The sequence below is a fragment of the Stenotrophomonas maltophilia group sp. SKK55 genome (genome assembly GCF_057179845.1).
In genome coordinates, this window is the sequence record NZ_JBXUHP010000004.1 from 114548 (window position 1) to 206258 (window position 91711).

Genomic DNA, 91711 nt, shown 5'->3' on the forward strand with positions numbered 1-91711 from the left:
AGCCCGTGGTTGAAACGGGACCGTTGGAGAATCGAGGGTGCAGGCCACCGACATTATCGGCGAGCGATAATGTTTGAGTGCGATGCAGATAATGTCCAGGCGTTGCCATGCACGCGGAGAAAATCCTCCGGCGCAGCAGAAAAACCTGGGTCAGTGAGCGGCGGGTCGCCGCGCGGGGTGCAGTTCTGGCATCGCGGGTCCTTGTGCCGACGCAAACGAAAACGCCCCCGGGACTTGCGTTCCGAGGGCGTCGTCAGGCCTCGGAGATCGGGGTGGCCGATCTCCGCAGGGCGGGTATCAGGCCGTTGTCAGCTGGTCTTCCTTGCCGAACGCGCGCGCCGGCCGGTCCATGCGCAGGCATGGCAGCAGTTTGGCGATGGCGAAGGAATGCGCGTTCAAGGGAAGTTTCCAGTGGGTGTTGAAACGAGGTGCGCACGATAAACCACGATTTAGTCGCGCGCAACCATTTTGTTGAATTATTTTCTTCGATGTACGTGTCATGCCGGCCAGCGGCCGGCACTACCGGGTCTCATGATTCGGCGCTGGCGGCATCCAGCTGCGCGACATCCTGCACGCTCAGCGATACGTTGGCTGCGGCCAGCAGGTCGTGCAGCTGTTCGACGCTGGTGGCGCTGACGATCGGCGCGGTGATCGACGGCCGCGCGATCTGCCAGGCCAGTGCGATCTGCGCAGCGCTGGCGCTGTGCTTGCTGGCTACGTCATCCAGCGCCTGCAGGATGCGCAGGCCGCGCGGGTTCAGATAGCGCTTCACCACCGTCTCGCCACGCGCCGGGCTCTTGGCTGCATCGGCCGGCGTGCGGTACTTGCCGCTGAGGAAGCCACTGGCCAGCGCGTAGTAGCCGATCACACCGATCTGCTCGCGCTGCACCAGCGGTTCCAGTTCCCTTTCGTAGCCGGCGCGGTCGTACAGGTTGTACTCCGGCTGCAGGGTTTCGTAACGCGGCAACTTGTAGTCGGTGGACACCTTCAGCGCATCGGCCAGGCGCGTGGCGCTGTAGTTGGAAGCACCGATCGCACGCACCTTGCCGGCCTCGATCAGGCGGCCGAACGCAGCCAGTGTGGCTTCCAGCGGCGTCGACTCGTCATCCTCGTGGGCCTGGTACAGATCGATCACGTCGGTCTGCAGCCGGCGCAGCGAATCCTCGACCGCCGCATTGATGTTGTCCGGGGTCAGGCCGGGGCGTTCGGCCCACTTGGCCACCTTGGTTGCCAGCACCACCTTGTCGCGCTTGCCGCTGCGGGCAAGCCACTTGCCGATCAGCGTCTCCGATTCGCCGCCGACATTGCCCGGCACCCAGGCCGAGTACACATCGGCGGTGTCGACCAGGTTGAAGCCGGCATCGACGAAGGCATCGAGCAGGGCGAAGCTGGCCTTCTCATCGGCGCTCCAGCCGAACACGTTGCCACCGAAGGCGAGCGGACGTACATGAAGGCCGGAACGGCCCAGTTCGCGGGTTGCCGTCATGGGCACGGACTCCTTGGGGGAAGTGTTCCAGAATAGAACGCGATGTGTGACCGTGCTGCGGCGACGACCACAAAACAGTGTTCCGCGACGCGCACGCCGCTAACGTTTTGTGAACACCTGGGACGCTGCGACTGCTAGTCTCGCCGCATCTTCCGCTGGAGTCGTCCCGATGATGCCTGCTTCGTCCCTGCGTGGTTGCCGACTGCTGCTTGCTTCGGCCCTGCTTGCTGCTGTTCCCGCGTTCGCCGCACCGGCCACGGTGGCACCGGCGAAGATCGAGGTCTTGCCGGCCATCGACGCGGCGGTAAAGGCGCCCACCCGCGATGCCAACAACGTCAAGCGCGATGGCTTCCGCCATCCGGCGCAGACGCTGTCGTTCTTCAAGGTGGCACCGGAAAAGACCGTCATCGAGATCACCCCCGGCAACGGCTGGTATTCGGAAATCCTGGCGCCGCTGCTGCATGACAAGGGCCATTACGTCGCTGCGGTGGTCGATCCGATGGCGGTGCCCGAAGGCCGTGGCCGTGACTACCAGCAGCGCAGCCGCGACAGCCTGGAAAAGAAGTACGCCGGCGCGCCGGCACAGTTCGGCAAGACCGCCGTGGTGGCCTACGATCCGGCCAAGCCGGTGTTCGGCCCGGCCAATTCAGCCGACGTGGTGCTGACCTTCCGCAACGTGCACAACTGGCGCAAGGCCGGCCAGGCGCAGGGCATGTTCCAGGGCTTCTTCAACGTGCTCAAGCCGGGTGGCGTGCTGGGCGTGGTCGAGCATCGCGCCAAGACCGACGTGGCCGACGACGATGACACCGGCTATGTCGGCCAGCAGCAGGTGATCGCGATGGCCGAGGCCGCCGGTTTCAAGCTGGACGCGCGCAGCGAGGTCAACGCCAACCCGCGCGACACCAAGGACCACCCCAATGGCGTGTGGACGCTGCCTCCGACCAACCAGCACGACAAGGCCGATGATGCGAAGTACCAGGCGATCGGCGAAAGCGACCGCATGACCCTGCGTTTCATCAAGCCGTAAGCCGGCACGCCGTAGCGCCAGCGCGGAGTGCCCCGTAGAGCCGAGCCGATGCTCGGCTCATTGCGCGCAGCGCGACGGAGCACAACAGCAGCCGAGCGTGGGCAATGCCGGCCGTCCTGACCGGCACCCTTCGGACCGTCGCACGCGACGTTGGCAGCGGCTCCTGCCGCTGCCTCCGGTTCTACAGTTGCCTGGGCGCGATGCGTGGGACAATGCCCCATCCGCCGCCCGCCGTGCCTGCAATGCTGATCGCCTTCAACAAGCCCTTCAACGTGCTCTGCCAGTTCACCGACCGCAGCGTGCCGCCGCGGCCGACCCTGGCCGGATTCGGCCTGCCGCCGCGCGTGTATGCCGCCGGCCGCCTGGACCATGACAGCGAGGGCCTGCTGCTGCTGACCGACAACGGCACGCTGGCGCACAAGCTCACCGACCCCAGGCACAAGGCCGACAAGACCTACTGGGTGCAGGTGGAAGGCACGCCCAGTGACGAGCAGCTGCAACAGCTGCGCGATGGCGTTGTGCTCAACGATGGGCCGACCCTGCCGGCGAAGATCGAGCGCCTCGACCCGGCGCCGACGCTGTGGACGCGCGATCCGCCGGTACGCTTCCGCAAGACCGTGCCGGACAGCTGGTTGGCGATCACGATCCGCGAAGGCCGCAACCGCCAGGTGCGGCGGATGACAGCGGCAGTGAACCTGCCGACGTTGCGGCTGGTGCGGGTGTCGATGGGACCGTACCGGCTGGAGGACCTGCAGCCCGGACAGTGGCGGCAGATCGGTTGAAACAGAAAGGGCCGGAGGCCTCGCGGCATCCGGCCCTCATGGAGCGCCTTGGGGTCAGAGCCCTTCCTGTGGAAGGGATCCGACCCCGGCAGGCTCAGGCGTCGCTGCCGATATCGCTGTGCTCGTCCACGACGGTGTCGTTGCGGCGGTCACGCGCGCTGATGCGCTGCGCCTGCCCATTCACCACGTGGCCATTGGCAGCCTTCTTCTTCTGCTGCTTGCGGTACAGCGCATAGCCGAGCAGGCCGACACCCACCGCAGCAGCGGCCACGGCCACTGCGGGATTGCGGCGCACGAACTTGGTGGCGACCTTGCCGCCGGTCTTCACTGCGCCGAGGGCGGCGCCGGTCTTGATCCAATCCGCGTTGCGCAGGCTGCCACCGGCGCTCTTCAGGCCATCGCCGGCGGTGTGGGCCAGCTCCAGGGCGCGCTCCAGAGCGCGGTCGGTGATTACGGTCAGCTTGCTCATGCGGGGGTCCTTTGCCTCGGGTCGAAGTCCAGTGTCGCGCGTTGCCCGTAAACGGTATGTCAGTCGGGGACGCACGTGGTGTGACTCTACCGCAGCCATTCAGGATCAGGCAGGGTCCCAAACCGGTAGCCGGCCGCTGGCCGGCAGTCCCGGAGCACCTTGTGGAATGCATTGCCGGCCAGCGGCCGGCACTACCCGTCAGGTTCCACGCGGCTTGGCGCGGTGCGTGGCTGTCGCGGTCCACGGATCGTCCGGCCACGGATGGCGCGGGTAGCGCCCCTTCATTTCCTTTTTCACTTCGGCGTAGGTGCTTTCCCAGAAGTTGCGCAGGTCCTGGGTGACCTGCAGCGGGCGGCCGCCGGGGGAGAGCAGGTGCAGGGTCAGCGGCACGCGGCCATCGGCGATGCGCGGCGTGTCGGCCAGGCCGAACAGTTCCTGCAGCTTCACCGCCAGTACTGGCGGCAGCGGGTCACCACTCTCGCTGTCCAGCGCATAGGTGATCGGCCGCTCCAGTCCGGACGGCACCGTGATGCGGGTCGGCGCATGACGCTCGACCAGCTGCCGCTGCGACCACTCCAGCGGCGACTTCAGTGCCTCACCGAAGCTGGATTCGTCCAGCGCATCCAGACGGCTCTTGCCGGCAAACGCGGGTTGCAGCCACTGCGCACGGTTGGCCAGCAGCGCCGCGTCGCTGCAGTCGGGCAGGTCCAGCTCCGGCATCCAGCGCCGTAGTGACTCGACGCGCGCCTGCCACTGGCGCAGGCCCTCGGTCCACGGCAGCGCCTGCAGACCGAGTTCAGCCACCGCGTCGGTCAGTGCCTGCGCGGCGTGCTGCGGATCGACCCGGCCGGCCGAGCGGCTGTCCAGCACGATGCGGTCGAAACGGGTCTCGCGCAGCGCCACCAGGGCGCGTCGTTCGCTGTCCCAGCGCACCACGTCTTCAGTGACGAAGCGCTCCGGCCACGCCTTGCGCAGCCGATCCTCGTCCACCGGCGCGGCGCGCAGCAGCAGTGCATCGCGCGCCTCGAAGCGCAGTTCGCTGGCCACCAGCCACGGCTCACCGCGCAGGTCGCTCAGCTCGTGCAGGCGCGCGCTGCGGCCATTGGCCAGCAGGTAGCGCAGAGGATCGCTGGGATGCTGGAAGCCAATCCGGTCAGGGAAGGCGTGCGCGAGCAGGTCGCCCAGCTCATGGGCCTCGATGCTGGCCGGCGGCGTGGCTTCGCAGCGCAGGCGGCGACGCCACTGCTTGGCGGCGGCATCGATCGCGGCCAGCCCGCTGCGGTTGGCATCGCCCGGTGTGCGGCCATTGCGGAACGCGGCCAGTGCGCGCCAGCGGGCCGCCAGCGCGTCGCCGCCCTGGCGCAACGGGTCGCGCGCCTCCAGCAGTGCGGCCAGGTCGGCAGCCAGCGCCTGGGCGCGGGCATCGGGCGCTGCCAGCAGCATCGCCGCCATCCGTGGATGCGTGCCCAGCGCCAGCACACGCCGGCCCAGTTCGGTGATCGCGCCACTGCTGGACAGGGCGCCGAGCCGTTGCAGCAGTTCGCGCGCCGCGCCCATCGGACCCGCCGGGGGCGGATCGAGGAAGCGCAGATCGCTGCTGCCCCAGGCCGCCAGTTCCAGTGCCAGTCCGGCCAGTTCCACCTGGTCGATCTCGGCGCGGCGCTGCGGTTCCAGCCGCTGCGACTGGGGCCACAGCCGCCAGGCCACGCCCTCGGCGACGCGGCCGGCGCGGCCCGCGCGCTGGTCGGCCGATGCCTGCGCGATGGCCACCACATCCAGCCGGGTGAAACCACTGTTGGGGTCGTAGCGCGGTTCGCGTGCCTGGCCGCTGTCGATCACCACGCGCACGCCGGGCAACGTCACCGACGACTCGGCGACGTTGGTGGCCAGCACCACGCGGCGGCGCCCATCGCTGGCCGCCTGCAGTACGCGCGCCTGTTGTTCCACCGGCAGTTCACCGTGCAGCGCCAGGACCTCGACATCGCCATTGAGCGATTCCTGCAGGCCCGCCTGCACCCGTGCGATCTCGCGCTGGCCGGGCAGGAACACCAGCAGGTCACCGGGGTGCTCGACCAGGGCTTGCTGCACAGCGCGCCGCACCTGCAGCTCGAGTGCTTCATCGCGGCGCGCCGGGAAGTGGCTGATCGCCACCGGGTAACTGCGGCCCTCGCTGCTCAGGCGCGGTGCATCGAGGAAGCGTGCCAGCCGCTCGCCGTCCAGCGTGGCCGACATCACCACCAGGCGCAGGTCGTCACGCAGCTGCGCCTGCACGTCCAGCGCCAGCGCCAGCCCGAGGTCGCCACTGAGGTGGCGCTCGTGGAATTCGTCGAACAGGATTGCCCCGACCTCTTCCAGCATCGGGTCGTCCTGCAGCATGCGGGTCAGGATGCCTTCGGTGACGACTTCGATGCGCGTGCGTGACGAGATCCTGTTCTCGAAGCGGATGCGGTAGCCGACCGTGCCGCCGACGTCCTCGCCGAGTTGTCGCGCCATGAACAGCGCCGCGCTGCGTGCGGCCACCCGGCGCGGTTCCAGCAGGATGATCTTGCGGCCCTGCAGCCACGGTGCGTCGAGCAGGGCCAGTGGCACCTGGGTGGTCTTGCCGGCACCGGGCGGGGCCTCCAGCACCAGTCGCGACTGTGCGGCCAGGTGCTGCTGGATCTGCGGCAGCAGCGGGGAAATCGGGAAGAGCGGGGCGGTCATGTGCAAAGGATAAGGGGCCACGGCGGGCGCAGGTACAATGCGCGGGCACTTTTCCCCCACGATGACCATGCACCTGATCGATATCGGCGCCAACCTGACCCACGACTCCTTCGACCGCGACCGCGATGCCGTGCTGGACCGCGCGCGCCAGGCCGGCGTGGTGCAGATGGTCATCACCGGCGCCAGCCGCGAGCACTCGCCGTTGGCGGTGCAGCTGGCCCAGCAGCATCCGGGCTTCCTGTACGCCACCGCCGGCGTGCACCCGCATCACGCGGTGGAGTACACCGAGGAATGCGATGCCGAGATGCGCGCGCTGCACGCCCACCCGGAAGTGGTGGCGGTGGGTGAGTGCGGGTTGGACTACTTCCGTGATTTCTCGCCGCGCCCGGCCCAGCACCGAACGTTCGAGCGCCAGCTGCAGCTGGCGGCAGACAACGGCAAGCCACTGTTCCTGCACCAGCGCGACGCGCACGCCGATTTCATGGCGCAGATGAAGAATTTCGAAGGTCGCATCGGCCCGGCGGTGGTGCATTGCTTCACCGGCGAACGCGATGAGCTGTTCGATTATCTGGACCAGGATTGGTACATCGGCATCACCGGCTGGCTGTGCGACGAGCGCCGTGGCGCGCACCTGCGCGAACTGGTGAAGAACATCCCGGCCAACCGCCTGATGATCGAGACCGACGCGCCGTACCTGCTGCCGCGCACGCTGAAGCCGATGCCGAAGGACCGGCGCAACGAGCCGATGTTCCTGTCGCACATCGTGGAAGAGCTGGCACGTGACCGTGGCGAGGACGTTGCGGTGACCGCGGCCAATGCCACGGCGGCCGCCCGCGCGTTCTTCCGCCTGCCCGACGCGGGTTGATCCGTAGAGCCGAGCCCATGCTCGGCTCGTCGCGCGCAGCGCGACGGACACGGAGAGCAGCCGAGCATGGGCTCGGCTTCTACAAAGCGCTGTCCGGTAGCGCCGGGCCATGCGCGGCGAGCGAAGCGGCAAGGTCCGTCAGGCCTTCACGGTAACTCGGGAAGCGCGGCTGCCACCCCAGCGCTTCACGCGTGCCACGGCTGTCGATGCGCTTGTTGCTCTCGTAGAAGCGCCGCAGCGTCGGGCTCAGTGCCGGGTCATCCCAGGCCACGGCGGGCGGCAGCGCAAACCCACCCAGCTGCGCAGCGAAGGCCAGCACATCCTGTGGCGGTGCCGGTTCGTCGTCGCTGGGCAGGTACAGGCCCTTGTGCGTCGGTCGCTGCATTGCGGCGATGACGACGGTTGCCAGGTCATCCACGTGCAGTCGGTTGAACACCTGGCCCGGGCGAACCACGTGGCGTGCACGGCCCTGCGCCAACTGCACCAGCGCATTGCGACCCGGCCCGTACAGGCCGGGCAGGCGGAACACCGCCGAGGCGATGCCGCGTTGTCCGGCCAGTGCACGCCACTGGGCTTCCGCGAGCAGGCGCTGCACGCCAGCCGCTTCAGTGGCGTCGGCCGCGCTGCGCTCGTCGATCCAACCGCCGGCGCGGTCGGCATACACCGAGGTCGACGACAGATAGCCGACCCAGCGCAATGCCGGGCTGGCCTGCAGCGCGGGCAGCAGCAGGCGCAGTGCCGGGTCCCCTTCAGCATCCGGTGGCACGCTGCACAGCACGGCATCGGCCTGTGCGATCTCATCGAGCAGGGCAGGCGACGGTGGCGTGTCGGCGTGCAGCTGATGCCGCGGCAGGCCATCGTCCGGCGCGAACGAGGGATCGCGCACCGTGCCGGCCACGCCTACGCCGTGCGCCTGCAGCTGCGCGGCCAGCACGCGTCCGCTCCAGCCCAGCCCGAGAATCAGTACCCGCGCGGGCAACGGGCTGGCCTGCAAGGCGGTACTCACGCGACCCGCAGTGCCTGGTAGGCCTGCAGGCTGCTGTAGGCAACCTGCAGCAGCAGGGCTTCCTGATCAGCCCTGCGCGCACGCACCAGCATGTCGCCAACAATCTGTTCGGCCTCCACCTGCTGGCCGGCCTCCAGATCGCGCAGCATCGAGGCCTTCAACGCCGAGCCGGCCTGGGTCAGCGTGCCGCGCGCAGTGTCCTGCGCTGCCTCCGGAACCGGTTCACCGGCGGCTTCGGCGACGGCCAGGCACTCGTCGTAAAGGCCACGTACGATCGCTTCGCCATCATCGGTGGCGACGATGGTGCCGATATCCGCGCGCAGCAGGCAGGTGGCCGCGGCCAGCGCGGTCAGGAATGTGTACTTGATCCACTGTTCCTGGCCGATACGTTCGCTGGCAAGGTGATCAAGGTTGGCCTTCGCGCAGACCGCAGCCAAGGCGCGCACGCGCGCGGAGATCGCGCCGCCGTCGCGCTCGCCGAAGGTGAGCTTGGCCGGCTTGCCCAGATGCAGCACCGCGCCATCGGGCGCCTTGGTGGCGCTGATGAAGCACAGGCCGCCGAGCACCGCGTCGCGGCCAAAGCGCATATCCAGTGCGTTGTAGTGGTGCAGGCCGTTGAGGATCGGCAGCACGGTGGTGTTCGCTCCGACTGCCGGGGCGATGGCATCGATCGAACTGTCCAGGTCGTAGGCCTTGCAGCTGAGGATGACCAGATCGAAGGGCTTCTGCGCGGCCAGTGCGGGCAGTGCATCAGCCGTGACGTGCTGAACCGGGAAACGCGCATCACCCAGTGGGCTGCGGATGACCAGGCCATCATGGTCCAGCTGCGCGGCGCGCGCGGGGCGCACGAGGAAGGTCACGTCCACGCCGGCCTGGGCCAGGCGGCCACCGAAGTAACCGCCGGTGCCGCCGGCGCCGAGGATCAGGATGCGCATTGCACGTTCACCGTTTTCTGGGGGGAATCAGAACTGCGATTGTGCCGGAGATTGCTGGCGAAAAAGAGCCGAGCGTAGGCTCGGCTCTACAGGCTGCTGCATCCACGCATGGCGTGGATCTGGTGTTGCCGGCCAGCGGCCGGCACTACCACGCAGGTCTCAGCTGCGCATGCCCACGCCACGGCGCAGCAGCCACAGGGCCAGCGCCGTCAGCACCACCACGAAACCGATCATCAGGCCGTAGGCCACCGGCAGCGGCACATCGCTGCTGCCCAGCAGGCCATAGCGGAACGCATTGACCATGTAGAAGATCGGGTTCGCGTGCGTGGCCGCTTCGGCCCAGCCTGGCAGCAGCTTCACCGAATAGAACACGCCACCCAGGTAGGTCAGCGGGGTCAGGATGAAGGTCGGCACGATCGCCACGTCGTCGAATTTCTTCGCGTACACCGCATTGATGAAGCCGGCCAGCGAGAAGATCGTTGCGCCCAGCAGCACCGTGGTCAGCGTCACCAGCGGGTGCGGGATGCGCACCGGGGTGAAGAACATGGCGATGATCAGCACGATCACGCCCACCATCAGGCCGCGCAGCACGGCGCCGGCCACGTAGCCCCACAGGATCACCCAGTTCGGCATCGGGCTGACCAGCAGCTCTTCGACGTGGCGGCCGAATTTGGCGCCGAAGAACGAGGAGCTGATGTTGCCGTAGCTGTTCTGGATCACGCTCATCATCACCAGGCCCGGCACGATGAACTGCATGTAGGTGTAGCCGCCCATGTCACCCACGCGCGACCCGATGAGGTTGCCGAAGATCAGGAAGTACAGGGTCATGGTGATCGCCGGCGGCACCAGGGTCTGGCCCCAGATGCGCATGATGCGGGCGACTTCGCGGCGCACGATGGTCATCAGCGCGATGCGGTTGCGCTGGCCGTCGGTCAGCTCGGTGGTGCTCATGCAGGCTTCTCCATGTTGCCGGTGAGGCGCACGAACAGCTCCTCCAGGCGGTTGCTCTTGGTACGCATCGAACGCACGCGGATACCCGCCTCGTTCAGCGTGGCGAACACGCGGTTGAGGTCCATCGCGCGTGGCATGTCGATGTCCAGCGTGTGCGGATCCGGCGCGGTCAGCGTCGCGCCCTCGATCACCGGCAGCTGTGCCGGCAGGTCACCGTCGATGTCCAGCAGGAAGCCTTCCACGTCCAGCTTGGCCAGCAGGGTGCGCATCGGCCCCTGCTCGACGATCTGGCCATGGTTGATGATCGCCAGGTGGCGGCACAGGTACTCGGCCTCTTCCAGGTAGTGGGTGGTGAGGATGATCGTGGTGCCGGCACCGTTGATCTCCTTCAGCACGCGCCACATGTCGCGGCGGATCTCGATGTCCACGCCGGCGGTGGGTTCGTCCAGGATCAGCAGCCGCGGGCGGGTCATCATCGCGCGGGCGATCATCAGCCGGCGCTTCATGCCGCCGGACAGCGTGCGGCTCATCACCTGCGCCTTTTCCCACAGGTGTGCGCGCTTCAGCTCTTCCTCGGCGCGCTTTTCGGCTTCCTCGCGCGGCACGCCGTAGAAACCGGCGTAGTTCACCAGGATGTCGAAGGGCTTCTCGAACAGGTTGAAGTTGATTTCCTGCGGCACCAGGCCGATCAGGCGCATGGTGGCGCTGCGGTTGCGCACCAGGTCGCTGCCGAACACTTCCACCTGGCCCTCGCTGAGGTTGACCAGGGAGCTGATGATGCCGATCAGGGTCGACTTGCCGGCCCCGTTGGGGCCGAGCAGGGCGAAGAAGTCGCCCGGGGCCACTTCCAGGGAAACGCCCTTCAGGGCCTGGGTGCCGTTGTCATAGGTCTTGCGCAGGTCGCGCACGCGCAGGGCGGGCGCCGTATCGTTCTGGGATGCCAAGCTCGAAGCCTTCGCGCCCATGGGCTGGCGCTGGAGAGGGGCGGGGAGGGGCTATTATAGAAGACCCCGAGGGCTTGCCCCGGCTACACACTGTCCCGAAAAGTCGTGCCTGTTCAATTCCCCCTCAAGCTGGTCGGCTGCCGCATGCTGGCCCCGACCGTCGGCCATTACCAGTTCGTGCGTGACGATGGGCAGCCGCTGGATTTCCAGCCCGGCCAGTTCATCCAGGTCCATTTCAGCTACGCCGACGGCACCGAAACCAAGCGCAGCTACTCGCTGGCGACCATCCACGACCATGCGCTGGGCCCGGGCGAGGCGGTGGACATCGCGGTCAGTTTCGTGCCCGGTGGCGCCGCCACGGCCCTGTTCGAGGCACTGGAGCAGGGCAGCCAGATCAGTGCGTCCGGCCCCTATGGCCGGTTCTGCCTGAATCCCGGTGACCACAACGCCCGTTACCTGCTGATCGCCACCGGTACCGGCGTTACCCCGTACCGCTCGATGCTGCCGCTGCTGGAGAAGGCCATGGCCGAACGCGGCGTGCAGATCGTGCTGCTGCAGGGCGCGCGCAGCCCGGGCGAGCTGCTGTACAGCGAAGATTTCTACAGCTTCGCCGAAAAACACGCGAACTTCCGCTATGTTCCGTGCCTGTCGCGTGAACTCCCGGCTGATCCGCACCCGGACGTACAGCACGGCTACGTGCAGCAGGCGCTGGCCGGCTTCACGCCGGACCCGGCCACCGACATCGCCTACCTGTGCGGCAACCCGGACATGGTCGATGCCTGCGCCGAGCTGCTGAAGGCCGCCGGCCTGGGCAACCCGCAGATCCGCCGCGAGAAGTACGTCAGCAGCAAGTAAGTCAGGGTAGTGCCGGCCGCTGGCCGGCAGCCCCACGAACCCTGGTAGTGCCGGCCGCTGGCCGGCAACTCCAAGAACCGGAGGCGGTGCCACACCGCCGCCGGTCGCCTGCCTCAGTACGCGACCCAGGCATCGCGCCAGGCGAAACCGGTGCCCGGGCGATAGGCATCGGCGTTGATGTTGCACCACGCGCCTTCCGGGAACGGGCGGCAGGCATACAGCTTGCCGTCGGTGCCCTTGACCACGGTTTCGCCCGGCGTGTAGCTGCCGATACCGGCCGGATACACGAAGTCGTAGTCGTCACCCGGCGGCGGATCGACCGGATCGACCGGGCCCGGCAGGCGGGTATCGATCTGGAACAGGTTGCCCGGCTTCAGGTAGACGCGGTTCTCGGTGGCCGAGGCGACCGGCGTGATCACGCCGTTCCTCATTACGCCCACACGCGCCTGCTGTGCACTGGCGTTGACCTTGCGGGCCAGCGCCAGCGGCCACTGGTTCGCAGCGGTCTGGCCTGCGGCCAGGGTGATCTCCGGACGCTCCAGATCATTGCCCTGGGCGTTGAACACGCGCAGCGTCAGGGTGGTGCCTTCTTCCAATGCACCGCGGGCGGTGACCGGGCCGGCGTCCTGCCACTGCGGCGGCGGTTCAACGCCACCACCGCCTTCGAAGCGCACATCCGCGCAGGTATAGAACGCTTCACCGGAATCCGAGCGCTGCCAGGTGTTGTAGATGATGTGCTGGCCGCTGCGCTTGGGCAGCGGGCAATCCAGCTTGTAGACGTCGCCGGAGACCGGCACGTTGCCCAGCGTGCAGAATTCCTGCAGGTCGGCCCAGCGCAGCGGGCTGCCCGGCTGCCAGCCGTCGCGGGTGACGTAGAACTTCCACTCGCGGGTAGCATGCGGGGCCGGTGCCTTGAACTCGAAGGTGTAGCGCCCGCGCGAATCGGCGCGGATCGGCGAGGTCGGCCAGTCACTGCGGTTCAGATCCAGGCCGCGGTACTTGCTGTTGCCGCCGCTGCACAACTCGCCATCGGGCACGACGGCCTGGTGGTTGCCATTGGCCTCGGCCTGGTTGATCCCGGCCCAGTCATAGAACGGTTGCGCACCACCGATGGCCTTGGCGGCAGCGCAGGCGGGGTTGGTCGGATTTTCGGGATTGCCCTGGTAACAGGCATAGACACGGCTGGCGGGTTTGGACAGGGTGCCGTGGGCGAACGCGCTGCCAGAGGTGGCAATGCCTGCGATCACAGACAGCGCGAAGACAGTCCGGTGTGACAGATGCATGGAGATCTCCTGTGGGTGGTGAAACCCCGCGAAGTCTCGGCATCCCGCCCGCCCGCATCCATCGGATTACGTTGAAAAAAGCATCGCGTGGTTGCATATGGGAACGGCTTCACACTCACGCGCTGTCGCGTCTCACGCTATGCAGGGAACGGCGCTCTGCCACCGTTCCCTGTACCCGGTCTCAGTATGCAATCCAAGCATCGCGCCATGCACTGCCCACACCGGGGCGATATGCCTCGGCATTGACGTTGCACCACGCACCTTCCGGGAACGGGCGGCAGGCGTACAGCTTGCCGTCGGCACCCTTCACCACGGTCTGGCCGGGGATGTAGCTGCCGATGCCCGCAGGGTACACGTGGTCGAAATCACTGCCCGGTGACGGCGTGCCCGCGTCCGGCACCTGGGTGTCGAGCTGGAAGCGGTTGCCGTCCTTCAGGTACACCCGGTTGTCGGTGGCCGAGGCGGCCGGCGTGATCACGCCGTTGCTGAGCACGCCCACGCGTGCGTGCTGCGCACTGGCGTTGACCTTGCGTGCCAGCACCAGCGGCCACTGTGCGGCGGCAGTCTGGCCGCTGGTCAGCGTGGCTTCCACGCGTTCGACATCATTGCCGTTGGCATTGAACACGCGCAGCGCCAACGTGGTGCCGACCGGCAGCTCGCCGCGCGCGGTGACCGGGCCGGCATCCTGCCACTGCGTTGCCGGTGCCGTTCCGCCGCCGCCCTGGAAGCGCACATCCATGCAGGTATAGAACGCCTCGGTCGAATCCGAGCGCTGCCAGGTGTTGTAGATCACATGCTGGCCGGTGCGCTGCGGCAACGTGCATTGCAGCTTGTAGGTGCCATCGGCCGACAGCGGTGTATTGCCCAGCGTGCAGAACTCCTGCAGGTCGGCCCAGCGCAGCGGGCTGCCCGGCTGCCAGCCTTCGCGGGTGACGAAGAAGCGCCAGTCACGGGTGGCGTGCGGTGCGGTCGCCTTGAACACGAAGGTGAACCTGCCATTGGCATCGGGCTGGATCGGCGTGGTCTGCCAGTCACTGCGGTTCACGTCCAGGCCGCGGAAGGTCGGGTTGTTGCCGCTGCACAGCTTGCCGTCGGGTACCACGGCCTGGTGGTTGCCATTGGCATTGGCCTGGTTGATGCCGTTCCAGTCGTAGAACGCCTGCGAACCGCCGATGGCCTTGGCGGCGGCACAGGCCGGGTTGGTCGGGTTCTCGGGGTTGCCTTGGAAACAGGCGTAGACGCGGCTGACAGGCGTGGTCATGGTGCCGTGGGCGAACGCGTTGCCGGCCAGGCACAGGCCCGCAGCCACGAACGAGGTGGCCAGCAACAGTGGTGTGGATCGGAATGACATGGCGCATCCTTGTGGTCGTCGAAAGGGAACGGTGACCGCAGGCGCTGCGCTGCGCGGCGGACTTCCGGCGGCACCACGGCGAGTATCGAGTCGCGATGCAGGCGACGGAACCATCGAAGTGCCGATCCGTGACTGCGCATGTGAAGCCCTTCCCGCAGGCTTCACGCAGGGCTGAACAGATGCGCTGTATGTCACGTGATCGGCGTGGCATCGATCACGTCATGGAGATCACGCTACGCGGTCCCGGTACCCACCCGATCTGCCTGGCACGAGAAACAGCCATGCGCCGCGTTGTGCAGCTGGACGAACGCCACCGACGGGTCGGCAAACAGTGCATCCAGATGGTCGGCCACCTCGGTGCCCGCACAGACCTGGGCACCGCACATCAGCGCGGCGTGGTCATAGGCACGCATCGAAATCATCCGGCGCTGCACATACGGGGGCACCTCGCCCGGCGTCAGGACGCAACGGGTCACGCCGCGCTGCACGAAGATCGGGCCGGCGGCGCGGTACGGCGAATGCAGCGGCAGGTGGACGTGGGACAGCAGGAGCAGCTCGCTGCCAGGCGCGGGATCGCTCAGGCTGATCCGGCAGGGATGTCCGCCGTTGGCGCCGGCCCAGCGACGCTGGATGCCGAGCGCGGCGAGCGCGCTGTCGCTCATCTCGAACAGGTGCAGGAAGGGGCGATGGTCGATGCCACCGAGGTACCACGTGTGCATGGGCGTCTCCTGGGTCTGCGGCGGATTCTGCGCGTGCGCCGGCGGCCGTGCCCGCCGTTTTCAGACCCCGCATCGCCGTCGGGCCGGGGCACTGGCCCATGGGGCGCTGCGGTCCGCCGCCGATGCCGCCCTGTGCCGGCCGAGGCCGAGGGGCGGGACTGCCTGGTCTGCGCGCCGTTGGCGGCGGATTCGTCATTGCCCATCGCCGTCGGCGCGCTGCCCGTGTAAGTTGGGTCACATCTTCCGCGGCAGCCCGTCGTGGTCGACAGGAACGTCCTCCAGGGGAAACGAGCACGATGCAAAGACACCACCTCGCGCTGGCCGGGATGCTGGCCAGCCTGATGCTTGCCGGGTGCAGCCAGCCGCCGCCGGCCGACGCCGGAAGCGCCAGCGATGCACCCAGCCGCCGCTTCGGCACGATCGACTTCCAGCCCTGCACGCTGTCTACCGAAGGCGCCAGCGCCAACGTGGAGGCGCAGTGCGCCACCCTGCAGGTGCCGGAGGACCGGGCCCAGCCCGGCGGTCGCCGGATCGGCCTGCGTATCGCCTGGCTGGAATCGGGCAGCAGCGGCGCCAGCCAGCCGGACCCGGTGTTCTTCCTGGCCGGCGGCCCCGGCCAGGCGGCCAGCGAGGTGGCGGTCATCGTCGACACTGCACTGCGCCAGGTGCGCAAACAGCGCGACGTGTTCCTGATCGACCAGCGCGGCACCGGCGGCTCCAACCCGCTCAGCTGCCTGGGCGCGGACGGCAAGCCGCTGCAGGTGGAAGAGGATGCCGCGCCTTCCGAGGCAGCGTTGCGCGACTACGCCCAGCGCTGTGCCGCATCGCTGCAGGGGCGTGCCGATGCGCGCTTCTACACCACCACCGAGGCGATCGCCGATCTGGATGCGGTGCGTGCGGCGCTCGGTGTGGACCAGCTCAACCTGGTTGGCGGCTCCTACGGTACCCGCGTGGCCCAGCGCTATGCCGGGGCCTACCCGCAGCACACCCGCAGCATCGTCATCGATGGCGTGGTACCGAACGAGCTGGTGATCGGTGGCGACTTCGCAACCACCTTCGAGGATGCGATCGCCCTGCAGTCGGCGCAGTGCCGCAAGGATGCCGCGTGCAGCAAGCGTTTCCCGACCGATACCCGCGCGCAGCTGCGCAGCGTGGTCGACACCCTGCGCCGTGCACCGGTCTCGGTCGAGTATCGCGACCCGGGTACCAACGCACCCCGGCAGGATGTCCTGACGCCGGACAGCGTGGTCGGCCTTGCCTTCGCCTTCTCCTACGTGCCGCAGTATTCCTCGCTGCTGCCACTGGTGCTGGATGAAGCCGCACAGGGGCGCTATGCCCCGTTGGCATCGCTGGCGCGCGGCGCGAACCGCAGCATGGATTTCCAGATCAACCGCGGCATGCAATGGTCGGTGATCTGCAGCGAGGATGCACCGCGCTACCACGCGCCGGCCGAAGATCCCGAACGCCTGTTCGGCAACGAGGTCGCCAGCGCGTTCTTCGCGGCCTGCCCGGTGTGGCCGCACCGTCCGGCGCCGGCAACCGATGCCGTGCCGCTGCGCAGCGACGTGCCGGCACTGCTGCTGTCCGGTGAGCTGGACCCGGTGACGCCGCCGCGCTACGCCGCACAGGTGCTCAAGGGCCTGCCCAACGGCCGTGCGCTGGTCGCCCGTGGCCAGGGCCACGGCACGTTGACCGCCGGCTGCATGCCGCGGCTGCTCGGACAGTTCATCGACAAGACCGATGCCAAGGCGCTGGATGCCGGCTGCCTGGACACGCTGAGCTACGTGCCGGCGTTCACCTCGTTCAACGGATGGGAACCATGATCGTCGCCGACAACCTGCACAAGGCCTTCGATACCCGCACGGGCCGCATCCAGGCGGTCGCCAACGTCGGCTTCCGCGCCGGGGATGGGCAGATCACCGGCCTGCTCGGCCCCAATGGTGCCGGCAAGACCACCACCATGCGCATGCTGTACACACTGATGACGCCCGACCAGGGCAGCATCACTGTCGATGGCATCGATGCCGCCCTCAATCCGGTGGAGGTGCGCCGCCACCTCGGCGTGCTGCCCGATGCGCGTGGCGTCTACAAGCGCCTGACCGCGCGCGAGAACATCGCCTACTTCGGCGAACTGCATGGCCTGTCTGCCGAGCGCATCCGCGAACGCATCGAGGTGCTGTCGCACGCGCTGGACATGGGTGACATCCTCGACCGGCAGACCGATGGCTTCTCGCAGGGCCAGCGCACCAAGACCGCGATTGCCCGCGCGCTGGTGCACGACCCCCGCAACGTCATCCTCGATGAACCGACCAATGGCCTGGACGTGATGACCACGCGCGCGCTGCGCCGCTTCCTGCTGGGCCTGCGCGATGAGGGGCGCTGCGTGATCCTGTCCAGCCACATCATGCAGGAGGTGGGGGCGTTGTGTGACCACATCGTGATCATCGCCAAGGGCACGGTGATGGCTGCCGGCAGCGCCGACGAGCTGCGTGCGCAGGCCGGCGAAGCCAACCTGGAAGATGCGTTCGTGAAACTGATCGGCAGCGAAGAGGGCCTGCACGCATGAGCATGATGTCGACCCTGATGACGGTGATGCGCAAGGAACTGCGCGACCTGTCGCGTGACCGCCGCACGCTGCTGCTGACCCTGCTGTTCGGGCCGCTGTTGTACCCGGTGCTGCTGCTGGGCATGGGCAAGCTGGCCGAGAGCCGGGTGCGCACCCAGATCGAAGAGCCGTTGCAGATCCCGACCATCGGCGCCGAGAACGCGCCGAACCTGGTGCGCTTCCTCGCCGCACAGGGCCTCAATGCCGCACCGGCACCGAAGGACCTGGCCGAGGCCATCCGCACCCAGGACATCGATGTGGCGCTGCGCATCAGCGATGATTTCGGCAAGGACTGGGCCGAGGGCAAGCCGGCGCTGGTGGAGGTGATCAAGGACAGCACGCGTCGCGCGGCCGAAGTACCCAGTGCACGCCTGGAGGCGGCGCTGGCCACTTACAACGGCCAGGTCGGTGCCTTGCGCCTGATGGCACGCGGCATCGACGCGCAAGTGGCACGCCCGCTGGACGTGGCGCGCCAGGACCTGGCCAGTGCCGAGGCCAAGCGCGGCATGATCCTGTCGATGCTGCTGCCGGTATTGCTGACGCTGACCTCGTTCATCGGTGGCGCCTACCTGGTGATGGACGCCACCGCCGGCGAGCGCGAGCGGCAGTCGCTGGAGCCACTGCTGGCCACGCCGGGTTCGCGCAGCGCGATCGTCAGCGGCAAGATCGCCGCCGCCTGCGTAGTCGGTTTCGTGTCGCTGCTGCTGACCCTGGTCGCGTTCAAGGTGAGCGCGCAGATCGCGCCCGGCAACATCGGCCGCCAGTTCAACATGAACGTCGGCTCGATGCTGCAGATGCTGCTGGTGATGTTGCCGATGCTGCTGATCGGCACCTCGCTGCTGACCTTCCTGTCGGCCGCGGCCAAGAGCATGAAGGAAGCGCAGAGCCACATGACCTGGCTGATGCTGCTGCCGATGCTGCCCGGCTACGCACTGGTGGCCTATCCGCTGAAGAGCGAGCTGTGGCAGTACGCCGTGCCGTTCCTGTCGCAGAACCAGATGCTGCTGAAAGTGATCCGCCACGAGATCATCACCCCGGCGGTCTGGGCGATCTACCTCGGCGCCAGCCTCGGCCTGGCCGCCGTGCTGTGGTTCGCGGCGGTGCGCCGCTATCACAACGAACGCCTGGCCATCTCTGGCTGACTGCAACCGGTAGCGCCAGGCCATGCCTGGCGGATGGGGAACGAGGCCCGGTCATTCCGGGCCTCGTTGTTCTCAGGTTCGCGTCGCCTGCCAAGCGGCGAAGCGCTGGGCGATCACCGGTGCCAGTCGGTCAAAGTTTTCCCAGGTATCGGCGACGTGGTACAGCGAAGGAAGATCGTCTGCCAGCAATTCGATGTAGTCATCGGGATACAGGCAGTCATCCGCTTGGTAGTACTCCAGCGTGAATGCGTTCGCCTCATCGTTGATCATTTCGTCAAGGAACTTGCCATCACACACCAGCAGGAACTGACCGGGTGTCATAGCACGCCGGGTCAAGGATTCCAGCTCCTCCTGCATGTCGTCGGCCAGTTCTTCGCCTGCCATACCCCGCAGTAGGAGCCATGCCACGTACATGCCGATATGCGTTGCACCGGCCTCGGGCGGAAGCTCGGCAGGAAAATCACCGTCGGAATGCCAGCTGGCGTCGTCGTACTTCATCTGTTCCCCTCCCGAAATCAGCAAGCAGCTTAGGTCGCAAGAAAGGATAGAGGGAGTGCTGGATACGTCAGCCCACCCTGTACCGCGCAGGCGTCACCCCCATCTCGCGCTTGAACACGGTGATGAACGCGCTCGGGGTGTCGTAGCCCATCGACAGCGCAACGCTGATCACCGGCTCGCCGGCCAGCAGGCGTGGCAGCGACAGCAGCACGCGCAGGCGCTGCCGCCAATGGCCCAGGGTCATGCCTGTTTCGGCCTGCCACCGGCGGGCGAGGCTGCGGCCGGACAGTCCGGTGGCGGCTGCCCACGCTTCGACGCTGCGCAGGTCGTCCGGCGACCGTGCCAGCGCCGCCGCGATCCGCCGCAACCGTCGATCCTGCGGTTGTGGCAAGGCAAGCGGCAAAGGCGTGCTGGCGGCGATCTCATCGGTGATCACGCCGGCCAGGCGTGCCTGCGCGGCGTCCAGCGCCTGATGTGGCCAACTCAGTGCGCGCATCATCGCCGCCTGCAACAGCACGTTCGGCTGGAAGATGCGCGGAACGGCGGGCAGCTCCAGACAGGCTTCGGCGTTGAAGTACAGGCTCCAGCCATCGAATGCCTCTGCCCCTACCAGGGCGTGAGGCAGCAAGGGCGGTATCCAGGCAACGTGCCCCGCCGGCAGCAACCAGTGCAGATCGCCGGCCTCGATCCGCAGCAGGCCGTGGTGGGCACCCAGCACTTGGCCGCGCACGTGCTGGTGGCGTGCGGTGCGGCGCCGTCCCGGCACCCGCAGCTGTGAGGCCAGGACGAGGGGACCGCCTTCGGCGTTCGCCAAAGCGGGGTCAATCAACGCGGGTGATGTCTGATCTGCCATATCCAATGGCAGTTATACGGCAGAAGTGCCGCTGGCTGGGCGGCACACTGGGCTCCCGATCCCACCGGAGCATCACCCATGCAGCCACACGACATCCTTCCCGACCATCAGAACGAGGTGCAGGTGAACGGCCTCACCGTGCGCAAGGGCAGCGTCGGCGCCTTCCTCGCCAGCGTCCGTGACTGGCAGGACCCCGCCAGCGATGACGCCACCCGCGCCACCGCCGAAGCCGACCTGCGTGCGCTACTGCCGGGCCTGCATGCGCTGGGCCTGTTCCAGGTGCTGGCCGCGCGTGATCCGGCACTGCAACGCCTGATCGACAGCCTCTCCTGAAACGAACACGGCCCGGACATGCCGGGCCGTGTGGTCATTGCGGGGCGGAAACGACTTAATCCCCTCCGTCCCCTTTTCGTGGTCAGCTGCCGCCCGGGGCGAACACCAGGGTGCGGCGGGTGGTGACCGGTGCGCTGACCGGCTCGAAGCGCCAGCGCTTGACCGCGTTCATGGCCTCGCGATCGAAGACGCGCGACGGCGTTGCGCGCAGCACACGGGCGTTGGTCACCGAACCGTCGGTGCCGACGGTGATCTCCACCAGCACCTCGCCGGAGGTGCCTGCACGCAGCGCCTCGGACGGATAGCGCGGCGCCGGGGTGCTGACCGGGCGCAGGTTCGGCGCCGCAGCGGCCGCCGGTGCTGCGGCCTGGCGTGCGGCGCTGGCCTGCTGGGCGGCAGCCTGCTGCTGCTTCTGCTCGGCTTCGCGGCGGGCCGCAGCCTGGCGCTCGGCTTCCTGGCGCTCATTGTCGCGGCGGGCGGCGTCCTGCTGGGCAGCGATCTGCTTGGCCGCGTCGGCTTCCTTGGCACGCTGCTCGGCCAGGCGCTGCTGTTCGGTCTGCTGCTTGCTGCGGTCCTCGGCGTCCTTCTTCGCCTTCTCGGCTTCGGCCTCGGTGCGCTTGGCCGCGTTCTGCACGCCCTTGGCCAGGCCGTCCTTCAGGCGTGGCAGGGCCGGCGCGGACGCATCTACCTTCTCGATCAGTGCCACCAGGCGCTGCGCTTCGGTGTAGTCCTCGCGGCCCAGGTGCTGCTCGGCGGCGATCAGGGTGTACGGCAGCAGATCGGTCAGTGCGCTCTTCACCGAGGCGTCGTCCGGCGTCTTGTCGCGCAGGGCAAGGTAGTACTCGATGGCGTTGTCGCCGGCCGGCGCGTACATGCGGTTCTCGCGCAGGGCCTGGCTGGCCGACTCACGCAGCTGCTCGGTGCCCATCGACTGCACCTTGGCGGCAACCACCGGTGCGGCCGGTGCAGCGGCGGTGGGTGCGGCGGCCGGGGCCGGTGCGGCGGTTTCCTCCTTGCCCGAGCAGGCAGCCAGTGCCAGTGCCAGGGCAACCGGCAGCCACCGGCGCGCGGCGGTGATCGTTGAGACGTGCGACATCCTGCTCCCCTCTAGAAGACGACGTGACGTAAATCATTGATATGCATGGCCGGGACCTGCGGTCCGGGCGCGGCAGGGTGACGTTTCCCGACGCCACCGCCGGCAACGGCGAGGGTGCAATCTAGCATCCCGGCCGCCGCCGCGTACAAGAGCAGTGGCCGGGATGGGCAACGGCGGTCGTGCCGTTGCCGGCGCCGACCTCAGTGGTCGTGCGCCTTGTCGTGCGACTTGCTGTGGCCGTTGGACATCAGCTTGTCGGTCCAGGCGATGCCGATCGCCGACAGGATGAACACGCAGTGGATGATGGTCTGCCACAGCACGCCGTCCTGGGTCAGCATCGAGCAGCGGGCGACCCCGATGTTGGCCGCGGCCACGCTCATCTGCTCCGGCGTGCACAGCGGAATACCGCCCAGCGCACCGCTGGCGATGAAGGTCTTCAGCAGGTGGATCGAGGAGATGCCGATGATCGCCATCGCCAGCTTCACCTTCAGCACGCTGGCATTGACGTGGCTCAGCCATTCCGGCTGGTCCGGGTGGCCTTCCAGGCGCAGGCGCGAGACGAAGGTCTCGTAGCCGCCGACGATCACCATCACCAGCAGGTTGGAGATCATCACCACGTCGATCAGGCCCAGCACGATCAGCATGATCTGCTGCTCCCCCATCGACACCGAATGCGAGATCAGGTGCCACAGTTCCTTGCCGAACAGGAACACGTAGACGCACTGCGCCACGATCAGGCCCAGGTACAGCGGCAGCTGCAGCCAGCGCGAGGCGAAGATCAGCGTGGACAACGGGGAGAGCGGCGGGCGGTTTGCACTCATGCGGGGGATGCTGCGTTGCGGGGGAGAGGCGAGGTTACCGGCCCGCCATGACGGTGCCAACCCAACTCACGCACTAGACTTCAGGTTCCTTTCCGCACCCCGAGCCGACGCCATGATCGACCTGTATTACTGGCCCACCCCGAACGGCCATAAAGTGACCCTGCTGTTGGAGGAAACCGGCCTGGAGTACCGCATCCACCCGGTCAACATCGGCTCGGGCGACCAGTTCAAGCCGGAATTCCTCGCCATCTCGCCCAACAACAAGATGCCGGCCATCGTCGACCACGCCCCGGCGGACGGCGGCGCCCCGCAGAGCGTGTTCGAGTCCGGTGCGATCCTGCTGTACCTGGCCGAGAAGACCGGCCGCTTCCTGCCCAGCGATCCGCGCGGCCGCGTCACCACCCTGGAATGGCTGTTCTGGCAGATGGCGGGCCTGGGCCCGATGAGCGGCCAGATGGGGCATTTCAATGTGTATGCTCCGGAAAAGATCCCGTATGCGATCGAGCGCTATGACAACGAAGTGCGCCGCCTGCATGGGGTGATGGACAAGCGCCTGGCCCAGCACGCCTTCCTGGCCGGCGACGCGTACACCATCGCCGACATGGCCAGCTACCCGTGGGTCGGCGCCTACGACACGCTGCCGGTGGACTTCGCCGCGTTCCCGAACCTCAAGCGCTGGCACGAGGCCATCGCCGCGCGCCCGGCCACCCAGCGCGCCTATGCGCTGCGCCAGCAGGTGAACCCGAACGCCGGCAAGCCGCTCAGCGACGAAGAACGCAAGCACCTGTTCGGCCAGCGCTGACCCCGGCATCTGAAGGTGGGTGCCGACCGTTGGTCGGCACTCGTCCGCACTGCTTATGGGCAGAAGGTCATGCTGCCTTCCCGCACGGGCTTGGTTAGGATGAGGGACGACCGTCCCGCGCCCCGGGTGGAGGCGGACCTGCCGTTTGCCGGGATCCTCCATGCGCCATCTGTTCGCTTCGCTCGCCCTCATGCTCGCCACCAGTACCGCCGCCCACGCCGAAAAGCTGACCCTGGAAGCCATCACCGGCCCGCTGCCGCTGTCCGGCCCGACCCTGATGAAGCCCAAGGTGGCGCCGGACGGTTCGCAGGTCAGCTTCCTGCGCGGCAAGGACAGCGACCGCAACCAGCTGGACCTGTGGACCTACGACATCGGCAGCGGCCAGACCCGCCTGCTGGTTGATTCCAAGGTGGTGCTGCCCGGCGCCGAGACCCTCAGCGATGAGGAAAAGGCCCGACGCGAGCGCCAGCGCATCGCTGCGATGACCGGCATCGTCGATTACCAGTGGTCGCCGGACGCGCAGCGCCTGCTGTTCCCGTTGGGCGGCGAACTCTACCTGTACGACCTCAAGCAGCAGGGCCAGGCGGCCGTGCGCCAGCTGACTCACGGTGAAGGCTTCGCCACCGACGCCAAGCTGTCGCCCAAGGGCGGTTTCGTCAGCTTCATCCGCGGCCGCAACCTGTGGGTGATCGATCTGGCCAGTGGCAAGCAGCTGCAGCTGACCCGCGACGGCAGCACCACCATCGGCAACGGCGTGGCCGAGTTCGTCGCCGACGAGGAAATGGATCGCCATACCGGTTACTGGTGGGCGCCGGATGACTCGGCCATTGCCTTTGCCCGCATCGACGAGGCGCCGGTGCCGGTGCAGAAGCGCTACGAGGTCTACGCCGACCGCACCGATGTGATCGAACAGCGTTACCCGGCCGCCGGCGACGCCAACGTGCGCGTGCAGCTGGGCGTGATCGCACCGGCCGCCGATGCGCAGCCGCGCTGGATCGACCTGGGCAAGGAACAGGACATCTACCTGGCCCGTGTCGATTGGCGCGATGCGCAGCACCTGAGTTTCCAGCGCCAGTCGCGTGACCAGAAGCAGCTGGACCTGGTCGAAGTGGTGCTCGACTCCAACCGCCAGCGCGTGCTCGCCCACGAGACCAGCCCGACCTGGGTGCCGCTGCACAACAGCCTGCGCTTCCTTGAAGATGGCAGCGTGCTGTGGTCGTCCGAGCGCACCGGCTTCCAGCACCTGTACCGCATCGACAGCAAGGGCAAGGCCACTGCGCTGACCCATGGCAACTGGCCGGTGGACGAACTGCTGGCGGTCGATGAGAAGGCCGGCAAGGCCTACTTCCGTGCTGGCATCGAGACCTCGCGCGAAAGCCAGATCTACGCGGTGTCGCTGCAGGGCGGTGAGCCGCAGCGCCTGTCGAAGGCGCCGGGCATGCACAGCGCCAGCTTCGCCCGCAATGCCAGCGTCTACGTGGACAGCTGGTCCAACAGCACCACGCCGCCGCAGATCGAACTGTTCCGCGCCAACGGCGAGAAGATCGCCACGCTGGTCGAGAACGACCTGGCCGATCCCAGGCACCCGTATGCGCGCTACCGCGATGCGCAGCGCCCGGTCGAGTTCGGCACGTTGATGGCTGCCGACGGCAAGACCCCGTTGAACTACAGCCTGATCAAGCCGGCCGGCTTCGATCCGTCCAAGCGCTACCCGGTGGCGGTGTACGTCTACGGCGGCCCGGCCAGCCAGACCGTCACTGACAGTTGGCCCGGCCGTGGCGACCATCTGTTCAACCAGTACCTGGCCCAGCAGGGCTACGTCGTGTTCTCGCTGGACAACCGCGGCACCCCGCGCCGCGGCCGCGACTTCGGTGGTGCGCTGTACGGGAAGCAGGGCACGGTGGAAGTGACCGACCAGCTGCGCGGCGTGGCCTGGCTGAAGCAGCAGCCGTGGGTGGACCCGGCGCGCATCGGCGTGCAGGGCTGGTCCAACGGCGGTTACATGACCCTGATGCTGCTGGCCAAGGCATCGAACCAGTACGCCTGTGGCGTGGCCGGCGCACCGGTCACCGACTGGGGCCTGTATGACAGCCACTACACCGAACGCTACATGGACCTGCCGGCGCGCAACGAAGCGGGGTACCGCGAAGCGCGCGTGCTGACCCATATCGACGGCCTGCGTTCGCCGTTGCTGCTGATCCACGGCATGGCCGATGACAACGTGCTGTTCACCAACTCGACCAGCCTGATGAGCGCGCTGCAGAAGCGCGGGCAGCCGTTCGAGCTGATGACCTATCCGGGTGCCAAGCATGGCCTGTCCGGCGCCGATGCCCTGCATCGCTACCGTGTGGCCGAAGCCTTCCTGGGACGCTGCCTGAAGCCCTGATGCACAAACGGGAAGGAGCCCGCCGATGACACTGCCGCCGCCGATTCCCACCCATGGCCCGAAGCCTGCCGGCTGGTGGTCCCGTCACTGGCGCTGGGCGATGCCGCTGGCCGTGCTGCTGGTGTTGGCCGGTGCCGGTGGCGTGGTGGCCTGGAGCGTGCTGCGCTGGAGTGAGGCGGCACGCGAGAGCCCGCCGATGCGCGAGGCGATGCGCCGCGCCGGATGCAGCATCGAACTGGTGGAAGCCTTCGGCGAGCCGCTGCGTGCCGAATCGATGCCGCTGGGCAGCATGCAGACCGCGATCAATGGCCAGCGCGACGTCGGCCTGACCGTGGCCCTGGAAGGCCCGCGCGCGCACGGCCGGCTGTTCGTGAAGGGCACCCGCAGCGACGACGTCTGGGACTATCCGGTGATGTATGTGCTGGGCGAGAACAAGCAGACCTTCGACCTGACCGCGCTGGATGATGACGAAGCCGCGCAGGAATGCGAGCTGCAGGCCTGCCGCGAACGCGGCGAATGCCCGCTGGCCGCGGCGTTGTGACCTCCGGCCGATTGTCGCTACCGCGCTGAGCGCGTAGGGTGCGGGCAACCCTGTCCTGGAGTGCACCATGAAGCCGATCGCGTTGGCCGTTGCCCTGGCCCTGACTGCCGCCCCGCTGATGTCCGCACCGCCGGCGCTGGCGGCACCCGCCACCAAGGCCGCTACTCCGGCCAGCCCGGCCTGGGTGGCCCGCAGCAACGCATTGGCGCAGATCCTGCTCGATGCGCAGGGCCCGTTCCAGCCGGAAGAAACCGGCTTCTTCGGCGTGCCCGGCTATGACGACAAGGTGGCCGACCTCGGTGCGGACAACGGCAAGCGCTACCGCGCGGCGATGGCCAAGGCGCGCGACGAACTGAAGGCGAAGCTGGCCACCGAGCAGGATCCCAACGTCCGCCAGGACCTGGAGATCATGATCCACGCCGCCAACCAGAACATCGAGGGCAGCGAGCTCAACGAGAAGTACCTGCTGCCGTGGACCGATGCACCGCAGACCGTGTTCAGCGGCCTCAACCTGCTGCTGTCCGACCAGGTGCCGGCCGAGCGCCGGGCCAAGGCGATCGACCGCCTCAAGGCCTACGCCGGGCTGCAGCCGGGTGGCACCGCGTTCACCACGCTGGCCCGCCAGCGTTACGAAGAGCGCTTGAAGGACGGCAGCCTGCTGCAGCCGACGAAGATCGAAGTGCAGCAATCGCTGGACAACGTCGAGACGTACATCACCGGCATCGAGTCGCTGCTGAAGAAGTACCAGATCGCCGGCGCCGATGAGGCAATGAAGGCCCTGGCCGGTCAGATGAAGGACTACGCCGCCTGGACCCGCAAGGACGTGCTGCCGAAGGCACGCACCGATGCGCGCCTGCCGGCGCCGCTGTACGCCTACCAGCTCAAGCAGGTCGGCATCGATATCGACCCGAAGCTGCTGATGCAGCGCGCGCAGCTGGAGTTCATGGAAACCCGCTCGGCGATGCAGCAGCTGGCGCCGCTGGTGGTGAAGGACAAGGGCCTGAAGGTGGCCGATCCGAGCGACCCGGTGGCGGTGATCCGCGCGCTGAAGGCCGACAAGATCGCCGACGACCAGCTGGAAGGCCACTACCGCAAGGTGATCGATGCGATCGATCCGCTGATCCGCGAGCATGCCATCGTCGATGTACCCAAGCGCGCCATGCAGATGCGCCTGGGTTCGGCCGCCGAGAGCGCGGCCAGCCCGGCCCCGCATTTCCTGCCGGCGCCGCTGGTCAACAACACCGGGCAGCAGGGCACCTTCGTGCTGCCGCTGGGCAACCCGGCGGCGGGCCCGGGCGCACAATACGACGATTTCAACTTCGGTGCGGCGGCATGGACGCTGAGCGCGCATGAAGGCCGCCCCGGCCACGAGCTGCAGTTCACCGCCATGGTCGAGCGTGGTGTCTCGCTGGCACGCACCATGTTCGCGTTCAATTCGGTGAACGTTGAAGGCTGGGCGCTGTATGCCGAGGCCGAGATGGTGCCGTACGAGCCGCTGGACGGGCAGATGATCGCCCTGCAGTTCCGCCTGCTGCGGGCCGCACGCGCAATGCTTGACCCGATGCTCAACCTCGGCCTGACCGACCGCGCCAACGGCGAACGCGTGCTGATGGAGCAGGTCGGCCTGTCCAAGGCGATGGCCACCCAGGAACTGGACCGCTACATGGTGCGCATGCCGGGCCAGGCGGGCAGCTACTTCTACGGTTACACCCGCATCCTGGAACTGCGCATGCAGACCGAGCTGGCACTGGGTGCGAAGTTCGACCGCCTGGCGTTCAACAACTTCCTGCTCGACCAGGGCCTGCTGCCGCCGGACCAGCTGGCTGATGCGGTAAACAAGGTGTTCGTGCCGAAGTACCGGCAGAAATAATCGGTAGCGCCGGGCCATGCCCGGCGAGCGCAGCGGGAGAGACGCCGGGCATGGCCCGGCGCTACCCGCGGTGACGCTGCCGCGTCACCGCTGCGGCGTGATCACCTGGGTCGGCAGCCGTGCCGGCGGTTCCGGATTGGGTACCCAGATCGCCACGCCGGCGGCGCGCTTCTGCGTGGTCGGAATACCGATGCCGACGCCACCCCCCACATGCGAGCCAAAGGTGCCGGCACCCACCGACATGCCGACCGGCGAGCCGCTGCTGCCCACGCCCATCAGCACCACGCCATTGGCGCCCAGTGCCGCCGCTTCACGCTTCAGGCGTGCCACCGCGGCATCGGTCTGGCCCTGCGTGCCGAAGCCCACGGCAGATGCCGATTCCAGCTGCGCGATTTCCTGCGAGCCGGCCGGTGGCGTGGAATAGATCTGCACCAGTGCCGGATCGATCGGCGCGCGGGCGCGCCCCAGCATGACCTTGGAGGTGCTGGCACAACCGGCGGCGACCAGCAGGATGGCCGCCAGCGCGGCCCAACGGATGTTCATGGCACGACCCCTGTAGGACTGGTTGCGATCATCGGCGGGCCACTCTGAATCGGCGCCAACACCCGGGCCAGGGCACCCACGGCAGCACGCTAGCACGCGTCGGGTGACAGCCCCGCCAACGGCAGTAGGCGGCGACTGCGGGAACGACTATGGTGGACACAGACAGAACCAACTGCGGGAGAGCGGAATGGGCGTGATCAGTCTGTTGTGGGGCGTACTGGCGCTGTTGTGGATGATCCTGGCGCTGATTCCGCTGCTTGGCTGGGGCAACTGGTTCCTGATCCCGTTCGCCGCCGTCGGCGCGGTGATCGCCGCGCTGGGCATCCTGTTTACCCACCCGACCAAGCGCGGTCGGGCCTGGGCCGGGCTGGTGCTGAACGGCATCGTGGTGGTGGTCGGCATCCTGCGCCTGGGCCTGGGCGGCGGCGTGATCTGAATCCCGGCGCCGGGTGCGACAGGGCGTCGCAGGCGCACGGCCGGTGGCCGGGCAGGGGCGTACAATGAGCGGCTGCGCGAGCCCCCCGCGTGCCTGTGATTCCGCGCCTGGCGCGGCTGCCCGATGATCATCCGACCCCGTCCCCACGGCTGGCAACTGCTGTACATCCTGCGCGGCTCGATCGTCAAAGCGATCGCGCCGAAGGTGCTGGCCATCCTGATCCTGTCCATTGCCGTGGCGGCCGTGGTGGAACTGGCCCCGCCGACCGGCATCGAACGCGTGTCGGTCACGCCGTTCACCCTGCTCGGCCTGGTCCTGTCGATCTTCCTCAGCTTCCGCAACAGCGCCTGCTATGACCGCTGGTGGGAAGGCCGCAAGCTGTGGGGCCAGCTGGTCTACGAATCGCGTTCGCTGGCGCGCCAGGTGCACCTGCTGCTGGCCGATGACGGCGGCCGCCGTCGCCGCATCGCGTACCTCACCACCGCGTTCGCCCATGCGCTGGCCGCGCGCCTGCGTGGGCGCGTCGTGGCCCTGGTCGCCTTGCCATGGCTGGACAAGCCGCAGCGCGAGCAGCTGGGCCAGCGCGAGAACGTGCCGGATGCATTGCTGTCGATGATCGCCGCCGAGCTGGCCCAGGCGCTGCGCGCCGGCGAGCTCGATCCGATCCTCTACGCACAGCTGGAGGAGCGCCTGCACGCGATGTCGTCGATCCAGGCCGGCTGCGAGCGCATCCTCACCACGCCGCTGCCGTTCGCCTACACCCTGCTGCTGCATCGCTGCGCGTGGATGTTCTGCGTGCTGCTGCCGTTCGGCCTGGCCAGTTCGCTGGGCTGGGGCACGCCGGTGCTGTCGGCGGTGCTGGCCTATGCCTTCTTCGGCCTGGACCAGCTGGGCGAAGAAATGGAAGACCCGTTCGGCCTGGAGCCGAACGACCTGCCGCTGGACGCGCTGGTGCGCACGATCGAGATCGACCAGCTCGACGCGCTCGGCGAACGCCCCTTGCCCGAACCCCTGCTGCCGCAGGGTTACCTGTTGCAATAGCCACTCCTCGGAGCCTGCCATGTCCCATCCGCTTTACCGCCCGCGCCGCATGCGCCACGACGAGTTCTCGCGCCGCCTGATGCGCGAGAACACGCTGACCACCGACGACCTGATCTACCCGGTGTTCGTGCACGAACTGGCGGGCCGCACCGCAGTGCCGTCGATGCCGGGCGTGGAGCGGCTGTCGATCGAAGAGCTGCTGAAGGTGGCCGAAGAGGCGCTGGAGCTGGGCATTCCGGTAATCGACCTGTTCCCGGTGATCGACCCGTCGCTGAAGTCGCTGGACGCGTCGGCGGCGTGGGCCGAGGACGGCCTGGCGCAGCGTGCGATCCGCGCATTGAAGTCGCGCTTCCCGGAACTGGGCGTGATGACCGACGTGGCGCTGGACCCGTACACCACCCACGGCCAGGACGGCATCATCGACGACAAGGGCTATGTGCTGAACGACATCACCGTGGAAGCACTGGTCAAGCAGTCGGTGTCGCACGCCGAGGCCGGTGTGGACATCGTCTCGCCGTCGGACATGATGGACGGCCGCATCGGCGCGATCCGCCGTGCGCTGGATGCCGACAACCACATCAACGTGCGCATCATGGCCTACTCGGCCAAGTACGCTTCGGCGTTCTACGGCCCGTTCCGTGATGCGGTGGGCAGCGCGGCCAGCCTCGGCAAGGCCGACAAGAAGACCTACCAGATGGACCCGGCCAACGGCGACGAGGCTCTGCGCGAGATCGCGCTGGACCTGGAAGAGGGCGCCGACATGGTGATGGTCAAGCCGGGCATGCCATACCTGGACCTGGTGCGCCGGGTGAAGGAGACATTCGGCGTGCCGACCTTTGCCTACCAGGTCAGTGGCGAGTACGCGATGATGAAGGCCGCCTTCGCCAACGGCTGGCTGGACGAGCGCGCCTGCGTGCTGGAGTCGCTGCTGGGCTTCAAGCGGGCCGGTGCCGACGGCGTGCTGACCTATTTCGCGCCGCAGGTGGCGCGATGGCTGCGCGAGCGCTGACAATAGCGCCACGATAGACGGAGGACTGCGCGATGGGACCCGAACTGGGATGGATGCAATGGCTGATCTGGGGCATCGGTACGCTGGTGTTCGGCGCCATCATCGTCGCTGTCTTCATCGCCGCATGGCGCGCGGGCAAGCGCCCACCGGAGCAGCTCTCCGCCGCCCGCCACGTGGCCCGTGAGCAGGCCCTGCCGGACAGCGTGCAGGCCGAGCTGGCCGCGTTGAACCAGCGCAAGGACAACGGCCAGCTGAGCGAGATGGAGTACGAGCAGTTGCGCGCCAAGGTGCTGTCGCGCTGACGGGCGATCCCCGGGGTCGGATCCCTTTCCGCAGGAAAGGGCTCTGACCCCTTCGCGGGCGCCATCCACGCATGGCGTGGATCTACCGCACGCACCCGGCCACCGCCGCCACCTTCGGCACCGCCAACCGGTACACGTCCACGCCACCGGCGCGCGGCGCCTTTGCCGCGCTGCTGGCCACCAGCATCTCCGCCGGCTTGGCGTTGTCGATCACCGGCGCGCCGGTCCAGCCGCCGGCCTGGTTGAACGACAGCCCCAGCGGCTGCAGCGCCACACCGCTCCACGCACAGCCGCTGCTCCAGACCTGCGCGGTACTGCCGTGGCTGCGGCTGAACACCACGGCGCCATCCTGGCCCAGCCAGTCGCCGTCGGTCTCGTCGTCGGCGCTGTTCAACGCGCTCAGTGCGGTGGCCGGGCCACGCAGGCCCTGCGCATCCAGCGTCGCTACGAACAGATCCCAGCCGGCGCCATGGCCCTGCTGGCGGGCAAACAACAGCTGCTTGCCATCCGCGCTCAGGGCCGGCCCGCGCTCTTCCTGGCGCCCGCCGTCACCGGCCAGCGGCTGCGCCGGGCCCAGCCGGCCATCGGTGGCCAGCGCAGCGCGGTACAGCGCCAGCGCGCCCTCGCGACCGGCCGCGAACAGCAGCCAGCGGCCGTCACGGCTGAAGTAGGGATCGCGGGCTTCACCGGCCACGCCGACCGGCAGTGCCTGTGCCTGCTGCCAACGACCGCCGACCACGCGTGCCTCCCACAGGCCCCAGCCGGCCTCGCCGCGGCGGGCGAAGACGATGCGCTGGCCATCGGCGCTGATCGTGGCGCGGCCTTCATCGGCGCGGATCGAGACCACGCCCATGCCTTCGATGCCGTACTCGTTCAACGCCATCGCCACGGGGGCAGAGAGTAGACTGGCGGCGAGCACCAGCAGGGGCGGGGTGATGCGCATCATCCGGTTCCGTGCACGAAAGAGCATCAGTCTAGCCAGCTTGAGGATTCCATGACCGACCGTTACGCCGTCTTCGGACACCCCGTTGCCCACTCGAAGTCGCCGCAGATCCACGCGACGTTCGGTCGCCAGGAAGGCATCGCCATCGACTATCGCGCGATCGACCTGGCCCCTGAGGCGTTCCTGGCCGGCCTGGAGGCCTTCGCTGCCGAGGGCGGCGTCGGTGCCAACGTCACCCTGCCGCACAAGGAAACCGCGTTCTCGGCATGCACCACGCTGACCGCACGGGCGCGCCGCGCCGGATCGGTCAACACGCTGCTGCGCAAGGGCGACCGCTGGCACGGCGACACCACCGATGGCATCGGCCTGGTGCGCGACCTGACCGACCGCCACGGCCTGGACCTGCGCGGCCGCCGCGTGCTGATGATCGGTGCCGGTGGCTCGGCGCGCAGCGTCGCACCGGCGCTGCTCGATGCCGGCATCACCGAACTGGTCGTGGTCAACCGCACGCCGGAGCGCGCCGACGAACTGATCGATGCCATGGGCGAACCGGGCCGCGCGATCAGCCGCTACTGGGAGGACCTGCGCGAGCTGGGCGACTTCGAACTGATCGTCAACGCCACCTCGGCGGGCCGCGACCGCGACGTCGAGTTCAAGCTGCCGCTGTCGCTGGTCAATTCGATGACCACCGCCGTCGACCTGAACTACGGCGAGGCGGCCATCGCCTTCCTGGCCTGGGCCCGTGCGGCGCAGTGCCGTAACACCGTCGATGGCCTGGGCATGCTGGTCGAGCAGGCTGCCGAGAGCTTCCTGCAGTGGCACGGCGTACGCCCGCAGACCGACGAGGTCTACCAGGCGCTGCGCCAGGGCCCGGCTGTGTTGGCCGGCGAGGACTGATCGATGGACGGCACGACCCTGATGGTGACCGTGCTGAGCATGGTCGGTGTGCGCCTGCCGGTGCTGATCGCGCTGTGCGTCGGCCTGGTCTGGGTGGTCGGTGCGCCGCGCGATGCGACCCGCACCGGTGCGCTGGTCGGCCTGCTGCTGTTGCTGTTGTCCAGCCTGGGCGGCCTGGCCGCGGGTGTCCTGCCGATGTGGCTGGTCAGCAGTGGCAACTTCAGCGCCATCTCGGGCATGAGCGCCATCTTCGGCGTGCTGCACTTCGCGCTGGCGATGGTCGAGGCCATCGGCGTGGTGCTGCTGGTGTGGGCGCTGGTGCGCGTGCTGCGGCTGCGCGGCAACGCGGTGCAGTGACACCCCGGTGACGGCCCAGGGCCGTCGCCAGCAGCGTACGGTGTGTTCATCCAGCCGCCGGGCGTCGCCGCTGCCCCGTTCAGGCAGCCAGCGGCGGCGGACATGGCCGGCCATGCGACAATGACCGGCCCGATCCAGCCACGGTAATTTCCGGCGTGACCGAAACCGTCGCCGCTCCGCGCACGCTCGATGACCCCTTGAAGGACGCGATCCGCAAGGCGTACACGACGCTGCAGGCCAATACTCCCGGCTTCTCCACCCGCCGTTCGCAGAGCCAGATGATCGGCGTGGTGTCGCGCGCGCTGTCGAAGAGCGGCGGCGTTGGCGTGGTCGAGGCGCCGACCGGCGTCGGCAAGAGCCTGGGTTACCTCACCGCAGGCGTGCCGATTGCGCTGGCCACCAGGAAGAAGCTGGTGATCAGCACCGGCACCGTGGCGCTGCAGTCGCAGCTGGTCGAGCGGGATATCCCGAATTTCCTCAAGGCCACCGGCCTGGAAGCAACCGTGGCGCTGGCCAAGGGCCGTACCCGCTACCTGTGCACGCGCAACGCCGCCGAAGCACAGGGCGAGGGCTCGCAGGGCGGCATGTTCGAGGAGGATGCACCACTGTTCGACCGGCCGCTGGCGCCGATCGAGATGGACATCGCCAAGCGCCTGACCGATGCCTTCACCGGCGGCAGCTGGGACGGCGATATCGACAATGCGCCGGAGACCATCAGCCCCGGCCTGCGCAGCCGCATCACCACGCCGGCTTCGGGCTGCGCCGGGCGCCGTTGTGCGTATTCGGCGCAGTGCGCGGTGCTGCGTTCACGCAACACCGTGCGCGATGCGCAGATCGTGGTCACCAACCACGCGCTGCTGCTGTCGGCGCTGTCGATCGGCGACAGCGACAACGGCCAGCCGTTGATCGCGCCGCCGTCGGACATGCTGCTGGTGCTGGACGAAGGCCATCACATCGGCAACGTGGCGATCGACCAGGGCGCGGCCAGCCTCGCGCTGGATGAAATGGCCAAGCGTACCGGCCGCCTGCAGATCCTGATTGCCGGTGCCTACCGCGCGGTCGACAAGGACCGCCTCGGCAACCTGCTGCCGAACGAAGCGATCGAGGTGGCCAGCAACGTCGCCAAGCAGTTGCGCGCGTTCCGCGATCACATCGAGCGGGTGTGGATGCCGGCGCCGGCGGACGAGGAGCCGATGTGGCGTGCGGCCAATGGACGCCTGCCCGAGGCCTGGCGCGAGCCGATCGAGGCACTGGCCGACGAGACCCGCAGCCTCTACAACTGGGCGCATGCCGCCACCGCGCAGGTGGCCAAGGGCAAGCCGGACGATGCCGCGCGCGAGCGCCTGCAGCGCAACCTGGGCATGGCGCTGGAAATGATCGAGCAACAGTACAACCTGTGGCAGGCGTGGCGCCGCGAGGACAAGGACGGCGCGCCGCCGATGGCGCGCTGGGTCACCGCCACCCGCGACGGCGACCTGGTGCTGCATGGCTCGCCGGTGTCGGCCGCGCACGTGCTGCGCAAGCTGCTGTGGGATGAAGTGGATTCGGTGGTGATGACCTCGGCGACGCTGACCGGCGGCGGCGATTTCCAGTCGCTGGCGATCGACAACGGCATCCCCGAAGAGGCCGAGATGGTCTCGCTGTCGTCGCCGTTCGACCTGCCCAACCAGGCCGAGCTGATCGTGCCCAGGTTCCCGGTCACCCCGGACGACCGCGAAGGCCATCCGCGTGAGGTGGCGCGCTACCTGGATACCGAGCTGGATTGGGCCAAGGGCTCGATGGTGCTGTTCACCTCGCGCTGGAAGATGGAAAAGGTGGCCGGGCTGATGTCGGCGGCGCGCCGCAAGCAGGTGCTGGTGCAGGGCGAGATGTCCAAGACCCGGCTGATCGAAGAGCACCTGCGCCGCGTCGAAGCGGGTGAGGGTTCGGTGCTGTTCGGCCTGAACTCGTTCGGCGAAGGCCTCGACCTGCCCGGCGAAGCCTGCACCACGGTGGTGATCACCCAGGTACCGTTCGCGGTGCCGACCGATCCGCAGACCGCCACGCTCAGCGAATGGTTCGAGGGCCGCGGGCTCAATGCGTTCAACCTGATCGCCATTCCGCACGCGCTGCGCACGTTGACCCAGTTCGCCGGCCGCCTGATCCGCACCTCCACCGACACCGGCCGCGTGATCATCCTCGATTCGCGGCTGCTGACCCGCCGCTACGGCAAGCGCATCATCGACGCGCTGCCGCCGTTCAAGCGCGTGATCGGCTGAAAAAAGGGGACGGAGGGGATTAAGTCGTTTGAGGCACAGACGACTTAATCCCCTCCGTCCCTTTTTTTAAGATGCCGGCCAGCGGCCGGCACTACCGGATCGGCATCAATCGCCGAGCAGGGCGGTGTTGCGTACGGCACCCTTGTCGGCGCTGGTGGCGAGCAGAGCGTAAGCCTTCAGGGCGCTGGTGACCTTGCGCGGGCGCGGTGCGCGTGGCTTCCAGCCGCGTGCATCGGCCTCGCTGCGGCGCTGGGCCAGCGTGGCCTCATCCAGCAGCAGGTCGATGCGGCGGGCCGGGATGTCGATGCGGATGCGGTCGCCATCTTCCACCAGGCCGATCGCGCCGCCACTGGCCGCTTCCGGCGAAACGTGGCCGATCGACAGCCCCGAGGTGCCACCGGAGAAGCGGCCATCGGTGAGCAGCGCGCACTGCTTGCCCAGTCCCTTCGACTTCAGGTAGCTGGTCGGGTACAGCATCTCCTGCATGCCCGGGCCGCCCTTCGGGCCCTCGTAACGGATCACCACGACGTCGCCCGGTTGTACCTCGTCGGCGAGGATGCCGGCGACGGCGGCGTCCTGGCTTTCATAGACGCGCGCGGGGCCTTCGAACACATGGATCGATTCGTCCACGCCGGCGGTTTTCACCACGCAGCCATCGACGGCCAGATTGCCGCGCAGTACAGCCAGGCCACCCTCCAGCGAATACGCATGTTGCAGCGAGCGGATGCAGCCCTCGGCGCGGTCCAGGTCCAGCGCGGGCCAGCGCGTGGCCTGGCTGAAGGCCTCCTGCGTGGGGATGCCGGCCGGACCGGCCTTGAAGAAGGTGTGCAGGGTGTCGTTGTCACTGCGCACCACGTCCCAGCGCTCCAGCGCCTCGGCCAGGCTGGCGCTGTGCACGGTCGGCACTGTGGTATCGAGCAGGCCGGCGCGATCCAGCTCCCCGAGGATGCCGAACACGCCGCCGGCGCGGTGCACGTCCTCGATGTGGTACTTCGGTGTGTTCGGCGCCACCTTGCACAGCTGCGGGACGCGTCGCGACAGCGCGTCGATGTGGGTCAGGTCGAAGTCGACCTCCGCTTCCTGCGCTGCGGCCAGCAGATGCAGGATGGTGTTGGTGGAGCCGCCCATGGCGATGTCCAGGGTCATCGCGTTGGCGAACGCGGCCTGGGTGGCGATCCCGCGCGGCAGCGCGCTCGGGTCTTCGCCGCCGTACCAGCGATGGCAGAGCTCGACGATCAGGCGGCCGGCGCGGCGGAACAGCGCCTCGCGGTCGGCATGGGTGGCCAGCGTAGTGCCGTTGCCGGGCAGCGACAGGCCCAGCGCTTCGGTCAGGCAGTTCATCGAGTTGGCGGTGAACATGCCCGAGCAGGAGCCGCAGGTGGGGCAGGCGCTGCGTTCAAAGGCTGCGACCTTCTCGTCGGAGGCGCTGTCATCGGCGGCCACCACCATCGCGTCGACCAGGTCCAGCTTGTGCTCGGACAGCTTGGTCTTGCCCGCTTCCATCGGCCCGCCGGAGACGAACACCACCGGGATGTCCAGGCGCAGCGCAGCCATCAGCATGCCGGGGGTGATCTTGTCGCAGTTGCTGATGCACACCAGCGCGTCGGCGCAGTGCGCGTTGACCATGTACTCCACGGCGTCGGCGATGATCTCGCGGCTGGGCAGCGAATACAGCATGCCGTCGTGGCCCATCGCGATGCCGTCGTCCACGGCGATGGTGTTGAATTCCTTGGCGACGCCACCGACCTGTTCGATTTCGCGCGCGACCAGCTGGCCGAGGTCCTTCAGGTGCACGTGGCCGGGCACGAACTGGGTGAAGGAGTTGGCGATGGCAATGATCGGCTTGTGGAAGTCGCCGTCCTTCATGCCGGTGGCACGCCACAGGGCGCGGGCGCCGGCCATGTTGCGGCCGGCGGTGGAGGTGCGGGAACGGTATTCGGGCATGGCGGGCGGAACGGGCGGGCCGTACGACGTGGGGGTCAGCCGATCATGGCCAATTTTTTCGGTTGCTGCTGCAACCACCGGGAAGGGAGTGGCAGGGCTGCGCCCTGCACCCGTGGTAGCGCCGGCCGCTGGCCGGCAACCTCAACAGCATCAGCTGGGCTATCCGCGGGACCCAGCCCGCCTTCGACAGTTTCCTGTGGCTGTTGGTAGGTGTCGACCTTGGTCGACACGATGGATCCACGTCATGCGTGGCTGATGGGGAACGACGAAAATGAAATTCCGTTCATCTTTCCCACTTTGCCGATTCCGGTTGTTGGTGAGGATTTGGCATCATTGGGGCATTGATCCGTCGACAGGGCATGAGGCCATGAAACGTTCCCGCACCACCGCGCTGCTGCTGATGAGCGCCGCGCCGCTGCTGTTCACCGCCTGCCAGAAGGAGCCGGAAGTGAAGGTGCAGGAAGGCCTGTACACCTCGGTCGAGGCCTGCACCGAGGCCACCGGCGACCCGTCGTCGTGCCGCAATGCCTTCGCCGAAGCGCAGAAGCAGGCCGCCGATGCGGCGCCGAAGTACGCCAGCAAGGAAGCCTGCGAGAAGGATTACAAGCCGGAGCAGTGCGTGCAGCAGCACACCTCGGCCGGCACCTCGTTCATCGGCCCGATGATGATGGGCTTCTTCATGTCGCAGATGCTGAGCAACCGCGGCGGCCTCGCCCCGCAGGCGCCGGCGTCGGCACCGGCTTACCAGGACAAGAACGCTGGCTGGGCGCGCCCGGCACCGGGCGGCACCGGTGGCCTGAACACCGCCAGCGGCATCGGTGCCGGCAAGGCCGGCCTGGCACCGGTCACCAGCGAACCGAACCGTGCGGTCACTGCCAGCCGTGGTGGCTTCGGCAACACCAGCGCACGCCGCAGCACCAGCGGCAGCTACGGCGGCTGATCGACCCATGCAGCGCATCCGGATTGCCGAGCGTGCCCAGTGGCGGGCACGCGCGGAGGAAGCGGGTTTCCGTTTCCATACCATCGATGGCCAGCCCTACTGGGATGAAAGCGCGTACTACGCCTTCACCCTGCGCCAGATCGAACAGGACATCGAAGACCCCAGTGCCGAGCTGCACCAGATGGCGCTGGATCTGGTCGGTGATGTCATCGGCAGCGAGCGGTTGATGGACCAGCTGGCGATTCCGTCGCATTACCGCGACTGGATCGCCGACAGCTGGCGCCAGCGCCAGCCGCACCTTTACGGCCGCCTGGACCTGGCCTACGACGGCACCGGTCCGGCCAAGCTGTACGAGCTGAACTACGACACGCCGACCTCGCTGTTCGAGGCCAGCTTCTTCCAGTGGCAGTGGCTGGAAGACCAGCGCAACGCCGGCCGCCTGCCGCAGCATGCCGACCAGTTCAATGCGATCCATGAGGCACTGGTCGAGCGCTTCGGCGAACTGGCCACGCAGCTGCCGCCGCCGCTGTACTTCAGCGCGGTGGGAAGCTCGGAAGAAGACCGTGGCACGGTCGAGTACCTGCGCGACTGCGCGTCGCAGGCCGGCATGCATGGCCAGGCCATCGCGATCGAGGACATCGGCCTGTCCGAGGACGGCCGCTTCACCGCGCTGGATGATTCGGTGATCGGCACGCTGTTCAAGCTGTACCCGCTGGAAGACCTGATGGCCGAAGAGTTCGGCCGCGCGCTGCCCGGTTCGGGCGTGCAGTTGCTGGAGCCGGCATGGAAGGCAGTGCTGAGCAACAAGGGCATCCTGCCGTTGCTGTGGCAGCGCAACGTAGGCCATCCGAACCTGCTGGAGGCGCACTTCGATGACGGCAGCGCGCTGGCGTCGGGCTGGGTGCGCAAGCCGCTGTTCTCGCGCGAAGGTGCCAACATCGAGATGCACCTGGCCGATGGCAGCACCCAGCGCAGCGACGGTCCCTATGACGGCCCGGCGATCATCCAGCGCGCCCATCCGCTGACCCGCTTCGAAGGCGGCTACCCGCTGATCGGCAGCTGGGTGGTGGGTGACCACGCCTGCGGCATCGGCATCCGCGAGGACGACAGCGCGATCACCCGCGACAGTGCGCGCTTCGTGCCGCACGCGATCGTCGACGAGGCGCCGACGCGGATCTACGTCTGATGACGGTGCGGCGTTGGCCTGGCCGGCATGGACGTGCCACGCCCGCGCCGGGCCGGCATTTCGATGACGGGCGCAGCCTGCAGGCCTTCGCGGACCGCGTCGCGGTGCGTTGCCACCGCTGCGATGCCCCCGGTTGGGTGATCGCCCGCTGGGAACCCTATCGATGGACCGCGCGTTTCCGCTGCACCGCTTGCAGCGCTGCATTGGACAGCGGCGACTGGGTGGGTGCAGTCCGCATTCTGGGCCGCCATCCCTGTGGATTCTGCGGGCATCAGTGGCTGCATGTGTGTCGGCCGATTCCCGCCGGCATCCCCGCGCCTGCCTCCTTCCCCGCCCGATGCGCACAGTGCGATCGCAGCACCGAGGTCACGGTGTTGACGCGTCCCCTGCGTGACGCCGAGCCTGCCGATCCGCATTTCGGTCTGCCGCTGCGCCTGGTCGAATCGACCCGCGCGGGCCTGCTGTGGGCCTACAACGCCGAACATCTGCAGGCACTGCACGAATACGCGGGCGCGACGCTGCGCGAAGGCCGCGGCCATCATCGATCCATGTTCTCGCGCCTGCCGCAGTGGATGAAGCTGGCCCGTAACCGGGTGCTGCTGCAGCGTGCGGTGGAGCGGTTGCAGCGGCGCTTGCTGCAGGGGTAGGTAGTGCCGGCCGCTGGCCGGCAGCCGAGCATGGGCTCGGCGCTACAGACAACCCGATCCGTGTAGAGCCGAGCCCGCGCTCGGCTCAGAGCAGCCCTTCGCGCTTCACCGCCAGGTAGCGCTCCACCAGCGCGCCGGGCAGGGCGTCGGCGGTGACGTCCAGCACCATCACCTTCTCGCTGCGCAGCGCTTCGTGCGCCTTCGCGCGCTGCTGCAGGTACAGCGCGGCGGCACCGGCCTGGGTGGCGTCTTCCAGTGTCTGCACTTCGCCCTCCAGCACGCCGTCCAGCTCGCGCTCGCGCAGGCTGGCCACGCACACCAGGTGGCGCCGCTGCAGCAGGCGCACCGCCGCCAGCAGGTCTTCGATGTCTTCATCGCGCACGTTGCTGACCAGCATCACCAGCGCACGTCGCCGCTGGCGCAGCGATACCTCGGTGGCGGCGGCCAGGTAGTCGGTGGCCACCGCGCGTGGCTGCAGATCGTAGCTGGCGCGCAGCAGGTGCTCGACCGTGCCCATGCCGCGCTGCGGCGCGACCCAGCGGCGTTCGCCACCGGCAGCGAACAGGCCGGCGGCATCGCCCTGGCGCAGCGCCAGGTAGGCCACCACCAGCGAGGCATTCAAGGCATGGTCGAAGTGCGAGAGCCCGCCTTCGCTGGCCAGCATGCGCCGGCCACTGTCGAGCATCAGCAGCAACTGCTGGTTCTTCTCGTCCTGGTACTCGCGCGAGATCAGCTTGCGCGCACGCGCGGTGGCCTTCCAGTCCAGCTGGCGCAGGCTGTCGCCGACGCGATACTCGCGCATCTGGTGGAAGTCGGTGCCTTCACCACGGCGGCGCTTCACGTGTGCACCGACCAGCCGCGAGGCCTGGTCAGCACTGAACAACGCAAAGCGCGTGAGCGGGACGAAGTTCGGATAGACCCGCACGTCCAGTACGGGCGGCAGCGTGCGTTGCTGCCACCACAGGCGCCACGGCGAGCGCATGCGCAGGTGCACGCCTTCGAAGCGGAAGTGCCCGCGCTGCAGCGGCTGCAGGTGATAGTGCAGCGTGGAGGCGCTACCGGCCCGCAGGCGCACGCGCTGTGGCAGCGATTCCAGCGGCCAGCCGCCGGGGACCAGGTCGAACACCTGCACCGTCATCGCTTGCTCGGCCTGCAGCCGCAGCGCCGCCTCGCGGCGCACGCCCAGCGCCAGCGCTTCGGGCAGTTCGCGCTGTACCTGCGGCGACGGACGCCGCGATTGCCGCCACAGGTCGAACAGCGCAGGCAACGCGATGGCCGCCGCGGCCAGCGCCCAGCTCCAGCGCGGCAGCAACCCGCCCAGCACCAGGCCGCCCAGGGCGGCCCAGGCCAGCAGCAGCGCCAGCAGCAGCGGGGCAGGCCTCATCGGCGCGGTGCTTCCACCTTGGCCAGCAGTGCGCCCAGCACGTCGTCGGCGTCCTGGCCTTCGATCTGCAGCTCCGGGGCCAGTGCAATGCGGTGGCGCAGTGCCGGGCGAGCAATGTCGCGCACGTCGTCGGGCGTGACGAAGTCACGGCCGGCCAGCACCGCCTGCGCGCGCGAGGCACGCACCAGCGCGATGCTGCCGCGCGGGCCAGCGCCGACCGCGATGCCTGGCCACTGCCTCGTGGCCGCCACAATCCGCACCGCGTAGTCGATCACTTCGTCATCGACGGTGATCGCCGCGGTCGCACGCTGCAGTTCCAGCAGTTCGCCGGCACCGAGCACGCGTGGCACCTGGCTCAGGTCGAAATCGCTGGCGGCACGGCCACTGGTGATCGCGGTCACCATGCGCTTCTCGTCCTCCAGTTGCGGGTAGTCGATCAGCACCTTCAGCAGGAAGCGGTCCAGCTGTGCCTCTGGCAGCGGGTAGGTGCCTTCCTGCTCCAGCGGGTTCTGCGTGGCCAGCGCCATGAACGGCGGCGCCAGGGTGAACGCCTTGCCTTCGATGGTCACCTGGCCTTCCTGCATCACTTCCAGCAGTGCCGACTGGGTCTTGGCCGGCGCACGGTTGATCTCGTCGGCCAACAGCAGATTGGTGAACACCGGGCCACGGCGGATCCTGAAGCTCTCGCTCTTCGGGTCGTACACCGCATGGCCACTGACGTCGCTGGGCATCAGGTCGGGGGTGAACTGCACGCGGCCATAATCCAGCTCCAGCGCCTGCGCGAGTGCCCGCACCAGCAGGGTCTTGCCCAGCCCGGGCACGCCCTCGATCAGCACATGGCCACCGGCCAGCAGGGCCACCAGGATCTGGTCCAGTACATCGGCCTGGCCAATGAAGGCGTGGCCGACGGCATCGCGGATGGCATCGACGCGTTCGATCAGGCGGGCGTTGGCGGCCGCCGGCAGCTCGGGGACTTCGGTCATAGCAGGGATCTCATCTGGAGCAGCAAGCGGATGCGCTCGCGCAGGGCGGAGGAATCGTGCGGCGGAGGCGGCGTGAGCGCGCTGGCAACGCGGCCTTGCGGCCACTTCAGCAGTTCGGCGATGGCCTGTTCGCGGGGGGCGCCCTCCAGTGCGGCAGCCACCGGTGCGCGCAGGCGCAGGCGATGCAGGAACAGGGCGAGCACGGCGTGGTACAGGCGCGCGCCGTGGCCGAAGCGCAGCAGCAGCTCGCCGCTGGCACGCACGTGTTCCAGCAGCGAGCGGCGTTCCAGCACCGGCGACGGCAGGCGGCTGCCGAAGCGTTGCGAACGGCCCCACAGCCAGCCCAGCAGGGCCAGCAGCAGCGGCGCCCACACCGGCCAGCCCTGGTAGAACAGGCGCGCCCACAGCGACGGCGGGCGGCTGGCGTAGACCAGCCAGAAAGTGCCCTTGCCGTAGTTCGGATCGAGCAGATAACGGGTCAGGTCGCGGTGCGAGAGATCGTGCAGGCCGTCGCTCGCCTTGCCCGCAGCCGACGCCAGGCGTGCTGCCGGCGAATCCACCTCGCCGCGCATGAACTCCATGTCGGCCAGCACGCTCACCTTGCCCTGCCCGTGGCGCAGTCGCGCGAACACCAGGTTGCGCTCGTTGCCCCAACGCCGTTCGGCTTGTGTACGGGCGGCAAAGCCCAGCGTGAAGCGGCGACCACCGCAGAACTCCACATGGCTGGGATCGTCGATGACGTGGAACGGCTGGCAGTCGCTCTGCTGGTACAGGCTGTCCACGCCGAGCTGGTCCAGCAGCGGTCCCTGCGTACTGCTGGCGTCGTCCTCTGCGGGTGGCGGCGTACGCACCAGCAGATGGCCACCACCATCGACCCAGGCCAGCAGGGCCCTGGCCGCCGGTGCCGGCAGTTCGCTGCTGTCCTGCAGCAGCACCACCGTATCGCGCGGACCCAGCGCCATCTGCTGCAGGTCCAGCCGCGGCCGCGAGTGCACGTCGATGCCATCGGCGCGCAGTGCCTGGCCAAGCACGTACAGCGGGTTGTAGCCAGCTTCGCCCTGCGGCGGCAGCTGCACGGTCTCGGTCACCCGCTCATGCGTGCGCAGAAAGAGGATCGTCAGCGGTACGCCGAGCAGCACCAGCCCGCCCAGCAACAGCGACCAGAACAGGCGCGGGCTCATGCCAGCCACCGGTATTGCTGGCGCAGCGTGTCGGCCAGTGCATCGAAATCGGCGCGGCTGGGCAGGCGGCCACCGTAGGCGGCGTACTGCCACATGCGCACGATGCGCGCGAACAGGTCACGGTCGGTGGCATCGGGCATGCGCCGCGAGGCGCGAAGGCATTGCGCTTCGGTGGCACCGGGCGGAAGCGCGATGCCGCTGCGCTCGCCCACGGTGCGTACGCTGGCGCGGTACAGCAGGGCCAGCGCCTGACGCGGCCGGCCCTGGTCCCACAGCAGGCCGGCCTGGGTGGCCACGTCCGGCGGCAGCACGACCGGCAGCTCCACCTGCTCCTCCACCACCTGTGGTGCAGCCTCGGCCTTGCGCCGGCCACTGCCGCGCAGCCACGGCAGCCACAGACGGGCGGTCAACAACAGCACCAGCAGCAGGACGCCCAGCAGGCCCCACAGACCCCACTCGGCCAGGCGCGCCAGCCAGGCAATGCTGGCCTTGCGGTTGCTGCGCTCGCCCTTGTCGCTGCCGTCGCTCTGCAGCGCCTTGTCTTCCTTCTTTTTTTCCTCGGCCTGTTCGATCGGCTTCCAGCGCGTGACCTGGCGGGTCGGGCGCTGCAGCGGATCCTCATAGGCGCGGTTCACCGCCTGGCGGAAACCGGCGGTGTCCACCGGCGCCGCACCGAAGATCATCGCCGGCGTATTGGCCGGATCGTTGGCCGCAGTGGCGGGTTCTTCCGCACGGCCCTCGTCCTCTTCGGCATCGCCGGCCTGCCCAGCGACTGTCTGCGCGTCCTGCGCATGCACTGGCGCGGAGGCCAGCGGCAGGGCAAGGCACAGCAGCAGCGCCAGCGTCGATGCTGCCGGCAGCAGCCGCTCGCGCAGGCGGCGCAGGGCGATCTCCACGTCCCACGCTTCCATCTGCGTACGCCGGTTCAAGTACAGGCCGAAGCCGGCGCCGACATAGAACGGTCCGATCAGCACCGATGCCAGCCAGCACGCCAAGTTGAAGCCCAGCTGCGCCCAGGCAGGCGTGTCCTGGCCGATCATGTCCCATGCGGCACGCCATGATTCGGACATCAGCTCCAGTGGCATGAACATGAACACCGCGCCGATCGCGCCGGACACCAGCACCCCTTCAAAGGCCATGCAGGCCACGGTCAGCACGACGGCGGCGCCCGCGGCACCGGCCGCCACGGCGCGGCGGCGTGCACCGCGCTGGGCCGGCGCGTTGCCTTCCAGCAGGTTCACCGGCAGGCACAGGCTGCGCAGTACGCTGAAGCGGCGCCAGCCCAGGTAGCCCCAGAAGCCTGCATTGCCCCAGCTGCGCTGCGCACGCAGCGCTGCCAGCGCGCCCACCGGCTCACCGAAGATGCCGCGCGACAGCACGTACAGCGGTGCGCGCTCGAACAGCGGCTTGCACCACCACATCGCCAGCCAGGCCCAGCCGAACGCATCCAGCCACCAGCCCAACGCGTTGAAGATCACGAACAGCGGCGCACTGGCCAGCAGCCAGCTGCCCCATACCGCACGTGCGTGGCGGCGCGACAGGGCGCTGCCCAGCTCCATTGCTTCCCAGCCACTGCGCGCGCGCAGCGCCACGTCCAGGCGGTCAATGCGCATTGCCGCCTCCGCGCCCGCCGCGCCACAGCCACAGCAGCACGCCGGCCCACAGCACGCCGGCCACGCTGAACTTGCCCCACGCCGGCACTTCGGCAATCGACGACCAGAACGCTTCGATGAACGCGGCCACCAGCAGCATGAACGCCACGCCCAGGCACAGCCGGGCCCCGATGCGGCCGCCTTCGACCAGGGCATCCAGGCGGCTGCGCCGGCCGGGGGCCAGCAGTTTCATGCCCAGCTGCAGGCCGGCACCGCCGGCGATCACGATCGCGGTCAGCTCGAACGCACCATGGCCTGCGACGAAGCGCCAGAACGGATCGCCATGGCCGATGTGCTGCAGGTGGCCGGCCACTGAACCGATGATCACGCCGTTGAACAGCAGCACCAGCAGCGTGCCCAGGCCGGCCAGCAGGCCACTGGCGAAGGTACGCAGGGCGATGCTGATGTTGTTCAGGATGTAGTGGCCGAACATCATCCAGTCCGTGCCGCTGTCACGCCCGAGGCGTTCGGCCGCTGGATCGTACATGCGCTCCATCTCGGCGATCTGGCGGTTGTCCATCACAATGTGGATCAGGTCCGGGTAGAGCTGCGCCAGCACGAAGCAGGCCACCGCCGGCAGCGCGAACATCGCCAGTGCCACCCACATGCTGCGCGCCTGGCTGCGCACCAGCAGCGGGAAGTCGGCCACCAGGAATTCCAGTGCACCGCGCCAGCGCGTCGGCGGCGTGCGGTACAGCACACTGTGGCCCTGCTGCATCAACTGCTGCAGGCGCTGCACCAGCTGCGGGCTGTAGCCGCGCTCGCGGGCCAGTGCCAGCTGCTGGCACAGGCGCCGGTAGCGCTGCGGGAAGGCGGCGTCGTCCACTGCCAGCGCGCTGGCTTTGCGCCGCGTGCGCCGCGCAGCACCAGCACGCAGCAGCAGCCAGTGTTCCAGGTCCTGCCATTCCTGCTGGTAGCGGGCGACGAACTGTTCCTGCTTCATCGCCGCCCCAACAGCCAGTTGGCCATGGCATACAGGCGCAGTACGCCGACCTGGCCGTGGGTGCCGGTCAGCGGTTCGGCGATGCCGGCCAGTTCCTGCTGGCGGGCCGCCGACAGCCGTGGCGCGCGCTCGGCGAAGGCCATCAGCGCGGCCTGCTCTTCCGGTCGCAGCGGCTGCGGCGGGGCCAGCACGCTGTCGATGGTGGGCGGAGGCGGCAGGTACAGCGCGGGCGCATGCACCACCACGGTGCCGGCCACCAGATCGCCCAGGCGACGGCCATGGGGATCGAACAGGCTGCTGATCAGGCCCAGTGCATAGCCGAACGGCAGCATGTCCACGGTGCGCAGCAGGTTGCGGGTGATGGCAGCCATCCAGCCTACCGGCGCGCCATCGCGCGCAAGCACGCGCAGGCCCAGCGCGCGCTTGCCGAGGGTACGGCCCCACAGCGCTTCGCAGACGATCGGGTAGGCCCAGTACACCAGGAACATCAGCACCAGGCCGAGCCCGGAGCCGAACGAATCCAGCAGTGCCAGTGGAATCGACATCACCACCAGTACCGCGATGCGCACACCCAGATCCACCAGCCACGCCATCGCCCGTGGCACCGGGCCGGCTGCCGGCAGCTGCAGCGGCACACCCTCCGGCGTCACCACCTCGCGGTAGGTATCGAGCATCGGTGCGGCCATCAGTGCGATGGCCTTCGTTGTGGGCGCCGGAGTCCTCTCCGGCAGGCAGCCACAGGCATGGGGGTCTCGACAGGTCCTGGTCGGGCCCAGACTTTAGCAGAGCCGCATGGCGGCGTTGGCTGCTCAGCCCAGGTATTCGTCCTTCAGCCGCACGTAGTGGTCGGCCGAGTAGTGCAGCGACTCGATCTCCTTGTCGCTCAGCGTGCGGGCCGGGCGGGCCGGATTGCCCACCCACAGCTCGCCTTCGCCGACCACCTTGCCCGGGCCGACCACCGCACCGGCGCCGACGAAGCCATGGCGCTCGACGCGCGCACCGTCGAGGATGCAGGCGCCCATGCCGATCAGGCTGTAGTCGCCGATCGTGCAGGCATGGATGATGCAGCCGTGGCCGACGGTCACGCCTTCGCCGATCAGGGTCGGGTAGCCGGCCTTGTTGTAGGGGCTGTGGTGGCTGACGTGGATGATGGTGCCGTCCTGCACGTTGGTGCGCGCGCCGATGCGCACGTGATTGACATCACCGCGGATGATCGTGCCCGGCCACACCGATACGTCCTCGGCCAGCTCCACGTCACCGATGACGGTGCAGGCCGGATCGATGTACACGCGCTCGCCGAGGACGGGCATCTTGTCGCGGAAGGGGCGCAGCGGGTTCATCGGTGTCTCCGGAAATCAGGGTGTTCGCGACGATGATACCCGTGTGGTAGTGCCGGCCGCTGGCTGGCAACGTCAATGGGCGTACCTGGAATTCTGGGGTTGCCGGCCAGCGGCCGGCACGACCGGAAGCAGCTGCGGCGCTTCATGCCGGCGCGTGCTTGGCCAGCACCTGCCGGAACAGCTCATCCAGCCACGCCGCATCACCGTGTCCTACGGGCAGCTGTGGCGCCTGCGCAGTCCGGGTGGCCAGCTCACGATCGATGAAATCGCTGATCGCCGCGATGCGGGGTCCGGCATTGACCTCGGCACTGGCGCGTTTCACTACCAGCAGGGCATCGATGGCTTCACGCACCGGGCCATGCGGCAGCAGTCGATCCAGCAGATCCTCGAAGGCCATCGGCGGAGGTGTCTGCTCGTGCTCGATCCACTGGCAGGCCAGCAGTGGGCGCAGCACGTACAGGTACTTCTTGGTGCGTACCATCTCGCCACGCAGGTACCCGCGATGGTTCGAGCGCGCCATGCTGAAGTAGTGCCACCACGTGCCCAGCGGCGAATAGAAGGACTTTGCGGCCTCCCACAGCTGCACCACGGCGGCGTCGTCCTGCCGGTACACGATCGGCGAACGCAGCCATTCGATCAGTGTCGGATTGGATTTTGAGACCAGCCGCAGTGCCTTGCGCAGGTCCCAGCCGCTGACGTCGAGCTCATCGTCGATCGGCAGTTCGATCACATCGCGCTGCGCTTCGCCGGGACCGGTGCTCTCGTTGACGCTGAGATACCACGGCTGGCGATGCACGTAGATGAAGCGTGCGTCGTAGTCGCTGTCCGGCGAAGAGAAGCCCCAGCCACGGCTGCCGGATTCGCAGGCCAGCAGCACGCGTACGTCGTAGCGCTGTTCGATGTCGGCCAGGGTGGAAAGGATGGCGGCGCGCTTGTCCGGCGCGATCGGGTGGATGTCGTCCATGCAGTTGTGTTCTTAATGTCGAGCGTTCTCGACTGTAGCGCAGGTCTGCATCGCTGCGCTCGCCGGGCATGGCCCGGCGCTACCAGAGGGTGACGTTCGTCGACGAGGCATGACGGGGTAGCGCCGGGCCAAGCCCGGCGAACGCGATCACGGTTCGTAGCTGTAGCCCATGCCATACACCGAACGGATCGGTTCGCCTTCCATGCCGGCGTCGGCCAGCTTGCGGCGCAGGTTGCGCACGTGGCTGTCGACGGTGCGGTCGACCACCACGCGATGGTCCAGATAGAGGCGGTCGAGCAGCTCGTCGCGCGCCCAGATCCGGCCCGGCGTGGCCAGCAGCGTGCGCAGCAGGCGGTATTCGACCGGGGTCAGGTCCAGGCCCTTGCCGTTCCAGGTGGCGCGGGCTGCCGGTTCGTCGATATGCAGCCCGCTGTTGGCCCGCGCAGCGGGGTCCGGGCGGTAGCGACGCAGCACCGCCATCACCCGTGCGACCACTTCGCGCGGACTGAACGGCTTGCAGATGTAGTCGTCGGCACCGATTTCCAGGCCCAGCAGGCGGTCGATCTCTTCCACCCGTGCGGTGACCATGATCACCGGCACATCGCTGCTGGCGCGCAGTTCGCGGCACAGGTCCACGCCATCGCGCTGCGGCAGCATCAGGTCCAGCAGCACCAGGTCGGGCTGGTAGCGCGCGAATGCGTCGATCACCTGGCCGCCATCGTCCACCCATTCGCTGGTCATCCCGGCGGCGGCCAGGTAGTCGCGCAGCACCGAGGCCAGGCGTGGCTCATCCTCGACGATCAGGATCTTCGCGGACGCGGCGGGGGACGGGCTCATGCAGGCTCCGGCAGGGTAATGACCACGCGCAGCCCGCCCAGCGGCGAGGGCTCGGCGTGGATGAGGCCGTGGTGGGCGAGGATGATGTTGTGGCTGATGGCCAGGCCCAGCCCGCTGCCGCCGCTGGCCCGGTTGCGCGAGCTCTCCACCCGGTAGAAGCGCTCGAACAGCAGCGCGCACTTGTCGGCCGGCACGCCTGGCGCGGTGTCTTCCACGATCAGCTGCACGCCGGCAGGCACGCGCGCTGCCTGCACGCGTACGCGGCCCCCGGCGTGGGTGTAGCGCAATGCGTTCTCCAGCAGGTTGGCCAGCACCTGCTGCAGGCGCCGTTCGTCACCGGATACCTGCAGCGGTGTGGCGGGCAGGTCCTCCTCCAGTGCCAGCCCCGCCGTTGAGAAGCGCACGCGCATGCCATTGAGCTCGCTGCGCAGCAGCGCCGCCAGGTCCAGCGGCGCGAAGCGGTAGGCCAGGCCGCCGGACTGGGTCATCGACAGGTCGTGCAGGTCGTCGATCAACTTGCCCAGTTGGCGGATCTCGCCCTGCAGGGCACCGAGGTTGGCGCGGTCCAACGGGCGGATGCCGTCCTCGATGGCTTCCAGTTCGGCACGAACCACCGCCAGCGGCGTGCGCAGTTCGTGCGAGATGTCGGCGATGAAGGCACGGCGGTTGCGCTCGGTGTCGTCCAGCGCCTGCGCCATCCGGTTGAAGTCGTTGACCAGTGCATCCAGCTCGTCATCGCTGGTGCGCTCGATGCGGGTGGCGTAGTCGCCAGCGGCGAGCCGGTGGGTGGCCGCCGCCAGTTTTGCAAGGCGCTGGCGCAGCGCGCGCGATACCAGCCAGGCCAGCAGTACCGTCACCAGCAGCAGCGCGATGCCGATCACCCACCACGCACGCATCTGGGTGTTGTAGAAGTTCAGGTCGTTGGTGGCGATGACGGTCTGGAACGGCACCATGCCCAGCCAGCCGACCGTGTGCCCGTCCACCTGCACGGCGTGCGGCTCGTCGTCGCTGGTGGCGTCCGGGTTGCCGGCTACGAACCGATGCTGTGCATCGAACAGGCCCAGGCGGGAGGGAACGCCGGTCTGGTCGGACAGCGGTGGCACGGGTCCCTCGTGCCCATGGGCCAGGTCCGGGCGCAGCAGCCGCGCCCAGCGGTCACTGTCGCCGCGCAGATGCTCCCAGCCGCCGTGCGCGCTGTACTCGCGCTGCAGGTGCGGCATCACCCGCTGCATGCGCAGATCGCCCTGGTCATTGAGGTAGTCCAGGAAGCCGGTCTGGAACGCCACGCGGCTGGCAATGCCGTTCACTGCCAGCACCAGCAGGCAGGCGGTGAAGATCGCGAGGAAGGTCTTCGCGGTCAGGCCGAATTTGAGTCGAATCTTCGCCATCGCCGGGCCATTAGCGGCGCATGCGGCGCCGAAAGCAAGCGCCCGCTGAGCCGGTCGCACAATCTCCATATTCTCTGCACAGTTCCACGGCAGCGTGCACGGGTCAACGCAAGGCCCCCACGCCCCCTCATGTCACTCCTGCGCCCGCTGTCCCGTTCTCCCCGTCCGCTGTTGCTGCCCCTGCTGCTGGCCCTTGCGGCCTGCTCGGCGGGCAGGTCCGAGGCCCCGGCCATCCCTGAAGTGGGCGTCATCACTGCCAGCGCACAGCCGCTGGCGCTGCAGCAGATCCTGCCCGGTCGCGCCGTACCGTTCGAGGTGTCCGAGGTGCGCCCGCAGATCGGCGGCCTGGTCCGCCAGCGGTTGTTCACCGAAGGCCAGCAGGTCAGCGCCGGCCAGGTGCTGTACCAGATCGACCCGGCGCCGTACCAGGCCGCCTTCGATACCGCGCGTGGCCAGCTGGCGCAGGCCGAGGCCACTGTGTTGTCGGCGCAGCCGAAGGCCGAGCGCACCCGCACGCTGCTGGGCATGGATGCAGCAAGCAAGCAGGACGCCGACGATGCCACCTCGGCGCTGAAGCAGGCACAGGCGAACGTGATCGCCGCGCGCGCCGCATTGCAGGCCGCGCGCATCAACCTTGACTACACCCGGGTGACTGCACCGATCGCGGGCCGCATCGGCACCTCCAGCGTTACCGCCGGCGCGCTGGTTACCGCCGGCCAGGACGCGGCGCTGGCGACCATCCAGCGGTTGGACCCGGTGTACCTGGATGTCACCCAGTCCAGCACGCAGATGCTGGCGCTGCGCAGGCAGCTCGATGCCGGCCTGGTGAAAGCCATCGACGGCAAGGCACAGGTGAAGGTGCTGCTGGAGGACGGCAGCACGTATGCGCATGAAGGCACCCTGGAGTTCGTCGGCAGCGCAGTCGACCCGGGCACCGGCAACGTGGTGCTGCGCGCGGTCATTCCGAACCCGGAGGGCCTGCTGCTGCCGGGCATGTACCTGAAGGCGGTGCTGCCGATGGCCACCGATGCGCGCGCCCTGCTGGTGCCGCAGAAGGCGGTGCTGCGCAATGAACGTGGCGAGCCGTTGCTGCGCCTGCTCGACGCCAAGGATCATGTGGTCGAGCGCCGGGTCAGCACCGGCCAGGTGGTCGGCAACCAGTGGCAGATCACCGATGGTCTCAAGACCGGCGAACGGGTGATCGTCAGCAACGGCAGCGCGGTAGCGCCTGGCCAGCAGGTGCAGGCGGTGGCGGCCACCACCGCGCAGCTGGCCGCAATGCCGGCGATCGACCCGAATGGCAACACCGACGAAACGTCGCACTGAGGCCTGCCACACATGGTTCGTTTCTTCATCGACCGGCCGATCTTCGCCTGGGTGATCGCCATCGCGGTCAGCCTGCTCGGCCTGCTCGCGATCCTGATCCTGCCGGTGGACCGCTATCCGCAGATCGCCCCACCCACCATCACCATCCGCGCCACCTACACCGGTGCCTCGTCGCAGACCGTGGAAAACGCGGTCACCCAGGTCATCGAGCAGTCCCAGCAGAGCCTGGACCACCTGATGTACATGACCTCCACCAGCGCCTCCGATGGCTCGGCGCAGGTCAACCTGGTGTTTGCCACCGGCACCAATCCGGACACCGCGCAGGTGCAGGTGCAGAACCAGCTGCAGGCGGCGATGGCGACGCTGCCGCAGGCGGTGCAGCAGAACGGCCTGACCATCACCAAGTCCAGTGGTTCGATCTTCGAGGTGCTGTCGTTCACCAGCGAAGACGGCAGCATGGACAACTTCGATGTCGCCAACTTCATGGAGGCGCGCATCGACGACCAGATCAGCCGCGTCAGTGGTGTCGGCAACATCCAGCCGATCGGCCAGGAATACGCCATGCGCATCTGGCTGGACCCGGAGAAGATGCGCCAGTACGCGCTGATGCCGTCGGACATCGAGACCGCACTGCAGGCGCAGAACACCGACGTCTCGGCCGGTGAGCTGGGTGGCCAGCCGGCACTGAAGGGCCAGCAGCTGGACGCCACGGTCACCGCACGCAGCCGCCTGCACACGCCCGAGCAGTTCGCGCAGGTGGTGCTCAAGGCCGATGCCAATGGCAGCGTGGTGCACCTGGGTGACGTGGCGAAGATCGGCCTGGGCCCGGAAAGCTACGACAGCATCAGCACCTTCAACGGCAAGCCGTCTGCATCGCTGGGTATCGAACTCAATGCCGGTGCTAACGCCATCGCCGTGTCCAAGGCCATCGAGACCCGCCTGCAGCAGTTGCAGAAGTACTGGCCGCACGGCTACAGCTACCACGTGGCGTTCACCACCACGCCATTTGTGACCATTTCGCTGAAGGAAGTGGTGATCACCCTGATCGAAGCCATCATCCTGGTGGTGCTGGTGATGTACCTGTTCCTGCAGAATTGGCGGGCCACGCTGATCCCGACCATCGCAGTGCCGGTAGTGCTGCTGGGCACCTTCGGCGTGTTGGCGGCATTTGGCTATTCGATCAACACGCTGACCATGTTCGCACTGGTGCTGGCCATCGGCCTGCTGGTGGACGATGCCATCGTGGTGGTGGAGAACGTGGAACGGGTGATGACCTTCGAAGGGCTGGCGCCGAAGCCGGCCACGCTGAAGGCGATGGGCCAGATCACCGGCGCGCTGGTGGGCATCGTGCTGGTGCTGACCGCGGTGTTCCTGCCGATGGCGTTCTTCAGCGGTGTCACCGGCGTGATCTATCGCCAGTTCTCGGTGACGATCGCCGCCGCGATGATCCTGTCGGTGCTGGTGGCGATGACCATCACCCCGGCGCTGTGCGGCAGCATCCTGCACCCGATTCCCAAGGGCGGCCATCCGCATGGCGACCACGGCGGCGAGCCGGGCCTGCTGGGCAAGTTCTTCATCTGGTTCAACCATCGCTTCGAGCGCACGTCCAACGGCCTGCGTCGCCGGGTGGATGGCTTCCTTGGCCGGCGCACGCTGGGCGTCCTGTTCTACCTGGTGCTGAGCGTGGCCACCGGCCTGCTGCTGTGGCACCTGCCGGGCGCGTTCCTGCCCGATGAAGACCAGGGCATGCTCAACGCGCTGGTGAAGCTGCCGGCCGGGTCCACCCTGGAGCAGACGCGTGCCGTGATGGACCGCCTCAGTGTGGCGGCGGTGAAGGACGACGGCGTGCTGTCGATCCAGGCCACCGCTGGTTTCAGTGTCACCGGCAGCGGCCAGAACGTCGGCCAGGCGTTCATCCGCCTGAAGGACTGGGATGACCGCAAGGATGACGCCGACACCATTGCCGCGCGGTTGACTGCGGCCATGGCCAGCGTGCCCGATGCGCAGGTGTTCATCACCTCGCCACCGGCCATCCTTGGCCTGGGCGATGCGGGCGGTTTCACCCTGGAACTGCAGGACGAAGGCGGCGCCGGCCATGCCGCCGCCGTGGCCGCGCGCAACACGCTGCTGAAGGAGGCCGCCAGGGATCCGAAGCTGGTCAACGTGCGCTACGCCAGCCTGGAAGACGCGCCGGTGTATGCAGTGAAGGTGGACGACGCCAAGGCGCAGGCGATGGGCGTGAATCCGCAGGACATCAATGACACCTTGAATGCGGCCTTGGGTGGCGACTTCGTCAACAACTTCATCTACAAGGGCCGCATCAAGAAGGTGTTCATCCAGGGCACGGCCGACGCGCGCATGCAGCCGCAGGACATCGAGCGCTGGAGCGTGCGCAACCAGGCTGGGCAGATGGTGCCGCTGTCGTCGCTGGTCAGCGCGCACTGGTCCAGCGCGCCGGCCGCGCTGCAACGCTACAACGGCATCTCGGCGATGGAGATCACCGGCCAGCCCGCGCCCGGCGTCAGTTCCGGCGAGGCGATGGCCGAGATCGCGCGCCTGGCCGACAAACTGCCGGAAGGCTTCAGCCATGCCTGGTCGGACATGGCCTACCAGGAACAGCTGTCGGGCAACCAGGCGCCAATGCTGTACGCCATCTCGCTGCTGTTCGTGTTCCTGTGCCTGGCCGCGCTGTATGAAAGCTGGGCGGTGCCGCTCGCGGTGATGCTGGCGGTGCCGGTGGGCGTGTTTGGTGCGGTGCTGATGATGAACCTGCGTGGCCTCAACAATGACGTGTACTTCCAGGTCGGCCTGCTGACCACGATTGGCCTGGCGGCCAAGAACGGCATCCTGATCGTCGAGTTCGCGCGCATCCTTGAACAGCAGGGCAGGAACACCCGCGAGGCGATCCTGCAGGCCGTCTATCTGCGCCTGCGGCCGATCGTGATGACCTCGCTGGCGTTCCTGATGGGCGTGCTGCCGCTGGTGTTCGCCACCGGCGCCGGCTCGGCCGCGCGCCGCTCGCTGGGTACCGGCGTGGCCGGCGGCACGGTCGCCTCGATGGTGCTGGGCATGTTCTTCGTGCCGTTGTTCTACCTGCTGGTGCGCCGCCTGTTCCCGGGCCGCGCGCCGGCCCACGCCGCGGCCCCGGAGGCAAGCCCATGAGGCCGATGCTGCTGCGCGCCCTGGCGGCCGCAATGATCACCACGGTGCTGGGTGGTTGCGTGAGCATGGCGCCGCATTACCAGCGGCCCGAGGCACCGGTGCCGGCACAATTCGGCAATGCCGCCACGGGCGAGGCCGAGCCAGCACTGGCGGCGCCAGCCTGGCGCGAAGTCTTCCTTGAGCCGCGCCTGCAGCAGGTGATCGCGCTGGCGCTGCAGAACAACCGCGACCTGCGCGTGGCCATGCTGCAGGTGGAGAAGGAGCGGGCGCAGTACCGCATCCAGCGCGCGGCGCTGCTGCCGTCGGTGGATGCCAGCGGCAGTGTCACCCGCTTGCGGGTGAGTGATGCCAACAGCGAGACCGGTGCCACCCAAGTGACTGAATCCGATGCCGTGCAGCTGGGTATCAGCAGTTGGGAACTGGATCTGTTCGGACGCATCCGCAGCCTGAAGAACGAGGCCCTGCAGAACTGGCTGGCCAGCGCCGAGAACCAGCGCGCCGCGCGCACCAGCCTGGTAGCCGAAGTGGCCACGGCGTGGCTGGCGCTGGCAGCGGACGAGCAGTCACTGGCGTTCACCCGGAAGACCCTGGACAGCCAGCAGCAGACCCTGCAGCGCACCGAGGCCCGCCACGCCCAGGGCCTGGCCTCGGGCCTGGACCTGTCGCAGGTACAGACCAGCGTCGAAGCCGCGCGCGGTGCGCTGGCCAAGCTGCAGACGCAGCAGGCGCAGGATCGGGATGCATTGCAGTTGCTGGTGGGGGCGCCGCTGGATGCGGCCCTGCTGCCAACTGCGCAGGCGCTGGATGGCAGCGTGACACTGGCGCCGCTGCCGGCCAACCTGCCGTCCAGCGTGCTGCTGCAGCGCCCGGACGTGTTGTCCGCCGAACACGCACTACAGGCGGCCAATGCCGATATCGGTGCCGCGCGCGCCGCATTCTTCCCGACGCTGACCTTGACCGCCAACTACGGCCACAGCTCCACCGCGTTGTCGACGCTGTTCTCGGCCGGCACCCGTGGCTGGTCGTTCGCGCCCAGCATCACCGCGCCGATCTTCCACGCCGGTGCGCTGAAGGCCTCGCTGGATGCCTCGAAGATCGGCAAGGACATCGGCATTGCGCAGTACGAGAAAGCGATCCAGCAGGCCTTCAGTGAAGTAGCCGATGCGCTGGCCACGCGCGATCACCTGACCGTGCAGATGGACGCACAGCGCGCGCTGGTGGCCGCCAGCCAGCGCAGCTACACGCTGGCCGATGCGCGTTACCGCACCGGGCTGGACGGTTATCTGCAGGCACTGGATGCGCAGCGCAGCCTGTTTGCCGCACAGCAGGACCTGATCGCGCTGCAGCAGCAGGAAGCGGGAAACCGGGTGACGTTGTTCAAGGTGCTGGGCGGCGGGGCCGACGCACGGTAGCGCGTTCGCCAAGGTGGGTGCGTGTTCCGCTCCGGTGGGTGCCGACCTTGGTCGGCACACATGCACGGAGCATCGCTATCGGATGATTCGTGCCGGCCAAGGTCGGCACCCACCAGCAGCGGAAGGTCCCGCGTTACGCCACGCGGCCGCGCCGCGCGCGCTCCAGGTGCACCAGCAGCAGTGAGATCGCTGCCGGGGTCATGCCCGGGATACGCTGCGCCTGGCCGATGGTCTGCGGGCGCACCCGCTCCAGTTTCTGCAGTGCTTCGGCCGACAGCCCGCGCACGGTCGCGTAGTCGAACGCCTCGGCGATCGGCGTGGCCTCATGCCGCTGCTGGCGCTCGATCTCCTCGCGCTGGCGGTCCAGGTAGCCGGCGTACTTCACGCCGATCTCCACCTGCTCGGCCACCTTGGCGTCGGCCACGGCCGGCCCCAGCGATGGCACCTGCATCAGCTGCGCGTAATCCAGCCCGGGGCGCTTGATCAGGTCCAGCACGTTGGTCTCGCGGCTGACCGCCACGCCCAGCGTGTCCTGTACTTCGCGGCCCAGCGCATTGGCCGGGGTTGCCCACAGCGCGCCCAGGCGTGCGCGCTCGGCAGCAACAGCGGCCTGCTTGGTCTCGAACGCACCCCAGCGACGATCATCCACCAGGCCCATCTCGCGGCCGGTCGGGGTCAGGCGCTGGTCAGCATTGTCCTCGCGCAGCTGCAGCCGGTACTCGGCGCGGCTGGTGAACATGCGGTACGGCTCGTTGGTGCCGTGGGTGATCAGGTCATCCACGAGCACGCCCAGGTAGGCCTCGTCGCGGCGCGGGCACCAACCGTCCAGCCCACGCACCTGGCGTGCGGCGTTGAGGCCGGCCAGCAGGCCCTGCGCGGCGGCCTCCTCATAGCCGGTGGTGCCGTTGATCTGGCCGGCGAAGAACAGGCCGTTGACCAGCTTGGTCTCCAGCGAAGCCTTCAGCCCGCGCGGATCGAAGAAGTCGTACTCGATGGCGTAGCCCGGGCGGGTGATGTGCGCGTTCTCGAAGCCACGGATGCTGCGCACCATCTCCAGCTGCACGTCGAACGGCAGCGAGGTGGAAATGCCGTTGGGGTAGATCTCGACGATACCCAGGCCTTCGGGTTCGACGAAGATCTGGTGGCTGGCCTTTTCGGCGAAGCGCACCACCTTGTCTTCGATGGACGGGCAGTAGCGCGGGCCGATGCCTTCGATCTGGCCGCTGTACAGCGGCGAGCGGTGCAGCGCGTCGCGGATGATCTGGTGGGTCTGCTCGGTGGTGTGGGTGATCCAGCAGCTGACCTGCTGCGGATGCTCGTCCACCGAGCCGAGGAAGGACATCACCGGCCGCGGCGAATCACCCGGCTGCTCGTCCATCACGCTGTAGTCCAGCGAGCGGCCATCGATGCGCGGCGGCGTGCCGGTCTTCAGGCGGTCGACCTGGAACGGACGCTCGCGCAGGCGCGCCGCCAGCGTGGTAGCCGGCGGGTCGCCCATGCGGCCGGCGGCGTACTGGGTCGGGCCGACATGGATCTTGCCGGCCAGGAAGGTGCCGGCGGTCAGCACCACGGCCCCGGCGTCGAAGCGCAGGCCGGTCTGGGTAATGACCCCGCGCACGGCGTCGCCTTCAATGACCAGGTCATCGACGGCGGCCTGGAACACGGTCAGGTTGGCCTGGCCTTCGACGATGGCGCGGATCGCCATGCGATACAGGTTGCGGTCGGCCTGGCAGCGGGTGGCGCGTACGGCCGGGCCCTTGGAGGCGTTGAGCGTGCGCCACTGGATGCCGGCGCGGTCGGCGGCATGCGCCATCGCACCGCCCAGGGCGTCGATTTCCTTGACCAGATGGCCCTTGCCGATGCCGCCGATGGCCGGGTTGCAGCTCATCGCGCCCACTGTTTCGATGTTGTGGGTCAGCAGCAGGGTGCGCACGCCGGTACGGGCCGCGGCCAGCGCGGCTTCGGTGCCGGCGTGGCCACCGCCGATGACGATGACGTCGTAACGATGGAAGGACGGGTTCATGGGGCTGTTCAGCTGGGGGCGGGCGCGGCCGGGGCGGCACCGGGGTGGCGATTTTAGCGCCATTCGGGGCTGGGACGTCGGCGCCGGCCGGCTCCCGTCGAAATCAGCCCTAAAGTTGGCAGGATTTTTGCAGATAACCCAATAGCACCCACCGTGGCTGGCGCCGCAGGCGCCCGTGACCGGAATTGGAACAGGGGCCGGTACAGGCGCACGGTGGGGGAGCAGGGGGCCGGCAGTCGGGGGACTGCCCGGCCCTGTTTTTTTCTGGAGGCAATCGGGAGAGCTCCATCCACGCATGGTGTGGATCTACTGATGTCGGGCCTTGGGTAGATCCACGCCATGCGTGGATGCCGTGGCGGCGGCACCAGAACAACGTGCCCCAAAAACAAACGGCCCCGCACTGCGGGGCCGTCTGCCTTCAGAGGTGCCGACATCCGACAGGGCCGGAACAGGGGGGATCCAGATGTTCCTGTCGGATATCGACGTAGAGCTTTTTGCGGCGGCCCGTGTCGTTTTTGTCACTTTGTGACGCGGGCCGTCACTGGCCCCGTAGAGTGCGGCTTGGACCGTGTGAAATGCAAGACGGTTCAACGCTCAACTGTGCGCTGCGTCCCACGATCCATGTTGCGCCAGGGGGAACCGTTCATTCTTGGCGCACTCGGCGCCGGAGCCGGACGGGCCGGCGGCGGGGGCGCAGAGGGCTGGATGTTCGATTGCGGCGGCCGGCGCATCGAGTCCATGTTCCGCCACGGCGAACCGCCGTTGTACGACGGCCGCGACGGCGGTGGCGGGCGGTTCTCGCCGCCGTTGCCGGGTGGGCGCGGTGGCGGGCGGTGGTTGTGCGGCGGGCGGTAGATCGGGCGCGAGTAATACGGATTGCCATAGCCGCCGTAGTAGCCGCCATAGCCGCCGTAGTACGGGTAGCCGTAGTTGTAGGGATAGCCGGCGGGGTAGCGGTACTCCACCGACGGCGCACCGTGGTAGTAGCTGCCGCTGCGGCCACCGCCGACATAGTCGTAGGTGGTGCAGCCGGTCAGGGCCAGCATCAGGCCACCGGCAAGCATCAGGCGCGTTTTCATGGTGGGTCCCCCCAGAGGACGGGTTGTACAGGGAGCTTCATGCGCAGGCGTTGAATCGGCCCTTAACTTCACTGTCCAGGATGAATGGAGGTGAAGGCTGCCATGCTGGCATGACCTGTGCCGGGGTCGCCAGCAGGGAGCCATACGTTAATCTTGCGTCATGAGCGATTCACTGTTGCCCCGTGCCGATGATGTCCTGGCTGCCGCTGCGCGGATCGCGCCGCACGCCAGCGTGACCCCGGTGCTGCGCTCGCGCACGCTCGATGCGCTGGCCGGCGCGCAGCTGGCGTTCAAGGCCGAGCATCTGCAGCGCGGTGGCGCATTCAAGTTCCGCGGCGCCTGCAATGCGGTGTGGTCGCTGGATGCCGATCGCGCCGGCGCCGGCGTGGTCACCCATTCCTCCGGCAACCACGGCGCCGCCCTGGCCCTGGCCGCGCGCACCCGTGGCATTCCCTGCCACGTGGTGGTGCCCGAAGGTGCAGTGGCAGCCAAGCTGGCCAACATCGCCCGCCATGGCGCCACGCTCTGGCGCTGCCCGCCGACCATCGCCGACCGCGAGGCCACCTGCGCCAAAGTACAGGCTGATACCGGCGCGACTCTGGTCCATCCCTATGCGGACCTGGCGGTGATGGCCGGGCAGGGCACCGCAGCACTGGAGCTGCTGCACAGCGACGGCCCGTTCGACGTGCTGGTGGTACCGGTGGGCGGCGGTGGCCTGGCCAGCGGTACCGCGCGGGCCCTGCAGCTCGCCAGCCCGCAGACCCGGCTGGTGCTGGCCGAGCCGGCCGGCGCGGACGACACCGCGCGCTCGTTGGCCGCTGGCGAGTGCCAGGGGCCGTTCACCCCGGACACGATCTGCGACGGTCTGCGCACCCTGATCGGCGCGCCCAACTTCGAGCTGCTGCGCGCGGCCAACGCCGAGGTGATCGTGGTCGATGACGCGGCGACGATGGCGGCGATGCGCTTGCTGTGGGAGGTCCTCAAGCAGGTGGTCGAGCCGTCATCGGCGACCGTGCTCGCCGCGGTGCTGGCGCAGCCGCAGCGTTTTGCCGGCCTGCGCGTGGGCCTGGTGCTGTCCGGCGGCAACGTCGACCTGCCCGCACTGCGCTGGGGGGCGCCGTGAGCCGCGACCGGCACCGGCATCGCACTGGCCTGCTGGGCTGGCTGTGGCGGTTGTTCGTCCTGCTGGTGATCTGGCTGCTGGGCGTGACTGCCTGGATCGTCTGGGTCGGCGAGCGTGACCAGGCGGCCAAGGCCGACGCCATCATCGTGCTCGGTGCGGCGGCCTATGACGCCAAGCCGTCGCCGGTATTCGAAGAACGCATCCGTCATGGGCTGGATCTCTATGAGGCCCAGTTCGCGCCACTGCTGATCTTCACCGGCGGCTATGGTGGTACCGGCGCGCGCTTTTCCGAGTCACAGGTGGCGCGGCGCTATGCGCTCAAGCACGGCGTGCCGGACGATGCGATCCTGATCGAGACTGCCTCGCGCAACACCGTGCAGAACCTGGTGGAAGCCAAGCGGCTGATGGACCAGCGCAACCTGCACCGGGTGATCATCGTCAGCGACCCGCTGCACATGGCGCGCGCGCTGCGCCTGAGCAAGGCGCTGGGCATCGATGCACTGGCCTCGTCCACGCCCAGCACGCGCTTCCGCAGCTTCCACACCAGCTGGCGCTTCCTGGTGCAGGAAATCTACTTCTTCCACCGCGACCTGGTGCGGCCGCCGCTGAGTTCGCCGGCCAATACCTAAGCGGCTGCCGCGCCGCTGCGCTCGCCGGGCATGGCCCGGCGCTACCATTGGTGCACCCGGCGCGGCCCCTATCGCGCGCCCGGTAGCGCCGGGCCATGCCCGGCGGCTTTCGATCAGGTCTGCTTGCGCCGGATCGGAATCGCCGACACCGGCACTGAGGCCACGTCATGCCCGCCTTCGCGGATCGGTGCGCCCGGGTCCGGTGCCCAGGCATGGGCATAGATCACTTCCCAGCTGCTGGGCAGCTTGCCGTCGGCGCGCCGCATCGGTTCATACGCCGCTGCCGCCGCAGCGAAACGGCCACGCCCGGTCAGCGTGTGGCGGCGATCCACCCGCGCATTGGTCGCGCCCATCGCGCGCAGCTCGCGCATCAACGAGGGCAGGTCGTCGTAGGTCAGGGTGAACAGATCGCGGTCCAGCACCGGGTCGCGGAAGCCGGCCATCATCAACGCATCGCCGAACTGGGCGATCTGCGCAAAGCGGCTCACGTGCGGGCGGTCATCGGCGGCCGCGAAGGCTTCGTTGAGCTCGACCAGCGTGTCCGGGCCGAAGGTGGAGCACAGCAGCAGGCCACCGGGCTTGAGCACCCGACGAAATCCGGCGAACACCGCCGGCAGGTCGTCCACCCACTGCAGGCACAGGTTGCTGAAGATCACGTCCACGCTGTTGTCGGCCAGCGGCAGCGCGGCGGCGTCGCCGCACAGGCGCTGGAACGGCTTCCACCAACCGGCCTGGCGCTTGGCCTGGTCCAGCATCGGCAGTGCCACGTCCAGCGCGATCACCTGCGCCTTCGGCCAGCGCTTCTTCATCAGCGCACTGGCGTGGCCGGTGCCGGCGCCAATGTCCAGCACCACCTCGGGCTTGCGTGCTTCCAGGTAGTCCAGCGATTCCACCAGCCGCGCCTGCACCTCGCGCTGCAGGGCGGCGGCGGCGTCGTAGCTGGTGGCGGCGCGGGCGAACGCGCGTCGGACATGGCGGGCATCGAAGTGGGACGGCATTGCGAAAGTCTCTTAGAACGTACCGGGGTAGGCGCCGCCGTCGATCAGCAGGTTCTGCCCGGTGAGGTAACCGGCGTGTGCGCTGCACAGGAAGGCGCAGGCGGCGCCGAACTCGTCCGCCGTGCCGAAGCGGCCGGCGGGAATCTGCTGGCGGCGGCGTTCGGCCACTTCGCCGGCATCGCCGTCCTTGCCCGCAGTGTGGGCGAAGTTGGCGCGCAGGCGGTCGGTGTCGAACTGGCCGGGCAGCAGGTTGTTGATCGTGACGTTGTGCGCCACGGTGCGGCGCGACAGGCCGGCGACGAACCCGGTCAGGCCGCTGCGTGCACCGTTGGACAGCGCCAGGATGTCGATCGGGGCCTTCACCGCCGACGAGGTGATGTTGACGATGCGGCCGAAGCCACGCGCGATCATTGCGTCCACGGTGGCGCGGATCAGCGCGATCGGCGCCAGCATGTTGGCGTCCAGCGCGGCAATCCAGTCGTCGCGTTCGAAATTGCGGAAGTCGCCCGGTGGCGGGCCACCGGCATTGGTGACCAGGATGTCCACCTGCGGGCATGCGGCCAGCGCCGCGGCACGACCGGCGTCGGTGGTGACGTCGGCGGCGACCGCGCGCACCTCAGCGGCACCGGGCAGGGCGCTCAGCTCTGCGGCGGCAACCTGCAGTGCCTCCTCGCCACGGGCCACGATCACCACGTTGACGCCCTCGCGCACCAGCGCACGCGCGCAGCCCAGGCCCAAGCCCTTGCTTGCGCCGCAGACCAATGCCCAGCGGCCGTTGATACCCAGATCCATGCGTCAATCCCGTGGAATGAGGAAGGCGCTCATTGTCCGCCATCGGCCGGTGACAGGCCGGCAACGAAGTGTTGCAGGGCGGCGGCCACTTCGTCGGCATGGCCGAGGAAGGGCGCGTGGCCGCCATGGGCGATGGTCAGTGCCTGCGCACCCGGGGCCAATGCCGCAGCGGCCTGCATCGCCGCCGGAGACACCAGCCGGTCGCGCTGGCCGGCGATCCACAGGCTGGGCCTGGCCAGCGTCGGCAGTGCGCCGCGCAGGTCGGTGCTTTCCAGCAGGCGCAGGCCTTCCAGCAGAGCGCGTTCGGTGGGCGCGCCGCGCTCGACCAGGCGCTGGCGCAGCGTGCGCAGCTCCTCGCGGGCGTGCGCCGAGCCCATCACATCCAGCGCCAGGAAGCGTTCCAGGGTGCCACCGAAATCGGTCGCCAGCTCGCGCCCGAACTGCTCGAACACCGCCGGCTCCACCGCATGCGGCCAGTCGTCGCCGCGCACGAAGCGCGGCGTGGCCGCGATCATCGCCAGCCCGCGCACCTTCGGAAGCGTCGCGGCGGCGTGCAGTGCGAACAGGCCGCCCAGTGACCAGCCGCACCACACCGCCGGCGGCGTGGCCGCGGCAATGGCGTTGACCACGAATGGCAGGCGCAACGGTGTGGTGTCTTCGCGGCTGTGGCCATGGCCCGGCAGATCAACCAGATGCAGGGTGAACCGCTCGGCCAGGCGCTGCACCAACGGTGCGAACACACCGCCCTGCAGGGCCCAGCCATGGATCAGTACCAGGTCCGGCCCCTGGCCGGTGACGTCGATATGCATGGGAAAACGACAGCAGGCTCAGGCAAAGACAGGCAACGGCGGTGGCACGGCGTCACGCACCGCCAGATCCACGCGATCGCGCGCGCTGGCGATCGCGTCCACCAGGCCACGCACCTGTTCCGGCGTGTGCAGGGCGGACAGGGTGACACGCAGGCGCGCCTTGCCTTCGGGCACCGTGGGCGGACGGATCGCACCGACCAGCCAACCGGCCTGTTCCAGTGCCTTGGACATCGCCACAGCGCGATGATCGTCACCACACAGCAGCGGCTGGATCGGCGTTTCCGAAGCCATCAGGTCCAGGCCATGGCGGCGTGCCTCGCTGCGGAACAGCGCGATCAGGTCGGTCAGTTTCGAGCGGCGCCAGTTGTCACGGCGTGCCAGGCGCACCGCTTCCAGTGCAGCGGCGGCCAGCAGTGGCGGCATCGCCGTGGTGTAGATGTAGGGGCGTGCGGTTTCGGCCAGGTGCTCGACCAGATCGTCGCGGCCCAGCACCAGCGCGCCGGAACCGCCCAGTGCCTTGCCCAGCGTGACCAGCTGCAGCGGCACATCGTCCACACCCAGCCCGGCGGCGGCCACGGCACCACGGCCGTCACCGATCACGCCTACGCCGTGCGCATCGTCCACATAGAACAGCGCCTGCTGCAGGCGTGCCACAAGCGACAATGCACGCAGCGGTGCGATGTCGCCATCCATGCTGAAGACACCATCGGTGGCCAGCATCGCCGCACCGTCAGGCGCATGCTTGAGCTGGCGCATCGCGCCTTCGGCATCAAGGTGCGGATAACGGCGCAGGCGCGCACCGGCCAGCCGCGTCGCATCCAAGAGGCTGGCGTGGTTGAGCTTGTCCTGCACGCAGACATCACTCTCTTCGCTCAGCAGTGCCTGCTGCACGGCCAGGTTGGCGGCGAAGCCACTACCGAACAGCAGCGCGCGCGGGTAGCCCAGCCACTCCGCCACTTCGCGCTCCAGTGCGTCATGCAGGGCGTGGTGGCCGCAGACCAGGTGCGATGCACCGGCGCCGGTGCCTTCGCGTGCGGCGGCATCCTGCAGCGCATTGACCACGCTGAACTGCTGGGCCAGGCCCAGGTAATCATTGCTGCAGAAGCCAGTCAGCCACTGGCCGTCCACTTCCAGGCGGACGCCATCACGACGGTTGACCGTGCGCCGCGTGCGGCGACGGCCCTGGGCATCGCGCAGGGCGCGCTGGGCGTGGAGGCGGGCGGTCAGGTCGGGGCGGGCCATGGCGGCTGAATGCGGCGACGGGGCGGCTAGGGTAGCGCGTTGCCGCGACGCCTGCTTGCGGCCTGTCTCAGGCCGCGTGAGCACAGCCACAGCCGGGCGCTTCGGCGCTGATATCGGCGTGCACGGTGCCACCGTGGTCGTGGCCCTCGGCGTCCACCTGCATCGCCATCGGTTGCAGGCCCAACCGCGCGAACAGGGCCAGGTCGCGCTCGCTCTCCGGGTTACCGGTGGTCAGCAGCTTGTCGCCGTAGAAGATCGAGTTGGCACCGGCCACGAAGCACAGCGCCTGCAGTTCGTCACTCATGGCTTCGCGCCCGGCCGACAGCCGCACCATCGAGCGCGGCATGGCGATGCGCGCCACTGCGATCATGCGCACGAACTCGAACGGGTCCAGCTCGGCACTGCCATGCAGCGGGGTGCCCGCCACCTGCACCAGCCTGTTGATCGGCACCGAATCGGGATGCGCCGGCAGCGTGGCCAGCGCCAGCAGCAGGCCGACGCGCTGCGCGCGCGTCTCGCCCATGCCGACAATGCCGCCGCAGCAGGTCTTCAGGCCGGCCTCGCGCACGTGCTCCAGCGTGTCCAGGCGGTCCTGGTACTGGCGCGTGTGGATGATCGAATCGTAGTAGTCCGGCGCGGTGTCGAGATTGTGGTTGTAGTAGTCCAGGCCGGCGTCCTTCAGCGCACGTGCCTGTTCGCCACTGAGCATGCCCAGCGTGGCGCAGGTCTCCAGGCCCAGCGCCTTCACCCCGGCGATCATCGCCGCCACCTTGGGAATGTCGCGGTCCTTCGGTGAACGCCACGCGGCGCCCATGCAGAAACGCGACGCACCGGCGGCCTTGGCCTGGCGGGCCTTGGCCAGCACCGCATCGGTGTCCATCAGCTTCTGCGCGTTCACGCCGGTGCTGTAGCGCTGCGCCTGCGGGCAGTACGCGCAGTCTTCCGGGCAGCCTCCGGTCTTCACCGACAGCAGCGTGGAGACCTGCACCTGCGCCGGGTCGAAGTGCTCACGGTGGACCGCCGCGGCGCGGAACAGCAGCTCGGGCAACGGCAGGTCGAACAGGGCCTGCAGTTCGTCGTGTTGCCAGTCGTGGCGGATGGCAGCAGCCATGGCGGACCTTGGGTACGAGTGGAGCGAGGGCGGCAGTGTGGGTGGGGTGGGGAGGGCTGTCAACTATTTATTGACTGATATGGTTTACCAATTATTGGCGTGTCCTACAGCGAGGAATGCGCCGCATTTCACCGCATCCTGCAAGGCCTCCGGCCACAGTGGCCGCTGCCCGACGCAAGCGCTGGCGCGCAGACTCTTTCCCATGACCGATCTCCATCGCCTCCGCGGCCGCATCACCGCGCTGGTTATCAGCGAAGCCTGGCGCCGCCGTGCCGCGCTCTGGGGCGGCGCTGTGGCCGTAGCGCTGGTGGCCATCCTGTTTGCCAAGGCCAGCGATGCGGCCTTCCATCTGTTCCAGCGCATCACCTCGCACTCGCCGTGGTGGGCCCTGCTGCTCACGCCGGGCATCTTCGCGCTGCTGGCCTGGCTCACTTCCGGCGTGCTGAAACCCACGCGGGGCAGCGGCATTCCGCAGGTCATCGCTGCGTTGGACAAGCCCGATGAGCCCTTCCGGAAGACGAATCTTTCGCCTGCGGTCTCAGCCGGCAAGCTGCTGCTGACGTCGTTGTCGCTGCTCGGTGGCGCGTCCGTTGGCCGCGAGGGCCCGACCGTGCATGTAGGCGCAAGCCTGATGTATCTGTTCGGCCGCTGGTTCGGCTTCAAGGATCCACGCGAGCTCTCGCACTTCCTGCTGGCTGGGGGTGCAGCGGGCATTGCGGCGGCGTTCAACACGCCGCTGGCCGGTATCGTCTTCGCCATCGAGGAGCTCAGCGGCCGTTTCGAGCATCGGTTCTCCGGCACCCTGCTGACCGCGGTGATCGTCGGCGGCGTGGTGTCGCTGGGCCTGCTGGGCAACTACACCTACTTCGGCCATGTGAGCGCACGCCTGCCGCTCGGCCAGGGCTGGCTGGCGATCCTGCTGTGTGGCGTAGTGGCCGGATTGCTGGGCGGATTGTTCGCGCGCGCGGTGCTGGCCAGTGCGGCGGGCCGCCCCCGTTGGCTCGGGCAACTACGGCAGCGGCATCCCGTGTTGCTGGCCGCAGGCTGCGGGCTGGTGGTGGTGCTGCTGGCCCTGGCGTTCGGAGAAGGCGCGTTCGGCACCGGTTACGAACAAGCGCGCAGCCTGGTGCAGGGGCAGGCGCTGGTCGGCCACGAGTTCGGGTTGATGAAGCTGCTGGCGAACCTCGCATCGTACGTAGCCGGTATTCCCGGCGGCCTGTTCTCGCCGGCGCTGGCGGTCGGTGCCGGCCTTGGCCACAACCTGGCCGTACTGATGCCGGGCGTGGACCCGCGCGCGTTCGTGCTGCTTGGCATGTGCGCCTACCTGACCGGCGTCACCCAGGCCCCGCTGACCTCGGCGGTGATCTCGCTGGAGCTGACCGACAGTGGTGATCTGCTGCTGCCGATCCTGGCCACGGTGCTGATCGCACGCGGCGTGTCCGGGCTGGTGTGCAGGGTACCGATCTACCGCGGTTTGGCGGAGTTGTTGATGGCGCCGAGCACGGCTGAAGATGTGGCTGTCGAGGCGCCTGTTGTGCGAACCTCCCGCACCCGCGAAAATGGAGATGACTAGGAGCAATGCAGCCTGGAGCAGCAATTCTCCTCCCAGAGGAGGTGTTGGCGACGTTACGGTGCTACTTCGTGACCGATGATGGCTCGCTTCCGGAAGTGGAGCTCGCGTACCGTGAGGCCGCCGGAACGGCCGATGCGTTCGCCTATCTGTTTGCCTGCGGCGCCCGCGTCGCGGGTTCTCGAAGCGTGCAGCTCTGGCACCGTGCGGAAGATCTTGGTCAGCCGTTCATGGGACCGGGCGACGCGCGACGCGTTCTCCAGGACGAAGTGGAACCCTTCCATGTCGGCCTTGCAGACATTGCCTGCGGCGGCGTTCTTCTGCCAGAACTGGGTGTGCTCGTCATGCGCCATGGGTTGACGCTCGATTACCGCATGGGAGCGTCATGGGGCCAGCGGGAGGTCCAGGCCTTCCTGCTCCTTCTGCACCAGTTGCAGCGGCGGGGTGGCGTGATGACCGTTCCCTGGTGGGGTGAAGAGGGCCAGCACAGGTTCGAAACCGCGTTGGCAGCCGTTGAGATTTCTTGAGCGGGTTTGCCGCAAGGCAGGCACGCAACGGATAGACAACGATCATTGCTTCAATCAACGCGATCAATCAGCCCTCCATCTTCACTCCAGCAGTGAAGCTGATTCCGCGTTGCACCGTCTACCCGATGCCACGCGCGGCACAGAAGATGCGTCGACGCCGGGGCTGCACCCGGACCTGCATCGAGAGCGCGATCATGATCAACTGCCGTATCCGCCGCCTGGCGGCTGCCGTCCTGGCCCTGGCCAGTTCTCCCGCGCTGGCGATGTCCGGCGCGCCCCTGCTGCCCAGCGAGCGCAGCATCGGTACCCTCGAACCGGTGGCGCGTTTCGAAGGTGCCATGCCCACCAGCGTGGCGGTATCAGAAACCGGGCGCATCTTCGTCAACTTCCCGCGCTGGGGCGATGACGTGAGCTACAGCGTGGCCGAATGGCGCGACGGCCGCGCCGTGCCCTATCCGGATGCGCGCATCAACCGCAAGGATGGTCCCGATCCGGCGGCCCATTTCATCAGCGTGCAGAGCGTGGTGGCCGATGGCCAGGGCCGGTTGTGGGTGCTGGATACCGCCGCGCCCGGGTTCTCTGCGCCACAGGCCGGCGGTGCCAAACTGGTGGCGATCGACCTTGCCACCAACACCGTGGCCAAGACGCTGGTGTTCCCGGCCAACGTCATCGACGCGCGCACCTATGTCAACGATGTGCGCTTCGATTTCCGTGTTGGCCGCGAGGGCGTGGCCTACGTGACCGACTCGTCGCTGAGCGGTATCGGCGGCATCATCGTGATCGACCTCGCCACTGGCGCCGCGTCCAAGCGACTGGTCGGCCACGTATCCACCTCGGCCGATGCCGCCTTCGTGCCGATCGTGGAAGGGCAGCAGATGCGGCTGCGCAACGCGGATGGTTCGACGCAGCCGTTCACCGTGGCCGCCGATGGCATCGCCCTGTCGCCCGATGGCGCCACGCTGTTCTACACACCCCTGTCCAGCCGTCATCTGTACAGCGTGCCGACCGCGCTGCTGCGCGATCCGAAGGTGAGTGAAGCGGAACTGGCGGCTGCGGTGGTCGACCTCGGCGACAAGGGCGCCTCCGATGGCATGGAGATGGACGCCAACGGGCGGTTGTATGCCAGCGACTACGAGCACAACGCCATCCATGCCCGTGACGCGCAGGGGCGATGGACGACTGTGGTTCACGACTCGCGCATCTTGTGGCCGGATACGTTGTCGATGGGGCCGGATGGCTATCTGTACTTCACCACCAACCAGCTGCATCGACAGGCCGGCTTCAATGGTGGCGTTGATCGGCGGCAGGCGCCGTACATGGTGTACCGCACGCGGGTGGATGCCGCGCCGGCGCCCACGAGGTGAAGTGATCCGTAAACGGGTAAGGATGCCTACGGGTTGAAGGGCGAGCGTCTGATGGCCCCAGGGCCGGGGTGCGATCACGCTGTAGTGCATGCCGGTCCTGTTCAAGTCCACTCGCCTCCTGCAGGCGGCGCTTCGCGTGCTGCTGCCACTGCGCTGCCTGGTATGCGGCGATCCGGGCCATGATGATCTCGACCTGTGCCGCGCCTGCCTCGCCGGACTCCCCTGGGCCGGCCGCGCCTGCCTGCGTTGCGCGCTGCCGTTGCCGGACGCCGCCCTGATCGACTGCGGCAGCTGCCGCGAGGAAGCGCCACCGCAGACGGCCACCCATGCCAGCCTGTTGTACCTGCCGCCAGTGGACCAACTGCTGGTGCGCTACAAGTTCCATCAGGACCTGGCGGCTGGTCGCCTGCTGGCGCAGTTGATGCAGCGCGCACCACCGCCCTGGTCATGCCCACCGCTGGTGCCGGTGCCGCTGCACCGCCGGCGCCTGCGCCAGCGCGGCTACAACCAGGCCGCCGAACTGTGCCGGTTGCTGCCGATGCCGGTCTGGCATGGGCTGTACCGGCGGCGGCATACGGCGCCACAGTCAGAACGCACGGCCGAGCAGCGCAGGGAAAACCTGTTCGATGCGTTTGATGTACGCGGTCCGGTGCCACCCCGATTGACCGTGGTTGACGACGTGATGACCACCGGCAGTACGGTGATGGAGATTGCCGAAACCCTGCGCTGCGTGGGCGCCGAAGAGGTGCGGGTATGGGTGTGCGCGCGGGTGCCGTGATCGCTGTCTTCATCGCCAGGGGATAGGATGTGGCCGGTTCCGGATCGAAGGAGTGGTCATGAATTCCCCCTTGTCTCCCTTGTTGTCGGCGGTGGGTCGCAGCTGGTGGATCCTGCTGCTGTATGGGCTGGTCGCGCTGGGCTTCGGCATCATCGCCATCGGCTGGCCGCTGTCCGCCGCCATGGCATTGGCGTGGACGCTGGGCGTGATGGCCATCGTTGAAGGCGTCATCAGCCTGTTCGCACTGGTCAGCGGCGGCAGCGGCGCGTCGCGTGGCTGGCTGGCACTGTATGCCATCGCCTCGCTGGGTTTCGGCATCCTGGCGGTGATCAATCCGCTGGCCACCGCCAGCGTGCTGGTGCTGTTCCTGGCGGCGTGGCTGCTGGTGGCAGGCATCTATCGCATCGTGTTCGCGATCCGCGTGCGCAAGCAGATCCAGGGTGAGTGGCTGCTGATTCTCAGCGGCGTGCTGGCGGTGGTGCTGGGCCTCCTGTTCGCGGCCAACCCGTACGCGGGCGTGGCGGTGACCACGCTGTGGATCGGCATTGGCAGCCTGCTGTACGGCCTGCTGCAGGTGCTGGTGGCGTTCAAGCTGCGGAAGCTGAAGTGAGAACGGCGCTTGTGTTGTTGCTGGGCGCGGCACTGGCCGTGGCCGGATGCACGCCGGGTGCCACGCCCGCGGTGCAGGCGGTCGAGGGACACGTACCGCGCGCGGGTGTGGATGTACGCCTGAGCGCGGTCGATGCGGACGGCAAGGGCCGGCAGGCGCAATGGCAAGGCGAAACCCTGGCCTTGCGCGAGCCGCCGATTGCCGGCAGCACCGACATTGCCGACGTGCGCTACGTGCTGGATGAGGCCAAGCAACCTGGCCTGCAGATCCGCTATCGACCCGAAGCGCACCAGCGCATCCACGATGGCACGGCAGCACTGGTGGGCCAGCGAGCAGCGATCAGTGTGGATGGCCGCGTGCTGATGGTGGCGACGGTGAAAGGCCCGTTCGGTGAATCGATGATGCTGAGCGGGCTGCCGAGCATTGCCGAGGCGCAGGCGTTGGCGAAGCACATCACCGGTCAGTGACGGGCGCGCCAACACCAACGCGTTGCGCGCGGAGGTCGACCAAGGTCGACTGCTACCGGGCGAACCGTGCCTCGATCTCCTCCAGTGACTTGCCCTTGGTCTCCGGCAGCCAGAACGCGGCTACCAGGAAGAACACGAAGGTGCACGCCGCCCAGAACACGAACATGCTGGCGTAGCCGTAGTGGCCCACCGTGGGCAGGAAGATGGCGGCGATGGTGGTCGACACGAACTGGTTGATCAGCAGTGCGATGCTCATGCCGTTGGAGCGGATGCGGTTCGGCATCAGTTCCGACAGTGCCAGCCACACGCACACGCCGGGGCCGACCGCGAAGAACGCGACGAATACCAGGATGCAGGCGGCCACCGCCCAGCCATGTGCAGGCGGCGGCACCGGGCCGATGCGGGCCTGTTCGATGCGCAGCGGCGCCTGCGCGGCACTGGCCGGGTCGGCGAACGGGTTCAGATGCAACTTGCGGAAGAATGCGCCGATCACGCTGTCTGGCTGTACGGTGCCGGTGCGGTCGATACGCAGTTCGCGATCAATCAGGTTGTCGCTGCGCACGGCGCGCACATTGGTGAAGTCGCCGTAGGCGTACGACACGGTCAGCTGCAGCGGCCGGCCCTCGCTGTCGATGCCATTGCTCAGGCGTTGCCACTGCGCGTCATCCAGCACCAGCTGCAGGCCGTCGCCGCTGACCGCCGCCTGCAACTGCGGCTGCACATCAGCGCGACCGCGCTCGGCCTGGAAGAACAGCGTGGCCGCGGCCAGCAGGGCCACGCAGATACCACCGCTGCCGAGCATCAGCAGGAACTTGCGGCCCTTGCGGTCGACCAGCAGCAACGCGACCACGGTCATCACCGCATTCAGCAGCTTGATCGCCACGTCGGCGCCGTTGGCCACTGAACCGGACAGGCCGGCCTGATTGAGGATGTTCACCGCGTACGCCAGCACCGAGTTGATGCCGGTGGCCTGGGTGCAGGCCAGCACGACGCAGGCGAGCAGGAACGGCACCACGTAGCGGCGGCTGAGCAGTGGATCGCGCTTGCTGTCGCTGCTGCTCGATTCCGGCGCCTGGATCTGCGCAAGGGTGGGCTCCACATCGGCAGCGGGCAGGACGCGCTGCAGGCTGCGGCGGGCTTCATCGATGCGGCCCCGGCGTACCAGCCAGCGTGGCGATTCGGACAGCCAGAAGATGCCCGCGCAGAACAGCAGGCCCGGCGCCAGGCAGGTCCAGAAGATGGTGCGCCAGGCGTGGTCCTTCACCGTGAACAGCTCCTGCGCCTGCTGTGCCAGCGGCAGCGAGCGCACGGCCTCGGCGGCGGCATCCACCGCATGTGCGTGGTACAGCCCGATCAGCGCGGCCAGCACCAGGCCGATGGTCAGCAGCAGCTGGAACATTGCCGCGCCGCGCCCGCGTCGCTCGGGGCTGAGCACTTCGGCCAGGTACAGCGGAATCACTACACCGATCAAACCGCCACTGATGCCCTGCAGCAGGCGCCCCAGCAGCAGCGGCGTGTAGCCGGAAGCCAGTGCCATGATCGGAATCGAGGCAGTGAACAACAGGCCGGCCAGCAGCATCGCGCCGCGACGGCCGATCAGGTCGGCGATCATGCCGGCGAACAGCGACGACAGCACGCTGCCCAGCAGTACCGCGGCCACCACGAAGCCGAGCTGCTGGCTGCTGAGCTGCCAGGCATGGCTGGCAGTCGCTTCAAGATAGGGCAGGGCGCCGGCGATGATGCCGATGTCGATGCCGTACAGCAGGCCACCGAGGCCGCCGATGAAGAGCAGGTAGCGTACGGGCCAGCGTGGAGCGGTGCTTGCAGTCATCGGCAGTTCCTGTGGTAGCGCCGGGCCAGGCCCGGCGGCGGTTCGTCGCAGAGTGCATTCTGTAGAGCCGAGCCATGCCCGGCTGCTTTCCGTTCCGATATCGAGGTTCCCCATGCCGCGCTTCGCGCGGTGAGCCGAGCATGGCTCGGCTCTACAGGGAGCCCGCGCGGCATCCGGGCCGCATCGCTTGCGTCAGGTCAGATCAATCACGCGCCCGCCAACCACCACCTGCTTCAGGTGCAGTTCGGCGTCCAGTACCACCAGGTCGGCGCGGGCGTCGGGCGCGATGCGGCCGCGATCGCCCAGGCCCAGGTAGTCGGCTGGGAAGGTGGAAACACGTTGCGAGGCGTCGGCCAGCTCCAGACCCACGCGCACCAGGTTGCGCAGCGCCTGGTCCATGGTCAGCGCGCTGCCGGCCAGTGAACCGGTCGCCAGTCGCACGCAGCCGCCGCACTTGTGCACGCGCTGCTCGCCCAGCGCGTACTCGCCGTCGGGCATGCCGGTGGCGGCCGTCGCGTCGGTCACCGCATACAGGCGCGGGATCGCGCGCGCGGCCAGACGGATCACGCCGGGATGGATGTGCTGCAGGTCGGGAATGATCTCGGCGTACTGCGCATGTGCCAGCGCCGCCGCGGCGATGCCAGGCCGGTAGTGGTCGACGCCGGTCATGCCGTTGAACAGATGGGTGAAGCCGGAAGCCCCGGCCTGCAGCGCAGCAACACCTTCTTCGTAAGTGCCAGCGCTGTGGCCAAGCTGCACACGGATGCCCAGTGCCGAAAGCGCGGGAATCAGTGCGGTGTGCCCGCCGATTTCCGGAGCCAGCGTCATCACCCGGATCGGCGCGAGTGCGTGCAGTTGCCGCACCAGCGCCAGCGTCGCCTCGATCGTACGGTTGGGCTGTGCACCCAGGCGCTGCGGGCTGATGAATGGTCCTTCCAGATGCACGCCGACGATGCTGGCGGCGTCGGCATCGGGCGCCGCCATCGCCGCAGCCACGCCCTGCAGCGCATGCTCGATCTCATCCAGGCCGGCGGTCATGGTGGTTGCCAGCAGCGTGGTGGTGCCGAAGCGCAGATGGGTGCGCGCGATGGTGCGCGCCACGTCGCCGCCCTGCATCAGGTCCACCCCGGCCGCACCGTGTACATGCAGGTCGATGAAGCCGGGCAGGATGACCGGCAGCTGCAGGTCGTCAGCACCACTGTGGTCATCCACCTGCAGCTGGCGCACGTGTGAATCGAAGTGGACCTGGCCACGCCGCCAGCCCAGCGGGGTGAGGATGCGGCCATGCAGGGAACGGATGTCGGTCATGCGGGAGGCTCGGCAATGATCACTTCGATACCCAGCCGCTGCAGCCCTTCGCGGGTTGCGTCGTCGATGCCGGCGTCGGTGATGATGGCGTGGATCTGGTCGAGGCGGGCGATGCGGTGCAGGCTGACGCGGCCGAACTTGGAGGCGTCGGTCAGCACCACGATGCGGCGCGCGCGCTCGACCATGCGGTGGTTGAGGCGGGCCTCGGCCTCATCGTGCGTGGTCAGGCCGAACTGCAGGTCCAGGCCGTCCACGCCCAGGAACAGCGTGTCGAAGCTGTACGAGTTGAGGCTGGCCTCGGCCTGGCTGCCCTGCAGCGACAGCGACTGCTGGCGCAGCAGGCCACCGGTCAGCAGCACGGTGATGCCCGCGGCATTGGCCAGTTCCCAGGCGATGTTCAGGCCATTGGTCATCACCGTCACGTCGCGATGCGCGCGCAGGTGGCGGGCCAGCGTCATCGTGGTCGAGCCGGAATCGATGATGATGTTGTCGCCCGGCTGCACCAGGCGCGCAGCGCGCGCACCGATCGATTCCTTCAGCGGCAGGTTCAGCGCGTCCTTCTCATGGATGTCCTGTTCCTGCGGCGGCGTGCGCACCAGGGTGGCGCCGCCGTGGGTGCGGTTGGCCAGGCCCTGCGACTCGAAGTGGGTCAGGTCGGCACGGATGGTCACCGCCGACACGCCGAAACGCTCGACCAGATCGGCCACCTGCACCGAGCCGTGCTCGATCAGCAGCTGCAGGATCTGTTGCCGGCGGGAGCGGGTGTTGCGCATGGCCATTCTCGGTTTCGCGGGGAAAGGTAGAGATTAGCCGTTCGCAGCAACTGCGGCAGCCGAACCTGCGTTCTGCGTGCGGGTTCCGGCCTGGTTGGCGCTGCAGGCGCGCGCGTACTCGCCCAGGCACAGGCCGATGCGGTGCTGCACCAGCGCGGTGGGGGTGTTGGCCAGCGTGCCCTCACGCACGGCGCGGTACTGCTCCGGCAGGTACTGGCTGAGCAGCACCAGTGACGGCGCGTGCTGTTCCAGGTTGGCGAACAGGGTCTGCACCGCCTGCACCAGCGCGGGCTCGCCCCAGTAGTAACGGCAGCGGTCGCTGAAGGAGTAACTGCGCAGCAGGCGCAGCGCGGCGTCATCGCCCTGGTAGTAGGACTGCCAGTACTTCGGCTGCGCCACCATCACCTCGTCCAGCACCTGCGGCAGGCGCGAGCACTGTGCCGCCGGCAGCAGTTCGGCCTCGATCGCGGCCAGCGCGAACAGCGCTTCGCGGTAGGCGAAGGTGGCCGCGGGGCCGACCTTGAGGATGGCGAAGTGGTCGCGCACCAGCGCATGCAGGCCGCTCTCGCGCTGGTAGTCGGTGGAGTGCGCTTCGAACACGATGCGTGGCTGCTGTTCGAGGAAATCGGCCAGCGTACTGGCAGCGGAGGCGTCGTACTCGTGCACGCTGCTGTGGTCGAAGTCCACGCCCGGCTGCACCACCATCGCGATCACACGCTGCCACGCATCGCGCAGCTGCGGGGTATCGAAGGCCTGCCGGTGGATGGCCAGGGTCTGCGCGGCGGCAGCCGGCGTGGTCACCTGCAGGCCCTCGGCCAGCGAGGCTTCGCCTCCGGGAATCGGCACTTCGGTACCGATCACGTAGACCGGCGGCGGCAGGCCATGTTCGGCGGCGGTGCGCTCGGCGATTTCGGCCAGCTCGGCCGAGCGCGCAGCGACGATGGCATCGGGCAGCGGCACCGGATCATCGGCGCAGGACATGCTGCAATCCAGATGGATCTTGTGGAAACCGGCGGCGACGTAGGCCTCGATCAGCACGCGCGCGTGGGTCATCGCTTCGGCCGCCGGGCGCTTCTGCCAGGCATTCGGGCCGAGGTGGTCGCCGCCCAGCATCAGCCGCTCGCGCGGGAAGCCTTCTTCGTCGGCCAGCGTGCCCACGTAGTCGCGGTACTGCGGCGGGGTCATGCCGGTGTAGCCGCCGAACTGGTCGACCTGGTTGGAGGTGGCCTCGATCAGCAGCACGGTGCCATGCGCCAGGGCGACGTGCATGGCCGCGCGCAGCACCTGCTCGTTGCTGCAGCAGACGCTGTACAGGCCGACGTTGGCGCCGGCGCGGTGGGAAGCAAGCAGGGTCTGCAACGAGGACATGGTCAGGCTCCGAAGATCAGGAAAACGAGGGTTGGCAGGCGAGCAGGGCAGCGCCACGTGCGCCACCGGCATCGCCGAACCGTGGCGGCACGATCGGCGGGACCTGCACGCCATTGAACAGATGGGTGGCGATGGCGGCCGGCAGCTGCTGGTACAGCGGCGCGTACTGCGAGAGTCCACCGCCGAGCACGATCACGTGCGGGTCCAGCGCCAGCACCAGCGCGGCCAGGCTGTGGCCGAGCAGATCACGATGGATGTCCAGCGCCTTGCGCGCGCGGGCATCGCCGGCTTCGGCCAGCGTGATCACCGCACTGGCATCGACGGCGCTGCCTCCAAGGTGGCGTTCGATCATGGCCAATCCGCTGCCGGACACATAGCGCTCCACGCAGCCCTGCAGGCCGCAGCCGCAGTCCAGCAGCGGCAGGCCATGGCGCTGCAGCAGATGGCCGGGCACGCTCCAGTGGCCCCATTCGCCGGCCAGACCGTTGAAGCCGGACAGCAGCCGGCCCTGCAGGCAGAAGCCACCGCCGGCACCGGTGCCGAGGATGGCGCCGAACATGCTGGGGTAGCCGTCGGCGGCGCCGCCGTGCGCTTCCGACAGGGCAAAGCACTGCAGGTCGTTGCCGAAATGCAGCGAGCGTTGCAGCCGCGCCTGCAGATCCTGCGCCACGCATTGACCGGTCAGTGCGGGCACGTTCGCGCTGAGCTGGCGGCCACTGCGGCGGTCACGCACGCCGGGCAGGGCAATGCCGATGGCCGCATCATTCCGGCCCAGCGCGGCGTCGGCCTCGGCCACCAGCGTCACCACGGCCTGCAGGAAACCATCGTAGTCGCCCTGCGGCGTGGCCACGCGGCGGCGCCAGGTGACCTGCATCGCCGCATCGCACGCCACCAGCTCGATCTTGGTGCCGCCGATGTCGATGCCATAGCAGGCGTGGGCGATCAGCTCAGCCATGGTGGATGGTGACGCCCTTGACGACGCGGTTGACGGTGCCGTCCGGGAACGGGTTGTCCGGGGTCAGTCCCAGCGCGGCCGAGCGCTGCAGCGCGAACAGCTGCGCGAAGCCCAGCCACACCGGTGCCAGCCACGGATCGTCCAGCGCCGGTACGGTGAGGGTGTAATCGTCATCGGCGCCGATATCCGAATGCGGACCGATCGCCAGCACCTGCCCGGCCACGCCATCGCGGCGCAGTTCTTCCAGCAGGTCCTGCTCGTAGCGGCGCGCGAGCGGCTGCACGCTGCGCAGCACCACCACCACGGTGTTGCCATCCAGCGTCGACTTGGGGCCATGGCGGAAGCCCAGCGGCGTGTTGGCCAGCGCCAGAACGCGGCCAGCGGTCAGCTCCAGCACCTTCAGTGCACACTCGCGGGCCAGCGCTTCCAGCGGCCCGCTGCCAAGGTAGATCACGCGGTTGAACGGGCGCTGCGCAAGCGTTGCCACTGGTGCGTCCCACTGCGCTTGGCCTTCGCGGGCCAGCGCGGCGATCTGCTTCAGGCGCGCCACGCGCGCATCCCACGGCGAGCGATCGAACACCGTCAGTGCCGCCAGCAGCATGCAGGTCAGGCTGCTGGTCATGGCGAAGGCACGATCGCAGCTTGCCGAGGGCATCAGCAGGGTGCAGGTATCGGCACGGCCGGCGCCACGGCGGGCCAGTTCGCCATCGGCGTTGCAGGTGATATCGAGGAAGCGCGCGTCGTCCACGTCGCTGCGCACGCGATCCACCGCTGCCACGCTTTCCGGGCTGGAGCCACTGCGGCCGAACGACACCAGCAGGGTCGGTCGGTCACGCTGCAGGTACAGCGCCGGGTGGGTCAGCAGGCTGGTGGTGTGCACCACGCGCACCTCGGCCGGCCACTGCGCATTGATCGCGTCGGCCACCATTTCGGCGATGAAGCCCGAACTGCCGGCGCCGGTGAACAGCACGCGCTGGTTGGGATCGTTGAGGCTGTTGCCAAGAAAGGCCTGCAGGCGGTCGCGGGCACGCGACAGGTCCTGGGCGAGGGCTTCCCACAGCGCGGGCTGCTGGGCGATTTCGGTAGCGGTATCGGCTCCGCCAAGGCGCTGCCAGGCGGACACATCGGAAAGCAGGGTGACGTCCATTCGGAGGTTCCAGTTGGGCCAGCGCACCATCTGCGTTTTCTTTCGAAATGTCAAATAGCGAAAGTAAAAAGAAAGAAAATGGCGTGGTGGCTTTTCCCGCCAGGGAGTGCTCGGGGAAACGAAAGAACGGGCCGGATGCCGTATCGCACAATGCTTAACAGGCACCTGCAAGCGCTTACACAAAGTATTGCGACGCAACAACTTTCGTTTCAATGGAATATATCTTCCTTTTTCCTTTCAATTTGTTGACATCTTTCGAATCGCTGCCCTAGAGTCGGCCCAGTCGCTTTCGAAACGCCCGGTGAACGGGTTGGGAGTCCGCGTGGAAAACTGCGTTCGTCGCTCGCCGCTGATGCTGGCCCTGATGCCGGCCTTGATGCTGGCGTCCATGACGGCCCGGGCCGAGCCGGTCGGCAACCTGCGGTCGGTCAGCGCCAGCGCCAGCCGCGATGGCGTGCAGGGCTGGGACCTGCAGACCGACAAGGGAGCGCGCATCCGCATTGAACTGCCGGCGACCGACATCATCCGCGTGCAGGCCGGCCGCAACGGCACGTTGACCGGCGCCGGCGACAAAGCCGCACCGATCGTGCTGCCGCAGCCCAAGGCGAACGTGCAGGCGCAGCTGGAAGAAGACGCGCAGGAAATCCGCGTGCGTACCGACGCACTGGTCCTGCATGTGCAGCGGCAGCCGCTGCGCCTGCGCCTGGAACGTCTGGACAACGGCCAACCCACCGCGCTGTGGCAGGAACTGCAGCCGCTGGACCTGGAGGCCACGCAGAGCGTGCAGGTGCTGTCCTCGCAGGCCGATGAGGGCTACTTCGGTGGCGGCCAGCAGAACGGCCGCTACCAGTTCAAGGGCCGCGAGCTGGAAGTGTCCTATTCCGGCGGCTGGGAAGAGGGCGACCGCCCCAGCCCTGCACCGATGCTGCTGAGCAGCCGTGGCTGGGGCATGCTGCGCAATACGTGGAGCGATGGCAGCTACGACCTGCGCCAGCCCGACCAGGCCACGCTGCTGCATCGCGAAGACCGTTTCGACGCGTACTACTTCGTCGGCGCCGACCTGCCCAAGCTGATCGAGCGCTACACCCAGCTGACCGGCCGCCCGAACATGGTGGCGCGCTGGGCGCTGTCCTATGGCGATGCCGACTGCTACAACGACGGCGACAACAGCAAGAAGCCCGGCACCGTGCCCGAAGGCTGGAGCGACGGCCCGACCGGCACCACGCCGGATGTGATCGACAGCGTGGCCCAGCAGTACCGCGAGCACGACATGCCCGGTGGCTGGATTCTGCCCAACGACGGCTACGGCTGCGGTTACAAGCAGTTGCCGGAAACCGTGAAGGGGCTGGCCGGCTACGGTTTCCGCACCGGACTGTGGACCGAGAACGGCGTCGACAAGATCGCCTGGGAAGTGGGCAAGGCCGGCAGCCGCGTGCAGAAGCTGGACGTGGCCTGGACCGGCAAGGGCTACCAGTTCGCGATGGACGCCAACCGCCAGGCGTTCAACGGCATCCTCGACAATTCCGATTCGCGCCCGTTCCTGTGGACGGTGATGGGCTGGGCCGGTATCCAGCGCTACGCCGTCGCGTGGACCGGCGACCAGAGCAGCAGCTGGGATTACATCCGCTGGCACGTGCCGACCCTGGTCGGTTCGGGTCTGTCCGGCATGGCCTACGCCAGTGGCGACGTCGATGCAATCTTCGGCGGCAGCGCCGAGACCTTCACCCGCGACCTGCAGTGGAAGGCGTTCACGCCGGTGCTGATGGGCATGAGCGGCTGGTCGTCGAATGCGCGCAAGCACCCGTGGTGGTACGACGAGCCGTACCGCAGCATCAACCGCGACTACCTGAAGTTGAAGATGCGCCTGACCCCGTACATGTACGGGCTGGTGCACGAGGCCGCGCAGACCGGCGCACCGCCGGTGCGGGGGCTGATGTGGGACTACCCGCGCGACCCGCATGCACAGGATGAGACCTACAAGTACCAGTTCCTGCTCGGCCGCGACCTGCTGGTGGCGCCGGTGTACCGCAGCCAGGCCGCCAGCCGTGGCTGGCGCCGCGACATCCACCTGCCGGCCGGGGGGTGGATCGACTACTGGGACGGCCGCCGCGTGCAGGCCGGTGCCGACGGCCGCCAGCTGGACCGCCAGGTGGACCTGGCCACGCTGCCGGTGTTCGTGCGTGCCGGTGCGATCCTGCCCATGTACCCGTCGATGCTGTTCGATGGCGAAAAGCCGCTCGATGAAGTGACCTTCGACCTGTACCCGCAGGGCGACTCGCAGTACACGTTGTACGAAGACGATGGCAACACGCGCCGTTACCAGCAGGGCGAGTCGAGCACGCAGCAGATCCGCGTGCGGGCGCCGGCGCAGGGCAGCGGCCCGGTGCAGGTGCAGATCGACGCGGTGCAGGGCCAGTACAACGGCCAGCTGGCGCAGCGCCGCTACGGCCTGCGCGTGCTCAGCCGGCAGGCGCCGCGTGCAGTGCAGGCCGATGGCCGCGCCTTGCCGGCGCTGGCCGATGCCGCCGCCTTCAACAGCGCCAACGAGGGCTGGTACTTCGACGCGCAGGAGCGTCGCGGCACGCTGCATGTGCGCACCGCTGCCCAGGACATCCGCCAGCCGCTGCAGCTGCAGCTGGATTTCGCGGTCGCTGCCGCAGTGGCCGATGATGCCTACCCGGCCGCGCCGGTGCTGGGCCGCGAACTGCCCGCAGACAGCCTGCTGGTGGTCAACCGCCCGGCCGAGGAGCCCGGCCATGCGCTGGAGAACGCCTTCGATGACGATCCCAACACCTGGTTCCGCAGCGTGCGCAACCAGGCCGTGCGCACCGGTGCGCACGAGTGGGTGATCGGCTTCGGCGAGCGCAGGATGATCGATGGCATCGACATCGCGCCGCGCAACGACAAGAACTGGAAGCACGGCCAGGTGCGCGATTACGAGGTGTACCTGGGCGACAGCAATGGCGAGTGGGGCGAGCCGATCGCCCGTGGCCGCCTGCAGCTGAAGCAAGGCGTGCAACGCATCGACTTCCCGGCCCATGCCGGCCGCCTGCTGCGCTTCCGCGTCCTGAGCGTGCAGAACCCGGAAGGCGACGGCGCCAGCAGCACCGACCCGATGGTGACGGCAGCACAGGGCAGTGCCCGCGCCTTCGATGCGCTGCAGCCGCGCGACGTCGGCCCGATCGCACTGTCCACCTTCCACATCCTCGAACACCAGGAACCGGAGCGACCGGCCCGGCAGCGCTATCTCTCCGAGCTGCCGGTGCCGGCCGCGCTGGCCAGCCAGCTGCGTACCGACCAGTCCTTCCGTGGCGACGCCGGTATGCGCATGAACGGCCTGCAGTTCCGCCGTGGCCTGGGGGTCGGCGCCAACAGCCGCATCGACCTGCGCCTGCAGGGCGGCTGGCACCTGCTGCGTGCCGACCTCGGCATCGACGACGCCTGCCGCAACGCCGGCGGCCTGCAGTTCCAGGTATGGGGCGACAACCGCCTGCTGTACGACAGCGGCCTGGTGAAGGCGCCCGGCGTGGTCAAGCCGGAGCTGGACATCCGTGGCCTTTCCACCCTGAGCCTGCGCACGCTGGGTGCGCAGGGCAGCCAACCCGCCCAGGTCTGTGCCAACTGGGCCAACGCCGTACTGATCGGCCAGGAGGGCGACTCCGCCAGCATCGTCGCCCCATGACCCCCACGTAACACCGCTCCTCCCCCGCCCCATCCCGACTACGGCCCTCATGGCCGTGGCCCGGGAGCGTTTTGCCCGCCGAACGCCCACGCGCTCACTCAGTTGCGCCGCACCCCTGCCAGGAGAGAACCCCGATGTTGCCCGCCCGCCACCACCGCCCCCCCTGCCGCTCGATCGCTCCGCTGACGCTGGCCATTGCCGGCGCGCTGTTCTCGCTTGCCGCTCCTGCCTTCGCCCAGGAGAGCAAGGACAACGCCACCGACCTGGCCCGCATCGAGGTCACCGGCTCCAACATCCGCCGCACCGACGTTGAAACCGCCTCGCCGGTGCAGGTGATCAGCAAGCAGGACATCCAGAACATGGGTGCGCGCACGCTGCTGCAGGTGCTCGACAACCTGCCGGCCGCACGCCCTGCGCAGCAGGATGCGCGCTCGCTGTTCACCGGTTCCGATGGTGCCTCGCAGGCCAACCTGCGCGGGCTCGGCGCACAGGGCACGCTGGTGCTGCTGAACGGTCGCCGCCTGTCGTACTACGGTGCGCCGGCCGGCTTCCAGACCCAGTTCGTCAACATCGATGCGATTCCGGCGGCGGCCATCGAGCGCATGGAAGTGCTGACCGACGGCGCGTCGGCCGTGTACGGTACCGACGCGGTGGCCGGCGTGATCAACGTGATCACCAAGCGCAACTTCCAGGGTGCCGAGATCAGCTTCACCAACGACACCTCCTCGCGCATCGATTCCTACGGTGAGCGCCAGGCCAGCATCACCGCCGGCTTCGGTGACCTGGCCGAGAACCGCTTCAATATCTATGGCGCGGTCAACATGTACCGTCGCGACGCGATTCCGCTGAGCGATTTCTACGACAAGCGTCCGGACCAGTACTACGTCAACAACCCGAACTACCTCAACAACCTGCGCCTGGGCGTGGGCAGCAAGCCGGGCGAGTTCAACCCGGGCACCTACTTCGCCTTCGATCCGGTCACCGGCCGCCGCGTGCAGGAAGCTGCGCCGGGCTGCAGGAACGTGCTGACCAGTGAAGCGGCCGGCCCGCGTTGCGTCTGGGAAACCTGGATGAACAACGAGATCGATGCCGGCGCCAAGTCCGAGCGCAACACCGCCTACCTCAACGGCACCTTCCTGGTCGGTGACAACACCGAGATCTTCGCCGAGGCGACCTATACCGACATCGACCTGCGCGCCAACGGCGGCACGCCGCGCACCTATGGCACCACCACCGGCAACCCGACCAGCTGGTTCTCGCGCAACACCGGCAACACCGTCAACCAGTTCCTGTACCCGTTCCTGGGCCCGAACAACGAGTACAACCACGCCAGCCCGCAGTTGAAGGCCATGATGGGCGGCGTGGTCGGCCTGAACTACCTGCTGCAGGATGCCGGCCCGAACTACTTCGGCCAGCGCAATACCGACAAGAGCTACCGCGTGCTGGCCGGTGCGCGTGGCAACCGGGGCGACTGGAACTGGGAGACCGCCTTCGCCAGCGCCGGTACCCACTCCACCACCTACCAGACGATCAACGTCAACACCAAGGGCTTCGAGAAGGCGTTCGGGCCGTACACGATCGATCCTGGTACCGGTCGGGTGATCATCTCCGACCACCCGGCGTACAAGTTCGGCGAGATCAGCGAAGCCAATGCCGCGTTGATCCGTGAAGCGTTCCCGACCTTCGACATCCAGTCGTGGACCCGCCTGCATACCCTGGACGGCAAGATCGAAGGACCGCTGTTCCAGCTGCCGGCGGGCGAGATGCGCGCCGCGTTCGGTTTCAACGCCAGCCGTGAGACCTTCTACACCCCGGGCAACGCCGACGCGGCCAATGGCCTGATCACCCAGCAGGGCGGCTCGTGGTTCGACGGCAAGCGCAACACCTACGCGCTGTTCGCCGAGACCGTGGCACCGATCACCGACAAGCTGGAACTGGATGCGGCGGTGCGCATGGACAAGTACCCGAACTTCAGTGCCAACGTGGCGCCGAAGATCGGCTTCAAGTACCAGGCGTTCGATCAGCTGATGCTGCGCGGCACCTATTCCACCGGCTTCCGCGCACCGAGCCTGGCCGAGTCCGGCAACGGCGGCGTGTTCGCACAGCTCGGTGGCTTCCGTGACGAACTGCGCTGCGGCGAGACCAACGCCATCGCCAACCTGCTGCTGAAGTCGCAGCGGCCGGGTGACGTCGATCTCGGCAAGACCCTGCTGAACGTCGACTGCAGCCGCACCGTGGCGCGCATGACCCAGCCGAACAAGGATCTGAAGCCGGAGAAGGCGAAGATCGCCACCCTCGGCTTCGTCTACGAGCCGGCAACCTGGCTGTCGGTGTCGGCCGACTACTGGTTCATCTACCGTGACAACGAAATCGTCGCGCCGGACTACCGCCGCATGGAAGACATCATCTCGATGTCGCGCTCGCCGATCACCGACAGCGACCGTGCCAATCTTGCCCAGTTGGCGGCGATGTGCGCCGATCCGGCCAGCGGCGTGAGCTGCCCGGCCACCCTGCCGGGCTACTCCGCCGGCAACGTGGCCAGCGTGGTCGGCCAGTACAAGAACCGCGGCAAGACGCTGATCGACGGCTTCGACATCGACGCGCGCAGCCGCTTCTCGCTGGGCGACTGGGGCAGCCTGAACATCGGCCTGGCCGCCACCATCGCCAACCGCAACCGCTTCTATATGGACGCGGAGAACGGCTGGTACTACGGCGACGTGGTGGGCTACTACAACAACCCGCGCCTGCGTGCCACGCTCAATGCAGACTGGACCTACAAGCAGGTGACCACCAGCATGTTCGTCAACTACGTGGGTGGCACCAAGTGGGCCACCGACCAGATCGACGAAGAGAGCAACAACAAGGAAACCTGCACCGGCGGCTACCTGGCCCTGCAGAAGAGCAAGTGCGATGGTGCACCGTCGTGGTGGACCGCCAACATGAGCGTCACCTGGCGCCCGGACGATGCGTGGAACCTGAGCTTCACCGTCAAGAACCTGTTCAACCGCCTGCCGTTCTACGATCCGAACAGCTTCCTGGGTGACTCCAGTGACTACGCCACCATCTTCGGTCGCGGTTACAGTGTGACCATCGGCTACCGGTTCAAGTAATTCCGTTTGCGTGACCTGGCGTGCCGGCTGCGGCCGGCACGCTGCCAAGAGGAGAGATGTCTGCCATGAAGCGTAGGGAATTCATCGCGGCCAGTGCCGCTGTCGCCGCCAGCAGCCTGCTGCCGCAGACTCCGGCATGGGCACGTGGGCGCAAGGTGCGCCTGGCCATGATCGGTACCGGCATGCGCGGGCTGGTGCTGCTGAAGGAGCTGGTACGTCGCGACGACGTCGAAGTGGTTGCCCTGTGCGACATCGAGCCGATCATGCTGGGCCGTGCCACAGAGATGGTGGCGAAGGCCGGCAAGCCCGCGCCGAAGACCTATGGCCAGGATCGTGATACCAACGCCTGGAAGCGCCTGCTGGAACAGAAGGGCATCGATGGCGTGATCATCGCCACGCCGTGGGAGTACCACGCACCGATGGCGATTGCCGCGATGCAGGCCGGCGTGGCCGTGGGCTGTGAAGTGGTGGCCGGCATCACCCTGCAGGACCACTGGGACGTGCTGAAGACCCAGCTGAGCACCGGCACCCCGTACATGCTGCTGGAGAACGTCTGCTACCGCCGCGACGTGATGGCGGCGTTGCAGATGGTGCGCCAGGGCCTGTTCGGCGAACTGGTGCATCTGCAGGCCGGCTACCAGCACGACCTGCGCGGCGTGAAGTTCAATTCCGGCGATCCGGACCAGCCCTACGACAGCGGCGTGGAGTTCGGGCCCAAGGGCTGGAGCGAAGCCCGCTGGCGCACCGAGCATTCGGTGGAGCGCAACGGCGAGCTCTACCCCAGCCACGGCATCGGCCCGTGCGCGATGTACACCGGCATCAACCGCGGCAACCGCTTCACCCACATCAATGCCTTCGCGACCAAGGCACGCGGCCTGCACGAATACACCGTGGCCAAGAGTGGTGGCACCACCCACCCCAGTACCCAGGTGAAGTTCAAGCTGGGCGACATCGTCACCACCACGCTGGCGTGCGAGAACGGCGAGACCATTCTGCTGCAGCACGACACCTCGCTGCCGCGCCCGTACTCGATGGGCTTCCGCGTGCAGGGCACCAAGGGCCTGTGGATGGACGTGAACCATTCGATCCACATCGAAGGCCGCAGCCCGCCGCACCAGTGGGAAGAGTTCAAGAAGTACCAGGATGAGTACGAACACCCGCTGTGGAAGCAGAATGCCGACACCGCCGCCAGCGCCGGCCACGGCGGCATGGACTGGTTCGTCATCCATGCATTTGTGGAAGCACTGAAGGCCAAGGCACCGATGCCGATCGACATCTACGACGCAGTGACCTGGAGTGCGATCACCCCGTTGAGCGAGCAGTCGATCGCCAACAGCTTCCAGACGCTGGAGTTCCCGGACTTTACTGCTGGTGCGTGGAAGACGCGCAAGCCGATCTTCGCGTTCGACGGGAGGTATTGAGGTTTACACCCTTCCACGCTGTGACGGAGACGCCGGGCACTGCCCGGTGTTTCTGTTTCTGGAGGCATTCGCCTTGTAGAGCCGAGCCCACGCTCGGCTGAATTTCCGACACGTTCCCCCCCCTGAATCAGAAAACTCTGAAATCCGACCCACTCCACAGTTTCTGACTTGAATGTGTAAACGACATCGGAGATAACGTCCCCCATGCGGTCAGACCGCATTCCGGACCAGGGACGATCCGAAGCATGACGTGGTGAGGCAACCGCCCCACGTTCTCATTCCTGCCGGTGCTGTGTTTGTCCAGGAAGGAGAACAGGGATGTTGGAACGACTGAAGACCATTTCGTGTGCCGCACTGGCGATGATCGCGCTGGGGAGCTTGGCTCCTTGGGCTGCGCAGGCGCAGGAGGTGCAGAAGAAATGGGAGAGCTACCTGTCGATGGGCCAGCCGCGAGCTACCGAAGCGGCGGTGCAGAAGGACATCAAGTCGCTCTTTTCCCAGTACGAAAAGGACAAACCCTTCGATTGGCATGTCAAACGCCAACGCGTCCTTGGAAAGAAGGTCATCTACGATTACCGGGTGAGACCCGAGAAGATCGTTACTACCGACTGGGTCTACATCCACTCAGGGCAGGAGTACTCATCCGAAGATCAGATTCGTAGCGTGATCCTCGCTACCCGCGTCAGCGACCCGCAGTGCCCGGCGACTTCACTCACGGAGGATCCTTGGGTGGAGCTCCTTGGACTTGGCAGGGGCGACGACGGTAGCGTCACCAACGAGGAGAAGGATTTCCATTACACCTTGAACTTCTATCATCAGAGCACTCAAGAATGCTCGTCGATAGTGGGGTGGGAGCGTGTGCGCCGGGCCAGAACGGCGCTTTGTCCGAATCGACCGTCCCTGACGTGGAATGAGGCCCTGCAGATGTGCTCCCTGGTCCAGCAGGACGAGCCGCACATGTCGCCCATGCTCTCCTACACAAGCGGGCCGCTGCCGCCGCAGCAGTGTCCTGTTGGTAACCCGTGTGATCCGACCACTGGCGATAAATCCCAGCCTGAGCCGGATTTCAACCTTGGATGGGTGAGCTTCCAACGCCACTATCACTCCCTGACGAGCACGGCGGGCGGCGCGTTGGGTACGGGCTGGACCCATTCCCACAATCTGCGGCTTACCGCAGGCGTAGACGATTCCACCTTCCCTCCCAGCCCCGAACTGAAAGTTGGGCTGATCGGCGCCGATGGCGGGCAGACCGCATTCCAGAAAGTGGGGGCAAGCTACGAAGCCATGGACGGAAGCGGCGATCGTGCGGTCCAGCAGGGCACCAACTGGCAACTTTCACGTGCCGGAGAGCGCATTTATTTTGATGCTGATGGCTTGATGCAGCGCCGCGATTTTGAAGACGGTACTTCGCTGACCTATGCACACGACAGCCGTGGCCGCCTGCTCAGCATCACCCATTCAACCGGTCGACGCGTTGATGTCCAGTACCTCGCGCCGGGCGACGATTCGCTGATCTCGGCCTTGGTGGTTGCCGGCCAGCCTGTGGTCAGCTACACGTACTCCCCTGCTGGCGAGCTGACCACTGCGACCTATGCAGACGGTGCCAGCCGTACGTATCACTATGAGGACGCCCGCTTCCCGGGCTACCTGACCGGCGTGACCGCCGAAGACACCCGGCGCTACAGCTGGTACGGCTACGACGCCAAGGGGCGGGTCACCTGCAGCCGCCATTCCGGCGATTGCAGTCAAGCCGACGTGGGCATTGATGGCGTGCGCCTGGAGTACACGCCGGCAGGCACCACCATCGTCACCGACGCACTGGGCAAGCAGAGCACCTACGCATTGACCGCCAGCGGCACCAGTGGCCTTCCGCGCAAGGTCAACGGCATCACCGAGAGCAACGGCAGCATCAGTCGCACCTATCTGCCCGAGGGCACCGATTTCCGGCGTCGGCTTCAGTCAATGACCGATCGCCGTGGCGTTGTTACCAACTACGCCTATGCGGAGGCCAGCGACGCTGTCGTAGGTGCTGTCAGTGTGACCACCACCACCGAAGCGGCCGGTACTCCAGACCAGCGCATCAGCGAAACGCGCGTGGCCATGGACAGCAATCGGCTGGTGCAGCAGACCGTCGGTAACCGTGAGGTCCGCGTCGCGCGCAATGCACGCCTCCAGCCAACTACCATCACCGTGCGCGACAGGGTGACCGGTGATACCCGCATCACCACGCAGACCTACTGTGAGGCCGAAGGGCCGGAGTGCCCGCTGGTGGGACTGCTGCGTAGCGTGGATGGCCCACGCAGTGATGTGGCGGATGTCTCCACCTATGCCTACTACACCGCGGACGACGCGGGATGCGCGACCAGTGGTGCCTGCAGTTATCGCAAGGGCGACCTGCGCAGCGTGACCAATGCGCTGGGCCAGACGGTCGAGACCTTGGCCTACGACGCGTTCGGGCGGCCGTTGTCGGTCAAGGATGCCAACGGCGTGGTCACCGATTACACCTACCATGCGCGCGGCTGGCCGACCTCGGTCACCGTGCGCGGTGCCACCACAGCCGAGGACCGGGTGACCCAGATCAGCTACTGGCCGACCGGCCAGGTGCAACAGATCACCGAGCCTGACGGCAGCAGCGTTACCTATGTCTATGACGCCGCCCAGCGGCTGACGGACATCGCGGACAGTGCGGGCAACACCATTCACTATGCGCTGGACAACGCCGGCAACCGCCTCAAGGAAGACACGCTGGATGCAGGCGGCACCCTGCGCCGTACCCTGGCGCGGACGTTCAACACGCTTGGCCAGCTGACCGCGCTGAAGGATGCGGGCAACCACGCCACCGGCTTTGCCTACGATGCCAACGGCAACCCACAGACGGTGACCGATGCCCTGCAGCGCGTGACCAGCCAGCAGTACGATCCGTTGAACCGCTTGGCGCAGACCCTGCAGGACGTCGGCGGCGTCGCGGCGGAGATCCGCAGCCAGTACAACGCGCTGGACCAGGTCACCCAGGTCACCGACCCGAAGGGCCTGCATACGACCTACACCTACAACGGTTTCGGTGACCTGACCGGGCAGGTCAGCCCGGACAGCGGTGCCAGCAGCTTCACCGTGGACGCCGCCGGCAACCGCAAGACGGCTACCGATGCGCGTGGCGTCACCGCCACCTATCACTACGATGCGCTTAACCGCCTGATCGGCATCGCCTACCCGGACCCCAATCTGGACGTGGGCTACAGTTATGACGTGGCGCCTGCTGCGTGTACTGCCGAGGAGCGCTTCGCCAAGGGGCGCCTCGGGCAGGTGCTGCACGCCAATGGCAGCACCCAGTACTGTCACGACCGTTTCGGCCAAGTCACCCGGAAGGTGCAGACCGTCAACGGCGTTGCCAGCACGCTGCGCTATGCCTACAGCAAGTCGGGCCGTCTGACTGCGTTGACCTACCCTGACGGCAGCGTGGCCGACTACGTGCGTGATATCCAAGGGCGCATCAGCCAGATCGGTCTGACCCGCCCCGGCCAGGCGCGCCAGATCGTGGTGAACAACGTGACCTATGCGGCCTTCGGCCCGGCGACCGGCTGGACCTACGGCAACGG

Annotated in this window: 77 protein-coding genes; 37 read left to right on the forward strand and 40 right to left on the reverse strand. The window is 67.9% G+C overall.

Annotation, left to right across the window (positions count from 1 at the left end):
• Window positions 1–529: 529 nt before the first annotated feature.
• Window positions 530–1486, reverse strand: coding sequence for an aldo/keto reductase (locus AC2A1N_RS02565; RefSeq protein WP_061478982.1), 957 nt, complete (start codon window positions 1484–1486; stop codon window positions 530–532).
• Between the two features lie 169 nt (window positions 1487–1655).
• Here AC2A1N_RS02565 and AC2A1N_RS02570 point away from each other — a divergent pair, with 169 nt between their 5' ends.
• Together AC2A1N_RS02570 and AC2A1N_RS02575 are read left to right on the forward strand one after the other, a co-directional pair.
• Entirely contained in the window at window positions 1656–2513 is an 858-nt protein-coding gene (locus tag AC2A1N_RS02570) for a class I SAM-dependent methyltransferase (RefSeq protein WP_061478983.1), read from the forward strand.
• A 242-nt stretch (window positions 2514–2755) separates the two neighbouring features.
• Entirely contained in the window at window positions 2756–3295 is a 540-nt protein-coding gene (locus AC2A1N_RS02575; protein WP_061478984.1) for a pseudouridine synthase, read from the forward strand.
• 94 nt (window positions 3296–3389) lie between these two features.
• Here AC2A1N_RS02575 and AC2A1N_RS02580 read toward each other — a convergent pair whose 3' ends face one another.
• Window positions 3390–3764 (reverse strand): hypothetical protein, encoded by a 375-nt coding sequence (locus AC2A1N_RS02580; RefSeq protein WP_061478985.1) that lies wholly within the window; start codon window positions 3762–3764, stop codon window positions 3390–3392.
• 198 nt (window positions 3765–3962) lie between these two features.
• Complete coding sequence (hrpB, locus tag AC2A1N_RS02585; RefSeq protein WP_061478986.1) at window positions 3963–6467, reverse strand: ATP-dependent helicase HrpB; 2505 nt, start codon at window positions 6465–6467, stop codon at window positions 3963–3965.
• A 67-nt stretch (window positions 6468–6534) separates the two neighbouring features.
• Between hrpB and AC2A1N_RS02590 the strand changes: the two genes are divergently transcribed.
• The gene (locus AC2A1N_RS02590; protein ID WP_061479042.1) at window positions 6535–7332 is read left to right on the forward strand and encodes a TatD family hydrolase; all 798 of its coding nucleotides are present in this window, start codon (window positions 6535–6537) and stop codon (window positions 7330–7332) included.
• A 79-nt stretch (window positions 7333–7411) separates the two neighbouring features.
• Here the strand turns inward: AC2A1N_RS02590 and AC2A1N_RS02595 are convergent, their stop codons facing one another.
• From AC2A1N_RS02595 to AC2A1N_RS02610, 4 genes are all read right to left on the reverse strand, one after another.
• A complete protein-coding gene (locus AC2A1N_RS02595) occupies window positions 7412–8338 on the reverse strand; it encodes an NAD-dependent epimerase/dehydratase family protein (RefSeq protein ID WP_061478987.1) in 927 nt (308 codons plus the stop codon).
• Window positions 8335–9273: a 2-dehydropantoate 2-reductase gene (gene panE / locus AC2A1N_RS02600; protein WP_061478988.1), complete on the reverse strand. Its 939-nt coding sequence runs from the start codon at window positions 9271–9273 to the stop codon at window positions 8335–8337. Before panE ends, AC2A1N_RS02595 begins: the two co-directional genes overlap by 4 nt.
• A 159-nt stretch (window positions 9274–9432) precedes the next feature.
• Window positions 9433–10224, reverse strand: coding sequence for an ABC transporter permease (locus tag AC2A1N_RS02605; protein ID WP_061478989.1), 792 nt, complete (start codon window positions 10222–10224; stop codon window positions 9433–9435).
• Window positions 10221–11189 carry an ABC transporter ATP-binding protein gene (locus tag AC2A1N_RS02610; RefSeq protein WP_061478990.1) on the reverse strand — a complete coding sequence of 323 codons (969 nt, stop codon included), beginning with the start codon at window positions 11187–11189 and terminating at the stop codon, window positions 10221–10223. The genes AC2A1N_RS02605 and AC2A1N_RS02610 overlap by 4 nt, the downstream gene beginning before the upstream one ends.
• 84 nt (window positions 11190–11273) lie before the next feature.
• Between AC2A1N_RS02610 and AC2A1N_RS02615 the strand changes: the two genes are divergently transcribed.
• Window positions 11274–12023, forward strand: a complete 750-nt coding sequence (locus tag AC2A1N_RS02615) for a ferredoxin--NADP reductase (RefSeq protein ID WP_072168039.1) — start codon at window positions 11274–11276, stop codon at window positions 12021–12023.
• Between the two features lie 113 nt (window positions 12024–12136).
• Here the strand turns inward: AC2A1N_RS02615 and AC2A1N_RS02620 are convergent, their stop codons facing one another.
• From AC2A1N_RS02620 to AC2A1N_RS02630, 3 genes are all read right to left on the reverse strand, one after another.
• Window positions 12137–13306, reverse strand: a complete 1170-nt coding sequence (locus tag AC2A1N_RS02620) for a lytic polysaccharide monooxygenase (RefSeq protein ID WP_061478991.1) — start codon at window positions 13304–13306, stop codon at window positions 12137–12139.
• 181 nt (window positions 13307–13487) lie between these two features.
• Entirely contained in the window at window positions 13488–14657 is a 1170-nt protein-coding gene (locus AC2A1N_RS02625; RefSeq protein ID WP_061478992.1) for a lytic polysaccharide monooxygenase, read from the reverse strand.
• Between the two features lie 233 nt (window positions 14658–14890).
• Window positions 14891–15376: a DUF1203 domain-containing protein gene (locus tag AC2A1N_RS02630; RefSeq protein WP_061478993.1), complete on the reverse strand. Its 486-nt coding sequence runs from the start codon at window positions 15374–15376 to the stop codon at window positions 14891–14893.
• Window positions 15377–15672: 296 nt separating this feature from the next.
• Here AC2A1N_RS02630 and AC2A1N_RS02635 point away from each other — a divergent pair, with 296 nt between their 5' ends.
• The 3 genes from AC2A1N_RS02635 to AC2A1N_RS02645 are packed head-to-tail and all read left to right on the forward strand — an operon-like array spanning window position 15673 to window position 19123.
• Entirely contained in the window at window positions 15673–17199 is a 1527-nt protein-coding gene (locus AC2A1N_RS02635) for an alpha/beta hydrolase (RefSeq protein ID WP_061478994.1), read from the forward strand.
• A complete protein-coding gene (locus tag AC2A1N_RS02640; RefSeq protein WP_134968857.1) occupies window positions 17196–17942 on the forward strand; it encodes an ABC transporter ATP-binding protein in 747 nt (248 codons plus the stop codon). The genes AC2A1N_RS02635 and AC2A1N_RS02640 overlap by 4 nt, the downstream gene beginning before the upstream one ends.
• Window positions 17939–19123, forward strand: a complete 1185-nt coding sequence (locus tag AC2A1N_RS02645; protein ID WP_053496786.1) for an ABC transporter permease — start codon at window positions 17939–17941, stop codon at window positions 19121–19123. Before AC2A1N_RS02640 ends, AC2A1N_RS02645 begins: the two co-directional genes overlap by 4 nt.
• A gap of 72 nt (window positions 19124–19195) precedes the next feature.
• Here AC2A1N_RS02645 and AC2A1N_RS02650 read toward each other — a convergent pair whose 3' ends face one another.
• Complete coding sequence (locus AC2A1N_RS02650; RefSeq protein ID WP_061478996.1) at window positions 19196–19621, reverse strand: DUF7832 domain-containing protein; 426 nt, start codon at window positions 19619–19621, stop codon at window positions 19196–19198.
• A gap of 67 nt (window positions 19622–19688) precedes the next feature.
• Complete coding sequence (locus tag AC2A1N_RS02655; protein WP_061478997.1) at window positions 19689–20474, reverse strand: AraC family transcriptional regulator; 786 nt, start codon at window positions 20472–20474, stop codon at window positions 19689–19691.
• Window positions 20475–20552: 78 nt separating this feature from the next.
• Between AC2A1N_RS02655 and AC2A1N_RS02660 the strand changes: the two genes are divergently transcribed.
• Window positions 20553–20807, forward strand: a complete 255-nt coding sequence (locus AC2A1N_RS02660) for a hypothetical protein (RefSeq protein WP_061478998.1) — start codon at window positions 20553–20555, stop codon at window positions 20805–20807.
• Window positions 20808–20889: 82 nt separating this feature from the next.
• Here the strand turns inward: AC2A1N_RS02660 and AC2A1N_RS02665 are convergent, their stop codons facing one another.
• Both AC2A1N_RS02665 and AC2A1N_RS02670 read right to left on the reverse strand, forming a co-directional pair.
• The gene (locus AC2A1N_RS02665; RefSeq protein ID WP_061478999.1) at window positions 20890–21903 is read right to left on the reverse strand and encodes an energy transducer TonB; all 1014 of its coding nucleotides are present in this window, start codon (window positions 21901–21903) and stop codon (window positions 20890–20892) included.
• A 200-nt stretch (window positions 21904–22103) separates the two neighbouring features.
• Window positions 22104–22724, reverse strand: coding sequence for a TIGR00645 family protein (locus AC2A1N_RS02670; protein ID WP_049414405.1), 621 nt, complete (start codon window positions 22722–22724; stop codon window positions 22104–22106).
• A 112-nt stretch (window positions 22725–22836) separates the two neighbouring features.
• Between AC2A1N_RS02670 and AC2A1N_RS02675 the strand changes: the two genes are divergently transcribed.
• From AC2A1N_RS02675 to AC2A1N_RS02690, 4 genes are all read left to right on the forward strand, one after another.
• Window positions 22837–23526, forward strand: coding sequence for a glutathione binding-like protein (locus AC2A1N_RS02675; RefSeq protein ID WP_061479000.1), 690 nt, complete (start codon window positions 22837–22839; stop codon window positions 23524–23526).
• Window positions 23527–23686: 160 nt separating this feature from the next.
• Window positions 23687–25912 (forward strand): S9 family peptidase, encoded by a 2226-nt coding sequence (locus tag AC2A1N_RS02680; protein WP_484371423.1) that lies wholly within the window; start codon window positions 23687–23689, stop codon window positions 25910–25912.
• 25 nt (window positions 25913–25937) lie between these two features.
• A complete protein-coding gene (locus AC2A1N_RS02685) occupies window positions 25938–26453 on the forward strand; it encodes a cytochrome c oxidase assembly factor Coa1 family protein (protein ID WP_049414402.1) in 516 nt (171 codons plus the stop codon).
• Window positions 26454–26520: 67 nt separating this feature from the next.
• Window positions 26521–28323, forward strand: a complete 1803-nt coding sequence (locus AC2A1N_RS02690) for a DUF885 domain-containing protein (protein ID WP_180869408.1) — start codon at window positions 26521–26523, stop codon at window positions 28321–28323.
• Between the two features lie 84 nt (window positions 28324–28407).
• Here AC2A1N_RS02690 and AC2A1N_RS02695 read toward each other — a convergent pair whose 3' ends face one another.
• On the reverse strand, window positions 28408–28866 hold the full coding sequence (locus AC2A1N_RS02695) for a hypothetical protein (protein WP_005420187.1): 459 nt from the start codon (window positions 28864–28866) through the stop codon (window positions 28408–28410).
• Between the two features lie 187 nt (window positions 28867–29053).
• Here AC2A1N_RS02695 and AC2A1N_RS02700 point away from each other — a divergent pair, with 187 nt between their 5' ends.
• The 4 genes from AC2A1N_RS02700 (at window position 29054) to AC2A1N_RS02715 (ending at window position 31654) form a co-directional block, all read left to right on the forward strand.
• A complete protein-coding gene (locus AC2A1N_RS02700; protein WP_005420185.1) occupies window positions 29054–29302 on the forward strand; it encodes a hypothetical protein in 249 nt (82 codons plus the stop codon).
• Between the two features lie 123 nt (window positions 29303–29425).
• Window positions 29426–30343 (forward strand): bestrophin family protein, encoded by a 918-nt coding sequence (locus tag AC2A1N_RS02705; protein WP_061479004.1) that lies wholly within the window; start codon window positions 29426–29428, stop codon window positions 30341–30343.
• A 19-nt stretch (window positions 30344–30362) separates the two neighbouring features.
• Entirely contained in the window at window positions 30363–31352 is a 990-nt protein-coding gene (gene hemB / locus AC2A1N_RS02710; RefSeq protein ID WP_006400669.1) for a porphobilinogen synthase, read from the forward strand.
• Between the two features lie 32 nt (window positions 31353–31384).
• On the forward strand, window positions 31385–31654 hold the full coding sequence (locus AC2A1N_RS02715) for a hypothetical protein (protein WP_061479005.1): 270 nt from the start codon (window positions 31385–31387) through the stop codon (window positions 31652–31654).
• Window positions 31655–31736: 82 nt separating this feature from the next.
• Here the strand turns inward: AC2A1N_RS02715 and AC2A1N_RS02720 are convergent, their stop codons facing one another.
• Window positions 31737–32600 carry a TolB family protein gene (locus AC2A1N_RS02720; protein WP_484371427.1) on the reverse strand — a complete coding sequence of 288 codons (864 nt, stop codon included), beginning with the start codon at window positions 32598–32600 and terminating at the stop codon, window positions 31737–31739.
• 48 nt (window positions 32601–32648) lie between these two features.
• Between AC2A1N_RS02720 and aroE the strand changes: the two genes are divergently transcribed.
• The 3 genes from aroE to dinG all read left to right on the forward strand — a co-directional run bounded on the left by aroE (window position 32649) and on the right by dinG (window position 36109).
• Window positions 32649–33494, forward strand: coding sequence for a shikimate dehydrogenase (aroE, locus tag AC2A1N_RS02725; protein WP_049414396.1), 846 nt, complete (start codon window positions 32649–32651; stop codon window positions 33492–33494).
• 3 nt (window positions 33495–33497) lie between these two features.
• The gene (locus AC2A1N_RS02730; protein ID WP_061479007.1) at window positions 33498–33851 is read left to right on the forward strand and encodes a hypothetical protein; all 354 of its coding nucleotides are present in this window, start codon (window positions 33498–33500) and stop codon (window positions 33849–33851) included.
• 155 nt (window positions 33852–34006) lie between these two features.
• On the forward strand, window positions 34007–36109 hold the full coding sequence (gene dinG, locus AC2A1N_RS02735; RefSeq protein WP_484371429.1) for an ATP-dependent DNA helicase DinG: 2103 nt from the start codon (window positions 34007–34009) through the stop codon (window positions 36107–36109).
• Window positions 36110–36214: 105 nt separating this feature from the next.
• Here the strand turns inward: dinG and ilvD are convergent, their stop codons facing one another.
• Window positions 36215–38053 (reverse strand): dihydroxy-acid dehydratase, encoded by a 1839-nt coding sequence (ilvD, locus tag AC2A1N_RS02740; protein WP_061479009.1) that lies wholly within the window; start codon window positions 38051–38053, stop codon window positions 36215–36217.
• Between the two features lie 367 nt (window positions 38054–38420).
• Here ilvD and AC2A1N_RS02745 point away from each other — a divergent pair, with 367 nt between their 5' ends.
• From AC2A1N_RS02745 to AC2A1N_RS02755, 3 genes are read left to right on the forward strand one after another with little or no spacing between them, the layout of a single operon-like run.
• Window positions 38421–38993 (forward strand): DUF1190 domain-containing protein, encoded by a 573-nt coding sequence (locus tag AC2A1N_RS02745; RefSeq protein WP_005420172.1) that lies wholly within the window; start codon window positions 38421–38423, stop codon window positions 38991–38993.
• Between the two features lie 7 nt (window positions 38994–39000).
• Complete coding sequence (locus AC2A1N_RS02750) at window positions 39001–40179, forward strand: glutathionylspermidine synthase family protein (RefSeq protein ID WP_484371431.1); 1179 nt, start codon at window positions 39001–39003, stop codon at window positions 40177–40179.
• Window positions 40179–40826, forward strand: coding sequence for a hypothetical protein (locus AC2A1N_RS02755; protein WP_484371433.1), 648 nt, complete (start codon window positions 40179–40181; stop codon window positions 40824–40826). Before AC2A1N_RS02750 ends, AC2A1N_RS02755 begins: the two co-directional genes overlap by 1 nt.
• A gap of 85 nt (window positions 40827–40911) precedes the next feature.
• On the opposite strand, the gene AC2A1N_RS02760 is transcribed toward AC2A1N_RS02755, so the two are convergent.
• The 10 genes from AC2A1N_RS02760 to baeS form a co-directional block, all read right to left on the reverse strand.
• Window positions 40912–42210, reverse strand: a complete 1299-nt coding sequence (locus tag AC2A1N_RS02760) for a DUF58 domain-containing protein (protein ID WP_154351596.1) — start codon at window positions 42208–42210, stop codon at window positions 40912–40914.
• Window positions 42207–43193, reverse strand: coding sequence for an AAA family ATPase (locus AC2A1N_RS02765; protein ID WP_061479013.1), 987 nt, complete (start codon window positions 43191–43193; stop codon window positions 42207–42209). The genes AC2A1N_RS02760 and AC2A1N_RS02765 overlap by 4 nt, the downstream gene beginning before the upstream one ends.
• Complete coding sequence (locus AC2A1N_RS02770) at window positions 43190–44374, reverse strand: DUF4350 domain-containing protein (protein ID WP_061479014.1); 1185 nt, start codon at window positions 44372–44374, stop codon at window positions 43190–43192. Before AC2A1N_RS02770 ends, AC2A1N_RS02765 begins: the two co-directional genes overlap by 4 nt.
• Window positions 44371–45987 (reverse strand): DUF4129 domain-containing protein, encoded by a 1617-nt coding sequence (locus AC2A1N_RS02775; RefSeq protein ID WP_484371436.1) that lies wholly within the window; start codon window positions 45985–45987, stop codon window positions 44371–44373. Before AC2A1N_RS02775 ends, AC2A1N_RS02770 begins: the two co-directional genes overlap by 4 nt.
• Window positions 45977–46969, reverse strand: coding sequence for a stage II sporulation protein M (locus AC2A1N_RS02780; protein ID WP_484371438.1), 993 nt, complete (start codon window positions 46967–46969; stop codon window positions 45977–45979). Before AC2A1N_RS02780 ends, AC2A1N_RS02775 begins: the two co-directional genes overlap by 11 nt.
• Window positions 46966–47655: an RDD family protein gene (locus AC2A1N_RS02785; RefSeq protein ID WP_072168016.1), complete on the reverse strand. Its 690-nt coding sequence runs from the start codon at window positions 47653–47655 to the stop codon at window positions 46966–46968. Before AC2A1N_RS02785 ends, AC2A1N_RS02780 begins: the two co-directional genes overlap by 4 nt.
• Window positions 47656–47778: 123 nt before the next feature.
• Window positions 47779–48309: a gamma carbonic anhydrase family protein gene (locus tag AC2A1N_RS02790; RefSeq protein WP_484371440.1), complete on the reverse strand. Its 531-nt coding sequence runs from the start codon at window positions 48307–48309 to the stop codon at window positions 47779–47781.
• Window positions 48310–48451: 142 nt separating this feature from the next.
• Window positions 48452–49273, reverse strand: coding sequence for a nucleotidyltransferase domain-containing protein (locus AC2A1N_RS02795; RefSeq protein WP_180883695.1), 822 nt, complete (start codon window positions 49271–49273; stop codon window positions 48452–48454).
• Between the two features lie 147 nt (window positions 49274–49420).
• Window positions 49421–50110 carry a response regulator gene (locus AC2A1N_RS02800; RefSeq protein ID WP_061479020.1) on the reverse strand — a complete coding sequence of 230 codons (690 nt, stop codon included), beginning with the start codon at window positions 50108–50110 and terminating at the stop codon, window positions 49421–49423.
• On the reverse strand, window positions 50107–51498 hold the full coding sequence (gene baeS / locus AC2A1N_RS02805) for a sensor histidine kinase efflux regulator BaeS (RefSeq protein WP_065196828.1): 1392 nt from the start codon (window positions 51496–51498) through the stop codon (window positions 50107–50109). The genes AC2A1N_RS02800 and baeS overlap by 4 nt, the downstream gene beginning before the upstream one ends.
• 129 nt (window positions 51499–51627) lie before the next feature.
• Here baeS and smeA point away from each other — a divergent pair, with 129 nt between their 5' ends.
• From smeA to smeC, 3 genes are read left to right on the forward strand one after another with little or no spacing between them, the layout of a single operon-like run.
• Window positions 51628–52824: a multidrug efflux RND transporter periplasmic adaptor subunit SmeA gene (smeA, locus tag AC2A1N_RS02810; RefSeq protein ID WP_242890579.1), complete on the forward strand. Its 1197-nt coding sequence runs from the start codon at window positions 51628–51630 to the stop codon at window positions 52822–52824.
• Between the two features lie 12 nt (window positions 52825–52836).
• Window positions 52837–55986: a multidrug efflux RND transporter permease subunit SmeB gene (gene smeB, locus AC2A1N_RS02815; RefSeq protein WP_242890593.1), complete on the forward strand. Its 3150-nt coding sequence runs from the start codon at window positions 52837–52839 to the stop codon at window positions 55984–55986.
• Window positions 55983–57398, forward strand: a complete 1416-nt coding sequence (gene smeC / locus AC2A1N_RS02820; protein ID WP_242890605.1) for a multidrug efflux transporter outer membrane subunit SmeC — start codon at window positions 55983–55985, stop codon at window positions 57396–57398. The genes smeB and smeC overlap by 4 nt, the downstream gene beginning before the upstream one ends.
• A gap of 133 nt (window positions 57399–57531) precedes the next feature.
• On the opposite strand, the gene mnmG is transcribed toward smeC, so the two are convergent.
• On the reverse strand, window positions 57532–59421 hold the full coding sequence (gene mnmG, locus AC2A1N_RS02825) for a tRNA uridine-5-carboxymethylaminomethyl(34) synthesis enzyme MnmG (RefSeq protein ID WP_242890618.1): 1890 nt from the start codon (window positions 59419–59421) through the stop codon (window positions 57532–57534).
• Between the two features lie 587 nt (window positions 59422–60008).
• Window positions 60009–60500, reverse strand: coding sequence for a hypothetical protein (locus AC2A1N_RS02830; RefSeq protein ID WP_049415731.1), 492 nt, complete (start codon window positions 60498–60500; stop codon window positions 60009–60011).
• Between the two features lie 160 nt (window positions 60501–60660).
• On the opposite strand from AC2A1N_RS02830, the gene AC2A1N_RS02835 reads away from it, so the two are divergent.
• Window positions 60661–61623: a pyridoxal-phosphate dependent enzyme gene (locus AC2A1N_RS02835; protein WP_242890620.1), complete on the forward strand. Its 963-nt coding sequence runs from the start codon at window positions 60661–60663 to the stop codon at window positions 61621–61623.
• On the forward strand, window positions 61608–62252 hold the full coding sequence (locus tag AC2A1N_RS02840) for a YdcF family protein (RefSeq protein ID WP_194442065.1): 645 nt from the start codon (window positions 61608–61610) through the stop codon (window positions 62250–62252). The genes AC2A1N_RS02835 and AC2A1N_RS02840 overlap by 16 nt, the downstream gene beginning before the upstream one ends.
• 113 nt (window positions 62253–62365) lie before the next feature.
• On the opposite strand, the gene bioC is transcribed toward AC2A1N_RS02840, so the two are convergent.
• The 5 genes from bioC to bioB form a co-directional block, all read right to left on the reverse strand.
• Window positions 62366–63250, reverse strand: coding sequence for a malonyl-ACP O-methyltransferase BioC (bioC, locus tag AC2A1N_RS02845; RefSeq protein WP_188241434.1), 885 nt, complete (start codon window positions 63248–63250; stop codon window positions 62366–62368).
• 12 nt (window positions 63251–63262) lie between these two features.
• Window positions 63263–64042, reverse strand: a complete 780-nt coding sequence (locus AC2A1N_RS02850) for an SDR family oxidoreductase (RefSeq protein WP_231352378.1) — start codon at window positions 64040–64042, stop codon at window positions 63263–63265.
• Between the two features lie 29 nt (window positions 64043–64071).
• Complete coding sequence (gene bioH, locus AC2A1N_RS02855) at window positions 64072–64851, reverse strand: pimeloyl-ACP methyl ester esterase BioH (RefSeq protein WP_242890631.1); 780 nt, start codon at window positions 64849–64851, stop codon at window positions 64072–64074.
• 18 nt (window positions 64852–64869) lie between these two features.
• A complete protein-coding gene (gene bioF, locus AC2A1N_RS02860) occupies window positions 64870–66093 on the reverse strand; it encodes an 8-amino-7-oxononanoate synthase (RefSeq protein WP_134968767.1) in 1224 nt (407 codons plus the stop codon).
• A gap of 67 nt (window positions 66094–66160) precedes the next feature.
• A complete protein-coding gene (gene bioB / locus AC2A1N_RS02865; RefSeq protein WP_061479030.1) occupies window positions 66161–67204 on the reverse strand; it encodes a biotin synthase BioB in 1044 nt (347 codons plus the stop codon).
• Between the two features lie 202 nt (window positions 67205–67406).
• Here bioB and AC2A1N_RS02870 point away from each other — a divergent pair, with 202 nt between their 5' ends.
• The 6 genes from AC2A1N_RS02870 to AC2A1N_RS02895 all read left to right on the forward strand — a co-directional run bounded on the left by AC2A1N_RS02870 (window position 67407) and on the right by AC2A1N_RS02895 (window position 72520).
• Window positions 67407–68777 (forward strand): chloride channel protein, encoded by a 1371-nt coding sequence (locus AC2A1N_RS02870; protein ID WP_242890642.1) that lies wholly within the window; start codon window positions 67407–67409, stop codon window positions 68775–68777.
• A 68-nt stretch (window positions 68778–68845) separates the two neighbouring features.
• On the forward strand, window positions 68846–69301 hold the full coding sequence (locus tag AC2A1N_RS02875; RefSeq protein ID WP_157804459.1) for a hypothetical protein: 456 nt from the start codon (window positions 68846–68848) through the stop codon (window positions 69299–69301).
• A 194-nt stretch (window positions 69302–69495) separates the two neighbouring features.
• The gene (locus AC2A1N_RS02880; protein ID WP_134968765.1) at window positions 69496–70665 is read left to right on the forward strand and encodes an L-dopachrome tautomerase-related protein; all 1170 of its coding nucleotides are present in this window, start codon (window positions 69496–69498) and stop codon (window positions 70663–70665) included.
• Between the two features lie 88 nt (window positions 70666–70753).
• Window positions 70754–71443 carry a ComF family protein gene (locus tag AC2A1N_RS02885; protein WP_242890645.1) on the forward strand — a complete coding sequence of 230 codons (690 nt, stop codon included), beginning with the start codon at window positions 70754–70756 and terminating at the stop codon, window positions 71441–71443.
• A gap of 58 nt (window positions 71444–71501) precedes the next feature.
• Complete coding sequence (locus tag AC2A1N_RS02890; protein WP_049400854.1) at window positions 71502–72053, forward strand: HdeD family acid-resistance protein; 552 nt, start codon at window positions 71502–71504, stop codon at window positions 72051–72053.
• Window positions 72050–72520: a SecDF P1 head subdomain-containing protein gene (locus AC2A1N_RS02895; RefSeq protein ID WP_242890648.1), complete on the forward strand. Its 471-nt coding sequence runs from the start codon at window positions 72050–72052 to the stop codon at window positions 72518–72520. The genes AC2A1N_RS02890 and AC2A1N_RS02895 overlap by 4 nt, the downstream gene beginning before the upstream one ends.
• A gap of 52 nt (window positions 72521–72572) precedes the next feature.
• Here AC2A1N_RS02895 and AC2A1N_RS02900 read toward each other — a convergent pair whose 3' ends face one another.
• From AC2A1N_RS02900 to AC2A1N_RS02925, 6 genes are all read right to left on the reverse strand, one after another.
• Complete coding sequence (locus AC2A1N_RS02900) at window positions 72573–74351, reverse strand: MFS transporter (RefSeq protein WP_484371450.1); 1779 nt, start codon at window positions 74349–74351, stop codon at window positions 72573–72575.
• Window positions 74352–74543: 192 nt separating this feature from the next.
• A complete protein-coding gene (gene nagA / locus AC2A1N_RS02905; protein ID WP_242890663.1) occupies window positions 74544–75659 on the reverse strand; it encodes an N-acetylglucosamine-6-phosphate deacetylase in 1116 nt (371 codons plus the stop codon).
• On the reverse strand, window positions 75656–76432 hold the full coding sequence (locus AC2A1N_RS02910) for a DeoR family transcriptional regulator (RefSeq protein ID WP_049417055.1): 777 nt from the start codon (window positions 76430–76432) through the stop codon (window positions 75656–75658). Before AC2A1N_RS02910 ends, nagA begins: the two co-directional genes overlap by 4 nt.
• 33 nt (window positions 76433–76465) lie before the next feature.
• Window positions 76466–77800, reverse strand: a complete 1335-nt coding sequence (locus AC2A1N_RS02915) for a D-tagatose-bisphosphate aldolase, class II, non-catalytic subunit (RefSeq protein ID WP_484371452.1) — start codon at window positions 77798–77800, stop codon at window positions 76466–76468.
• Between the two features lie 16 nt (window positions 77801–77816).
• Window positions 77817–78755 carry an ROK family protein gene (locus tag AC2A1N_RS02920; protein WP_061479038.1) on the reverse strand — a complete coding sequence of 313 codons (939 nt, stop codon included), beginning with the start codon at window positions 78753–78755 and terminating at the stop codon, window positions 77817–77819.
• Window positions 78748–79902: an SIS domain-containing protein gene (locus AC2A1N_RS02925; RefSeq protein ID WP_242890679.1), complete on the reverse strand. Its 1155-nt coding sequence runs from the start codon at window positions 79900–79902 to the stop codon at window positions 78748–78750. Before AC2A1N_RS02925 ends, AC2A1N_RS02920 begins: the two co-directional genes overlap by 8 nt.
• A gap of 322 nt (window positions 79903–80224) precedes the next feature.
• Here AC2A1N_RS02925 and AC2A1N_RS02930 point away from each other — a divergent pair, with 322 nt between their 5' ends.
• The 4 genes from AC2A1N_RS02930 to AC2A1N_RS02945 all read left to right on the forward strand — a co-directional run.
• Entirely contained in the window at window positions 80225–83584 is a 3360-nt protein-coding gene (locus AC2A1N_RS02930) for a TIM-barrel domain-containing protein (protein WP_242890682.1), read from the forward strand.
• A gap of 134 nt (window positions 83585–83718) precedes the next feature.
• Complete coding sequence (locus AC2A1N_RS02935; protein ID WP_242890685.1) at window positions 83719–86694, forward strand: TonB-dependent receptor domain-containing protein; 2976 nt, start codon at window positions 83719–83721, stop codon at window positions 86692–86694.
• A gap of 65 nt (window positions 86695–86759) precedes the next feature.
• Window positions 86760–88115, forward strand: a complete 1356-nt coding sequence (locus AC2A1N_RS02940; protein ID WP_242890697.1) for a Gfo/Idh/MocA family protein — start codon at window positions 86760–86762, stop codon at window positions 88113–88115.
• Window positions 88116–88433: 318 nt separating this feature from the next.
• Window positions 88434–91711, forward strand: a 3278-nt coding sequence (locus AC2A1N_RS02945) for an RHS repeat domain-containing protein (protein ID WP_484371456.1), incomplete at its 3' end; no start/stop codon positions are given.

What these genes read in the sequence shown, in the direction of transcription:
- AC2A1N_RS02565 (WP_061478982.1), bottom strand. Translation starts at nt 1,486, where the DNA reads ATGACGGCAACCCGCGAACTGGGCCGTTCCGGCCTTCATGTACGTCCG.
- AC2A1N_RS02570 (WP_061478983.1), top strand. Translation starts at nt 1,656, where the DNA reads ATGATGCCTGCTTCGTCCCTGCGTGGTTGCCGACTGCTGCTTGCTTCG.
- AC2A1N_RS02575 (WP_061478984.1), top strand. Translation starts at nt 2,756, where the DNA reads ATGCTGATCGCCTTCAACAAGCCCTTCAACGTGCTCTGCCAGTTCACC.
- AC2A1N_RS02580 (WP_061478985.1), bottom strand. Translation starts at nt 3,764, where the DNA reads ATGAGCAAGCTGACCGTAATCACCGACCGCGCTCTGGAGCGCGCCCTG.
- hrpB (WP_061478986.1), bottom strand. Translation starts at nt 6,467, where the DNA reads ATGACCGCCCCGCTCTTCCCGATTTCCCCGCTGCTGCCGCAGATCCAG.
- AC2A1N_RS02590 (WP_061479042.1), top strand. Translation starts at nt 6,535, where the DNA reads ATGCACCTGATCGATATCGGCGCCAACCTGACCCACGACTCCTTCGAC.
- panE (WP_061478988.1), bottom strand. Translation starts at nt 9,273, where the DNA reads ATGCGCATCCTGATCCTCGGCGCCGGCGGCACCGGCGGTTACTTCGGT.
- AC2A1N_RS02605 (WP_061478989.1), bottom strand. Translation starts at nt 10,224, where the DNA reads ATGAGCACCACCGAGCTGACCGACGGCCAGCGCAACCGCATCGCGCTG.
- AC2A1N_RS02610 (WP_061478990.1), bottom strand. Translation starts at nt 11,189, where the DNA reads ATGGGCGCGAAGGCTTCGAGCTTGGCATCCCAGAACGATACGGCGCCC.
- AC2A1N_RS02620 (WP_061478991.1), bottom strand. Translation starts at nt 13,306, where the DNA reads ATGCATCTGTCACACCGGACTGTCTTCGCGCTGTCTGTGATCGCAGGC.
- AC2A1N_RS02625 (WP_061478992.1), bottom strand. Translation starts at nt 14,657, where the DNA reads ATGTCATTCCGATCCACACCACTGTTGCTGGCCACCTCGTTCGTGGCT.
- AC2A1N_RS02630 (WP_061478993.1), bottom strand. Translation starts at nt 15,376, where the DNA reads ATGCACACGTGGTACCTCGGTGGCATCGACCATCGCCCCTTCCTGCAC.
- AC2A1N_RS02635 (WP_061478994.1), top strand. Translation starts at nt 15,673, where the DNA reads ATGCAAAGACACCACCTCGCGCTGGCCGGGATGCTGGCCAGCCTGATG.
- AC2A1N_RS02640 (WP_134968857.1), top strand. Translation starts at nt 17,196, where the DNA reads ATGATCGTCGCCGACAACCTGCACAAGGCCTTCGATACCCGCACGGGC.
- AC2A1N_RS02645 (WP_053496786.1), top strand. Translation starts at nt 17,939, where the DNA reads ATGAGCATGATGTCGACCCTGATGACGGTGATGCGCAAGGAACTGCGC.
- AC2A1N_RS02650 (WP_061478996.1), bottom strand. Translation starts at nt 19,621, where the DNA reads ATGAAGTACGACGACGCCAGCTGGCATTCCGACGGTGATTTTCCTGCC.
- AC2A1N_RS02655 (WP_061478997.1), bottom strand. Translation starts at nt 20,474, where the DNA reads ATGGCAGATCAGACATCACCCGCGTTGATTGACCCCGCTTTGGCGAAC.
- AC2A1N_RS02660 (WP_061478998.1), top strand. Translation starts at nt 20,553, where the DNA reads ATGCAGCCACACGACATCCTTCCCGACCATCAGAACGAGGTGCAGGTG.
- AC2A1N_RS02665 (WP_061478999.1), bottom strand. Translation starts at nt 21,903, where the DNA reads ATGTCGCACGTCTCAACGATCACCGCCGCGCGCCGGTGGCTGCCGGTT.
- AC2A1N_RS02670 (WP_049414405.1), bottom strand. Translation starts at nt 22,724, where the DNA reads ATGAGTGCAAACCGCCCGCCGCTCTCCCCGTTGTCCACGCTGATCTTC.
- AC2A1N_RS02675 (WP_061479000.1), top strand. Translation starts at nt 22,837, where the DNA reads ATGATCGACCTGTATTACTGGCCCACCCCGAACGGCCATAAAGTGACC.
- AC2A1N_RS02680 (WP_484371423.1), top strand. Translation starts at nt 23,687, where the DNA reads ATGCGCCATCTGTTCGCTTCGCTCGCCCTCATGCTCGCCACCAGTACC.
- AC2A1N_RS02685 (WP_049414402.1), top strand. Translation starts at nt 25,938, where the DNA reads ATGACACTGCCGCCGCCGATTCCCACCCATGGCCCGAAGCCTGCCGGC.
- AC2A1N_RS02690 (WP_180869408.1), top strand. Translation starts at nt 26,521, where the DNA reads ATGAAGCCGATCGCGTTGGCCGTTGCCCTGGCCCTGACTGCCGCCCCG.
- AC2A1N_RS02695 (WP_005420187.1), bottom strand. Translation starts at nt 28,866, where the DNA reads ATGAACATCCGTTGGGCCGCGCTGGCGGCCATCCTGCTGGTCGCCGCC.
- AC2A1N_RS02700 (WP_005420185.1), top strand. Translation starts at nt 29,054, where the DNA reads ATGGGCGTGATCAGTCTGTTGTGGGGCGTACTGGCGCTGTTGTGGATG.
- AC2A1N_RS02705 (WP_061479004.1), top strand. Translation starts at nt 29,426, where the DNA reads ATGATCATCCGACCCCGTCCCCACGGCTGGCAACTGCTGTACATCCTG.
- hemB (WP_006400669.1), top strand. Translation starts at nt 30,363, where the DNA reads ATGTCCCATCCGCTTTACCGCCCGCGCCGCATGCGCCACGACGAGTTC.
- AC2A1N_RS02715 (WP_061479005.1), top strand. Translation starts at nt 31,385, where the DNA reads ATGGGACCCGAACTGGGATGGATGCAATGGCTGATCTGGGGCATCGGT.
- AC2A1N_RS02720 (WP_484371427.1), bottom strand. Translation starts at nt 32,600, where the DNA reads ATGATGCGCATCACCCCGCCCCTGCTGGTGCTCGCCGCCAGTCTACTC.
- aroE (WP_049414396.1), top strand. Translation starts at nt 32,649, where the DNA reads ATGACCGACCGTTACGCCGTCTTCGGACACCCCGTTGCCCACTCGAAG.
- AC2A1N_RS02730 (WP_061479007.1), top strand. Translation starts at nt 33,498, where the DNA reads ATGGACGGCACGACCCTGATGGTGACCGTGCTGAGCATGGTCGGTGTG.
- ilvD (WP_061479009.1), bottom strand. Translation starts at nt 38,053, where the DNA reads ATGCCCGAATACCGTTCCCGCACCTCCACCGCCGGCCGCAACATGGCC.
- AC2A1N_RS02745 (WP_005420172.1), top strand. Translation starts at nt 38,421, where the DNA reads ATGAAACGTTCCCGCACCACCGCGCTGCTGCTGATGAGCGCCGCGCCG.
- AC2A1N_RS02750 (WP_484371431.1), top strand. Translation starts at nt 39,001, where the DNA reads ATGCAGCGCATCCGGATTGCCGAGCGTGCCCAGTGGCGGGCACGCGCG.
- AC2A1N_RS02755 (WP_484371433.1), top strand. Translation starts at nt 40,179, where the DNA reads ATGACGGTGCGGCGTTGGCCTGGCCGGCATGGACGTGCCACGCCCGCG.
- AC2A1N_RS02760 (WP_154351596.1), bottom strand. Translation starts at nt 42,210, where the DNA reads ATGAGGCCTGCCCCGCTGCTGCTGGCGCTGCTGCTGGCCTGGGCCGCC.
- AC2A1N_RS02765 (WP_061479013.1), bottom strand. Translation starts at nt 43,193, where the DNA reads ATGACCGAAGTCCCCGAGCTGCCGGCGGCCGCCAACGCCCGCCTGATC.
- AC2A1N_RS02770 (WP_061479014.1), bottom strand. Translation starts at nt 44,374, where the DNA reads ATGAGCCCGCGCCTGTTCTGGTCGCTGTTGCTGGGCGGGCTGGTGCTG.
- AC2A1N_RS02775 (WP_484371436.1), bottom strand. Translation starts at nt 45,987, where the DNA reads ATGCGCATTGACCGCCTGGACGTGGCGCTGCGCGCGCGCAGTGGCTGG.
- AC2A1N_RS02780 (WP_484371438.1), bottom strand. Translation starts at nt 46,969, where the DNA reads ATGAAGCAGGAACAGTTCGTCGCCCGCTACCAGCAGGAATGGCAGGAC.
- AC2A1N_RS02785 (WP_072168016.1), bottom strand. Translation starts at nt 47,655, where the DNA reads ATGGCCGCACCGATGCTCGATACCTACCGCGAGGTGGTGACGCCGGAG.
- AC2A1N_RS02790 (WP_484371440.1), bottom strand. Translation starts at nt 48,309, where the DNA reads ATGAACCCGCTGCGCCCCTTCCGCGACAAGATGCCCGTCCTCGGCGAG.
- AC2A1N_RS02795 (WP_180883695.1), bottom strand. Translation starts at nt 49,273, where the DNA reads ATGGACGACATCCACCCGATCGCGCCGGACAAGCGCGCCGCCATCCTT.
- AC2A1N_RS02800 (WP_061479020.1), bottom strand. Translation starts at nt 50,110, where the DNA reads ATGAGCCCGTCCCCCGCCGCGTCCGCGAAGATCCTGATCGTCGAGGAT.
- baeS (WP_065196828.1), bottom strand. Translation starts at nt 51,498, where the DNA reads ATGGCGAAGATTCGACTCAAATTCGGCCTGACCGCGAAGACCTTCCTC.
- smeA (WP_242890579.1), top strand. Translation starts at nt 51,628, where the DNA reads ATGTCACTCCTGCGCCCGCTGTCCCGTTCTCCCCGTCCGCTGTTGCTG.
- smeB (WP_242890593.1), top strand. Translation starts at nt 52,837, where the DNA reads ATGGTTCGTTTCTTCATCGACCGGCCGATCTTCGCCTGGGTGATCGCC.
- smeC (WP_242890605.1), top strand. Translation starts at nt 55,983, where the DNA reads ATGAGGCCGATGCTGCTGCGCGCCCTGGCGGCCGCAATGATCACCACG.
- mnmG (WP_242890618.1), bottom strand. Translation starts at nt 59,421, where the DNA reads ATGAACCCGTCCTTCCATCGTTACGACGTCATCGTCATCGGCGGTGGC.
- AC2A1N_RS02830 (WP_049415731.1), bottom strand. Translation starts at nt 60,500, where the DNA reads ATGAAAACGCGCCTGATGCTTGCCGGTGGCCTGATGCTGGCCCTGACC.
- AC2A1N_RS02835 (WP_242890620.1), top strand. Translation starts at nt 60,661, where the DNA reads ATGAGCGATTCACTGTTGCCCCGTGCCGATGATGTCCTGGCTGCCGCT.
- bioC (WP_188241434.1), bottom strand. Translation starts at nt 63,250, where the DNA reads ATGCCGTCCCACTTCGATGCCCGCCATGTCCGACGCGCGTTCGCCCGC.
- AC2A1N_RS02850 (WP_231352378.1), bottom strand. Translation starts at nt 64,042, where the DNA reads ATGGATCTGGGTATCAACGGCCGCTGGGCATTGGTCTGCGGCGCAAGC.
- bioH (WP_242890631.1), bottom strand. Translation starts at nt 64,851, where the DNA reads ATGCATATCGACGTCACCGGCCAGGGGCCGGACCTGGTACTGATCCAT.
- bioF (WP_134968767.1), bottom strand. Translation starts at nt 66,093, where the DNA reads ATGGCCCGCCCCGACCTGACCGCCCGCCTCCACGCCCAGCGCGCCCTG.
- bioB (WP_061479030.1), bottom strand. Translation starts at nt 67,204, where the DNA reads ATGGCTGCTGCCATCCGCCACGACTGGCAACACGACGAACTGCAGGCC.
- AC2A1N_RS02870 (WP_242890642.1), top strand. Translation starts at nt 67,407, where the DNA reads ATGACCGATCTCCATCGCCTCCGCGGCCGCATCACCGCGCTGGTTATC.
- AC2A1N_RS02880 (WP_134968765.1), top strand. Translation starts at nt 69,496, where the DNA reads ATGATCAACTGCCGTATCCGCCGCCTGGCGGCTGCCGTCCTGGCCCTG.
- AC2A1N_RS02885 (WP_242890645.1), top strand. Translation starts at nt 70,754, where the DNA reads ATGCCGGTCCTGTTCAAGTCCACTCGCCTCCTGCAGGCGGCGCTTCGC.
- AC2A1N_RS02890 (WP_049400854.1), top strand. Translation starts at nt 71,502, where the DNA reads ATGAATTCCCCCTTGTCTCCCTTGTTGTCGGCGGTGGGTCGCAGCTGG.
- AC2A1N_RS02900 (WP_484371450.1), bottom strand. Translation starts at nt 74,351, where the DNA reads ATGACTGCAAGCACCGCTCCACGCTGGCCCGTACGCTACCTGCTCTTC.
- nagA (WP_242890663.1), bottom strand. Translation starts at nt 75,659, where the DNA reads ATGACCGACATCCGTTCCCTGCATGGCCGCATCCTCACCCCGCTGGGC.
- AC2A1N_RS02910 (WP_049417055.1), bottom strand. Translation starts at nt 76,432, where the DNA reads ATGCGCAACACCCGCTCCCGCCGGCAACAGATCCTGCAGCTGCTGATC.
- AC2A1N_RS02915 (WP_484371452.1), bottom strand. Translation starts at nt 77,800, where the DNA reads ATGTCCTCGTTGCAGACCCTGCTTGCTTCCCACCGCGCCGGCGCCAAC.
- AC2A1N_RS02920 (WP_061479038.1), bottom strand. Translation starts at nt 78,755, where the DNA reads ATGGCTGAGCTGATCGCCCACGCCTGCTATGGCATCGACATCGGCGGC.
- AC2A1N_RS02925 (WP_242890679.1), bottom strand. Translation starts at nt 79,902, where the DNA reads ATGGACGTCACCCTGCTTTCCGATGTGTCCGCCTGGCAGCGCCTTGGC.
- AC2A1N_RS02935 (WP_242890685.1), top strand. Translation starts at nt 83,719, where the DNA reads ATGTTGCCCGCCCGCCACCACCGCCCCCCCTGCCGCTCGATCGCTCCG.
- AC2A1N_RS02940 (WP_242890697.1), top strand. Translation starts at nt 86,760, where the DNA reads ATGAAGCGTAGGGAATTCATCGCGGCCAGTGCCGCTGTCGCCGCCAGC.